Here is a 113672-nt window from a genome sequence, read left to right as displayed (position 1 = left end):
GAAGCCGCTGACCCGGACTGCGCCTGCCATCGAGATGGCGCTCACCTCGGGCCGGACCCTGAGTCCGATGCGGTTGTTCTGCAGCAGGGTCGGCGTGAACGACAGCGAGACGCCGAAAGGTTTATAGTCGGCAGTGATGCGGTCGCGATCCTGCGGCACCGGCACCGGGACTTCGCCACCGGCGAGGAAACTTGCGGTCTGTCCGGTGGTGGCGGTCAGATTCGGCTCGGCGAGGATCGTCAACAGCCCATTCTGCTGCATCGCCTCGACCAGAGCGTCGACATTAACCCGGTTGTTGCTGAAATTCAGGCCGAGACCCCGCCCGCCGCTGGCGAGGTTGCCACCCGAGCTGCCGACCCCGAAGGAGAAATTGCCGGTGTCGACCATCACCTTCCAATTGATGCCGAAGGCGGTCAGGTCCTTGCGTGACATTTCGGCGAACCGCACGCGGATATTGATCTGATGCGAGGATGGGATCGTCGCATTGTTGAGCGGCGGCTGGTCCGGCGGCGAATAGGTCCGCGCGACATTGGCGACGTCGATCGCCTCGTCGACCGAGCGGGTTGCTCCCCTGACGACGAGGCGCTCGCCGAAGAACTGCAGATCGACCGTCGAAGTCGGCTGCAGGGTGCGCTTCGCCTGATTGGCGGAACGGGACGGCGTGAGAACCTCGAGCCTGATCGCGCCCTTCATCCGCTTTTGCTCGTCGAGCGCCAGCAGATTGGTCGAGCCGCTCTTCAACCCGTAGACATAGACGACGTCCGGCGCGACCACCTGAATATTGGCGACGGTCGGGTCGGCGAGCATGACGGATTCGACCGGCTGGTCGAATCGGATGATGCGCCCCTGACCCGTCGGCAGTTCGATCGGGCGCGCATTCGATAGCGGCGAGACTTCGTTCGCCGCCGCCAGGTTCGACGAGAGCGCTCCCGGCCAGAGCGCGCTCGCAAGTGCTGCCAAGCCGAAGAACCTGCGTAATCGCTTTGCAAGGTCGCCGTTGCGGATCATGCGTGATGGCACTCTACCTGTCCTCGTCTGCGGTCTGTGCGTCAGGAAAGTGGATCGGCGACCGGCCCGGCCAGGCGTGTTGCCTCCGGCGCTTGCGGAGCTGCGGACTGCCCCGCACCCAGCGTGAGCGAAGCCAGCGGCTGGATGAAGAATTCGGGCGCCAGCTCCGGGAAGGCCATCACCGGCAGATCGAGATCGTGACGGATCAAAAGCTCGCGCAGATGGCGGCGCAGCTCGATCGTCGTGAAGATCACGGGATGAACGTCCTCTAGCCCGGCCATGGCTTGGTGCAGCTGACCGACCAGAGCTGTCGCGGTCTCCTCCGAGAGGTGGAGGATGCGATTGCCGCCGATATCGCGTAGGCCCGCGCGCAGCACCGCTTCCGCCTCGGGATCGAGCATATACCCCGGAATGACGCGGTTGGCGTCGGCATGACGGTGACAGAGCTGGCGACGCAGTGCGATGCGGGCATAGTCGGCGAGCCGGGCCGGATCGGATTCACGCCCACCCCACTCGACCAGCGCCTCCAGGATCAGCCGCAGATTAGCGATAACCACGCCCTCCTCGACCAGGCGACGCAGAATATCCGCCGTCCGCTGCAGGCTGACGCCGGCCCCCGCCTCGGCGACGAGATCGGGATAGTCGGCCTCGACCTGCTGGAGCAGATCGCGCGTCTCCTGGATACCGACGAAATAGTGCGCATGCCTGCGCAGCGCCGCGGCGATGCGAGCAGATAGCGCTCCGGCCGGCTCGAGGAAGCCAATGCCGGCTTGGGTAAGCGCCCTGGCATGACTGGCCTCAATCCAGGACGAGGGACCACGGCCGAGCAATGGCGGTCCCTCACGGAACGGGATGGCGAGCATGGAAAGATGGGTCCGCTCGTCCTGCAGTAGCAGGCTATTCGCCGGAATCTCGCCCTGGGCGATCGGAACTCCCTCGAAATCCAGGCGAAACTGGCTGTCGGCGAGCTTCTTATCGCTGCGGCGCTCCAGCACAGGTGCAACAACGCCGAGTTCGGCCTGCATCTCGCCACGAATGCGCTCGGCCTGCTCGCGAAACAGGTCGGTAGGGATCGCCCGTTCCAGCTCGGGGCCCAGCAAGACTGTGACCCGGTAACGCGCACGTGCCGGTGCCGCAGCCATTGCCGGCTCCGCGGGCCCGGCCGGGTCGATATGCTGCCTCTCCTCGAAGCCTGTGACCTGGCTCCCGGCAGAGGGCCGACCCGATCGCAGCACGGCGCCGCCGGCTAGGCCCAGCGCTAGGACGAGGAAGACCAATGTCGGGAAGCCCGGCACGAAGCCGAGGCTGGCGACGACCAGCGCACCAAGTGCGAGCGCGCGCGGCTCGCGCATCAACTGAAGACCGATCTCGGAGCCGATGTCGCGCTGCGTCTCGGACGCGACGCGCGTTACCACCATGCCGGCCGCGACCGAAATCAGCAGCGCCGGGATCTGGGCGACGAGGCCGTCGCCGACTGTGAGCACGGAATAGTGCGAGGCGGCGTCGCCGAACGACATGCCGCGCTGGAACGTGCCGATGGTGAGACCACCAATGAGGGCGACGAGCACGATGACGAGCCCGGCGATCGCATCGCCCTTCACAAACTTCATGGCGCCGTCCATCGCGCCGTAGAGCTGGCTCTCCCGCTCCAGGTCCCGCCGCCGCCGTCGGGCCTCGTCCTGCTCGATGTCGCCGTTGCGCAGGTCGTTGTCGATCGCCATCTGCTTGCCGGGCAGCGCATCGAGGCTGAAGCGCGCCGCGACCTCGGCAACGCGTTCGGCGCCTTTGGTGATGACCACGAACTGAGAGATCGTGATCACCAGGAAAATCACCAGGCCGACCGCGACATTGCCGCCGATCACGAAGCTGCCGAAGGTTGCGACCACTTCGCCGGCGTCGCCGTCGAGCAGGATCAGCCTCGTTGTGCTGATCGTCAGCGTCAGGCGGAACAGGGTCGCGAGCAGGATGATCGCCGGCAAGGCAGAGAGCTCGACCGGCCGCGTCACGTAGAAAGCGACGAGCGTGATCAGAACGCTGGCAGCGATGTTCATCGCGATCAGCATGTCGATCGCCAGCGGCGGCAGCGGGATGATCATCATCAGCACCGCCACGATGACGATCAGCGCCAGGACGAGATCGCTCCGGCGCGACAGCGCCAGCAGCACCCGCAGCAGCTCAGCCCGCATCGACATGGGCCGCCCGATCCGTCGTGAAGGCGCGTAACGATTCGCGCGCCTCCGCCTCCTTGCCGGCGAGCCAGAGGGCCCGGCTACGCAGCAACTCGATCCTCCGATCGCCGCCGCTCAAGGTGCTAAGATGATCGAGCACGCGCAGCGCGCTCAGCCCGGCCCCATCGCAGATGAAGGCGTAAGCCAGCGTCCGGAGCAGGCCTGCGTCGCGCGGGGCGAGACGGCCGGCGAGCAGCAGCAGCACCAGAGCTCTTTTCACCTGGCCATGCCGGCAATAGAGATAGCCGAGCGCATGCAGAAGCTGGACCTTGGCCTCGATCTTGGTTGTCAAAGGTCGCGCTCCCGCAAGCGTCGCTGCAGGGACCGATGCCGGTCGAGCTCTTCCGTCAGCAGGACGGCGACGAGTCCGCGAACTTCGACGTCCTCCTCGATCTCGGGCAGGACATCGCTGACGAGCTCATCGAGGATCGCAGTGTATTGCGCGCTCTGGAAGATCGCCGGATCAGCGATCTGCGGCATAACCAGCTCGGCGAGATCCTCGGTCAGCGTCGGACCACTGGCGCGTTGCTGGCGCCGCTGGCGAGCCCTCAGCAGCGCCTCGAACTCCTTGAGCTGGGCGCGGGTCGCTGCCTCCGGGCTTGCGCCACGCAGGCTCGCTAACACGTCGTCGAGCCGCTGCCATCCTGCCTTCTTGACATCCATGGTCGTCTCTCGCCGTTCCTAGAAGGTCAGCGTGAAATTGCGCTCGCCGCGGGCGAAAGTGACACCGTCCTTGCTGATCGAACGGATCGTCCAGCCATTATCGAGGAAGGCGCCCTGATGATGCCTGCTACCGTCGGCGGTTAGCACATAAGGATTCTCGCCGAGCCAGACCGCCTGCAAAGCGACCTTTGGTCCATCCTCCCGCTGCGTCACCCTGACCTCTGACCCCAGCTGGATCCTGCCGCCATGGGCAGCGTCGAACGCCTGCTGCGCGGCGGCCCAACCTTGTGCCTGCGCCGCCTCGACCGCACCGCTCGCCAGCACGCGCTCGCCCGACGCGGTGACGACGATGCCGGACAGGCCAGAGGCGGCAAGCATGCGGCGCAGTCCCTCGGCAGCCATCGGCGCCTGATCCACGGCGATCCGGGCAGCCGTGGTCGACGTGGCGCCGCGATCCTCGGCTACAAGCGCAGCTGGAGACTGGCGCGACGCCATCGCGTAGGCGGCCATGAGACCGGTCGCGGCGACGACGCCCGCAATGGCGAGGGCCATCATCGGGCCGCCCTGGCCCTTCGTCTTGGCGCCAGAGGTCAGTTTCAACCGTGCCTGGCCGATCCAGATCGTCGCCGGCAAGATCGGCTTGACGCCGCTGCCGGCGGGCAGGATGCGCCGACGTTGGAGATCGAGCGCAATCGCAGCTCCGACCGCCTCCAGCCGCATCTCGCCATCGACGATGCGCAGGGTCGCATGCTGGGGGGCGACGCCGTCATCATGGAGGATGATGTCGCAGTCCGCAGCCGACCCGACCCGATAGCTGCCGGAATCGAGCGTGAGGCGCGCGCCTTGGTGAAGCCCTCCTTCGATGAACAGCCCCATCTCCCGGGCCGGTATCGACGCCAGCTCTCGTCCCGGCTGCGACGCCAATGATGCCGTAGTCATGATTTGCTCCCGAAGCCGCTGCGCGGCAGGCCACGCAGCGGCTCGATTTCGAGTCAGCAGATTCGAGACAATACAAGGCCAATATGCGCTTTCATGCAAGGCTTGTTGGCAATTCGAGGCTTAGAAACAGCGGCATACCTATTTAGTTAGACATTAATATGCATTTCAAACATTATGAATTCATAATACATTATTACCGATTGATTTTATACTGGTGCGGATAGCCGGTAATGCTTTGACACCGATGCTGTCAGGCCAATAATTATCATCATCCGACAACAAGATCAGGAGCCCCTCAGGTGGCCGCGCGATCGTCTATCGTCCATCGAAGAAGCGCCCCGTGGATCGTGCGGCTGATCAGCTCGGGGCTAGCGTGCCTCGCGCTGAGCGACATGCCGTTGCAGGCAGCGGACGGCGACTGGCAGCAGAAGCCCTACCACTATGTCGCGATCGATCAGGATGTACGGAACGCCCTGCTTGAGTTCGGGCGGAATCTGCGCATCCCGGTCAAGCTAGGCGAGGAGGTGAAGGGACGGCTGCGCGCCATGCCGGCCAACGGTGACGCCAAGGCGTTCCTTGAGCGCATGGCCCAGGCGCATGGCCTGATTTGGTATTTCGACGGCACGACCCTGCATGTCGATGGGCAGTCGGCAATCCAAACCGAACTTGTGGCCCTCGACGGCACCAGCCCCGCGCAGCTCGACCAGATGCTGCGGCGCCTCGGTGTCGCCGATTCCCGCTTTCCGCTGCGCTCCGGCGGTGCACGCGGCATCATCTCGGTGTCCGGGCCCCCGGCTTACCGCAACTTGGTGCGGGAGGCGTTGAACAAGCTTAAAGGTGGGTCCGACATGGCCGCCGCCAGTCGCCCGGCGGCCACGCCTGCCGAAGCGGCGGCAAAGGTGCGCGTCTTTCGCGGCGGTCCGCAGGACGGTTCCTGAAAGCGCGATCCCGGCTAGGCGGCGCGACTGCGCGATTGCAAGGCATCGATCGTCTGCAGGACCACGTCAGCCTTGTGACGCATATGGTCGCGCGCGATCCGGGCGAAGCGCTGCCCGTCGCGTCGATGCAGGGCCGACATCATCTGCGCGTGCTCCTCCACCGCCTCGTCCCATTGGCTCGGCGATTTCGGGGCGAAATAGCGCAGAGTCGAAAGCCGGCCATGTTCGCGCCGATAGACATCGGCGAGCCGCGGATTGCGGGCGCCGTCGATAAAGTATTCATGGATCGTGCGGTTGAGGGTGATGTACGCCTCGTCCTCCTGGCGACGGTAGTGGCCGACCATCACGTCGTGGAGTTCCTGGATTCGTGCGATCTCCCGATCTTCCAATTCCTGGCAGGCCAGTTCGCCCGCGAGAGCCTCCAGCCCCCCGATGATCGGGAAGATCTGCATCGCCTCTTCGCGCGTAATCAGAGCTATACGCGCGCCACGGTTTGGTAACAGCTGGACAAGCCCTTCCGCCGCAAGGACCTTGAGTGCCTCGCGCAAGGGCGTGCGGGACACCTGGAAGCGTTCGCACAACTCGGGTTCGAAAACCTTGTCACCGGGGATAAGTTCGGACGACAAAATCATCTGGCGTATTTCGGCGGACAATTCTTCGTGCAAAGTCTGGCGACGAACAAGGCTATTCACCATAACCTCCCAAAAACTGTCAAACCTAGTTTATCGAAACAAATCGAGGAAAATCGACGCAAATTCCTGCTCATCCTCCAAGACGATAACACTCCTTGGTAGAAACCCTGACTACCCATGAGGTAGTTTATAATAGCCAGCGATCCATCGTCAGCCCCGGCCCGATGTACGGGATTCCAGCCGAGTATCATTCATCGCTGGCCCTGTCAGATTGCGTCAGGACAGGTGCGGGAACAGGCTGTCGCAATGCCTTGGAACCCCGCAATCGGCTCACCTCCGCGGGCATGCGGCTCGGTATGGGCGCTTTCTTGCTAGAGCACTCTAACTGAGTCACGATGGTTTGCAGGCCGCTTTTTGACAAGGTACATCGCCCACTTCGCCAGATGTTTGGAGCACAACGCCCCTCGCTAGCGCAAAAGACTGGCCTGCTTCCGGTTTCGTGAACACTGGGATCAGAGCGTTTCCGCTGATGGTTGAATCGATTGTGATGCGACGAGCCCGTGCTGTGCGCGGACTCGAACCCTCGTGCCCGACGGCAAGGCAGGACCGGGCATGACCGACTTCGACGTGCTCGTCGCCGCCGCCTCTGATGCTTCGCCCATTGATCGCGGCATCGTCCCGGATGACCTGATGAACATCCAGTACACCTCCGGCACCACGGGTTTGCCCTAAGGCTGCATGCTCAGCCATGACTACTGGATGGTGCTGGCCCAGAGCGCTGCGGGGTTGGACGCCGAGCCGGTCTCGCGGCTGATGACGGCCCAACCGTTCTTCTACATGGATCCGCAATGGCACTTGCTGAAGACGATGATGCTCGGCGGCACACTGTTCATCGCCCCGCAGCTTTCCTCCTCGCGGTTCATCAGCTGGGTGAAGCAATACGGCATCGAGTGGTGCCAGACATCAAGCGAGGTGAGGAGGTGAAAATCTACGTACAGCTCAAGCCCGGCCTTTCGCAGGTCGACCTGCCGCCGGAGGCGATCTTGGCGCATGCCCGTAGAGGCCTGGCCGCCTTCAAGGTCCCGCGCTTCTACGCTTATGTCGACAGCTTCCCGCGAACCGTCTCCAGCAAGATCGAAAAACGCAATCTTCTGGCCGTTGTCGACGATCTGCGTGCGGATGCCTGGGACGCTATCCATACGGTCTAGGCAGTCCGGCCAACAGAACTCTCGGCGGCTTGCTCTGGCTAGCTTACTGGACTGACGCCATGAACCCTGGACCTATGGACATGTGCGAGAGCACGGCAGCCGCGAGCGGCCAACGTTGACCCGGTGCTGCCCTTGGGCGCGGGTCCACTCCATCGATTCCAGAGATCCTTGAGTGCAACCGGCTCATGTGCGCCCTGTATCTATCGTTCCGTCTTTGCTGAGCTGGGCGGCAGCGGATCCGTGATGTCTTTCAGGTTGGTTGCGAGCTCTGACAGGGTATCGATCGCCGGAGCTGGCCAGAAGCTGCGGATCGCCTGCAGGACCACGCGCGAAGCCCGGCTCAATGGCCGTTGCTGCGTCACCATAGCGGCGGCGTAGCGGATGAGTTCCGGTTCGCCGATCTCGCTGCCGATCACGCTGCTGGAGTGACCGCCGCCGTGCAGCGCCTGGGCCGCGACCACGCTGTAGCAGCCGCAGGAGCGCACCACCTCGCGCTGGGCCTCGAGCGAATCCGCCTCCAGCACGATGTCGAGTGCGATGCGCTGCTTGCGCGCCGTCTCCTCGAGCAGCACGCGCAGCGCGTTGGGACGTGAGGGCAATACGAGCGGTAGCCCGGCCAGCGCCGCGAAGGGCAGCGTTGCCGGCAAGGCCGGCGCGGATTGTGCTCGCAGCAACACGAGCTTTGCCCGGAACAGTGCCTCGTCTTGCCCGGGTCGCGGCGGGCGGTAACGTGCGAGCAGGCCGATATCGACAGCCCCTTCCGAGAGCCAGCGCTCGACTTGGTCGCTAAAGCCCTCCAGGATCCTCAGCCGGATGCCCGGCGCGTGGCTGCGCATATGCCGGAAGAGCTGCGGCGCCAGCACCGACATCATCGAAGGCAAGGCCGCGATCGTCACCTGGCCGGTCGGCGCCCGGCCGAACGCCTGCGCGTCCTCGACGAGCTGGCCGGCATTGTCGAGCAGGGCCCGGGCGCGGGGCAGCAGCGCTTCGCCCATCTCGGTCAGCGCGATGCCGCGGCCGGTCCGGTAGAACAGCGCCCCGCCCAGCGACCTCTCCAGATCGGCAAGCGGGCGGCTGACGGAAGGCTGCGTAGTGCCCAGCGTGACCGCCGCCTTGCTGAAGCTGCCGAGCTCCGCCGTCCGGACGAACAGAGCGAGCACATCGAGATCGATACGACTCATACGTAAACTGTATAGCTGTTGTTCGCGCCCAAAGGCTAGCGTATGCCTCTCGTGGCACGTCATCCTGTCTTCAAGGTCCCGCGGCGGACCATGGCGAGATGCGGCGCAGCGCTCCCCGGGAGTGTTTGCAAGCCGCGGGATCAGGGAGGATGGCCATGCGGCTGACCGTCGGTCAGATCATCGGGCGAGCGCTCAAAGCTTACGGCGTGCCCTACATCACCGGCCTGCCCGGTCACGGCAACTGGAACCTGCTCGACGCCTTCAACGACGCAGGGTCCGACGTCCCGATCATCCAGACGATGCACGAGCAGGCGGCCGTCCACATCGCCGACGCGCATTACCGCGTCACGGGCGAGCCGATCGCCTGCTGCACGTCGATCGGCCCCGGCGCCGCCAACACCGTGATGGGGCTGGCGAACGCGCATTGCGACTCGACCGCGCTCCTGCTGATCACCGGTTCGGCCTCGACCCATATGCGCGGCCACGGCGTGATGCAGGAGATGGACCGCGAGAACACGCCCGATTTCGTCAACGTCACCAGGCCGGTGACGAAACGCAACTTCGACGTGATCCGCGCCGACCACATGCCCTTCGTCATGCACCGCGCATGGAACGCGATGACGACAGGCCGGCCGGGGCCCGTCCATGTCGAGATCCCGCTCGACGTTCAGGTCGAGACTACCGAGATCGAGGTCGCGGAGCTCGCAAAGCGCCTGCCGGTCGGCAAGCCGCGCGCCGACGCGCTGGCGATCGAGGCTGCGGCCAGGCTGCTGCTCTCGGCCGAGCGGCCCTGCATCGTGGTCGGCGGCGGGGCGATCACCAGCAACGCTTCCGCCGAGCTGAAACGCCTGGTCGAGCGTCTTGGCATCCCCGTAGTCTTCACCTGGAACGGCAAGGGCGCGCTGCCCGAAGACCACGCGATGAACGCCGGAACGGTCGGCTGGCCGGGTTCGCTCACCGGCAACACATTGGCCGCCCAGGCCGACGTCGTGATATCGCTCGGCTGCCGCTTCACCGACTGGTCGGCCTCGTCCTGGCGCAAGGGCGTTTCGTTCTCAATTCCCGAATCCAAGCTGATCCAGGTCGACATTGACGCTCGCGAGATCGGCAAGAACTATCCCGCCGAAGTCGGTGTCGTCGGCGATGTCCGCCTCGTGCTCGCCGATATCAACGCCGAGATTTCCGACATTCAGGCGCAGAAGGCGCTCGGACGGCGCGCCCAATATCATGACAGGCTGCGGCGGCTCTGGGCCGAATGGGACCTGATGCAGGAGCCGCGGCGCTCGCACGACAAGATTCCGACGACGATGCTGCGCACGCTGCGCGAACTCCGCAAGGTGTTGCCGCGCCACGGCATCGTCACCGTCGGCTCGGGCCATCCGCAGAGCTCGACCAAGCAGGATTTCCCGGTCTACGAGCCGCGCACGCACATCACGCCGGGCTCCTACTCGCCGATGGGCTTCGCCCTGCCGGCCGCGATCGGAGCAAAGCTCGCCAAGCCCGATGCCCCGGTGGTCTGTATCATCGGCGACGGCGACTTCATGATGTGCGTACAGGAACTCGCCACCTGCGTTGCCTACAACATCCCCGTCGTCTTCCTGGTCCTGAACAACTCCGGCTACATCTCGATCCGCGATGGCCAGGACGCGCTGATGGGCCGCAACATCATCTCCGAGTTCTCGAACCGGCGGACAGGAGAGCCCTACAGCGTCGATTTCGTGGCGCTGGCGAAATCCTTCGGCTTCGAGATGGCGGCGAAGATCGGGCGCGTTGACGAGATCGGCTCGACGATCAAGCGCGCGCTCGACTCGAACCAGCCGGCGCTGATCGAGGTGCCGATCACCCGCGACGTCTCGATCGCAGCCTCGAATGTCGTCGGCTGGTGGGACTTTCCGCCGGTGCCGACGGCGCCCGAAGGCGTCAAGCGCGACTACGCCGCCGGCCTCGCAGCCGAGCAGCATGAAGGCCGCGACACCTCGCGCGTCGCGATCATCAAGGCCGAGGGCGCTGTCGGCTGAGCACCGGCAGCCCGCGGGCTGTCCCCGACTTTACTCCAACCGTCGGCTTCACCGGCGGAGTTTGCCCGCTCGGGCCGGCAGCGATGCCGCACGCGCCGCTGACCACAAAAATCAACCGGGAGGATATCATGACGACCGACTTGTCCCGCCGCCGCTTCGCCGCGCTCGCCGGCGCCGCCTCGGCCAGCCTTCTGCCGGGGATTGCGCGGGCCGACTACACCGGCCTGCCGCGCACCTTCCTGTGGAACCCAGGGTTCAATGATCTTGCCGACGCCTCGAAATACAAAAAGCCCGGGCCATATACGATCGGCTTCGCCAACGCCTCGCAGGCCGATCTCTGGCTGGTGACTTTCACCCACGGCGTGCAGTTCGCCGCGGCCAAACACAAAGACAAAATCAAGAAGCTCATCGTCACCGACGCGAACGGCGACGCGGCCAAGCAGGTCTCCGACATCCAAGACCTGATGAACCAGAACATCGACCTGTTGCTGGTCAATCCGGCAGCGGCCGATCCGCTCGATCCCGTGCTGGCGCGGGCCATGCGCCAAGGCATCCCGGTCGTTTCCGTGGCACGCCGGCCCAAGAGCGACGGCTCCTTCGTCTCCTTCGTCACCGCGTCCGACCAGGCGCTCGCTCGCATCTCCGCGACCTGGCTTGCCGAGAAGCTCGGCGGCAAGGGCAATCTCGTCCTGCTGCCCGGCCTCGCCGGCGCGAGCCCGGCGGAGATGCGCCTGCAGGCGGCCAAGGAGGTCTTCGGCCAGCATCCGGACCTCAAGATCCTCGACACGCAATATACCGGCTGGAGTCCGGCCAACGGCAAGCGCCTGATGGCGGCTGCGGCGCAGCGCTTCGGCAAGACGATCAACGGCGTCTGGGCCGATTCGGGTCTGCAAGGGTCCGGGGCGGTCGAGGCGCTGCTCGGCGCTGGCTATGCGCCGAGCGAGTTGCCGCCGATCACGGGCGGCGACCTCAACCGCATGTACAAGCTGGCGGTCGAGCACAAATTCCCGTTCTGCGGCATCGACTACACACCATCGATCGGCATCGCGGCGATGGAAGTCGTGCTCGATGTGCTGTCCGGCAAAAGTGTGCCCAAGCGCCTCGACGTCAATTTTCAGGTCGTGTTGTCGGAAGGAGCCGAGACCAGGTCCGTCAAGGCCGACATCGCACTCAAGGACTATGCCCGGATGGATGCGGCTGACGATTTGATCATGGGCCACGGCATGGGCCCGACCTACGATCCCAAGACCTTCAAGGCCGACTATCCCCGCGGCTGAGACCGTGGTCGGGGGGGGGGCGCCCCCCCCGCGCCCCCCCCCCCCACCACGGTCTGCGAGAGCGCCATGATCGAGCTCACCGGCATCACCAAAAGCTTCCCCGGCGTGAAATCGCTCGACGACGTCGACTTCTCGGCGCGCGCCGGTGAGGTCCATGCGCTGCTCGGCGAGAACGGCGCCGGCAAGTCGACGCTGATCAAGACGATCGCCGGCGCCTACATGCCCGATACCGGCACGATCCGCTTCGACGGCGCCGAGCGGCGCTGGGCCTCGCCGCGCGAGGCGAAGAAGGCCGGCATCCATGTGATCTACCAGGAACTCGTGCTCTTCCCGGAACTCTCGGTCGCGGAGAACATCTTCATCGGCGAGGAGCCGCGCAACCGCTTCGGCCTGATTGATCGCAAGGCTCTGCGCGCTGGGACGCGCGACATCCTGGCGCGGCTCGGCCAAGCGCTCGATCCCGACACCGCCGTGAAGACCCTTACCGTCGCCGACCAGCAGATGGTCGAAATCGCCAAGGCGCTGGTCGGCGAAGTCAAGCTCCTCGTTCTCGACGAGCCGACCGCCGTGATCTCGGGGCGTGAAGCCGAGCTGCTATTCGAGCGCGTGCGCGGCTTACGCGACGCGGGCGTCTGCGTCATCTACATCTCGCACCGGCTCGAGGAGATCTTCGCGCTCGCCGACCGCGTCACGGTGCTCAAGGACGGCAAGCTCGTCGGTACGCGCGCCGTACCCGACATCGATCGCGACGGGCTCGTGGCGCTGATGGTAGGCCGGGCGCTCGAAGACATCTATCCGCCGAAGCGGCCGACGCCGGTTAAGGCGAATCCCATACTTTCGGTGCGACGCCTGGCATCGGCACCGCGTGTCAAGGATGTCAGCTTCGATCTCCATCCTGGCGAAATCCTTGGCCTTGCCGGGCTCGTCGGTTCGGGCCGCTCGGAGACTGCACACACAATCTTTGGCAGCCGGACGTGCGATGCCGGAGAGGTGGCGCTCGCCGGCGAGCCACTGCCGGCCGGCAGCCCGTCAACCGCGATTGCGCGCGGGCTGGGCCTCCTGACCGAGGACCGCAAGGGCGAGGGGCTGATGATGCGGCTCGACGCCGCGGCGAACCTCTCGGCGCCGACGCTGGAACGTTTCACCTCCGGCCCGTTCCTCGATCGGGACAAGGAGGTCGCGGCGATGCGCGAGGAGATCGCGCGTTTCCGGATCGCGGTGCCCGGGCCACGCGCCGGGGTCAACCACCTCTCCGGCGGCAACCAACAGAAGATCCTGATCGGCCGCTGGGCAAGGGCCTGCCGCAAGGTGCTGATCCTCGACGAGCCGACGCGCGGCGTCGATGTCGGCGCCAAGGTCGAGATCTATCGCATCGTTCACGAACTCGCCGCCACCGGGGTCGGCATCCTGGTGATCTCCTCAGAACTGCCCGAGGTCATCGGGTTGTGCTCCCGCATCCTCGTGATGAAGGAAGGGGCGATAGCCGGCGAACTCGCGGGCGAGGCGATTTCGGAGCAAGCGATCATGCGGCTCGCCGCGCTCGGCGCCGAAGCGCCCGTGGTGGCGGGATGAGAGGAGGGCAAGCTCGATGACCGTCTCAGCTCAGGCCGCGCCGCGCCGCCTCGATCCTGCTTTGGTAGCCGTGGTCGGGCTGCTCGCCTTCGTCGTGGCGACCGGTTTCCTAGTCAGCGAGCGTTTCGGCACTCTGCGCAACTTCACCAATGCACTGGAGCAAGCGGCAGCACTTGGCTTCGTCAGCCTCGGCCAGACGCTGGTCGTGCTCGCCGGTGGCATCGATCTGTCGATTGGCGCGCTCGTTTCGGCGCTTACGGTTATGATCTCGACGCTTTGCCATGCCTACCCCGATCTCGCGCCCCTGATCATTCTGTTGGCGCTGCTGGTCGGCGCCGCGGTCGGCGCCTTCAACGCCGGCGTCACGCTGGCGCTCAGGGTCCATCCGCTGATCGTCACGATCGGTACCGCGGTCATTCTCAATGGCTTGACCCTGATGGTGACGCGCCAGCCGACGGGCTCGGCGCCGATCTGGCTTGAGGAGTTCGCCTTCGGCCGCGTCCTCGGCCTTCCGGTCGCAGGCGTCGCGATGCTCGTGGCCTTCACGGTCGTGGGGCTTTGGCTCGCGCGCCACCCCCATGGCCGGCGGATCTATGCGGTCGGCGGCAGCCTTGACGCGGCACGCCTGACAGGCATCCCCGTCCGGCGGACGACGGTGCTGGTCTACGCGGCATCGGGCATGCTCGCGGCGCTGGCTGCGATCTATTACGTTGCACGCACCGGCACCGGCGACCCGCTCGTCGGCGAACCGCTGACGCTCGCCTCCATCACCCCGGTCGTGGTGGGTGGCACGCTGCTGGGCGGCGGTAAGGGTGGCGTAGTGGGGACGCTGCTTGGCGTCTTCCTGATCTCCTTCCTCAACAATCTTTTGAACTACATGAACGTCTCGACCTTTCTGCAATGGGTGGTCCAGGGGTTGATCATCATCGCCGCGGTCTCGTTCCAGGCCCGCAGTAGAGGTCGGCCATGAGCGCGCCCGCCGATGGCCTGACACCGGTTTCCGCGGTGCCGGCGCGAGAAGTCGTCGCCAACCGCCCCGTCGAAGTCTACGCGCTGCTAGGTCTGCTCGGCGCGCTCGTACTCGTCGCGAGCTTGCTTTCACCGGCCTTCCTCAGTCCCGCCAACATTCGCGACGTGCTGATCCAGGCTGCGCCGCTCGGCTTCGCCGTGCTCGGCCAGGCCGTCGTCATCATGGTCCGCGGGCTCGATCTCTCGGTCGCTTCGGTGATGGCCACTGTCGCGGTGATGGCGACGGCCTTCAATGCCACCACGGATGCCATGATCCCTGTCATCTTCGCCGCCGCGATCCTGCTCTCGGGCGCGGTGGGGCTGGTCAACGGGCTGCTCGTGACCAAGCGCGGCGTCTCGCCCTTCCTCGCCACGCTCGCCATGATGATCGTGCTGCAGGGCCTGCGCTTCGCCTACACGCAGGGCGCCCCCGCCGGCACCTTGCCGCCCGGCTTCCGCTGGCTCGGTAACGGGTCCGTGCTCGGGGTGCCGGTCAATGTCGCGGCGCTGCTGACCGTGGCGACGCTGCTCGGCTTTGCCCTGCACCGTATGCCTTTTGGCCGGCGGCTTTTCATCGTGGGCGGCAATCCGCGCGCAGCCGATCTTGTCGGCATCCGATCCGACCGGATCACGACCGCGGCCTATGTCATCGGATCGGTGATGGCCGGTCTCGCCGGCCTCTTCCTCGTCGGTTATGTCGGTACGGTCGACAACTGGGTCGGCCGTGGCTACGAGCTCGACTCGATCGTCGCGGCCATCATCGGCGGCGTGGCGCTGACGGGCGGCGCCGGCACTGTCGCGGGCGCGCTGTTGGGCACCCTCGTCCTGGTCGTCATCTTCAACATCGTCGTCATCCTCGGTCTGCCGATCGAGGTCCAGCTCATCATCAAGGGCATCGTCATCGTGCTTGCCGCCGCCGTCCACGTGCGACGCGCCGGCAAGGCATGAACACATCCAAGGAGATCGTCATGGCACGACACCTCAAGAACGGCCGTACGGTAGAGCAGAGCGCCGCCGACGCCCGTAAGGTCCGCGACATCGTCACCGGCATTCTCGAAGCGGTCGAGGCGGACGGCGACGCGGCCCTGCGGGAGTACTCGGGCCGCTTCGATAAATGGGCGCCGGATTCGTTCCGGCTGAGCGCCAGGGAGATCGAGGCATGCTTGTCGCAGGTCTCGAAGCGTGATCTCGACGACATCCGCTTTGCCCAGGCGCAAGTGCGAAACTTCGCCCAGGTCCAGCGCGATTCGATGAAGGACGTCGAGGTCGAGACGCTGCCAGGCGTCATCCTCGGTCATAAGAACATGCCGGTGGAAAGCGTCGGCTGCTATGTACCCGGCGGCAAATATCCACTCGTCGCTTCGGCACATATGGGCGTCGTCACCGCCAAAGTCGCGGGCGTACCGCGCGTCATAGCCGCCTCGCCGCCCTTCCGGGGCAAGCCCTCGCCGGCCGTGGTCGCGGCGATGCATCTCGGCGGCGCCGACGAGATTTACACCCTCGGCGGCGTCCAAGCGATCGCTGCCATGGGAATCGGGACGGCGAGCATCGCTCCAGTCTCTGTCATCGTCGGGCCGGGCAACGCCTATGTCGCCGAGGCCAAGCGCCAGCTCTTCGGCCGCGTCGGCATCGACCTAATCGCTGGACCGACCGAGACGCTCGTCATCGCAGACGACAGCGTCGACGCCGAGATCTGCGCAACCGACCTGCTCGGCCAAGCCGAGCACGGCTTCAACACCCCAGCGGTTCTGCTCACCACTTCGGACAAGCTTGCGCGCGAAACCATGTCCGAGGTCGAGCGCCTGCTCTCGATCCTGCCGACGGCGGAATTCGCCGCCGTATCCTGGCGAGACTACGGCGAGGTGATCGTCTGCGAGGACGATGCCGAGATGGTCCGAGAGGCCGACCGGATCGCCTCCGAGCACGTCCAGGTCATGACGCGCGATCCGGACTACTTCCTGGCCAACATGCGCAATTACGGCGCGCTCTTCCTCGGGCCCCGCACCAACGTCGCTTATGGCGACAAAGTCATCGGCACCAACCACACGCTGCCGACCGGCAAGGCGGCCCGCTACACGGGCGGGCTCTGGGTCGGCAAATTCATCAAGACGTGCACTTATCAGAAGGTCCTGACCGACCAAGCGTCTGCACTGATCGGCGCCTATTGCTCTAGGCTGTGCGTGCTTGAGGGCTTCTACGGCCATGCCGAACAGGCAAATGTGCGCGTCCGCCGCTATGGAGGGCGAAATGTCCCCTATGCACACCCAGCAGTGTGACCGCGTCGCCTTTCGAGCAGAGTGGCAAAGTCTGCTTCTTTATTCGGAATGTTGGGTCAAGCTCGGTTGTAGCTCTCTGCCAGGGTCTCGTTCACGCGGGTCACGCCTCTCTTCGCAGTCTAGTTGTTGCTGTCGAGCGAAGCAGCTGCACGCATTGGAGCGGGTCTGGAGAGCATCGCTTTTGGACGCGCTTTGAAGCGCAGCAGACATCTTCGGCTCCATCCATCCCGTCGTCCACGTGGGGCGATTCCGGCCAGGATCGCTGAGATCTGTTGTCAGGTCATGCCGCAGCCTCCGATCCCAGGCGGAAGTAGGTACCATCGGCCCCTATACGATGGAGCACGACGGCAATCTCGCGTACCAGCGCAACAATGGCGCGCCGACGGCCCTTAGTCTTCATCTGCCGCACGTCACAGGCCTTGAGGCTCGCAGGTGATCGAGCACATCAGCAAGGCGCTTGCGGCCGCGTAGAGCGCAGCGCGAACGTCGACGTCACCGGCATGGGGGATCTGACCTGGGTTGTCCGTCTCGCCGGACCGGAAGCGCCTGAGCGTCAGTCCGAGGTGGGCTCCGACAGTTCGAGAGCTCTTGAAGTGGGCAGAATCGTCCACAGTAGCCTTGAAGCTGAGGGCGGCGATCTCGCCAACGCCTGGCACGATCCTGAAGCGCCGACAGATCGTATCTTCGCGGGCGGCCTGCTTCACCCGCTGATAAAGCTCACCCACAAGTGCAAGGCATTACAGGCCTGAAGCCGATGGGCCCTACTGATGGCCGCGAGGAATACAAGTCCATCGTCACGGCGTTCGTCTCAGCCTTCCCGGCCGAAAGCCCAGTTGAGATCATCGACCAGTTCGTCTCGCAGGACGGTACGCGCGTCGTGACGCGCCTTCATTCGCGGCCACGGCATGCAGGCGAGTTTTCGGCGTCGCCGCCACGAACCGTGTCATCCTGTTTGATGAGACGCACGTTGCCCGGGTCACCGACGGAATGATCGTCGAAAACATCGTCAGCGCGACTAATCTCGAATTCGAAATGCTGATGGCACCGGTCCTGACGCCCCTGATCTTGACGTTAGGTCCAGTCGGCGAGCCGCTGCGGCTTCCTGATAAGGCCGCCGCATTGTCGCTTCCGCTTTCCGTGCGTGCGCAGGCCTATCGGCCCGGCGGGCCCCTCAGAATCGTGAAGTTCGATCGACCGGCGACGCTTCCGTCAATTTGTACCTCCTCGTCGGCCCGCGAACGCTGGTGATCCTGGATTGCGAGCGGACGGCCTTGGAACTCCAGCAACTGGTAGCAAGGGCACGCGGCTTGGCCGTGGTGCTGTGCCTGACGGCCGCCGCAGGATGGTTGGCGATTACCTTCGTTTTCATGGAGTACTGGGAGCCGAAGCTCAACGCCGCGGTCTTCGCGGCGCTCCTGGTCGCGTCGGTGCTGATGTCCTGAGGCTCAGGCGGAGGCTCGGCGCATTGATTGCGAAGCGTGCGCCTACTCTCTAAGCCGCTCGCGCGCCCGTGTCTGGGCGGTGCGGATCAGGCCTTGATACTGTCTCTCCTTGCCCGGGTACCAAGGCATGTTGGCGATCGTCCCGAAGCCGGGAATCGTCTCCATATGCGCGACCATGCGGCGGCGCATCGTGGCGTCCGGCAGGGGGCCGCGCATCGCCATGAGATTGTCGATGATGTGGTCGGGGTTCGAGGTTCCGCAGAGCACGCTGGTCACGGCCGGATGGGCCATCGCCCATTTGAGGAAGAATTGAGCCCAGCTCGTTGCGCCGAACTCGCTCGCGAAACCGGGCAGACGATGGCCTTCCACCACCTTCAGCAGTCGTGCCTTTTCGAGCGGAAGGTTCACCAGCACGCCGACCCCGCGGTCGGCCGCTGACGGAAGCAGGCGCTTGTCGGCATTGCGGTCGAAGATCGAATAATTCGTCTGGACAAAGTCCACATCGCCCTTCTCGACGATCTGGATCAATTGCTCATGGGCGGCGGTCTCATGGTGTGTGACCCCCACATGCCGGATCTGGCCCTCCTTCTTCCACGCCTGCATCAGCGGGACGATCACCGGCGCGTTGACGATGCTGTGGCATTGCATGAGGTCGATCGGCGAGCGCCACGTGCGCAGCTTGGACTGCTCGAGGCTGGCGGTGGCTGCACCGACATCGCCGAGATATTCGCCGGTCGCCCAGATCTTGTTCGCGAGGAAAACCTCCGTTTCAGCCGGCGTTTCCGCGAGGAAGGCGCCGACGCTGGCCTCGGCCGAACCGTAGAGGGGCGAGGTATCGACCACCCGACCGCCACCGGCGACATAGAGCCGGAACACCTCCCGGATGCGCTCGCGCGGCGCGCCCGGCATGAGATCGAAGGTCAGGAATGTACCGAGCCCGAGCGCGGTCAGGTTCTGTCCTGTCCGCGCAATCCGACGCGTGATGGCTTGTCCGCTCATCGCTCCGGTCATGGCGCCGGAAAGCGGCGGACTGTTCGTCTGGGCTTGTGCGAGGCGCGGGCCCCCCAGCGCGGCGGTCGCGCCGCTGACGGCCCCGAGAAAGCTGCGGCGGTCGAGATCTGTCGGCCTGCGGGTCATCGTCTCGTCTCCCTTCTGTTCAGAATTGCCAGCCTGCGGGCACCCAGGCGTAGCCGCTGTCCGTCCGCAGCAGATGGCCGAGGCCCGGGAACGGATAGTGGAAGCCGAGAACCGGTATTCGGTCGGCCGCAGCGCGGTCGAAGATGCGCCGGCGCGCGCCGAGCGCGGCGTCCTTGTCGCGGTCGGGGCCCGGCCGCCACGGCCTGTCGATGTTGACGATGGGGTGGTAGGCGAGATCGGCCGTCAGCAGCAGCTGGTCACGTCCCGAGTGGACGAGGAACGAGACCATGCCAGGGGTGTGTCCCGCAGCCGCGATCGTTGTCAGGCCGGGCACGATCTCAGCCCCCGGCTGGTAGAGTTCGACCCCGTTGGCGATCGGCTCGACACTACGCTTGATCGCCGCGGCGAAGCGCCGGCGGAAATCCTCCGGGACCGGCATGTAGGACAAGTCGGGCTCCCCGCGGACAAAGAAGTCCCAATCCGGCTTCGGCGCGAAGATCGTGGCGCGCGGGAATGCCGGCAGCCCATCGGCGGCCCTGAGATTGCCGACATGGTCGGGATGCGTGTGCGAGACGATGACGACATCGATATCGCGCGCGCTGAGGCCGATCTCCGCCAGGCGGGCGAAGATGCGTCCGCCGTTCGGCCCCATCGTCTGGCCAGCGCCTGCCTCCACCAGGATGCGCTGGCCGCCGACTTCGAGCAGCAGGGTGTTGAGATTCAGCATCAAATGGTCTGTCGGCAGGAAGGCGCGCTTCAGCATCTCCTGCAGCTCCTGCTCGGGCGCGTCGCTGGCATAGATGCGCGGTGGACCCCCGATCAGGCCGTCGCTAAGCACTGTCGCGCCGATCTCGCCGATCCGGAAGCGATAGTGTCCGGCGTTGCCGCTCGGTGGTTGCGGCGCCTGAGCACGCGCCTCTCCGGCACCTCCTCCGGGAACCAGCCCGGTCGCGCCGAGGACTGCGGACAAGACGATCTTGCGGCGGTTCAAGGTGATGCTCGTCATGGTTCCCTCGCGGTCGGATCGGTCGATCCGGCTCAAGATGACGATGCATGATTGATCAGATAAGACGTCTTCTCCCGATCAGCTTGATAAGTAGAATGTCGCAATGAGACCACTCCGCCTCGACAGTCTCGACGCCTTCGCATCGATCGTCAGATGCGGGGGCTTTCGCGCGGCGGCGGCGGAGCGAGGCGTCTCGTCGGCGGCGCTGAGCCAGAGCATCGGCGCACTGGAGGGGACGCTGGGCCTGCGCCTGCTGAATCGAACCACGCGCAGCGTCGCGCCCACGGAAGCCGGAGCGCGGCTTTACGAGCGGCTCGTTCCGACCTTGCGCGACATCAGGCTGGCGATCGAGGATCTCGACCGACTGCGGGAGACCCCGACGGGCACGCTGCGGATCAATGCACCCGGCCCGGCAGTCGACCACGTGCTGTGTCCGCTGGTCTTTGACTTCATGCGACGCTTTCCGGAGGTGAAGGTCGAGCTGATCAGCGACGCGGCGATCATCGATATCGTCCAGCAGGGCTTCGATGCCGGAGTGCGGTTCGGCAGGCAGCTGGAGCAGGACATGATCGCGGTGCCGCTCGGGCCTGCCTTGCGCTACACGATCGTCGCCTCGCCGAACTATCTTCGGGGTCGCGCCGCGCCGGCGACACCGCCTGATCTGATGGGATTCGACTGCATCCGTCGTCGCTTTCCCGGAGGAGCGATCGTCAGTTGGCAATTCGAGAAGAATGGCGAGCGCTTGGAGATCGCCCCCGAGGGCCGTCTGACGCTGAGCTCGGCGCATCAGGAGCTGCAGGCGGCGCTGACGGGACAAGGCATCGCGCATGTCTTCGAGGACTACGCGAAGCGGCATCTCGATGAGGGCCGCCTGGTCGAACTGTTACCCGACTGGTCGCCCGAGCTGCCGAGCTGGTTTCTCTACTATCCAAACCGGCGCCACCAGAGCGCGGCTATGTCTGTGTTCCTGCAGCATATCCGCGACTTCAAGTGGAACGCCGAGCCGTAGTCGCGTTTGCAGAACGTCCGCTTGCGCGCGAACAGTCCATGGCGGCTGCTGGCGCGATCCACCAAGTCATTTGCATCGTTAAATACCGCTGACACCGCCGTCGACGAGGAGCTCGGTGCCGACAACGAAGGCGGATTCATCCGAGGCCAGGAACACGGCGGCCTTGGCAAGTTCGAGCGGCGTGCCCATGCGGCCGATCGGGACCAGCCGCCGGATATCGTCTCGCAGTGCGGCCTCGGCCTGCGCCTCCAGGCCCAGCTTGCCGAGCGCGGGTGTCTCGGTCGGACCCGGGCTCAGCCCGTTCACGCGGATGCCGCGATCCTTGAGCTCCCCAGACAGCGTGCGCGCGAGAGATAGAAGCCCGGCTTTGCTCGCGGCATAGGCGCTCGACTGCGGCAGGCCGATATGCGCGGACACCGAACCGCACAGGATGATCGATGCAGGATTGGCGAACAGCGGCAGCAGCGCGCGGATCAGGAAGAACGGACCTTTGAGATTCGTTGCCATCAGCGCATCGAACGTCGCCTCGTCCCATTCGACCAACGGACGATGGGTGACATCACCGGCGTTGACGTAGAGGATGTCGAGCTTAGGCCATGCCCCCGCCAGTTCGGCGGCCACGCTCGCCTGCCCGGCGCTGTCGCCGGCGTCGCTGCGGATCGCCAGCACCGTCCCGCCGAGCTCGCGTCGGGCTTTCTCCAGCCCAGCCGCCGAACGGCCGGTGATCGCCACCGTCGCGCCCTCGGCGAGGAACTGCCGGGCCGTCTCCAGGCCGATGCCGCTCGTTCCCCCGGTGATGAGCGCGTATTTGCCTGCCAACCTCGTCATGCCGCTCTCCATTCAAACGAAGCGCCCCCGGCGTCGCGTTCAATGATTGCCGCGTGGAACGCCGTGGATCGCCGCGATGCGCCGGTGGCGGAGCGCCTCTTCCAGAACCATGCCGCCATCGAGTTGGCCGACATGCCGGCGGAACAGGGTTTGCCAGGGTGTCTGGTCGATCAGGCCCGGCAGCACCAGGTCCTTCCGCCGCCGCGCCAGTTCGTCGTTGCCTACGAGCATATCGGCGCTGCGCTTGTTCAGGTCGATCCGAATGCGGTCGCCGGTCCGCAGCAGCGCCAGGCCGCCGCCCGCTGCCGCTTCCGGTGAAGCGTTCAAGATCGAGGGGCTGCCGGAGGTTCCGCTCTGGCGCCCGTCGCCGATGCAAGGCAGTTCTTCGATACCGCGACGGACTAGGGCGTCGGGCGGCAGCATGTTCACCACCTCCGCTCCGCCGGGATAGCCGAGCGGACCGACATGGCGGATGACGAGTATCGAGTCCTCGTCGATGCCGAGCGCCGGATCGTTGATCCGGGCGTGGTAATCCTCCGGACCTTCGAATACGACGGCCCGTCCTTCAAAAGCGTCCTCGTCTCCTGGACGGCGGAGATAGCGACGCCGGAACTCCTCCGAGATCACCGAGGTCTTCATGATCGCGCTGTCGAAGAGATTGCCGGACAGGACGGCGAAGCCAGCGGCGTCGCGCAGCGGGCGGGCGATCGGCCGGATGACCTCCTCGTCGAGAATGCGCGCTCCGGCGTTGTCCTCGCCCAGCGTGCGCCCCGTCACGGTCAGGGTGCCTTCGTGCATCCGCCCGGCCTTGCGCAACTCGGCGATGACTGCCGGCAGACCACCGGCACGGTAATAGGCTTCGCCGAGATGCCGCCCGGCCGGCATCATGTCGACGAGCAGCGGCACGTCGTAGCCGATCCTGTCCCAGTCGGCGTTGTCGAGCGGAACGCCCATATGCCGCGCGATGGCGTTGAGATGGGGCGGACAATTCGTCGATGCGCCGATGGCGGATGCGCAGACGATCGCGTTCTCGAAGGCCGCGCGGGTCATGATGCGGGACGGCTTCAGATCCTCCCATACCATCCCGACGATCCGGGCGCCGGTCGCGTGAGCGACCTGCGCGCGTTCGCGATATGGCGCCGGTATTGCGGCCGAGCCGGGCAGGCTCATGCCGAGCGCTTCGGCCAGCGCGTTCATCGAGCTCGCCGTGCCCATCGTGTTGCAATGGCCGATGCTCGGCGCCGAGGTCGAAACGATGTCCATGAAGGCGTCGGTGTCGATCTCGCCAGCAGCGAGGCGCCTGCGCGCGTCCCAGATTACCGTGCCGGAGCCGACGAGCCTGCCGTCTGCGTGCCCGTCCAGCATCGGTCCGCCGGAGAGCACGATCGCGGGTATATCGACGGTCGCCGCCGCCATCAGGCAGGCCGGCGTGGTCTTGTCGCAGCCAGTGGTCAGCACGACGCCGTCGAGCGGATAGCCGAACAGGATCTCGACAAGGCCGAGATAGGCGAGATTGCGGTCGAGCGCCGCCGTCGGGCGCTTGCCGGTTTCCTGGATCGGATGAACGGGAAACTCGAAGGGAATGCCGCCAGCCTGCAGGATGCCCTCGCGCACGCGCTGCGCAAGTGCCAGGTGGTGGCGATTGCAGGGCGCGAGGTCGCTGCCGGTCTGGGCGATGCCGATGATCGGCTTGCCCGATTGCAGCTCCGCCCGCGTCAGGCCGTAATTGAGATAGCGCTCCATATAGAGCGCGGTCATGCCGGGATCGTCCGGGTTGCTCCACCAGAGCTGGCTGCGCAGGCGGGGCTTGGTTTGCTCGCTCATCGCTCGTGTCTTCCATCAGCGCGCCAGGAAGCCGCCGTCGACAGGCAGCGTGTGGCCGGTGACCATTCCGGAGGCCCGGCTGGCGAGATAGAGGAAGGCGCCGGCAATCTCTTCGGGCTCGGCGAGGCGCCCCATGGGGGTCGCAGCCTCGATTTCGGCCTGCATGCCCGGCCGGTCGAGCAGGCCCGCAGTGAGAGCCGTGTGCACGAACCAGGGAGCGACGGCGTTCACACGAATGCCGGTACGCGCCCATTCGATCGCCAAGGCCCGGGTCATGTTGACGATCGCGCCCTTGGTCGTCTGGTACGATACGTTGGGGTAGAGCCCACCGGACAGCCCCATCACCGAAGCGGTATTGACGATCCTGCCTTCGCCCGCCGGCAGCATGTGGCGAGCGGCGGCGCGGGCACAGAGGAACATGCCGGTCATGTTCACCGCGACGACGCTGTTCCAGTCGGCGCTCGACAGTTCGAGCGTGGGATGGCGGATCGCGATGCCGGCATTGTTGACCAGCACGTCGAGGCGCCCGTGCCGCCGCACGACATCGGCGAAGAAGGCATCGACCGCCCGTTCGTCGGCGACGTCGAGCGACGGTTCGCCATTGCGGTCGGCGACGATCACGCTGGCGCCGGCCTCGCGCAGGGCCTCGACTACCGCCGCGCCGATGCCGCTGGCCCCGCCGGTGACGATGGCGACTTCGCCGTCCATGCGGAAACGATCGAGGATGCTCATGCTGCTTGCTCCGCGCGTGCTTGCGCATTTGACGGCACCAGGCCGAGGATTTCGCGGGCCTCGCCGGGCGTCGCCGGCTCCATGCCGAGTTCGCGGATGATGCGCACCATCCGCTCGACCAGGCGCGGGTTGGTCGTCGGCTCGCCGGGCAGATAGTCCAGGTTGTCCTCGAGCCCAACGCGGACATGGCCGCCGAGCAGCAGCGCGTGGGTGGTTGCGGGAAGCTGCGCCGCGCCGGCCGCCGCCACGGAGAACACCGAGCCTGCTGGCAGCAATTCCACCATCATCTGGAGAATCTTGGGTGAATAGGGCATGGCGCCCTGGAAGACATGATCGAAGCCGAGGCAGAGATTGACGATGTGCGGGGCCGGATCGAGCCCCTCTGCAGCGAGCGTGCGCATGTCCTGCATCAGATGGGCCGGGCTGAACGCCTCCCATTCCGGCTTGATGCCCCTGTCGCGCAGGCGCTGCGCGAAAATGCGGGCGCGTCGCGGCGAGGCCGTCAGCAGAGTCTCGCGGCCGGCGAGCGTGGCGAGAACCGTCATGGCGTTCAGCGTGACGATCTCCGCGCCGGCATCGGCCGCCTTCATGCGCTCGTCGAGATCGACCTCCCAGAGATCGTTGCTGAGTCTGCGGCCCATCGCGCCGGTGACGCCACCGCCGCCGGAATTGTTGATGACGATGTCGCAGCGCTCGCGGATCAAAGTGTTGATCCGGCCATAGATCGCCGCGTCGCAGGTCGGTTCGTCATTGGGAAGGCGGGCATGCAGCGCCGCGACGGAGGCGCCCGCCGCATGACAGCGCGCGACGTCTTCTGCGATCTCGTCCGGCTGCGTCGGCAGATGCGGGTTCTGGGCCCGGGTCGCGAATCCGCCCGTCGGTGCCACGGTGACGATGACCTTCCGGCTCATGGCTTCGCCTCCGCTCCGGCTTCGGAGAATTCGTGGGCGAGCGCGGCCAGCCAGATCGCGACCGCCTCCGCGCCGGGGTCGGGATGGCCCGCGACCCGGTCGCCGAGATAGCTCGACCGGCCCTTGCGCGGCGTCATGCCGGCCGTGGCGGCTGCGCCTTCCCGTGCTGCGCTAACAGCCTGCGCCAGAGCGGTGGATACAGGCGCTCCGCTCCTCACAGCTTCGGAAAACGCCTCGGCCGCTGGGATCAGCGCGTCGAGCATGGTGCGATCGCCGCGGGCGGCGCCTCCCAGTTCGGAGATACCGGCGCAGGAAGCCGTGAGCGCTTCGGCCCAGGCGTGCGCGGACGGATCATTCGTCTTGCGCAGGACTTCCGACGCCCGCAACGCGGCGATGGCATAGAGCGGGCCCGAGGTGCCCCCGATGCTGCGCCGGAGCGTCTGCGATACGAGCCTGAGCAGGCTCGCCTCGTCAGCAGGCAGATTGCCAGCGAAGGCCTTGTCCAGTGCGTCGGCACCACGGCGGAGGCTGAAGCCGAGATCGCCGTCTCCCACGGCCTGGTCGAGCGTTGTGAGGCGGGCCTCCTGCACCCGGATGGCATGCGAAATCGCGCTCAGGACATGGCGGAAGCGCCGCGCCTTCGGCCCGAGCTCTGCCGCGGTCGCCTCGACGGACTCTGCGCCGGCAGCCATCTGCACTCGATTGGGGTCCACCGGCGGCGTCGCTCCCGCCTGCCAGCTCGCCGAGAATGCCGGAGCATCGAGACGCGCCAAGCGGCCTGCATCGAGCCTCATCAGCGAGAGCGAGCAGCCCTGCATGTCGAGCGCGGTCAGATTGCTGCCGCACCAGCTACGACGCACGGTGATGCCGCGTTTGCGCAACGCGGCGAGGGCGGCCCGGGCGACGATGGCCAGTTCCATCGGCGGCGTGCCGCCGAGCCCGTTGACGAGGAGCGCCGTCTGATCGTTCGCGCCGAAGCCCCGGTCGGCGACGATCCGATCGATAAGGGTCTCGACGAGCGCATCGGCGCCATCGAGATGGGCTCGTTCGATCCCGGCCTCGCCATGGATGCCGAGCCCGAGCTCGATCTCGTTGGCGGCGAGATCGAAGCCCGCTGAATCGGCGCCGGGGACAGTGCAGCCCGACAGGGCGACGCCCATGGTGCCGGTCGCGCCGATGGCGGCCTCGACCTCGGCTTTGATCTCGGCAAGCGGGAGGCCTGCAGCAGCGCAGGCTCCTGCCACCTTATGGACCAGAACCGTGCCGGCGATGCCGCGCCGGCCCGCACCGCCGCCCGCGCCGAGTGCGACGTCGTCATCGACGATCACCATCTCGACGGGGATGCCTTCCGTGCGGGCGATATCGGCGGCGAGGCCGAAATTGAGCCGGTCTCCGGTGTAGTTCTTGACGATCAGCAGCACGCCGGCTTGGCCGCAGACTGCGCGGATCGCGGCAAGGACCGCATCCGTGCTCGGCGAGGTGAAGACGTCGCCGGAGACCGCGGCCGTCAGCAGGCCCTCGCCGACATAGCCGGCATGGGCTGGCTCGTGGCCGGCGCCGCCGCCGGAGATCAGCGCGACCCCGCCCCTCGCCGCGAGCTCGGCGGCGTCGCGCCGCAGCACGACGTTCTCGCCCGCGAGCAGCGCCAGTCGCCCGTCGAGGCCGATGAGCCCCTCCAGCATCTGCCCGACCACATCGCGCGGATCGTTGATCAGCTTTTTCATTCCCGCTCCTCCGACTATCGCGCTCAGGCGGCCGCGCGCCGGGGCTCGGCGATGCCGAGAATTTCCCTGGCCTCCTGCGGTGTCGCGATGTCGCGCCCCATGCTGCGAGCCAGGGCCGCGATATGGCGGACGATATCGGCATTGCGCGGCTTGCCGCCGAGTTCGAGATAGGGATGGTCGCCGAGCCCGAAGGAGAGATGTCCGCCCTCGGCGATGGCGATGCTGGCGATCGGCTGCACGCTGCCGGGATAGACCAGTGCCAGCCACTCGCTCGGCCCGTTGCGCGGCAGGAAGTCGAGATGGGCCGAGAGGCCGCGATAAGTACCGGGGTGGCCCGCGAAAAGCCCGCTCTCCGACATCAGCAAGCCGATATAGGCAGGTCCCCGGATCAGCCCCATCTCAATGAAGGCGTCGACGGTGCGCGTACAGCCGATGTTCCAGCAGGTGTGGACCGTCTTGACGCCAGCCGCCTGAATCTCGCGAGTGAAGTATTTCAGCAGCTTGGTCGGGTTGTGGAAGACGAGGTCGTCGGTGACGAACTCCTTCTTGTCCTTGGCGTAGACGTCGACGTTCATCGAGGCCATGTCAACGGGCGCGATGTCGGGCCTTGTCTTCGGGTTGCGCGCGAGCTTGAGGATGTGCTCGACGCGTCGTTCCGACGGGGTGAGCGTGACGTAGCCGAGCGTCGAATGCACAAGCACGTCGGGCGCCTTCTCGCGGATGCGCTCGATCGTCTCGGCATAGGTCTCGAAGCTGTTCTCCGGCTCGCCTGTCACACCGTTGCGGCCGTGGAAATGCACACAGGTTGCACCGGCCTCGTAGCATTCGGCGGCGTCCTCGGCGATCTCGGCCGGCGACCACGGGACATTCGGGTTCTCGTCGCGCATGGCGTACTCGTTCATGCGCACGTCGATGATCATCTTCTTCATGGAGCGTTCTCCGGCATGCGGGGCGCCGCGATGGCAAGCCCGTCAGTTGTCGTTGGAATCGAGCCAGGTCTGGGAGGTCACGCCGCCGTCGACGACGAGCGATTGCCCGGTGATGAAGTCGGCCTCGTCCGAGGCGAGGAAGAGGGCTGCATGGGCGACGTCCCAGCCCGTGCCCATCTTGCCGCGGGGGATCTGGCGGTCGCGCTTGCGCATCATCTCGTCGAAATCCGCAGCGCCATAGGCGTCACGCAGCACGGTAATCATCGGCGTTTCGAGGAAACCGGCGGTGACCGCGTTGCAGCGAATTCGCTGCCGCGCATATTGCAGCGCGATCTGCTTGGAAAACGGCACGATCGCGCCCTTCGAGGCGGCGTAGGCGAGGAGCGGCACGCCGGTCCAGCGGATGCCGGCGATCGCGCCCATATTCACGATCGCGCCGCCGCGCCCCTCGCGCTCGAACTGCGCCAGCATGATCGGGATGACCGCCTTGCAGGTCAGGAACATGCTCTTGATGTTGGCGGCCATCAGCCGGTCCCAGTCGGCCTCGGCCGTGTCCAGCGGGCCGCCGACATGGGCAATGCCGACATTGTTGTGCAGCACGTCGATGCGGCCGTATCGTTCGAGGCAGGCATCAGCCAACCGGCCGACCGCTTCGGCGTCCGTCACGTCGGCGACGTGGGTTTCGCATATACCGCCACGCTCCAGGATCGCGGCGCGCGTGGCCTCGACCGCTTCGACATTGCGGTCCACCGCGAAGATCTCGGCGCCTTCGCGGGCGAAGACGGCGGCGGTCGCGCGGCCATTGCCCCAGCCGTCGCCGACCGAGCCGGCTCCGGTGACGATGGCGACCTTTCCGGCCAACCGCGGCGGCCTGCCTGCGAGCTCCGGCGGAATTCCGACGCCCATAGCGTCTTGTTGTGGCGTGGCCATCACGCGGTTCTCCCGGCGATCGAGGTCCGCTGAAGGGGCCCTTCGCCGACCAGGCTCAGTCGCGCCGGCGCCGCTCCGCGTTCGCCACGGATTTCGTGCAGCACGCGCGCCCTGAGCTCGGCGAAATGCGGCTCCGATTTGGTGGCGATCTGGTCGCGTGGCGTCGGCAACGGCACGGCGAGCGTGTCGACCACCTCGGCCGGCGAGCCGCGCAGCACCACGACCCGATCCGAGAGGTAGATCGACTCGTCGATGTCGTGTGTCACGACGACGACCGACATGCCGAGCCGTTCGCGCAGGCCCAGCGTCAGGTCCTCCAGCTCAGCGCGTGTCTGGGCATCGACGGAGGCGAAGGGCTCGTCCATCAGCAGCAGTCGCGGCTCGCAGGCGATCGCCCGGGCGATCGCGACGCGCTGCTGCATGCCGCCGGACAGTTGCCAGGGGTATTTCCGCTCGTGTCCCTTGAGGCCGACGGCCTCGATGGCAGCTTCCGCAGCGCTGTCGCGCCTGCCGGCATCGGCGATCCGATGGCGCAGGGGCAGCGTGACATTCCCCAGCACGCTGAGCCAGGGCATCAGCGAGCGGCCGTAGTCCTGGAAGACCACCGCGATGTCCTTGTGCGGCCGGTCGATCACTGCGCCGTCGAGGGTCACGGTGCCGGCGACGGGCCGCGACAGCCCGGCGATGCAGCGCATCAGCGTCGACTTGCCGACACCTGAGGGCCCGACGAGGCAGGCGATTTCGCCCCGCTCGACGGTGCAATTCAGGTTCCGGAAGATGACTTTCGCCTGCGTGTCGGAGCCGTAGCTCATCGACAGATCATTGATCTCTAGCATGTCAGCGTTCCCTGCGATGAGAGCTGTCGAAGCCGGAGGCGGCGTGGCTGTGATGCCAGCCGAGCGCACGCCTCTCGGCCAGGCTCATCAGGCCGTTGAGGGCGTAGCCGATGATGCCGAGCATGATCAGCGCGGCCCACATCTGCGGCATGTCCCAGCCTTGCGTCGCCGACAGGATGACGTAGCCGATGCCACGGGTGGAGGCGAAGAGCTCGCTGCCCACGGTCGCCACCAGTGCGATCGACACGGCCAGCCGCAGGCCCGCGAAGATTTGCGGGCTCGCCGCCGGCAGGACGACGCGCATGAGGGTGTCGCGCTTGCGAAGCCCCATCGTCGCGGTCGCGTCCCGCAGCGTCGGGTCGATCGTCCTGACGCCCTCTGTGGTGTTGAGCAGGACGGGCCACAGCGTACCGAAGGCGATGATCGCGATCTTCTCTCCGTCCCCCGTACCCATCAGCATGATCACCAGCGGGATCAGCGCGATCACCGGCACGGCGCGCATCACTTCCAGCAGCGGCAGGGCGAGCCGCGCCAGCGGGGACAGACCGAGAGCGACGCCGAGGGCCACACCCAGGCCGGCTCCGATCGCAAAGCCGGCGGCGAGATTGCGCAGGCTCGGCAAAAGGTCGCTGCCGACCCTGGCAAAGAGCCAGTCCGAGGCGAACCGATCGAGAATTTGCGCCAATGGCGGGAAATAGAGCGACGTGCTTCCGCGCGAACTCAGCCACCAGAGCAGCACCAGCAGGGCCGGTAGCCAAAGTTCGAGCGCGAGGCGGCGCCAACGCAGGGCGCTCACGGCCGCGTCCTGCGCGCTGGGCTCCAGGGCACGAGCAACCCCTCGGCGAGATAGGTCGCGAGCGTCATCGCGACGCCCAGCCCGATCGCGACCAGCGTATAGGCATAGACGTCGAGGACCGCGCCGACGCTCTGGGCGACCGCAATCGCCGCGCCGACGCCTGGCACATAAGTGAGTACCTCGATGCCGATGCAGAGCAGAAGACCCATGACGGCGGCAAGCCGCAGTCCGGTGATGAGATAGGGCGTCACAGCCGGCATCAGCACATGCCGGAGCAGCGTGGCCTTCGGCAGGCGAAAGGCTCGGCCGGTCTCGACCAACATCGGGTCGATGTCGCGCACGCCATGGCTGACCTGCAGCATGATCGGCCACAACATGGTCGGTACGGTCACCATAAGCTCGGTCTGCCGGCGCGCGCCGAACAGCAGCAGCGCCAGCGGGATTAGCCCGAGCGGCGGGACGCTCCGCAGCGCATCGACCAGCAGCCGGCTGCTCTGCCGCGCGAAGGCGCTCGATCCGAGAAGGATGCCGAGCGGAACGGCGGTCGCCGTCGCGATGACCAAGGAGATCGCCCAGCCGGTAAGGGTCTCGCCGATGCGGGCCGGAACGTCGCCGGCGGCGATCAGTGCGGCCAGGCGCAGCAGCGTCGCGTCGAGCCGGGGCAACACCTCGGGCCCGACCTTGCCGCTGAGCACGAGGAGATGCCACGCCGCCAGCGGGAGCAGCAGGAAGGCTGCCTTGCCGAGCCAGGGGCCGATCGGCCGCGGCGGCGATCGGCGCGCCGGCGTACCGGCCGAGGGAAGGGAGACGAGACCGCTCACGGCGCCAGCACCAGAGCGGACGGATCGACCGTGCCCTTCGCGAAGCTGTAATCCTCGAACAGCTTCTTCACCTGCGCCACCTGGGGGACCGTGACTTCGGCCGAGAGCTTCGGCAGTGCCGAGGCCTTGGCGTCGGCTTCAGGCGTGTTGAAACCTTTCATCAGGGCCTCCGGCACATCCTGCGGGTGGCTCTCGGCATACGCGATCGCCTCTGCCACTGCCGCGCGCAGCGCTCGCATCGTATCCGCATTGGCCTTGGCGTAGTCGCGCGAGGCGATCAGGACGAGGCGCGGCAGATCGGCGAAGGCGAGGAAGTTCGGATTGCCGAAGGGAGCCGCGAACGCTCCGCTCGCCATGAAGGAGGAGTAGAAGGGGTCGTGGACCACGGCCGCCTGTACGTCGCCGTTCTGAACGGCACCCTTCATCGCGGGCGGCGGCAGCACGGTAAATTTCAGGCTGCGCGCATCGCCGCCGAAGCGGTCGACCGTCACGCGGGCGGCGAGTTCGTCGGCGCTGTTCAGCGCCACGACCGCAATCGTCTTGCCGTTGAGGTCGGCGCCCGAGCGGACATCCCCCTTGCGGACGATCAGGCCATCGGGGTCGGCTCCGGAGCTTCCCTTCGCCCAGCGGCTGAGGCCGCTCACGACCCCGATCGGCAATCCGGCCGCGCTGGCGGAGGCGGTATGTTGCAAGGAGTTGAGCGCGACATCGACCTGTCCGCTCATCGTCGATTGCACGATCGAGGCTGTCGACAACGTGCTGATTGTGACCTTGAGCCCATGCTTCTCGAAGATGCCCCGGTCGCGCGCCAGCAAAAGGACTGCGGCATCGACGATCGGGAAGACGCCGAGCTTCAATTCGCGCAGCTTGCCAGCGGCGGTCTGCGCGACCGCCAGTGGGGACGCGGCGGCGGTGGACAGGGCAGCGATGCCGGCCAGAACGTGACGTCGCGACAGATAGGACAAGCGCTTCATGGTTCCCTCCCCGGGGAAAATCGTGTAAACGACCTTGAGGTCTTATATTTACGATACGACCTGTATATGAATTAGTTCGAATGGCCCTGTCAAGAGATGTAGCGATGCCCAGGACAAACTCGGCCAAGCCGACGCCCGAGCCTTCCGGGGTCTTTGCCGGCAAGCCTCGTACGCGAGGGCGGCCCCGGCGGAGTGCAACCGATGCTGCCATCACCCGCGCCGTGCTCGATCTGCTGGCGGAGGTCGGCTACCAGCGCTTGTCCTATGACATGGTTGCGCAACGGACCGGCGCCACGCGGCCGACCATCTACCTTCGGGGCGCCAACAAGGTGCTCCTCGTTCTCGGTGCCCTGATCGAGGGCTATGGTATCGACCCAACGCCTGACACCGGATCCCTTGCAGGCGACCTGTTGGAATTGCAGCGCTCTCAGATCCGGTTCTGGAACGACCCCGTCATCGCCGGGCTGTTCCCCGGCCTGCTCGCCGATATCAGTGCCGAACCGGAGCTCGCCAGCAGTTGGTGGCACGGATTCGTGGCACCGCGCAGGGCATCCACATCGCGAGCTCTCGGGCGCGCACGGGCGCGCGGCGAACTAACGGGAGAGATCGATGCCGAATGGATTTGCGATCTCCTGACAGGCCCGCTGATCTGCCGCGCCTTTCTCGGCGGTTATCGACGACTGCCCGAGGAACTCGCGGAAGAAACGACGCGCTTCGTCATGAGCCGGCTTGCTGCAGACTAAGTCGACGATCCCGCTCGGAAAGTCGCCGCATTGCGCGTGTTGAAGCTCACGTGCTCATAGTTCGGCGGCTCGACGACCAGCCATCGTCGTAACCTCCGATCTTAGGGTATTGCGACGATCGATTGAATTCTCTCACTGCCAAAAAACCGCTGCTCTGCGTCATCGACCGTCAGCGGGCACCGTCCAGGCAGAAGGCATCTATGGGCAGTTCATCCACATCAATCCGCGCAAGCGCCTGGTGGTCGTGGTGCTGAGCGCCCGCGCGAAACCGGGCTATCGTCGCCACCTCGAAATCAACGACGACGCCTTTTTCGCGGCCCTGGCGAGCTGTCTGTAGGTCGCGTGGCGCAGCTGACCCTGACTTGGCGAGGCGACGAGGCCGGCTCTGCTCCAGACTCAAACCCGCTGGAGAGTTCCCTTCAGTGCCCGCGCCGGGCGCGCAGCTCACTCGCCGGCGAGTTTTTCCGTTCGGCTGGATGCTCGTATCGAGGCGATGATCGTCCAGCCGATGATCCCGATCGTGATCGCGGCGAGGACGGCGGCGATCGGCCGGTCGACCAGGCCGATCAGCCGGCCGTCGGACTTGATCATCGAGTTGATGAAGTACTCCTCCAGCAATGGCCCGAGCACGACGCCGAGGATCACCGGCGCCACCGGAAAATCGTTCTCCTCGAGCACGAAGGCCAACACGCCGAAGGCGAGCATGACGCCGACATCGAACAGCGAATTGTTGATCGCGTAGGAGCCGACGATGGCGAAGAGCAGGATGATCGGCATCAGCACGCGCCGCGGCACGGAGAGCACGCGCGTCGCGACCTTGATGATCGCCCAGCCGAGCGGCAGCATCAGAAGGTTGGCGATGACGAAGACCAGGAAAAGCGCATACACGTTCTCGGGATTGTTGACGAAGATCGTCGGCCCCGGCGCCATGTTCTTCATCATCAGCACGCCGATGGCGATCGCGGTGATCGAGTCGCCGGGGATGCCGAAGACCAGGGCCGGGATCCAGGCGCCCGCCAGCGAGGAGTTGTTGGAGGCGCCGGCCTCGATCAGCCCTTCCGGATGGCCGGTGCCGAACTTCTCCGGCTCCTTCGAGAAGCGCTTGCTCATCGCATAGGACATCCAGGCCGCCATGTCGGCGCCGCTGCCGGGCTGGATGCCGATGATCGTGCCGAGCGCGCTGCCGCGGATGAGCTGCCAGGGATACTGCTTGGTCAGTCGCCACATATTGGCGAAGATCGGCCCGATCTTCTGGACCACGGCGTGCGGGGCGCTGCCGTCGGAGACCATGTGCCGCATCACCTCCGAGCAGGCGAACATGCCGACCATCATCGGGATCAGCGAGACGCCGCCGAGCATCTCGGTCGACTCGAAGGTGAAGCGCGGCTGGCCGGCCGGGTTGTTCATGCCGACCATCGCGATCAACAGGCCGATCAGCAGCGAGATGCAGGCTTTCAGCGGCGTCGAGGAGCCGATGAAGACCGCGCCGCCCAGGCCGAGCATGACGATCCAGAAGAACTCGACCGAGCCGAAACCGAGCGCGAAATCGGCTATGGCCGGGGAGGCCACCATCATCACCGCCGTGCCGAACAGGCCGCCGAGCACCGAGAACCACAGGCCGATGCCGAGCGCGAGCTCCGGCTTGCCCTTCAGCGTCATCTGGTAGGAATCGTCGACATAGGCCGCCGAGGCCGGCGTGCCCGGGATGCGCAGGAGGCAGCCGGGAATGTCGCCGGAGAAGATCGCCATGGTCGAGGTCGTCACGATGGCGGCGATCGCCGGCACCGGCGGCATGAAGAAGGTCAGCGGCACCAGCAGCGCCGTCGCCATCGTCGCGGACAGGCCGGGGATGCAGCCGACGACGAGGCCGTAGATCGCCGAGGCGGTGATGACGAAGAGCACATAGGGATCGAGCACCATCCCAAGCGCGGTGACATAGGCGTCGAGCATGATGGCTACCAGCGGAACGGTTCGAGCGGTCCCCAGGGCAATTGCACGCCGAGGCCGAGATAGAAGATCGAGTGGATGACGAGCGCGGCCGCGAGCGAGAGCCCGACCGCGTGCAGCGGCTTCGTGTGGCCGGCGAGGAACAGGACGACGAGGATCGCCGTCGCGCAGATCAGGAAGCCGAGGGTCTCGGCGAAGAGCATGTAGAAGATCACCGCTGCCGGGACGAGCAACAGGCGCAGCAGCGCGCCGCCGCTGCGGGCCCAGTCCGAGAGGCCGATCAATGGGCCGGCCTGCGTCGCCCGGGCACCGTTGACGGCAAGGATCGCGGCACAGAGCGCCAGCAGTCCCGACAGGATCAGCGGGAACGCCGAGGGTCCCAGTGGTTGCTCTGACGGGTTCGGCAGGTTCCAGGACGCGGCCGCCATCAGGCCCGACAGGGCAAGGAAGACGAGGCCTCCGAACAGATCGTTGAACTTCATGGCGTACTCGGTGTGCGTGTTGGAAACGGGACGCGGCGAAGCCGCCGCGCCCTGAAACCTCCCAAGACGATCGACTACTGGCGCAGGCGCAGGCCGAGCGCGCCCATGATCTCGCCGTTGTTCTTGTGCTGGGTGGCGAGGAAGCTGCCGAAGGCCGGCCCCTTGGCGAAGGCGTAGCCGAAGCCCCGCTCGGCGAGGAACGATTTGTAGGCCTCGGAATTCGCGACTTTCTCGGTGGCTTCGACGAGGCGGGCCGTCACATCCGCCGGCAGGCCGGCCGGGGCGGCAAGGCCGCGCCAGGTGCCGCCCTCATACTCCTTGCCGATCGCGTCCTTGACGGTCGGCACGCTCGGGAAGGCGCCGATCTTCTCCTTCGACATCACCGCCAGAGACTTGACGCGGCCGGCATCGAACATCGCCTTGCCTTCCGGCAGGGAGGACGGGACGATCTGGACGCCGCCGGACGCCAATTCCTGGAAGCCGGGGGCCGCGCCTTGGCTCGGCACCACCGTGACGCTCTTGGGATTGATGCCCTCGAGCTGAAGCAGGCCGGCGAAGGCGAGATGATAGGCGGCGCCGGCCGCCATGCCGGAGAGCTTGTAGTGGCCGACGGGCTGCTTCTTGATGTCGTCGAGCGCGGCGCGCAGGTCCGCCCAGGGCGAGTTCGTGGCGACGTTGAAGGCGGCCGAGTCGAAGTTCACCAGCGCGATCGGCGTGAGCTTCTCATAGGTGAAGGGAGCGGTGTTCGACCAGTAATAGGTCGTAACCTCCGCCGTCGCGAGGCCGATCGTGTAGCCGTCGGGCTTGGCGTTGACCATCTCGGTATGGCCGACCACGCCGCCGCCGCCGGTGCGGTTGACGACGTTGACCGGCTTGCCGAGTTCCTTCTCCAGCCCGGCCGCGAGGATGCGGGCGACCGCATCGGTGCCGCCGCCGGCGGCCCAGGGCACGACCAGCGTGATCGGGCGCTCGGGCCAGGCGGCGAAGGCGGGCAGCGACACAGCCGCCACGGCGGCAGCGAGCAGCAATTTTGTGAGTTTCATGGCGTTTCTCCCGAGACGGTTTTCTTGTTTGGGCTGGCTCCGTCCGCCAGCACGGAACTGGAGAGCATGTGGCCGCGCGTGTAGCCGAGCACCTGTCGCATCGCCTGGCGGGCCTGTTCGGGCTCGCCGGCGGCGATTGCGTCGACGACGGCGGCGTGGTTGGCGAGGTTGCCGGCGAAGACATCGACGGTGAAGTCGAACATCGCGCTGAGGATCGTATCGATCGCGCCGCGGAAGCTGCGCAGGATCGGGTTGTTGGTGGCGTCGAGGATCGCAAGATGGAAACGCTTGTCGGCGGCGATGGCGGCCTGCGGATCATCCTGACCGGTTTCCATTTCGGACAGTGCCGCGCGGATGCGCGCGAGATCCTCCGGGGTGGCGCGGGTCGCGGCCAATGCCGCTGCCTCCGGCTCGATGATCTCGCGCGTCTCTTCAAGAGCGAGCAGCAGGCCGCGGTCGAGCCCATCCTCGCTGCGCATCCAGCCGAGCACTTCGCGGTCGAGCAGCGTCCAGTCGTGCTGCGGGCGGACCTGCGTGCCGTGCCGAGGCCGCACCGTGAGCAGGCCCTTGGCGACGAGGGTCTTCACGGCTTCGCGGACGACACTGCGGCCGACGCCATAGCGTTCGGCGAGATCAGGCTCGGCCGGCAGGACGGTACCCGAAGCGATCTCGCCGCGCACGATCGCGGCGCCGAGCGCTGCGACCATCATGCCGATCTTTCCTGGCTTGCTGCCTCGCGCCATGGCCCGTTTTCTCTCCCGCGGCGGGAAACTGTCACGTCCGGGGCTTGCGCGCAAGCATTCATCTGATGTTTAACATCTGATCATTGAAGCGAGGCACGCCATGACCACTGAGACCGCGTTCACCGGCATCCATGCGATCCTCTACGCGCTGTTCGACGCGCAGGAGCGGCTCGATCGGCAGGCGATGCGACGGCAGGTCGAGATCTGCCTGGAGCACGGCGCCCATGGCATCGCGGCGCTCGGTCTTGCGACGGAAGTCTCCAAACTGACCGTGCCGGAGCGGCGCACGGTGATGGAGTGGACCTCGGAGGATGTCGGGGGCGTTAAGCCGCTCGGCTTCACCATCTACGGCACCTCGGTGGCCGAGCAGGTCGAGCTGGTTCGAGCGGCGGAGGGAGCCAAGGCCGATTGGGTGATCCTGCAGCCGCCCATGGTCGGCAGTTTCGCTGCAACCGAATACATCCGCTTCTTCGGCCGGATCGCGGATGCCACACACCTGCCGGTCGCGATCCAGAACGCCCCCGCCTATATGGGCCGCGGCCTGTCGGCGGAGGACATCCGCAGCCTCGTCGCGCAGCATCCGAACATCAAGCTGGTCAAGGGCGAGGGGCCGGCGACGGAGATTCGGCAGCTGATCGAAACGACCGAGGGCCGCCTGCCTGTGATGAACGGCCGCGGCGGGCTCGAGCTGATCGAGAACCTGCGCGCCGGCTGCGTCGGCATGATCCTCGCGCCCGAACTGATCGACCTCACGGTGGCGATCTATGAGAGCTTCGTCTCGGGCGACGAGGTCACGGCCGAGGCCAGCTATCGCGAGGTACTGCCGACGATCGTCTTCATCATGCAGTCATTGGAAAGCCTGATCTGCTACGGCAAGCGCCTCTTCGGCGTACGTGCAGGCATCGAGATCCATGATCGCGCACCGGCCATGCGGCCGACGGCCTTCGGACTGGAGCTCGTTCGCGGCCATGCCCGGCGGGCTGGATTGTTCGAAGCCAGCAGTCGCTAGGAGAGGCCCTCGTCGACCATGCGAGCGGCAACGAGGAGACGAGCCCCCGCAGTGGCTGGAGCCTCAACGCCAGCTGCGGCGCCAGAGCACGAAGATGCCGCAGGCGGCCAATTGCGCGGCGACCAGCAGATAAGGCCAGTCGAAGCTCGCCGTCCGGCTGGCGATGAAGGCGAAGATCAGGGGCCCGCAGAACGAGCCGGTGAAGCCGAAAAGATTTGCGGCGGAGGTGACGTCGCCGATCTGCGTCGGCGGCGCCAACCGCGCCAGCTCGGCCATGTAGACCCCGTTCCAGCCCAGCGACGTCGCACCGATAAATGCGACCGAGCAGTACAGGGCCCATGACGGACCCGCTGCCGACCAGACGAGCAGGACGACCGCAGCGCTCGCGGCGAGCAGAAGCAGGCCGAGCAGGAGCAGGCCCCGGCGCCAGCGATCCGCCAGCCAGCCCAGCGCAATCCGCGAGACCGTGCTGGCGGCGAGCAGGACGGCCATGAAGTAGCCGGCCTCCGCCAGGCTCTTGCCGTGCTGCGTCACCAGATAGGTCGCCGTGAAGGCCTGGACGCTGGTCTGGGCGACCGAAAACGAGATGCCCATGCCGGTGAGCAGCGGCAATGTCGGGTGCGAGCGGATGACTTCGGCCGCGCGGCGCAGGGCTGAGGGCGACAGGAACGTCCGGGCCCATTGCCGATTGGCAGGCCCCCTCTCCACATCGAGCCGCTTCTGGAACGGCTGCACCGCCAGCAGGCTGAGCAGGACGATGGCCGCGATCAGCCAGATCGTATGGGTAAAGCCCAGCCCGATGACGGCCGGAGCCACCGAAAGACCGGCGATCGTTCCGCCAAGCGGGACGCCGGCCTGTCGGATCGAGAAGATCAGGTTGCGATGCGTGGGCGGCGCCGTGCGCATCAGCATCGTGCTGCCCGCCGGATTGTTGGGCGCGGTGCCGAGACCGAGCACGAGCGCGCCGGCGAAGCCGAGGATGGCGATCGGTTGCGACAGCAGGATCAGGCCGAGGCACATTGCTGCGAGGCCGATCTGCAAGGTCCGGATCGGGCCGTGATGGTCGAGCATCGGGCCGCCGCAGGCCAGGCACCAGCAGATGCCGATCGAGACGGCGGAGGACACATAGCCAATGCTCTCCGGCGGCAGGTTCCAGCGCTGTGTCAGGATCGGACCGAGAAGGGGAACTGCTGCGGCAGCGAAGGAGCTTACGATCTGCACGAGGAGCGTGGCGCTCAAGGCGCTCCCCCACAAAGGCAGCTTCAACGCGATCTCCTCCCGACGCCGTCACCACATCTCCCGGCCAGCAAACCGTCTTTCGGCGGCGCTGTGCACGATGTCGGCTTGCGTTGGTCTTCCGCGAATCCGCCGTTGCGGTCGAGGGCCAGGCACGCCTTGCCTGACCTGCAGGATTTGCATGCAACCGCCTCACCACGCCCGAGATGGCTAGCGCCAGGCGTCAGACCGCCAGAGCCGTCAGCAGGCGCGCGCAGTCCGTTTCGTCCTCGGCGTCGCCGCTGAGGACGATCCGTCCGCGCTCGATGACGACGAAGCGATCCGTCACCGACAGCGCCTCGTGCACGTTCTGCTCGACCAGAAGCACGATGCAGCCGCGCTCGCGCAGTTCGCGCACGATGGCGAAAACCTCGGCGACGATCATCGGCGCCAGCCCTTCGCTGGGTTCGTCGACCAGCACCAGCCTGGGCTCACCGACCAGCACGCGCGCCATGGCGAGCATCTGCTGCTCGCCGCCCGACAGCGTCGTGCCGAGCTGGCGACGGCGCTCGCCGAGGCGGGGAAAGCGGTCGTAGATCTGCTCGATGGCGGCGCGCTCGGCTTTGGCTGCCCGGCCCCGTACCTGCAGCAGGCCGAGCTGCAGGTTCTCCTCGACGGTCAGGCCGGGGAAGATGCGCCTGTCTTCCGGCACCAGCCCGACGCCGGAAAGGCAGATCCGGTCGGGCGCGAGCCCGTTCAGGGATTGCCCACCGAGCGTGATCGCACCCTCGCTCGGTTTCACCCAGCCGGCGATCGTCTTGAGCAGCGTCGTCTTGCCGACGCCGTTGCGGCCGAAGATGCCGATCACCTCTCCGGGCGCCGCCGAGAGGTCGATGCCCTGGATGACGTGGCTCAGGCCGTAATGGCTGTGCAGTCCGTTGATCGCGAGCATGTCAGTGATGTCCGAAATAGGCAGCCTGCACCGCCGGATCAGCCCGCACCATGGCGGGCGGTCCCTCGGCGAGCTTGCGGCCCTGATGCATGACGACGACATGGTCCGAGAGGTCCATGACAAGCCCGATATCGTGCTCGATCAGCAGCACGCTGACATCGCGGCTGAGCTCGCGCACCAGCTTGGCGGTGTCGGCCGTGTCGGCATGGCTCATGCCCTGCGTCGGCTCGTCGAGCAGCAGGATCTTCGGCTCCGACGCCAGGCAGACCGCGATCTCGAGCCGGCGCTGGTCACCGTGCGAGAGATTGCCGGCGAGCTCATCGCGCTTGTGGCCGAGCTGGAAGCGCTCGAGCATCTCGTCGGTCTTGGCGAGCGCCCGGGTCGAGCGGGCGAGCGGCAGGAAGGCGCGCGTCGTCGGCTCCAGAACCTGCGCCGCCATGCGCAGATTCTCCGCCACTGTCAGCTCGAAAAACAGGTTGGTGATCTGGAACGAGCGCGACAGCCCGGCCGCCTTGGTGCGCGCCGGCGAGGCGCCGGTCATGTCGACGCCGTCGATCAGGAGCTGGCCGGATTTCGGCTTGAGCGCGCCGCTGATCAGGTTGAACAGCGTCGACTTGCCGGCGCCGTTCGGCCCGATCACCGTGGTGATCCGGTTGCGCTCTGCGCTGAAGCTGACCTTGTCGACCGCCTTCAGGCCGCCGAAGGCGATGCCGAGCTCGCGGGTTTGGAGGACGGGACCGGTCATGGCTTGGCACTCCCTGCTTCGAGCCGGGCCGGGGCAAAGGACGGCGCGACAGGCTTTCGCGCACCGGCGAGCAGGCGCGCCTCGATGCGCGGCCGGATGAAGCCGACCAGCCCCTTGGGCAGGAACATCACGCAGACCATGAAGATCAGGCCGATCACGATGAGATGGTGCTCGGTCCAGCTGCCGATGATCGACTTCAGCAGGACGAGCAGGACCGAACCGTAGATCGCGCCGATCAGCGTGCCGACGCCGCCGAGGATGACCGAGATCACCGCATTGCCGGAGGTCGCGAAGAACATCAGCTCCGGCGAGACGAAGCCGCGCAGCATCGGATAGAGCGCGCCCGAGAGCCCGGCGATCAGCCCGGCCAGCACATAGGAGAACATCCGCGCCCGCCAGACCGAATAGCCGAGGAAGGGCACGCGCTTCTCATTGGCCTTGAGCGCGGTCAGCACCCGGCCGAACGGCGTGTCGAGCAGATAGGCGGTGAGCCCGTACAGCCCCATGATGATCGCGAGCACGATCAGGAAGAAGCCGACCGGGTTGCCGGCAGAGACCGAAACCGGGCCGAAGCCGATCTCGATGACGGGAATGCCGATCATGCCGTCGGAAGCGCCGAGCTCGCGGGTGTTGTAGACGACCTTGGCGACGACCTGCGCGAGGCCGAAGGTGATCAGCGCGAAATAGACGCCGCGCACCCGGTTGGCGATCAGGCCGCCGATGATCGAGGCGACGAGCGTCGCCCCACCTGCCGCCGCCATGGCGAGCCAGAAGGACGGCACCTTCAGCAGGGTCAGCGCCGAGACATAGGCGCCGATGCCGAAATAGAGCGCCTGCCCCAGCGAGAGCGCGCCGGAATAGCCGAGCAGCAGGTCGACCGAGAGGGCGAGCCCCGCAAAGATCAGCGCCTCCGTGCCGAGGCGAAGATAGAAGGTGTCGCCGCTGGCGGCGCCGATCGCGGCGAGCGCAAGCGCGGCAGCGACGAAGACCAGGGCGAGCAGATGGCTCGCGCGCATCGACAAAGTCAGCCGGTCACGCATGGCCGAGCCTCCCGAACAGGCCCTGCGGGCGGAAAACGAGGAAGGCGACCATGGTCCCGAACACGATCGGATCGGTCCAGACCGGCGAGATCACCAGGCTGGCCAGCGCCTGCACCTGCGTCAGCAGCAGGCCGGCGACGACGGCGCCCCAGATCGAGCCCATGCCGCCGACGATGACGACGGTGAAGGCGAGCAGGATGAAGTCGCGCCCCATGGTCGGGAACACCGAGTAGACCGGCGCGAGCAGGACGCCGGCGAGGCCGGCGAGCGCGACGCCGAAGGCAAAGGTGCCGGCATAGACCAGCGCCACCGGCACGCCGAGCGAAGCCGCCATGTTGCGGTCGAAGGCGGCTGCCCGGACCATCGCGCCAAGACGGGTGCGATAGACGACATAGGCGACTCCGCTGACGATCGCCGCGCCGACCACGATCAGGAAGAGCCGGTAGTTCGGCACGATGATGCCGGCGAGCTCGGTCGCGCCGGGGATCGGCGTCGGCGGCCGCTGGGTGTTGGGCCCGAAGGCGACCTTGAGCAGATCCTCGACCACGAGCGCGAGGCCGAAGGTGACGAGCAGCGTGGTGACGTGCCGATCCCGGCTGTCGAAGACCGGCCGGATCAGCAGGCGCTCGGCCGCCATGCCGAGCGGCACCATCAGGACCGGCACCAGCACGAGCAGGAACCAGAAACTGATCCCGGCTGCGCCCAGAGCGAGAGCGGCATAGGCGCCGATGGCGTAGAACTCGCCATGGCTCATGTTGATGACGTCGAGCATGCCGAAGATGATCGTCAGCCCGAGGGCGACCAGCACCACGGCGACCCCGAGCGCGAGCCCGTTGACGACCTGCGGCGCCAGCACGAATTGGAGGTAGTCGAGGGCATTCATGTCATGTGCTTTCGCGAGGGCGGTGTGACCCCTCCCCTGTGAAGGGAGGGGTCGGCGCCTGTCCTCAGAACCTTGTGCAGGCGTCGGGGCCGATCGCCTTGTCGGCGTCGACCTTGTCGATGATGTCGAACTTGCCCTTGGCGACGCGCACCACATACATCGGCTGCATTGCCTGGTGATCGCCGGCGCGGATGGTCTTGGCGCCCTGCGGCGTCTGCCAGCTCAGCCCGCGCAGCGCCTCGCGCACCTTGTCGGTCTCGGTCGAGCCCGCCTTCTCGACAGCGGCCTTATAGGCGAAGAGCAGGCCGTAGCTGTCGGCGCCGTAGAGATCGGGATCGGCCTTGTTGGCCGCGCGGAAGGCTGCGACGAACGCCTTGTTCTCCGGTGTGTCGATCTGCGGGGAATAGCCGACGCCGGTGGCGAAGCCCTCGGCCGCCTGGCCGATCGCGCCGATGTTCTGCGAGGTCACGGTGCCGGAGGCGCCGACGACCTGCAGATTGGTGAGCAGGCCGAAATCCTGCAGCTGGGTCAGCAGCCTGACGGTGTCGTTGCCGGCGACGGAGGTGTAGAGCACCTGCGGCCTCGAAGCGCGAATCTGGCCGAAATACTGGGTGTAGTCCTTGGAATCGAGCGGCGCGAACACCTCGCCGCCGGTCGGCGCACCGGATTTCTCGGCGCTGCTCTTGAAAGCGGCGACGGTCGAGCGGCCCATCTCATAGTCGGGGCCGAGATAATAGACCTTGGCCTTCGGCTTCTCCTTGGCGAGCCAGGCGGCGAGCGCGACCGATTGCTGCTCGGCGCGCGCGTTCACGCGGAACATGTTCGGCGAGCATTTGTCGGTGGTGATCGAGTCTGCGAAGGAGACCGTCGTCGCCGCGAGCTTGGCGTTGCGCTCGGCCAGCTGGGCGACAGCGAGCGTCGAACCGGAATTGACCGTGCCGGTGAGGAAGTCGACCTTCTCGACCTGGAACAGCTTCTCGGCCTTCTGTACGGCGACGGCCGGGTTGGCCTCCTCGTCCTCGAAGACTAGGCTGACCTGCCTGCCGGCGATGCCGCCCCCTGCGTTGATATCCTTGGCGGCGAGCTCCAGGCCCCAGCGCACCTGCTGGCCGATCGGGGTATAGGTGCCCGAGAGCGGCGTGACGACGCCGATCTTGATCGGGCCGCTCTGGGCGAGCGCGCCGCCGGTGAGCGCCGTCGCGGCGAGCAGCCCGGCGACGGCTGCGAGATATCCGGTCGTCTTCATGGTCGTTCCCTCGGTTCTGGTTGTTGTTCTGCGGTGTCGGTCGGGCGAACCCGCGCGGGCATGCCCGTGCAGGTCATTTGCCGGCTCAGCGGCCGGTGAACTGCGGCGCGCGCTTGGCGTGGAAGGCCTCGACGCCCTCGCGGAAATCGTCGGACTGGCGCAGGCGGCTATAGCAGTGCCCTTCCAGTTCGATCGCGATCGCCAGCGTCGAATCCTCGGTGTCGTTGAGCAGCTTCTTGGCGGTGCGCTGGGCGATGGGCGAGAAGGAACGCAGCTCGTCGACCAGGCGGTCGGTCGCGGCCTCGAGCTCCCCGTCCGGCACGCATTCGGTGGCGATGCCCCAGTCGAGCGCCTGCTGGCCCGAGATGCGCTTGGAGCGCATCACGATGTCCTTGGTCCGGGTGATGCCGACGATCTTCTGCAGGCGGGCCGAGCCGCCCGAGCCGGGAATCTGTCCGAGCTTCTGCTCCGGTAGCGCGTATTGGCAGGTTTCCGAGACGATGCGGAAGTCGCAGGCGAGCGAGATCTCGAAGCCGACGCCGAAGGTGTAGCCGCGGTTGGCCACGATCACCGGCTTGGCGCAGCGCGCCGGGGCGGCGATGTTCCAGGCGAGCTTGGAGACGTGCTCGGGCGAAGCCTCCAGGAAGCCCTTGATATAGCCGCCCGAGGAGAAGTGCTCGCCGACGGCGCGCAGCACGATGATGCGCACGCGATCGTCCTCGTCGAGCGCCTCGAACACCTTGCGCAGCTGGTCGCGCTGGGCCATCGCCACCGTGTTCATCGGCGGCCGGTCGAGGATGATGTCAGCGCGTTCGCGGGCGGGATCGATCTCGACGCGGAAACCGTCGAGACCGGTGAGGCTGGCGTGGATCGGGGTGACTGCGTTCATGGCTTTAGCTCTCGGTTTCAGAGTTGGGATCATTCGGCGGCGAGATCGGGTCGCTCGGGCTCGTACTCGCCGGCGACGAGCTGGCGGCGCAGCAGCTTGCCGACCGGCGATTTCGGGATCGCCTTGACGAACTCGTAGCGGCGCGGACGCTTGAAATTGGCGAGGCCGGAGACCTTGCAGTGCCGGTCGAGCTCCTCGGCTGATACGGCCGAGGCGCGCTGCACGAAGGCGACGACGATCTTGCCCCAGCGCTCGTCGGGCAGGCCGACCACGGCCACCTCCGACACGGCCGGATGCAGCGACAGGCAGCTCTCGATGTCCACCGGCGAGACGTTCTCGCCGCCGGTGATGATCATGTCGTCGACGCGGCCGGTGACGAAGAGGTCGCCGTCCTCGTCGAAATAGCCGGTGTCGCCGGTGAAGTACCAACCGTCGCGCAGCGACTTGGCGTCGGCCTCGGGCCGGCGCCAGTAGCCTTCGAAGGCCTCGTCGCTGGCGGCAAGCGCGATGATCTCGCCTTCCTCGCCGGGCCGGGCCAGCTCCGCGGCCGAGGCCGCTCCGAGACGGACCACGCGGATGAGCTGGTTGAGCCCCGCCTTGCCGGCGCAGCCCGGCTTCGCCGCGGCATTCTGGTCGATGGTGAAGGTGTAGATTTCCGACGAGCCGTAGTGGTTGACGAAGAGCTCGGGCCTGAACGCCTCGGTCAGCTTGCCGAGCAGACCGTCGGTCATCGGCGCGCCGGCGAAGCCAAGCTTGCGGACCGAGGAGACGTCGCTCACGGCAAAGCGCGGGTGATGGACGACGTCGTGATAGAGCGTCGGCACGAGATAGAGATTGCTGACGCGCTCGGCCTCGATCAGCTCCAGCGCCCGCGCCGCATCGAAGCGCGGCAGGCAGACGAAGCTGCCGCCGATCAGCGACATCGCCAGCAGCGAGCGCACCCCCATCGTGTGATAGAGCGGCATGACGCCGAGCGTGCATTCGCCGCTGCCGTAGAGGTTCTGCGCGACATGGGCGAGCGCGGCCATGCGCTCGGCGCGGTGCCGCCGCGGCACGCCCTTGGGCTTGGCCGTGGTGCCGGAGGTGTAGAGCATCAGCGACCAGTCTTCGGCGCCGGCGCGGGGCGTCGCGGTCGGCGCCTCCACGGCGATCATCTCACCGAAGCTGAAGTCTGCAGGCCCGGCATCGCTGCCGACCGCGATCCGCGGCAGGCCGGCGGCAAGCGCGCTCTCGGCCATGGCGTCGGCGGAGACGGCTTCGAAGGCGATCGCTTTGGCGCCGGCATTCTCCAGCACGAAGTCGATCTCGTCCGGCTTCGCCCGCCAGTTGATCGGCGTCATGATCAGACCGGCGAACTGGCAGGCCCAATGCAGGCTAGCCGCCTCCCAGCGGTTCTGCATGATGGTGACGAAATGGTCGCCGGGCTTGAGCCCGATGCCGTCGAAGGCGGCGACGAGCGAGGAGATCCGCGCCAGCCATTGCGCATAGCTCAGGCGGACCTCGCCATCGACGATGGCGAGTGCGTCGGGAGTGCGGGCCACGCTGGCGGTGAAGCTGGTCCCGAGGTCAAACATCGAGGGGCTCCGCGGCAGTGGACTGAGATGCCTGGCGCAGCAGGTCAGCGGCCTCGCGCGCGGCGGCTATGATCGGGGTGTAGCCGGTGCAGCGGCAGAGATGCCCGCCGACGACCTCGCGCAGCGCCTGCTCGCTCGGCTCCGGCTGCTCGCGCAGGAAGGCCTCGAGCGAGATCAGGATGCCGGCGGTGCAGAAGCCGCACTGCAATGCGTGGTGGCGCCGAAAGGCGGCCTGCAGCACCGAGAGGCGGTCCTGTGCCGGCGCCAGCCCCTCGACCGTGGTGACCTCCCGGCCTTCGAGCTGGACGGCGAGCGTCAGGCAGGCGCGCGCCGGCGCCCCGTCGATCAGGATGGTGCAGGCGCCGCAGACGCCGTGCTCGCAGCCGACATGGGTGCCGGTCGCGCCAAGGCCGTGACGCAGCGCGTCGGTCGCGAGCAGGCGTGGCTCGGCCTCGACCGCGACGGGCTTGCCGTTCAGCGTGAAGCCGACGCGGTGGCGGTGGGCGGCGCTCAGGCGAGGCATCGGCCGGCCTCCTCGATCGTGCGGCGGCCGAGCGTGCGGACGAGGTCGCGGCGCAGCCTGGCGCTGGCGTGCAGGTCCTCGCGGGCGTCGAGCTCCCACGCGAAGGCGTTGAGCGCGTCGTCCAGCGCCGAACCGTCCAGGCGCGGCCAGCTCCGGCGCTCAGGCTTGTCGGCGACACCGGCGACCGCGAGATGAATCTGCCCGGCCTCGACCATCGCCGCACAGCCGACGATGGCGAAGTCGCCATGCCGGCGCGCCACCTCCTCGAAGGCATAGCCGGTGCCGGGCCGGGCAGCCGGAAAGGCCACGGCCTCGATCAGCTCGTCATCGGCCTTCTGCGTCACCATCATGCCGGAGAAGAAGTCGGCCGCCTTGAGCACCCGGCGCTTGCAGCGCGAGCGCAGGCGGATCTCACCATCGAGCGCGACCAAGCAGAGCGGGATTTCGGCGCTGGGATCGGCATGGGCGGCCGAGCCGCAGACTGTTCCGCGCGCCCGGGTCTGGTAGTGACCGAGCCAGGGCAAGGCGGCAGCCAGCAGCGGCTGCTCGCTCGCCAAGCCGGGCCGCTGCAACAGCGCCGCCTGCCGAACGCCGCCCGGCACCACGATCATCCCGCCCTCGCGCCGGACCTCACCGAGCCCGGCGACGCCCATGATGTCGACGAGCAGAGCGGGCTTGGCGAGGCGCATGTTCAGCATCGGCAATAGCGACTGGCCGCCGGCGATGATGCGCGCCTCGGAGCCATGCTCGGCGAGCGCCGCCAGCGCCTCGTCGAGGCTGCCGGCGCGCAGATAGTCGAAGGGCGCGGGCTTCATGCGCGCCTCCCGAACAGGCGGGCGAGCAGGCCGGGTCTGCCCGGCGACGCCTTGCGCGCCAGCGCCGCGAAGAACTGGCCGATGATCGCCTTCGCCGCGCCGTCGAGCAGGCGCCCGCCGATCGCCGCGACCTTGCCGCCGACCGCTGCCTCATAGGCATAGCCGATCACGGTGCCACCTCTGCCGTCCGGCGTCAGCGTCACGCGGCCGGAGCCGGAACCGGTGCCGAGCGCTCCCGAGATCGAGCCGGTCAATGTCGCGGCCTGGGGCTCATCGAGATCTTCGAGCCTGATCTCGGCCTTGTAGCGTCCCTTCACCGGGCCGACACCGAGCGTGACGTCGGCCTTGAAACGCGTCTCGGAGAGCTTCTGCACGCCATGGCAGCCGGGAATGATCGAGGCCAGCGTGTCTACGTCGAGCAGCATCGCCCAGATCGCCTCGGGCGCGGCGCCAACCCTGGCCTCGCCTTCGCCGCGCAGGCTGCGGTCGCCCGGCCTGGCGGCAGGCGCTGCGGCGCGGCTCGTCGCCGGCCGGGTCGGTTCGGGTTCGGCGGCGAGTGCCGCAAGCCTGGCGGGTGTCAGCGGCAGGGCGATGTCGGAGACCCCGAGCGCATCGGCGACCGCATTTGCCAGGCAGACCGGCGTCGACATGCAATTGCCCTCGCCGGCACCCTTGGTGCCGAGCGGCGTGAAGGGCGAGGGCGTCTCGATGTGCAGGATTTCGATATCCGGCGTCTCGGTCGCGGTCGGCAGCAGGTAGTCGGCGAAGGTGCCGGTCAGGAAGGCGCCGTCCTCGGCATAGGCGAGCTCCTCATAGAAGGTCGCACCGAGAGCCTGGGCGAAGCCGCCGCGGATCTGGCCCTCGACCATGCCGGGATGCAGCACCCGCCCGCAGTCATGCATGGTGACGTAGCGGTCGATCCGGACCTTGCCGCTGCTCGGATCGACCTCGACGCCGGCCATGTCGAAGATGAAGCCATGGCAGAGCGAGGAATTGATCTCGTCGCCCTCGCTCGGCGCAGTGAGCTGCGGCGGCGTCCAGAAGGCGGTCTCGCGGATCGTCTGGTCGACGCCATCGGGCAACAGCGCCGGCGACCAGTGGCAGAGCGCCGCGATCCGTCCGAACGGGATGGTCTTGTCCGGATTTCCCTTGGCGAAGACCGCACCGCCGGCAAAGCCGATCTGCCCGGGCTCGGCCTTGAGCTGGTCCGCAGCGATCAAGGCGAGCTTGTCGCGCAGGCGGGTCGCGGCGAGGTGGGCGGCGCCGGCCACCGCCGCGGCAAAGCGGCTGGAATAGTTGCCGGAGGCGATCGACCAGGCGTCCTTGCCGGTGTCGAGATCGGCGACGACCCTGATGTCGCGATGCGGCAGGCCGAAGATGTCGGCGACGACCTGCGCCAGCACTGTGCGATGGCCCTGGCCCTGCGGCGTCGAGGCGACATGGACGCTGACCGAACCGACCGGATCGATCGAGACCGTCGCCGTCGCCTGCGCGCCGTTCTTCGGGCCGGCCTTGCGCCGCTCCTCGGCGGTCAGCACGGTGGTGATGTAGCCCATGTTCGAGACGCTGGGCTCGACAACAGCGGCTAAGCCGATGCCGTAGCGCCTGCCGGCGGCCCGCGCTGCGTCCCGGCGCTGTTCGAGCTCGGCGAGGCGGCCGGCGACCGCCTGCTCGATAGCCGCCTGGTAGTCGCCGGAATCATAGAGCGCGCCGGTCGCGGTGCGATAGGGAAAGGCGCCGGCCGGGATCAGGTTCCGGCGGATGACGTCGAGCGGATCGAGCCGCAACTCGACGGCGATGCGCTGCATCAGCCGCTCCAGCGCGAAATAGACCTGCGGGCCGCCGAAGCCGCGCACCAGCCCGGTCGGCGCCTTGTTGGTCAGCACCACGCGGTTGCGCATCGCGACATGCCGGATGTCGTAGGCGCCGGTCATGTTGCCGTGCATCCGGTAGAGCGTGGCCGGCTCCGGCGCACGAGGATAGGCGCCGCAATCCTCGATCTGGTCCCAGTCGAGCGCGCTGATCCGCCCCTGCGCCGACACGGCCGCCTTGAGCGTGGTGACACGGTTTGTCGCCGCCACCGCCGCGCCGAGATGCTCGAGCCGGTCCTCGATCCATTTCACCGGTCGCCCGGCGATCCGCGCGGCGACGCCGATCAGGACCGCATAGGGCGCGACGCCCTGCTTGACGCCGAAGCTGCCGCCGGAGTCCGGCGGCATGCGCAAACGCAGGCGGTTGCCGGGAACCTTTAGCGCCCGCGCCAGCACGGTATGGATGCTGAACGGGCCCTGGAAATTGGCGAGGATGTCGTAGATGCCCTCATGCGGATCGTACTCGGCGACGACGCCGAAGGTCTCCATCGGCGCGCCGGTATTGCGCGGATAGGCGATGCTGACCGAGATCGTGTGCGCGGCTGCGGCGAAGGCCGCCTCGGGCTCGCCATAGCGGAAGCGGCGATCGCTGACGAGGTTGGCGCCGGCCTTCTCGTGGAGGACGGGCGCCTCCTCCGCCATGCTGGCGACGGAATCGACGATCGCCGGCAGCGGCTTGTACGCGATCTCGATCGCATCCAGCGCATCCTCGGCGAGATAGCGGTTCTCGGCGACCGCGATCGCGACGGGCTCGCCGACATAGCGCACGCGCTCGACCGCCATCGGCCAGTTCTCCGCGGCGATCTTCAGTCCGGCGACCATCGGCGTGGTCAGCCTGGCAAGATCACGTCCCGTGACGATCGCCACCACGCCCGGCAGCGCGGCGGCGGCCCCGGTCCCGATCGAGAGGATGTCCGCATGGGCGTGCGGCGAGCGCAGGATCGCGGCGTGCAGCGTGCCCGGCCTGATGCCGAGGTCATCGATGAAACGTCCGCGACCGGTCAGCAGGGCGGCGTCCTCGACGCGCTCCACGGACTGGCCCGTCCAGGAAATGGTTTCAGCCTTCACCGGCGTTCGGCTCCCGTGAGGCGCTCTTACGGAGGCGCCTCACGGGAAGGTTCGGTCATCGGCCGGCCAGATGCGATCCCGCTCAGTCTCGGGACTTACCGAATAGTCTCAAATTCGAAGAAAATGCCTCAGCGACCGAGGCGCGCCACGCTGCGGAACTCGCTCGGCGCCACCGAGCAATGGTCGCGGAAGAAGCGCGTGAAGTGCGCCGGCGCGCTGAAGCCGAGCCGGTCGCCGATCGCGCTGAAGCTCTCCTCGCCGTCGACGACGGCGCCGACCGCGAGCTCGACCTTCAGTACGTTGAGGAAGACATGCGGCGTCACGCCGGTCGAGGTCTCGAACATCCGGAAGAAATGCGCCCGCGACAGGCCGGCCTCGCTCGCCAGCCGCTCGATCGAGAGCGGCGCGGCCGGGTTGGAGCGCATCAGCAGAATCGCCCGGCGCACCCGGAAATCGACCGCACTGGAACGCGCGATCTCGCGCAGCGAGGCGCCGATCGAGCGCCAGGGCGTGAAGCGCTCGATCACGGCGATCATCAGTTCCGACAGCAGCTCCTCCTGGCGGCGGCTGGCGCCGGGCTCGTGCACCATCTCGGCGGCAAGATCGAGCGCGGTCTGGCGGATATGGGCGCTGACTTCGCCCGCCGAGTGCTCGAAGAAGCCGGGCGAGCCACTCGCCGCCCAGTTCGGCCGAAAGCTGCGCAGCCACTCCGGCTCGATATAGAGCGCCAGGATCAGGGCGTTCCTGCGCGAGGGGTCATGGACATAGGCATGCGTCTCCCAGGCATTGACCAGCACGGCGAGATCGTCGGTCAGCGGGGCGACATGATCCCCGACCAGGAACTGCGTATCGTCGCCGTCGACCTTGAGCAGCACATGGCAATGCGGATGCGCGTGCCGGACGAGGCTGCGATCCATGTCGAGCAGCGCCACCCGGCCGAAAGCTCCGTGCGCGATGCGCAGGGCATCCGACATGCCGTTTCCTCACCCGGTATCGTGTCGTAGGGCGGCCAGCCGCCAGAGGCCGGGATATTGGACGGCCGGCAACCGTCTTTCAAGGAGCCCCGGGCGGCTGCTTTGTCGCGGGTGGCGTAGCCTTCACACCCAGCCGCCGTCGACGACATAATGCTGGTTGGTGCAGGCGCCCGCTTCTTCCGAAGCGAAGAACAGCGTCGCGCGCGCAATGTCCTCCGGCACCAGCCGGCGCTTCAGGCACTGGCGCCGCATCAGCTCGGCCTCGCTCTCCGGCGTCAGCCACAGGTCGATCTGGCGCTGCGTCATGATCCAGCCCGGCGCGATCGCGTTGACGCGGATATTGTGCTCGCCGAAATCGCGCGCCAGTGAGCGCGTCAGCCCAAGCACGGCCGATTTCGCTGCCGTATAGGCCGGCATGCCGCCCTGGCCTATCATCCAGGAGGTCGAGCCGAAATTGACGATCGCGCCGCCCTTCTTCGCGATCATGTCGGGCAGGACCGCCTGCGCCGCGAAGAACTGGTGCTTCAGGTTCACCGCCATGCGCTCGTCCCAGTATTCGGGCGTCACGTCCAGCGCATCATGGCGCTCGTCATGGGCGGCATTGTTGATGAGGATGTCGACCGGACCGAGCGTCTCCCGGATCGCGCCGATCGCCTGACGCAGCGCGGCGATATCGGTCAGGTCCGCACGCTCGAAACGGACGCTCACACCAGCGGCAGCGAGTTCCGCCGCAATGGCGCGGGACTCAGCCTCCTTCAGGTCGATGAAGCCGACCTTCGCGCCCTGCCGGACGAAGGCACGAACGATTGCCTCGCCGATGCCGGAGCCACCGCCCGTGACCAGCACCACCTTGCCCTCGAGATCGGGATAAATCGCACCCGCCAAGACCGCCTCCCTCGTCATCGCCGCATCAAGGTCGCAGCGTCCGGCTCCGAATAACATCAAAATTTGAGTTGCGCACCTCAAATCCTGAGCTTACGGTTCGAACCATCAACGGCCCGCCAGCGGCCGACACAAGGGAGGACCCTCATGGCTCGTTTCAAAGCCCTGCTCGTCGGCGCCGTCGCCCTCGCCTTCAGCGCAGGCTCCGCCTTCGCCCAGACCACGGTCAAATGGCTGCACATCGAGGCCAATCCCGTCGTAGTGAAGCTCTGGGAAGAGGTGGCGCGCGATTTCGAGGCGAAGAACCCCGGCGTGAAGGTCGAGATGCAGTATCTCGAAAACGAGGCCTACAAGGCCAAAGCGCCGACGCTGCTGCAGTCGAGGGACAGGCCACACGTCATCTACAGCTGGGCCGGCGGCGTGCTGAAGTCGCAGGTCGAGGCCGGCGTGCTCGAGGATATCACCCCGGCGATGCAGGGCTACAAGGACAATCTCTCGGCGAGTGCGGTCGACGCCTTCACGGTCGACGGCAAGATCTACGGCGTCCCCTACGGCGTCTCGCAGGTCGGCTTCATGGCCAACAAGGACCTGCTGGCCAAGGCCGGCGTCGATGCCGGCAAGATCGTGACCTATGACGACCTCCTCGACGCGGTGAAGAAGCTCAAGGCCGCCGGCATCACGCCGCTCGCGGTCGGCGGCGCCGACAAATGGCCGGTGCATTTCTACTGGACCAACCTGGCCATGCGCCTCGGCGGCAAGGCTGCGATCCAGGCGGCGCTGAAGGGGCAGGACGGCGGCTTCGAGGGCGAAACCTTCCAGAAGTCGGGCGAACTCTTCAAGCAGCTCGTCGATCTCCAGCCTTTCCAGAACGGTTTCCTCGGCTTCAAGAGCCAGCAGGCGATCGGCCATTTCGGCGATGGCAAGGCGGCGATGCTGCTCGCCATCTCGAGCTTCTACCATACTCAGAAGGTCTTCGCGGTCGACAAGGCCGGCATCCCCGACGACAAGCTCGCCTGGATCAACTTCCCCACCGTCCCGGGCGGCAAAGGACAGCCGAGCGACACGCTGGGCGGCATCAATGGCTGGCTCGTCACCAAGGGCGCCCCGAAGGAGGCCGTCGCCTTCCTGAAGCACTTCGTCAGCGCCGAGCCGCAGAAGCGCCTCGCCGCCGGCAACTTCATCGTGCCTGTCTACAAGGGCGCCGAAGCGGGGCTCGGCAGCGCCTTCATGCGCAACATCGCCCAGAACATCGCCAGTTCGAGCTATCACCAGAACTTCTACGACCAGGATCTCGGCCCCTCCGTCGGCCGCGTCGTCAACGACGCGACCACCGAGATCGCCGCCGGCACGATGACGCCGAAGCAGGCGGCCAAGGCGATCCAGGACGCCTTCCGCCAGGGCAACTGACGACCAGCCAGTCGGGGGACATCGCTCGTCCCCCACCGATCGAAGTGCGAGACGGCGGGTCCATCCCGCCGGCCGACCTCTCCTGCCCGTTCACATCGCGAGGTGATCATGGCTGCGCTCGCCGGACGCAGAGTCGCCGATGTCGGCAAGCTCTCGACGATCCTGCTGTTCCTGCCGCCGGCGCTCCTGCTGTTCACGCTGTTCGTGGTGCTGCCGGTCGGCGAGGCCGCCTGGTATTCGGGCTTCAACTGGAACGGCTTCGGCAAGCCGACCAACTGGATCGGCCTCGACAATTACCGCTTCGTCTTCGACAACCGCGCTTTCGGCACCGCCTTCAAGAACAACCTGCTGATCATTGTCGTCTCGCTGGTGATCCAGCTGCCGCTGGCGCTCTCGCTCGCGATCATCCTGGCCGACCGCTTCCGCGGCTCGGTGGCGCTCAGGATGGTGTTCTTCCTGCCCTATATCCTGGCGGAGATCGCCACCGGCCTGATCTTCAGCTTCGTCTATGACGGCGATTACGGCCTGCTGGCGGCGATCTACAAGAGCTTCGGGGCAGAAGCGCCGCATCTGCTGGCGAGCCCGCAGACGGCCTTCGCCGCCATCCTCGTCGTCGTCGTGTGGAAATATTTCGGCTTCCACATGATGCTGTTCATCGCGGCATTGCAGACCATCGACCGCTCCATGCTGGAGGCGGCGCGGATCGACGGCGCCAGCCGCTGGCAGAGCCTGCGCTATGTCGTCATACCCGCCCTGGCGCCGACCATCCGCCTCTCGGTCTTCTTCGCCATCGTCGGCTCGCTGCAGCTCTTCGACCTGGTGATGCCGCTGACGCGCGGCGGCCCCTCCGACTCCTCTCACACCATGGTGAGCTTCCTCTACACCTTCGGCATCACGCGCATGCGCGTCGGCTTCGGCAGCGCCGTCGGCGTGATCCTGTTCCTGATCTGCGTGGTGTTCGCCTTCACCTACAAGCGCTGGATCATGCGCGATGAGTGAGCCCGCCGCTTCCGCGCCCTTCAGCGACGACGGTTTCAGCCCGGCGGCGGTCGGCAAGGCGCTCTATCTGGCGGCCATCGTCCTGTTCGTGATGACGCCGCTCATCGCCACGGTCCTCGGCGGCTTCAAGTCGCTCGGCGAATTGCGCACCAACCCGTTCGGCCTGCCGAGCGTCTGGGAATGGAGCAACTACGCCGACATCCTGCTCTCGAAGCGCTATTGGCAGCTCCTCGGCAACTCCTTCGTCATCGCCACGCTGACAGTGGTGCTGACGCTGATCTGCGCGTCGATGGCCGCCTTCGTCTTCGCCCATCTGCACTTCTTCGGCCGCGACATGCTGCTGAACTACCTGACGATGGGCCTGCTCTTCCCGGCCGCCACCGCGATCCTGCCGATGTTCATCAAGGTGCGCGATCTCGGCCTGCTCGACAGCCATATGGGCGTCGTCCTGCCCCAGGTCGCCTTCGCGCTGGCGATGAGCATCCTGCTGCTGCGGCGCTTCTTCAAGGACCTGCCGACCGAGCTGCTGGAGGCCGCGCTGGTCGACGGCTGCTCCTATCCAAAATTCTTCCGCTACGTGACGCTGCCGCTGTCGCGCCCGATCCTGGCGACGGTCGGCACCATCACCTTCGTGCACAGCTGGAACGCCTATCTGATCCCGCTGGTCATGCTGAACAGCGACCGCCTCTACCCATGGCCGCTCGGCATCATGGTCTACCAGGGCGAATACTCGACCGAGTGGCACCTGATCCTCGCCTTCATCACCCTCACCATCCTGCCCACCATCATCCTTTTCCTCTTCGCCCAGAAGCACATCGTCGCCGGCCTGACCGCCGGCGCGGTGAAGGGCTGAGCATCCGGCTATCAAGGAGCGTCACATGCGAAAGATCGGCGTCGGCATCATCGGATGCGGCAACATCTCGACGAAATACATGACGGCGATGCAGCAGTTCTCGACCATCGAATTGCGCGCCGTCGCCGACATGCGCACCGCCCCGGCCGAAGCGCGCGGCGCCGAATTCGGCGTGCCGGCGATGCGGGTCGACCAGCTCCTGAAGCGCGACGACGTCGAGATCGTCGTCAACCTGACCGTGCCGCTGGCGCATACCGATGTCAGCCTCGCGGCCCTGCGGGCCGGCAAGCACGTCCACTCCGAGAAGCCGCTCGGCGTCAACGTGGCCGAGGCCCGCAAGGTGATGGATCTTGCGGAGGAGAAGGGCCTGCGCGTCGGCTCGGCCCCCGACACCTTTCTCGGCGGTGGCCACCAGACCGCCCGCAAGCTGATCGACGACGGCGCCATCGGCAAGGCCGTCGCCGGCAACGCCTTCTTCGGCTGCCCCGGCCATGAGCGCTGGCACCCGGCGCCCGGCTTCTACTATCTGCGCGGCGGCGGCCCGATGCTCGACATGGGCCCTTATTACATCACCGACCTCGTCAACCTGCTCGGGCCGATCGCCTCCGTCGTCGGCTTCGCGACGCGGCCCAAGGTCGAGCGCCTCGTCACCAGCCAGCCGATGAACGGCACGCTGATCCCGGTCGAGGTCGCGACCCATGTCACCGGCGTGCTCGAATTCGTCTCGGGCGCGGTGGTCTCGATCACCATGAGCTTCGACGTGCCCAAGCACCGCCACAGCCCGATCGAAATCTACGGCTCGGAGGGCAGCCTGTCCGTGCCCGACCCCAACCGCTTCGGCGGCGAAGTCCTGGTCGCCAAGGCCGGCGGCGACTGGCAGGCGCAGGCCCTCAGCCACGGCAACAGCGACGGCGAATTCCGCTCGATCGGTGTCGCCGACATGGCGGCAGGGCTGATCTCGGGTCGGCCGCACCGCGCCAGCGGCGCGCTGGCACTGCATGTGCTCGAAGCCATGGAAGCCTTCCAGATCGCCTCCGACGAAGGGCGGCGCGTCACGCTTGCAACCACGGTCGAGCGGCCGGCGATGCTGCCGCCCGGCCTGCCCACCGGCACTTTGGATTGAACGGGGATCGACATGACAAGGACTGCGCTCATCGTCTGGGGCGGCTGGAGCGGCCATGACCCCGACCTCTGCAGCTCAATGATCCGGGGCTGGCTGAAGGCGGAAGGCTTCGACGTGCGGGTCGAGACCGCGACCTCCGTCTTCCTCGATCCCGCGATCCGCGACTATTCGCTGATCGTGCCGATCTACACCATGTCGAAGATCGAGAAGCCGGAGGCGGCCGCCCTGTGCGAGGCGGTCGCCGGCGGCGTCGGGCTCGCCGGCCATCATGGCGGCATGGGCGACGCCTTCCGCGACGCGGTCGACTACCAGTTCATGTGCGGCGGCCAATGGGTCGCCCATCCCGGCGGCATCATCGACTACACCGTCGACATCACCCGGCCCGACGATCCGCTGATGCAGGGCATCGCCAGCTTCGAGCACCGCTCGGAGCAGTATTACATGCATGTCGACCCCGCCAACGAGGTGCTGGCGACCACGACCTTCACCGGCGAGCACGCGCCCTGGATCGACGGGGTGGTGATGCCGGTGGTCTGGCGCAAGCGCTATGGCAAGGGGCGAGTGTTCTACTCCTCGCTCGGCCACCGCGCCTATGAGCTCGACGTGCCGGAGATCCGCACGATCATGACGCGCGGGCTGCTTTGGGCGGCGCGCTGATAGCGGGGGTGCCGGGCTAGCCGAACGGCTGGACTTGAGGCCCCCGCCAATGCCAAAGGCCTGCGCTGCTGGTGAGGATGGAAACCAATCCCGCGGCGCGGGCGCGAGGAGAGGTCGTGGAGGACGAAGTGGATCGAAGCCGGATCCCGGTCAGGCGAGCGACGCTGGAGGATGTGGCGCGCGAGGCCGGGGTCTCGCTCGCCACGGCCGACCGGGTCGTGAACCAGCGCGACGGGGTCCGCGCCAAGACCGTCGAAAGCGTCAGGCGCGCGATCGCCAAGCTCGACTACCGGGCCAACCCGGCGGCGGCGCGGCTGGCGCGCGGCCAGTCCTTCCGCTTCGCCTTCATCCTCCCGTCCAGCACCAACGCGTTCATGGCCGGGCTGATGCAGCAGGTGCGCCGGATCAGCGACTGGCTGGAGCCGCAGAACGCCTTCGTCGACATCCTGCAGCTCGACGTCTTCGATCCCGAGGCACTGGCGAGCGGGCTTGCCGGCCTCGCCGACCATTTCCACGGCGTCGCCACGGTGGCACTCGACCATCCCAAGGTCCGCGCCGCCATCGACGATCTCGTCGCGCGCGGCGTTGCCGTGGTCACCTTGGTCTCGGACGCCCCGACCTCCCGCCGCGCCCATTATGTCGGCATCGACAATCCGGCGGCGGGGCGCACCAGCGCCTCGCTGATGGGCCGCTTCCTCGGCGGCCGCAGCGGCAAGGTCGGCGTCATCCTCGGCTCGATGTCGCTGCGCGACCATGTCGAGCGGCTCTACGGCTTCCAGCAGGTTCTCTCCGGCGACTATCCCGGGCTGACTCTCCTGCCGGTGCTGGAGGGACGCGACGAGAGCGAGCGCAACGAGGCGGCGGTCGCCGGGCTCCTCGCGGATCATCCCGAGCTGATCGGGCTCTACAATATCGGCGCCGGCAACGAGGGTATCGTCACCGCCCTGGAAACCGCCGGCCGGCCGCTCGTCTTCATCGCGCATGAGCTGACCGAGGCGACACGGCGCGGGCTGCTGTCGGGCACCGTCGCGGCCGTGATCAACCAGGATCCCGGCCACGAGGCGCGCTCGGCGGCGCGCCTGCTGATGGCGGAGGTCACCGGCGAGCCGATCCTGCTCGACCAGGAACGCATCCGCATCGAGATCTTCCTGCGCGACAACATGAGCTAAGGCGACGCAGCCTCAGTCGCGGGCGTGGATGCTCTTCCAGATCGCCAGCGGCGTCGCCGGCATGTCGAGATGGCGCACGCCATGCGGCGCGAGCGCATCGACCACCGCATTCATCACCGAAGGCAGCGAGCCCGCGCAACCGGCCTCGCCGCAGCCCTTGGCGCCGACGCGGTTGGTCGCGGTCGGGACGCCCCGGCTGGCGAAGGAGAAGAACGGCACGTCCGCCGCGCGCGGCAATGCATAGTCCATGAACGAACCGGTCATCAGCTGGCCGGCCTCGTCATAGACGGTCATCTCGTAGAGCGCCTGGCCGATCCCCTGGACGACGCCGCCATGCAGCTGGCCCTCGACGATCAGCGGGTTCACCACCACCCCGAAATCGTTGACCATGACATAGCTGGCGATCTCGACCTGGCCGGTCTCAGGGTCGATCTCGACCTCGGCGATGTGGCAGCCATTGGGATAGGCCGAACGCGCTGCCTTGAAGACATGGTCGACATCGAGGCTCTGCGGCAGGTCGGCAGGGAAGGGCGTGCCCGTCCGCAGCCGCTCCGCGAGCGTCATGATGCCGATGCTGCGGTCGGTGCCTGCGATCCTGAACTCGCCGCCGGCGAACTCGATGTCGACCGGGGCGGCCTCGAGGACATGGGCGGCGAGCAGCTTGCCCTTCTCGATGACGAGTTCGCTCGCCTCGATGATCGCCGAGCCGCTCGCCATCACCGATTTCGAGCCGCCGGTGCCGCCGCCGGCGATCAGGCGGTCGCTGTCGCCCTGGACCAGGCGGATCTTGTCGAAGGGTACGCCGAGCTGGCTCGACAGGATCTGGGCGAAGGGCGTCCAGTGGCCCTGGCCGTAGTCGAGCGTCCCGGTGACGATGGTGACGCTGCCATCGGCCTCGAAATGCAGGCCGCCCATCTCGTTGGTCGGCGGCGCCGTCACCTCGAGATAGCAGCCGATGCCGCGGCCGCGCAGCTTGCCGGCCTTGCGGCTCTGGCGCTGCCGCGCCGCATAGCCCTTCCAGTCGGCGGCTTCGAGCGCCTGCGCGAAGAGGGCCGGGAAATCGCCGCTGTCATAGACGGTGCCGATCGGCGTCGTCCAAGGCAGCTGCGCCGGCTTGACCAGATTGCGGCGCCGAAGCTCGGCGCTGTCGATCCCCATCTCCCGGGCGGCGGTATCGATCAGCCGCTCCATGAAATAATTGCCTTCGGGCCGCCCGGCACCGCGATAGGCGCCGATCGGCGGGGTATTGGTCACGGCGCATTTGGCGAGAACCTCGACCAGCGGCGTGCGGTACATCCCGACGCTGTTCTTGCCGATGTTCAGGCTCGCCATCATCGGCCCGACCGGCGAGAGATAGCCGCCCATATTGCCGATGCCGGTGAAGCGCGTCGCCAGGAAGCGCCCGCGCGCATCGAGCGCGAGCTCGGCCTCGAACACCATGTCGCGGCCGTGATGGTCGGCGACGAAGCTCTCCGAACGATGGTCGGTCCATTTCACCGGCTTCTTCAGCAGGCGGGCCGCGTGCAGCAGTGCGACATGCTCGGGGAAGACCGAGGCCTTCATGCCGAAGGAGCCGCCGACATGGCCGGTGACCAGCCGCATCTTCGCCGCCGGCACGCCCATCGCCGCGGCGAGATTGTTGCGCAGACCGAAGACGCCCTGGCTCGGCGCATGCAGCGTGTAGCGGCCGGCCTTGCGGTCATAGCTCGCGATCGCCGAGCGCGGCTCGATCGGATTGACCACGACGCGGTTGTTGACGATCCGCAGCCGGGCGACATGGGCCGCCCCGGCGAAGGCGGCGGCGACCTTCCCGGCATCGCCGGACTGGTAGTCGAGGACGAGATTGCCCGGCACCTCGTCATAGAGAAGCGGCGCGCCGGGGGCGAGCGCCTCCTCCCCGGAGGTGACGGCCGGCAGGACCTCGATGTCGAGCAGGACGGCCTCGGCGGCATCGCGCGCCTGCACCGCGGTGCGGGCGACGACGACGGCCACGGGGTCGCCGGCGAAGCGGACCTTGCCGGTCGCAAGCGCCATGCGGACCGGCTTGCGCATCGGCGAGCCGTCGCGGTTGGGCAGGTCGATCTGGCAGCGCAGCGGGCCATAGCCCTGCCCTTCAAGGTCGGCGCCCGTATAGATCGCGACCACGCCCTTCATCGCCGTCGCCGCCGACGTATCGATGCCGTTGAGCAGGCCATGCGCATGCGGGCTGCGCACGAAGGCGGCGTAGAGCTGCCCGTCCAGCGACAGATCGTCGGTGTAGCGCCCCTCGCCGCGCACCAGGACAGGGTCCTCCTTGCGCGGCACCGGCTGGCCGATTCCGAACGGCGTCGAGGAAAGCTCGGCGGGAGCTGCGCGCATGTTCATGACGAGGCACCACGATGGGAGGTTGGGCCGATCGACGAGCGATCCCCGCTGCAGAGCGCAGACCGGTTTGCCTGCCTGATTGTCACATGGAAGGCGGCGTGTTTGTCAAATGCGCCCGCGTAGGGGCCGACCCGCGCCATCGGCGCGCCGTTCCCTGGCGAAGGCGAGACGCAGCGCCGCTGCGCTGTGCGGGCAACACGTCTCTCTCGAATTATTGTCGCCGAGGTGGCAGGGGCAGCGAACTGTTCAGTAATGGAAGGTCCACAGCAGGCTCTCGCTCAGGCCCTTCAGCGCCTCGACCGCATCTGGGCGCTCGCGCGCCAGCGTGGTGATCAGCGCATCGGCGACGGCGAAGGCGGCAGTCGGCGAGTTCGGCAGGAAGCTGTTGCGGGCGGGGGCGAAGAAGGTCATGTCCGCCAGCGGCACCAGCGGCGATGACGGGCTGTCGGTCAGGGCGACCAGGACGGCGCCGCGTTTCTTGGCGAATTTGGCGAGCTCCAGCGTGGCGCGCGAATAGCGCGGCAGCGAGATCGCGATGACGACGTCCTGGGGCCCGGCCGACAGCATGTGGCGGACGGCGCGCTCTGGCCCGCCACGCGAGGACGCAAAGACGACCTCGGCGTCGAGATAAAGCGCCAGCCCATCCTCGAGGAAGGCTCCGACATAGTGACTCGCGCCGGAGCCGGCGATGAAGATGCGGCGTGCCTTCAGCATCAGGCCGATGGCTCGGTTGACCGTCGCCTCATCTAGCGTCGCGATCGCCTCGTCGAGATTGGCGGCCTCGCCTTTCAGCGTCGTCGCCATGGTGGCGAAGACCGATCCGGCCGTGGCACGTGCGTCGGCGAGCCCCTCGACCGGACCGAGCGCAACCTTGAGCGCCGTCGACAGCGCCGTGCGGAAGTCGCCGTAGTTGCGGTAGCCGAGCGCCCGGACGAAGCGGGTCACGGTCGCGGTCGAGGTGCCGCTCTTCTCGGCCAGGCCCTCGATCGTCACCGTCGCCGAGTCGAGCGGGCTCTGCAGCACGAAGTCGGCCGCCTTGCGATGGCCCTCGCTCAAAGAGGGATAGATCCGGGCGATGCGGTTGGCGAGATCCGTCGTCGGCTTCAGGGCGCGTGACATGGCTCTTCCGGTGATTGACGTCGGATCATTTTCATGTTTGCTACCGCGTGAAAATAAAGCTGTCAAAACCATCAGCTACGGGAACGGAGACCGACCGATGCGTCAGCGCGCATTCATCACCCTTCTGCTCGGCGCCAGCATGCTAAGCGCCAGTCTGCTAAGCACTTCCGCCACGGCGCAGACGCTGCGCATCGCGCTCGCCTCCGAGCCGACCGCTGTCGATCCGCATTATCACGAGCTGACGCCCAACAATGCGCTCGCGGCCCACATCTTCGACAATCTCGTCTTGCAGGACGAAAACCAGGCGCTGAAGCCGGGCCTCGCCACCTCCTGGGAGAACGACGGCAAGAACCGCTGGACCTTCAAGCTGCGCCAGGGCGTCAAGTTCACCAACGGCCAGCCCTTCGGCGCGCAGGACGTGGTTTTCACCTTCTGCCGCACGCTGAAGAACGAGACCAAGGTCTCCGACTCCTTCGCCGACGTCACCAGCAATTTCGCCAAGGTCGAGACACCCGACGCCAGCACGCTGGTGATCGAGACCAAGGTGCCGGAACCGCTGCTGCCCAATCTGCTCTCCAGCCTGCCGATCCTCTCCGCTTCGATCGTCCAGCACGGCGAGATCAGCTACGATGTCGCCAAGAACTGCGGCGTCACCGGTCCCTGGCCGGCAGTCAGCAATTTCAACGACGGCACGATGGCGATCGGCACCGGGCCGTACAAGCTGAAATCCTATGTCCGGGGCTCGGCTATCGAGCTCGAGCGCAACCCCGACTACTGGGGCGGCGCCCAGCCCTGGGCCACCGTGCGCTTCCTGCCGGTGACCAATGCCGGCCCGCGCCTCGCCGGCCTGCTCGCAGGCGACTATGACGTGATCGAGAACCCGGCGGCGCGCGACCTTGCCCGGATCAAGAGCGACAAGCGCTTCGGCTCGGTCATCACGCCCTCGACCCGCATCGTCTATTTCCAGCTCGACGTCGCCCGCGACGAGAGCCCCTTCGTCAAGGCCCCGGACGGCAAGAACCCGCTGAAGGATGCGCGCGTGCGCAAGGCGATGTCGCTCGCCATCGACCGCGAGGCGATCGTCAAGCGCATCATGGACGGCGCGGCCGAGCCGGCCTACCAGTACCTGCCGACCGGCATGTTCGGCACGCTGCCGAACCCGCCCAAGCTCGCCTATGACCCGGCCGCCGCCAAGAAGCTGCTGGCCGAGGCCGGCTATCCCAACGGCTTCCAGCTGACGCTGTCCTCGACCAATGACCGCTACATCAACGACAGCCAGATCACCCAGGCGGTCGCGCAATACCTGACCCAGATCGGCATCAAGGCCGAGGTCGACGCGATGACCCGCGCGATCTACTTCCCGCGCCGCGCCAAGAAGGAATTCAGCGTCGCGATCGGCGGCTGGGGCTCGGCGACCGGCGAGGCCGCCTCCTTCCTGCGCCAGTGGCCGCCGACCCCGAACGAGGCCAAGACCCTCGGCGGCTCGAACTATGGCGGCTACAAGAACGACGAGTTCGACAAGGTGATCCGCGCCGCGGTCTCGGAGCTCGACGACAAGAAGCGCGCGGAACTGCTGCAGCAGGCGATGAAGCTGGTCCTCGACGACGGCGCCTTCATCCCGCTCCATTTCGAAAGCGGCATCTGGGCCTTCAAGTCGGAGCTTTCGGTCGCGGGCCGCGCCGACCAGTACATGCTCGCCATGTCGGTGAAGCCGGCGAAGTAAGCCGGCAAGCGCTCGTCCGAGGCTCGGTGCCATGACCGCCTATGTCCTGCAGCGGCTGATCCAGAGCGTGCTCGTGCTGCTCGCGGTCTCGGTCGTGGTCTTCTTCGCCGTCTACGGCATCGGCGATCCCGTCGAGCTCCTGGTCTCGCCCTCGGCCAGCGCGGCCGAGCGCGAGGCGCTGATCCGCCGGCTCGGGCTCGACCTGCCGGTCTGGCAGCAATACCTGACCTTCATGGCCAATGCGCTGAAGGGCGATCTCGGCCGCTCCTTCGTGCACGGCGTGCCGGCGCTGCAGCTGATCCTGCAGCGGCTGCCGGCGACCTTCGAGCTCGTGCTGCTCTCGATGATCCTGGCGCTCGCCGCCGGCATCCCGCTGGGGCTGATGGCGGGCCTGAACCCCGACAGCCGGCGCGCCCGCATCGTCATGGCCGGCACCGTGCTCGGCTTCTCGCTGCCGAGCTTCTGGAAGGGCATGATGCTGATCCTGCTCTTCGCCGTCTGGCTCGGCTGGCTGCCGACCGCCGGGCGCGGCGAGACGGTCTCGCTCCTTGGCGTCCAGACCAGTCTGTTGACACTGGACGGGCTGCAGCACATCGCCCTGCCCGCGCTCAACCTCGCCATCCCGAACCTTGCGCTGATCATCCGGCTCGTCGCTGCCGGCACCACCGAGACGATGACGCAGGACTACGTCAAATACGCCCGTGCCAAGGGGGTGCGCCCGAGGCGCATCGTCAACCGGCACATCCTGCGCAACATCCTGATCCCGGTCGTGACCGTGGTCGGCGTCGAGTTCGGCAGCCTCGTCGCGTTCTCGACCATCACCGAGACGGTCTTTGCCTGGCCGGGCATGGGCAAGCTCCTGATCGACTCGGTCTACCAGCTCGATCGCCCGGTGGTGGTCGCCTATGTCCTCTTGGCGACGCTGCTCTTCGTCACCGTCAACTTCCTGGTCGACGTGCTCTATGCCGCGCTCGACCCTCGGGTGAAGCTCGCCGGAGAGCAGGCATGAGCCCAGGCGCCTCCCGCCTCGCCGGCCCCATCCAGGCCGACACGCCCCTGCGCGAAAAAGTGCTGCGCCATCTGCGCAACCGCCCGACCACGCGCGGCGCCGCGATCCTGCTGGGGATCATGGTAGCGCTCGCTCTGCTGGCTCCGTTCATCACGCCGCAGAACCCGCATGATCTCGGCTCGCTCAGCGTGATGGACAACCGGCTGGCTCCGGGCGAGCGCGGCATGGGCGGCTTCACCTACTGGCTCGGCAGCGACGCGCAAGGCCGCGACATGCTGAGCGCCATCCTCTACGGACTGCGCACCAGCCTGCTGGTCGGCCTCGCCTCGACCGTCGGGGCGCTTTCGATCGGCATCCTCGCCGGCCTCGCCGCGGCGCAATTCGGCGGCGTGGTCGACGCCATCATCATGCGCATCGTCGACTTCATGCTCGGCTTCCCCTCGATCCTGGTCGCGCTCGTGCTGCTCGCCTCGATCGGGCGCGGCGTCGACAAGGTCATCCTTGCCATCGTGCTGGTGCAATGGGCGCAGTATGCAAGGCTGATGCGGGCGGCGGCGCTGGTCGAGCGGCGCAAGGAATACATCGAGGCGGCCGTGAATTTCGGCCTGCCGACCCGCCACATCATGCTGGCGCATCTCCTGCCGAACTCGGTCGGCGCGGTGCTCGTCGTCGCATCGATCAGCATCGCCTCGGCGATCACGCTGGAGGCGACGCTGTCCTTCCTCGGCGTCGGCGTGCCTGTGACGCAGCCATCGCTCGGCCTGCTGATCGCCAACGGCTTCGAGTTCCTGCTCTCCGGCGAATACTGGATCGCCGTCTTCCCGGGTATCGCGCTCGTGCTCCTGATCATGTCGCTCAATCTCGTCGGCGATCGCCTGCGCCGCAGCTTCAACGTGCGCGCATGAGCGAGACTCCTCTCCTCTCCGTGCGCGGCCTCAAGACCGTGTTTCATGCGCAGGACGGCGCCTGGCCGGCCGTCGACGGCGTCGATTTCAGTGTCGCCAAGGGCGAGGTCCTCGGCCTGGTCGGCGAATCCGGCTCGGGCAAGTCGGTGACCGGCTTCTCGCTGGTGCAGCTGATCGACCCGCCGGGCGAGGTCGTCGCCGGCGAGGTGCTGTTCGACGGCGATGATCTGCGCGCCGCCTCGCCGGAGCGCCTGCGCCAGCTGCGCGGCGACCGGATCGCGATGATCTTCCAGGATCCGCTGATGACGCTGAACCCGGTGCTCAGCATCGGCGAGCAGATGAGCGAGGCGATCCTCGAGCATCGCGATTGCAGCCGGCAGGAGGCGTTGGACAAGGCGGCGAAGGCGCTGGCGCGGGTCGGCATCTCCTCGCCGGAGACCCGGCTGAAGCAGTACCCGCACGAATTCTCCGGCGGTATGCGCCAGCGCGTCGCGATCGCGACCGCCCTCCTGAACGATCCCGACCTGATCATCGCCGACGAGCCGACCACCGCGCTCGATGTCACCATCCAGGCGCAGATCCTCTACGAGGTGCAGAAGCTTTCGCGCGAGACCGGCGCAGCGGTCATCTGGATCACCCACGACCTCGCCGTGGTCGCCGAGCTCGCCGACCGGGTGGCGGTGATGTATGCCGGCCGCATCGTCGAGATCGGCGACGTGATGACCGTGCTCGACCGGCCGCGCCATCCCTATACGCTCGGCCTGCTCAATTCCTCGGCGACCATGGTCGAGCCGGGCCAGCGCCTGCACCAGATCGACGGCATGGCGCCGCGCATCGACTCGCGCCCCTCCGGCTGCCCGTTCCGGCCGCGCTGCGAGCGGGCGCTGCCCGTCTGCGCCGACGCCGATCCGCAGCCGCAGGCCCATGACGGGCGCACCCTGCGTTGCCACAACCCCGTGCCCGACCAGGTGGCGGCATGAGCGAGACCCTGTTCGAGCTGCGCGGCGTCCGCAAATATTTCCGCGGCAAGGCCAATATCGCCGAGCGCATCCTGACCGCAATCGGCCGGCATGCGCCGCCTGCGACACTGAAGGCGGTCGACGGCGTCGATCTCAGCGTCCGGAAGGGCGAGGTGCTCGGCCTCGTCGGCGAATCCGGCTGCGGCAAGTCGACCCTGGCGCGCATCGCGACCGGCATCCTGCCGCCGACCGAGGGCGAGGTCCTGTACAAGGGGCGATCGGCCGCGGCGCTGAAGGGCAAGGACCGGCTGGATTATCTGCTCAAGGTGCAGATGATCTTCCAGGACCCTTACGCCTCGCTCGATCCGCGCATGCGAGTGAGCCGCATCGTCGGCGAGGCGCTTTCGGTCCACAAGCTCGTGCCGAAGGCCGAGCTCGACGGCGCAGTCGACCGGGCGCTCAGCGAGGTCGGGCTCGATCTCGCCTATCGCGAGCGCTACCCGCACCAGTTCTCCGGCGGCCAGCGCCAGCGCATCGGCATCGCGCGGGCGCTGGCGGTGAAGCCCGATTTCCTGGTCTGCGACGAGCCGGTCTCGGCCCTCGACGTCTCGATCCAGGCGCAGGTGATCAACCTGTTCATGGATGTGCGCGAGCGGCACGGGCTGACCTATCTCTTCGTCAGCCACGATCTCGGCCTCGTCCGCCATATCAGCGACCGCGTCGCGATCATGTATCTCGGCCGCATCGTCGAGATCGGCAGCGCCACCGCGATCTTCGCCGAGCCGGCGCACCCCTACAGCGCCGCCCTGATCAAGGCGATCCCGTCTGCGGCGCGGCGCAAGAGCAGCTTCCAGCCGCTCAAGGGCGAACTGCCCTCGCCATTGGCGCCGCCGCCTGGCTGCCCCTTCCACCCGCGCTGCGAGCACGCCATGGCGGTTTGCCGCGAGGTCCGCCCGGACCTCGCGGAGATCGCGCCCGGCCGCAGCGCCGCCTGCCACCTGCATACGACTGCGAAGGCCGCATGAGCACGACGCTTACTCTCGATCCGCCTCAGGGCCGCAGCACCCTGCCCTTCATCGATGCGCGCCATCCGCAACGGCCGCTGGAGGTCAATTTCTACCGGCCGGCGCGTCATCGCCCGGACGACGAGGTCGTCTTCGTCCAGCACGGCATGCTGCGCAATGGCGACGACTATCGCGATTTCTGGATCGAGGCGGCCGAGACGCACAACCTGCTGATCGTCGCGCCGACCTTCGGCAACGCGCAATTCCCCAAGGCCGAGGGCTACAATAACGGCCTCGTTGTCGGCGAGGACGGCACGCTCGCCGCGCAGGACGATTGGCTCTACGCCGTGCCGGCCCGCGTGCTGGCGGCTTTGCGCCAGGCCGGCGTTACCACGCGCGACAAGGTCAGGCTGTTCGGCCATTCCGCTGGCGGCCAGTTCGTCCACCGCCTGCTAGCGACGCAAAGCGAGACACCCTTCGAGACCGCTTTCGCCGCCAATTCCGGCTGGTACACGCTGCCGACGCTGGAGCGGCGCTTCCCGGAAGGGCTCGGCGGGCTCGGCCTCGGCGAGGCGGACCTCGCGCGCTGGCTCGCCTGGCCGATGGTGATCTTCGCCGGCGACCGGGACATCGTCACGGATGATCCCAACCTGCCGGCTCAGGCGGAGGCGCTCGCGCAGGGGCCGATGCGCTATGCCCGCGCCCATTTCATGCTCGATTTCGCGAAGGCGGAAGCGGCCAGGCGCGGCCTGCCCTGCAACTGGTCGCTGATCACCGTGCCCGGCATCGGCCATGACGGAGCGGCGATGTCGCGCGCTGCGGCGGCGTACTGGTTCGAGGGCCGTATCCCCTCGATCGAGGAGTTGAAGCCGGAGGCGACCGCAGTCGCCTGAGGCTCGACCGGGCGAGCCCGATCTGCGACATCTGGCGTCGGGTTCTGATTGGAGGCCGATCGCGATGAAGCTGCTGCTGGCGGGTGCGACGGGGCTGGTCGGGGGCCATGTGCTGGCGCAGGCGCTCGCCGACCCGCGCATCGATGCGGTGATCGCCCCGACGCGCCGCGCCTTGGCGGCCCATCCGAAGCTGCTCGCACCGGCCGTCGATTTCGAGGCTCTGCCTGACGATGCGCCTTGGTGGGCGGCGGATGCGGCGATCTCGGCGCTCGGCACGACCATCGGCAAGGCAGGCTCGCAGGACGCCTTCCGGCGGGTCGATCACGGTTACCAGCTCGCTGTCGCTCAGCTCGCTCACCAGCACGGCACCCCGGCCTTCGTCCTGAACTCGGCGCTCGGTGCCGATCCAGCCTCGCGCATCTTCTACAACCGGGTGAAGGGCGAGCTGGAGCGTGACCTCGCCGGCCTCGACTTCGCCTCGCTCACTTTTGTCAGGCCGGGCCTGATTGGCGGGGAGCGGGGCGAAGTCCGAACCGCCGAACGCGCGGCCCTCATCCTGCTCGGCATTCTCGGTCCGGTGCTGCCGCGCGCCTGGCGCATCAATCCGGCTGGGCGCATCGCCGCCGCGATGATCGAGGCCGCCATAGCGGCGAAACCCGGCAGGCATGTCGTCAGCTCCGCGGCGCTCGTCTGAGTTAACGCGAGCGATGACGACGACGGCGCGACAGACCGATGCGATCGTGCTCGGGGCCGGCATCGTCGGCGTCAGCATCGCCCTGCATCTGCAGGAGCGTGGCCGCACCGTCCTGCTGGTCGACCGCCGCGAGCCCGGCGCCGAGACCAGCCATGGCAATGCCGGGCTGATCGAGCGCGCCTCGGTCGTCCCCTACGCCTTCCCGCGCAGCCTCGCGACGCTTCTCGCCTTCGCCTCGAACCGCTCGATCGCGGTGCGCTATCGGCCCGCGACGCTGCTGCGGATGGCGCCCTGGCTGGCGCGCTATTGGTGGAACTCGGCGCCCGGCCGGCTCGATCGGCTGGGGCAGGCCATCCTGCCGCTGATCGAGCGCTGCCTCGACGAGCACCGGCACTGGACCAAGGCCGCCGGGACCGAGGCGCTGATGCGCGACGAGGGCTGGATCGAGCTCTATCGCAGCCGGCACGGGTTGCAGCAGGCCGTCAAGGCGGCAGAGGACCTCGCAGCCTACCGTCTCGCCTACGATGTCCTCGACGAGGCGGCGCTGCAGGCGCGTGAGCCCGGCTTGCTGCCGGGTATCGTCGCCGGCGCCCTGCACTGGCGCGATCCGGCGACCGTCAGCGATCCCGGCGCGGTGACGCGCGCCTATGCCGCCCTCTTCGCTGCGCGCGGCGGCGAGTTGCGACGCGCCGACGCGGCCGGCCTGCACCAGAACGGCACGGGCTGGCGCCTATCGGCCGGCGCCGAGGATTGGCGTGCGCCCGAAGCCGTCGTCGCTCTGGGCCCCTGGTCGAACGACCTCTGCAAACGGCTCGGCTATCGCTTTCCGCTCGGCTTCAAGCGCGGCTACCACATGCATTACGCAGCCGCGGACGATACCGCCCCGCGACATCCGCTCTGCGATGTCGAGGCCGGCTTCGTAATCACTCCGATGGCGCGCGGCATCCGCCTGACCACCGGCATCGAACTCGCCGCCCGCGACGCACCCTCCGATCCCTGGCAGCTCGACCGGGCCGAGGCCATCGCCCGCCGGATCATGCCACTGGGCCAGCGCCTCGAGGCAGAGCCCTGGCGCGGTGCCCGCCCCTGCCTGCCCGACATGCTGCCGATCATCGGCCCGGCGCCGCGGCATAACGGCCTCTGGCTCGCCTTCGGCCATGCCCATCACGGCTTCACGCTCGGCCCCGCGACCGGGCGGCTCCTGGCCGAGATGATGACCGGGCAGGCGCCGTTCTGCGATCCCGCGCCCTTCGCGGCCGCCCGCTTCGCTTAGGCCGCCTTGCGCTTCTCCGCCGCATGCTGCTCCTCCGAGACGCCGGCGCGCCAATAACTGACGACGAGGTGCGTGCCAGCGACAGGCGAGGATGACAAGATCGGGCGCCAGCGCCCCCCAAATGAGCGCGATAGCCGTAAAAGCTGGCCGGCTTTCCCCGTCGCGTCACACCACGGTCATCGAAGCGCGTCTATCCCGCTGCGATGACGCTCCCGACCACAGGCGACCGCCCCGGCATGGCCGCACTGCTGCCCGGCATGCAGGCGCTCACACCGCTGCTGGCGCTGGATCGCTTTTCCGTCGCTTTCCCAGGCGCCAACGGGCCGGTCCCGGTCGTATGCGGCATCGAGCTCTCGCTCGCGCCCGGCGAGGCGCTCGGCATCGTCGGGGAATCCGGCTGCGGCAAGAGCGTGACCTGGCTCGCGGCGCTGCGCCTGCTCGGCCGCGGGGTCGTGACCTCCGGCGAGGTCCGGCTTCGCGGCGAGGACATCACTCGCCTGCCGGAACGCACGCTCGCAAGGGTTCGCGGCGGGCGGATCGGACTGATCTTCCAGGATCCGACCAGCTCGCTCAATCCGGTCCAGCGCATCGGCACCCAGCTCATGGAAGTGCTGCGCTTGCATCGCGGCCTGCGCGGCGATGCTGCCCAGCGCGAGGCCCTGCGCCTGCTCGACCGCGTCGGCATCGCCGATGCGCCGCGGCGGCTGCGGCAATATCCGCATGAATTCTCCGGCGGCATGAACCAGCGCGTGATGATTGCGCTGGCGCTGGCCGGGGAGCCCGAGGTCCTGATCGCCGACGAGCCGACCACGGCGCTCGACGCGACGATTCAGGCGCAGATCCTCGACTTGATCCGCGACATCCGTCGCGAGAGCGGCATGGGGCTGGTGCTGATCTCGCATGATATCGGCGTCGTCGCGGATCTCTGCGACCGCGTTGCGGTGATGTATGCCGGCCGCGTCGTCGAGACCGCCGCGACGCAGGATCTGCTCGGCCGCCCGCGCCATCCCTATACGCGCGGCCTGCTCGCCGCCCTGCCGACGCTCGGCGGCCCTCGTCAACGGCTGACGCCGATCACGGGCACCGTTCCCGCGCCTGACAGGATGCCGCCGGGATGCGCTTTCGCGCCACGCTGTTCGCTGGCGATCGACGCATGCCGGACACAGACGCCCGCGCTGGTACTGGCGGCACAGGACCAGCGCGCCGCCTGCCTGCGCCTCTCGGAAACGGCGATAGCCCCGGCTGCCGCTGCCCCGGCGCCGGTCGGAGCCTTCGCATGACCCCGCTGCTTCGCGTCGACGATCTCGCCCGCCACTATCCGGTCGCCACGGCGAGTGGGCAGAAGCGACTGCTCCATGCCGTCGACGGCGTCAGCTTTTCCCTCGCCGCCGGCAAGACCCTCGGCCTGGTCGGCGAATCCGGCTGCGGCAAGTCGACCACCGCGCGCCTTGCGCTCGGCCTGCTGCCGGCGACGTGCGGGCGGATCACGTTCGCGGGCGAAGCCGTCAGCGCGACGCGCGATCGTCATTGGCGAGCCCTGCGCCGGCGGATGCAGCTGGTGCATCAGGACCCGCTCGCGGCGCTCGACCGGCGCCTGCCCGTCGGCGAGCAGATCGTCGAGCCGCTCGTCATCCACGAGCTCGAAGCCGGCGCCGAGGCTCGCCGGCAGAAGGCGCTCCAGCTGTTCGAGGCGGTCGGCCTGCGGCCGGACCTGTTCGAGCGCTATCCTCACGAGCTCTCCGGCGGGCAGCGCCAGCGCGTCGTGCTTGCCCGGGCGCTGATCCTCGGCCCTGAGTTGCTGGTCTGCGACGAGCCGATCTCGGCGCTGGACGTCTCGGTCGCGGCCCAGGTCATCAACCTGCTGCAGGACCTGCAGGGGCGCCTCGGCATGGCCTATCTCTTCATCAGCCACGATCTGAAGGTCGTCCGGCAGATCGCCGACGAGGTCGCGGTGATGTATCTCGGCAGGATCGTCGAGCAGGGCCCGCCGGAGGCGTTGTTCCATGCGCCGGCCCATCCCTACACCGAGGCGCTGGTCTCGGCCGTGCCGACGCTCCAGCGCGGCACGCGCGAACGCATCATCCTGCGCGGCGACCCGCCCAATCCGGTCGACCGGCCGGCGGGTTGCGCCTTCCATCCGCGCTGCCCGCGCGCCGTCGCCCGCTGCGGCGAGGAGGCGCCTGTTCTGCGTCCCGCCAGCGACGGGCGACTCGCCGCCTGCCATCTGGTACCGCTGGCGACCGATGCCCAGGCGGCAGCCGCCTGACCCTATCGACCGACCGGATACCGACATGGCCCAAAACTTGGCTGACCACGATCGCTCCCCAGCCACGCGCGTCATCGTCGCGGTCTTCGACGGGCTGCGGCCCGACTTCGTCACGCCCGAGCTGACCCCCAACATCCTGCGCCTCGCGGCGCGCGGCACATGGTTCCGCCGGGCGCGCAGCGTCTTCCCCTCGGTGACCCGCGTCGCGACCAGCGCCATTGCCACCGGCGCGCCGCCCGCCGTACACGGCATCGTCGGCAACGCCTTCTACCTCGAAGGCGCCATTCCCGAGCGCATCTTCGACACCGGCGACATCGGCATGCTGCGCCGGGCGGAAGCCCATCATGGCGGCCGGCTGATCGCGGTCGATACCTTTGGCGACGTGCTGGCGCGGGCGGGCAAGCGACTCGCCGTGGTCCATACCGGCTCGGCCGGCTCGGCGCATTTCATCAATCCGCGCGCCCGCGCCAACGGGCATTGGACCTTCACGATGCTCGGGACCGAGGCGACGCAGACGCCGGAGGCGGTCGAGGACGCCATCGCCAGGCTCGGCCCGCTGCCGGAGCGCCAGCTGCCGCGCCTCGACGAGCTCGCCTATGGCGGCCGGGTGATGGTCGAGCACGTCCTGCCGGTGTTGAAGCCCGATGTCGCGCTGATCTGGTTCAACGAGCCCGACACCACCTTCCATTATCGCGGTCTCGGCTCGCAGGAGGCCAAGGCCGGCCTGCAGCAGGCCGACCGCGCCTTCGGCGCCATCCTCGACTGGGTCGAGGCCCAGCCCGACGGCGAGCGCATCGCGGTGATCGTCGCCTCCGACCATGGCCAGATCTCGACCGGCTCGGTCGAGCCGCTGTTCGACGCGGCCCGTCAGGCCGGCTTCGACCTCAGCAACGCCAAGGCCGTCGACGGCGCCGCCTTCCTGGCCACCGGCGGCATCAGCGGCGAGATCCGGCTGCGCGGTGGCGACCGCAGGCAGATCGAGCGCATCGCCGCCTGGCTGATGGAGCAGCCGACGATCGGTCATCTCTTCGCGCGCGGCAGCGGCGAAGAAGGCGACATCGCCGGCACCCTGTCGCTCGACCTGATCGGCGCCGGCCATGCCGGTCGCCAGCCCGACCTGATGTTCATCCTGAAATCGTCGCTGCAGGCCGATCAGTACGGCCTGCCCGGCCTCGGCGCGATGACGCCCGGCGATGTCCCGCTCGGTGGCGGCATGCATGGGGGCATCAACCCGCATGAGCTCAACACCGTGCTGATCGTCGGTACGGGCACCGGCGAAGTCGGCAGCGTCTCGCAGGAGCCGGCCGGGATCATCGACATCGGCCCGACCGTGCTCGGCCTCTCCGGCCTGGCCAAGGCGCCGAGTATGGCCGGCCGCGACCTCTCCCGCCCGGCGAGGGAGGAAGCGCGCATCCGGCGCGTCGCGACCGGGCGCGGCGCCTTCACGCAGCAGGTCGAGTTCGCCGAGCAGGACGGCCGCCGCTTCATTCTCGGCGGGCACTGATCCGAGGGAACGAATGCAGAAAGGGGTGGCCGAGCCGCCCCTTTTTCACTCCGACTTCTGCTCTTTCAGCTGCGGCCGAAGGACAGGTTGTCCGGCCGCAGGTCCATGAAATAGAAGGTCGTCGGCCGCCAGGCGATCGCCTTCTTGATCGCGTAGGCCTCGCTCGGCTGGTAGAGGATCGTCGCCGGCGCCTCGTCCTCCCAGATGTCGAGCATCTCGGTGAACAGCGCCTTGCGCTTCACCGGATCGACCTCCGCCTCCAGCGCCGTGCCGGCCTTGTTGAAGCCGTCGGCCGAGGTCCAGAACTTCGAGACCTGATGCTCGCCGGCCGGCCCCCAGGCGACCCAGATCGCGCCGAGCGGATCGGGCAGGCGCGTCGAGTTCGACCAGTTGAAGATCTGCGCACCGGCACCGCGCATCTGGGTCGAATTCTCGACCACCTGCAGCGAGGCGTTGATGCCGACGGCCTTCCACTGCTCGACCAGGATCTGCGCGGCTTCGAGCGCATTGGTGTAGTAGTTCGCCATGGTCCGGTAGACGATCGGCTCGCCCTTGTAGCCGGCCTGCTGCAGCAACGACTTGGCCTTGGCGGGGTCGTAAGGCAGCTTGCGGCCCGCGACGAACATCTGGCCGTATTCGGGGAAGTTGTGGCTCGCCGGCACCTGCGCCGTGCCCTGCCAGAGCGCATCGACCAGCTTCTGCCGGTCGATCGCAAGGTTCAGCGCCTGCCGCACCCGCTTGTCGGCCAAGACTTTGTCCTGCTCGTTATAGGCGAGGACATGGACGTTCGCGAGCACGACCGAGCGGACGTCGATGTCCTTGTAGGCGCCGACCACGCTCATCTGGTCCGGCGGGATATTGGTGATCAGGTCATAGTCGCCAGCGACGAGCCCGGCGACGCGGGCCGCCAGTTCCGGCACGCGCCGGAAGGTGACGCGCCTCGCGGTCGGCTTGCCCATGAAATAATCGTCGAAGGCTTCCAGCACGGTGGCTTCGGCCGCCGAATGCGAGACGACGCGATAGGGACCGGTCGCCACGGGCTTGCGCGAATAGGCCTCGAAGCCCATCGCCTCATAGGCGCGCTTGTTGACGATCCAGGCGCACCAGGAGGCGAGCCGCTGCTCGAGCAGCACGTCGGCGACCTTGGTGCGAAACCGCACGCTGTAGCGGTCGATCGGCTCGACGCTGGCGAGGATGCCGAAATAGGGCTTGCCGCCGGGGATCTGGGCCTTGTCGCCCCAGAGGCGGCCGTCGCGGAAGGTGTAGGCGACGTCCTCCGAGGTCAGCTCGTCACCATTGTGGAACTTGACGCCCTGGCGCAGCGTGACGACGAGCTCCTGCGGCGAGACGCGCTCCCACTTTGTCGCCAGATGCGGCTTCAGCTCGGAGCCGCCGCCATCGGCCGCGCCGAGGAAATCGCGGCGGATCAGCGTGTCGAAGATCGAATAGGTGACGCGCGTGCCGACATTGGAGAGCTCGCGCGCCGGCTCCAGCGTCGCCGGCAGGTCGGCGACCGCGACGGTGAAGTTCGGGCGCGTCTCGCCGGCGGCGAAGGCTTGCGGGGTGGCGAGCAGCGCGGAGGCGGCGGTGGCACCTTCGAGAAAGCGCCGGCGGGAAAGGGTGATCATGGCATGTCTCGCATCTGTCGGCGGCGAGGCCGATCCGGCCCGCCGCGCAATCGCGCTGCCATGCCTCAGCTTGACGACAGGGCCGTGACGGACCGCGCGGACAGCAGCTGGCGGGGGTCGTCGAGCATCACCGCATCGGGCCCGAGGGAAAGGACGCGGTCGATCCCCTGCGCATCGATCCGCCCGACCGGGAAAGGCGGATAGCCGGGCTCGGCAACCGAGCGCGGCTGGCCGACCATGATCACCGTCCGCAGGCCAAGGCTGCGTGCGGCGGCGATGCGCTCCATCGTCGCCTCGCTTTGCCAGAAGCGGAACCAGTCTGCACCAAGGGCCTTCGCCTGCCGGAAGGAGTCGGGATCGGGAACCAAAGCGAGGATGGCGATCGCCTCGGACACAGCCGGAGCGGCGGCGATGAGGTCGAGCGACCGCACACCGAGCAGCACGCGCTCGGTGGCCCCGGCCACCGCAACGGCGTCGAGAATGCGTGGCAGCACCAGGGGGTCGCTGAGCTTGACGTCGAGCAGCAGGCCGAGCGGCGCGGAGGCGGCGATCGCTTCGTCCAGCGTCAGCAGGCCGGGCAGGATCGCCCGCAGTTCGGAGAGCCCGATCTCCGCGACGAGGCGCGGATCACCGGCGATGCGCTGGAGATCGGCATCGTGCAGGCAGACAAGCGCATCGTCAGCGCTCAAGCGCACGTCGGTTTCGACCATCTCGGCGCCGACAGCCTTCGCCTGCTCGAAGGCCTCGGCGGTGTTTTCCGGCGCGAGCAGGGCCCCGCCACGATGGGCAATGGCGAGCGGGAAGGGGCCTGCGATGCTGCGGATGGCGAAGCCCATCGTTTCAATGCCGCTCGCTGGTGGGGTCGAAGCGATCACGCAGCCAGTCGCCGAACAGGCTCATCGACAGCGTCGTCAGGAAGATGACGAGCCCGGGAAAGACCGCAATCCACCAGGCATTGAGGAGATAGCGCCGGCCCTCGCCGAGCATCAGGCCGAGCGAGGTGCCGGGCGGCTGCACGCCGAGGCCGAGGAAGGACAGCGAGGTCTCGAGCAGGATCGTGCCCGGGAAGTTGAGCGTCGCCTGCACCACCAGCGCCGCGACGATGTTGGGCAGGAGATGGCGCAGGATCACGCGTGGCGTGCTGGCGCCGAGCGCCTCGACCGCGTTGATATAGTCGCTCTCCTGCTCGGAGGCGACGAGGCCGCGGGCGAGGCGGGTATAGCGGTCCCAGCCGTCGATGCTGACCAGTATGACGAACAGCACGATGGTGTTGCCGAAGAAGGCGAGCATGGTCAGCGCCAGGAACAGCGCCGGGATCGCCGCCTGTGCGTCGACCAGCATCATGATCGCCTGGTCGACGACGCCGCGCATCCTTGCCGCGATGAAGCCGAGCAGCGTGCCGAACACCGCCCCGATCAGCGTGCCCATCACCGCGATCAGGATCGAGGTGCGGACCGCGTAGATCATGCGGCTGAGGATATCGCGGCCAAGCTGGTCGGTGCCGAGCCAATAGGTCATGCCGCCGCTCTGCGTCAGTGGTGGCTTCAGCCGGGCGAGCAGGTTCTGGGTGGTGTAGTGAATCGGCGCCAGCCAGTCGGCGAGGATCGCGACGAGGACGACGAGGACCAGGAAGCCGGCCGAGAGTTTTACGACTGGCGACATGGACCGGCGACGCGACCGAGCGACCGGAACCGCGCCGATTTCGAGGCTCGCGCTCATGCCGGTTTGCCCAGGCTGCGCGAGAAGCCGCCGAGGCGCGGATCGAGCAGGATGTGCAGGATGTCGACCAGCAGATTGGCGGCGACCATGACCACGGTGACCGTCAGGATCACCGCCTGAACCACGGCAAGATCGCGCGTCGAGACGGAATCGACCAATAGGCGGCCGATGCCGGGCCAGGCGAAGATCGTCTCGACCACGGCGCTGCCGGCGAGGATATGGCCGATCTCGATGCCGATGAACATCAGCAATGGCACGGCGGCATTGGGCAGCGCGTGGCGCAGGATGACGGAAAGCGGCATCACCCCGCGGGCGCGGGCGGCGCGGATGAACGGCTTGCCGAGCACTTCCAGCGTCGCGGTGCGCGCGAAGCGCGCGAGGCGCCCGGCGAGCGGCAGCGCCAGCGTCACCACCGGCAGGATCAAATGCCAGGGCGTCTCGGATCCCGCCGATGGCAGGACGCGCAATTTGAGCGCGAAGAGCAGGATCAGCAGGATGCCGAGGAAGAAGATCGGGATGGCATAGCCGAGCACCGCGACCGCCATCGCGAAGCGGTCGACCGCGCTGTTGTGGCGCAGCGCCGCCAGGACGCCGAGCGGCATGCCGATCAGCAGCGCCAGCATGAGCGCGCAGGCGCCGAGCAGGACGGTCTTCGGCAGGGCGTCGACCACCGCGGCGAAGGCGGGCCGGTCATCGGCGAAGGAGAGGCCGAAATCGCCCCGGACGACGCTGGCGAGATAGCGCAGATACTGCTCGGCCAGCGGCCGATCGAGCCCCCAGAGCTCGCGGTAATGCGCGCGCACATCCGGTGGGGTCTCGATCGAGAGCATGATGTCGGCGGGGTCGCCGGCCAGCCGCAGCGCCAGGAACACCGCCGAGACGCAGATCGCGACCGTCAGCAGCGCACGCAGGATGCGGAAGGCCAGGAAACGCAGCATCGCCAAGGGCTCGTGAATCGAAGGCCGTGCTTGTGCCGATGCTTACGCGACAAAGGAATGACAGTTCGCCATCAGCCCGCGCGACGGGAACTGGCTGGCGCGGCAAGGTTGATCTTCCTCTCCCGGGGTGGTTATGTCCGGCCATGCGATTTCGGTCCGCCATCCGGGGCCTGACCCTGCGACTTAGCCGCCCGGCGCTGTGAGCGCGCCGGGGTTCGAAGGCCTGTCCATCGCATGACGGCGTAGCAGAGCCCCGAGCAGGGCTGACGCCGCATCCTTCGCAAGGGTTGTCCCATGACCACGATGCCGATTTCCAAATACCGCGCCTATGCGCCGGTCAACCTGCCGGACCGCAAATGGCCGTCGCAGGTCCTGACCAAGGCGCCGATCTGGTGCTCCGTCGACTTGCGCGACGGCAACCAGGCGCTGATCGAGCCGATGGGCGTCGATCGCAAGAACCGCATGTTCAACCTTCTGGTGAAGCTGGGGTTTAAAGAGATCGAGGTCGCCTTCCCTGCGGCGTCGCAGACCGATTTCGATTTCGTTCGTTCGATCATCGAGAGCGGCGCGATCCCGGATGACGTCGCGATCCAGGTGCTGACCCAGTGCCGCTCCGAACTGATCGAGCGCACCTTCGAGGCGGTGAAGGGCGCCAAGAACGTCATCCTGCACTTCTACAACTCGACCTCGACGCTGCAGCGCGAGGTGGTCTTCCGCTCCGACAAGGCCGGAATCATCAAGATCGCGACCGATGCGGCCGCCCAGATCAAGGCCCTGGCCGCCAAGGCGCCCGACACCAATTTCACCTTCGAATACTCGCCGGAGAGCTTCACCGGCACCGAGCTCGACTACGCCCTGGAGATCTGCGAGGCGGTCAAAGCGGTGATCCAGCCGACGCCGCAGAAGAAGCTGATCCTCAACCTGCCGGCGACCGTCGAGATGGCGACGCCGAACGTCCATGCCGACCAGTTCGAATGGTTCGGCCGCAACATCTCCGACCGCGACAGCGTGCTGCTCTCGATCCACCCGCACAATGACCGCGGCACCGCGGTCGCCGCCGCCGAGCTGGCACTGATGGCCGGTGCCGACCGCGTCGAGGGTACTCTGTTCGGCAATGGCGAGCGCACCGGCAATGTCGACATCGTCACCATGGCGCTGAACCTGTTCACGCAAGGGGTCGATCCCGAGCTCGACCTGCGCGATGTCAACGAAATCCGCAGCGTCGCCGAATACTGCACGCAGCTGCCGGTGCACGAACGCCACCCTTATGTCGGCGAGCTCGTCTACACCGCCTTCTCCGGCTCGCATCAGGACGCGATCAAGAAGGGCTTCGACGCGCAGGAGAAGCGCAATGACCCGCTCTTCCAGGTGCCCTACCTCCCGATCGATCCCAAGGATGTCGGCCGCGACTACGAGGCGGTGATCCGGATCAACTCGCAGTCGGGCAAGGGCGGCATCGCCTATATCCTGCAGGCCGATCACGGCCTCGACCTGCCGCGCCCGCTGCAGATCGCCTTCTCCAAGATCGCCCAGGAGCAGATGGATGAGGAAGGCAAGGAGCTGACCAGCGCGGTGCTCTGGTCCCTGTTCAGCAGGACTTACCTCCTGAGCGACGCCCCGCTGGAACTGCTGTCCCACAAGACCTTCCCCGGCGCGGAGGGCTCGCGCACGCTGACGGCGGAGCTGAAGCAGGACGGTAGGGTCCGCACCATCGAGGGCGTCGGCAATGGCCCGATCGACGCCTTCGTCGATGCGCTGAAGACGACCTATGGCGTCGAGTTCTCCTTCCTCGACTATCACGAGCACGCGGTCGGACGCGGCGCCAACGCGACCGCCGCCTGTTATGTTCAGCTCCAGGACGAGAAGGGCCGCATCGTGCACGGCGTCGGCATCGACCCGAACATCGTCATGGCCTCGCTGAAAGCCGTGCTCAGCGGCATGCAGCGGGTCATGGCCGACCAGCAGGGCTGAGCCATTGCAGAAAGCGGCGGGCTTGCCCGCCGCTTTCGTGCTTACTCCCCGACGGCCCTGCGGCGCTGAACTGGCTTCGCTTCCAGCCAGCCGAGCGCTGGCGCGATCAGCGCGGCGAAGTCGGCGATGATCTGGCGGTAGTCCGCGATCGAGAAGTTGTAGGGCAACTCCAGCCGCAGCGTATCGACCAGCGGCAGGACCGGGTCGGCCGCCAGCAGCTCGACGATCTCGTTCGCCGTGCCGACGAGATCGCGCGCGAACAGCGTCCGGCGCTCGCCTTGCGGCGCGAGCGTGCGGGCATGCCGGGTTTGCGCATAGTCGCGATAGCGCTGGCGCGTCGCGGCGTCGGCGCTGTCGAGCGGCACGATCACGCGACCGACCGCGACCTTCGACTCGTCCTCGCCACGCCAGTGAGCACGGAAGGTCTCGATATGGCGGCTTTGCGCGACGAAGAAATCGTCGGTCTCCTCGCCGGTATTGAGATTGCCGACGAGCAGATGGAAGCCGTTCTCGGCCGCCCAGCGGGCCGAGCGCAACGAGCCACCGCCATACCAGAGCCGTTGCCGCAAGCCCGGCGCATGCGGGCGCAGGCGCGGACGATGCTCGCCGGCGGCGGAGCTGATGCGCCCGTCGGCGGCGCCGAGCCAGTCGCCGGCGAGGTTGCTGGCGAGCCGGGCGACGCGGGCATGCGAGAAATCGTATGTTGCCGGGTCGGCGTCGAAGAAGCGCTCGCCCAGGAGCTTGCCGAAGGGCGGCGGGCCGGCGCTCAGCCCGACATTGAGCCGCCCGCCGGAGAGCACGTCGACCAGCGAGAGGTCCTCGGCGAGCCGGAACGGGTTCTCGTAGCCGATCTGGATCACCGCGGTGCCGAGCCCGATCCGGCTGGTGCGCTGGGATGCCGCGGCGAGGAAGGTCGCGGCTGAGGAGACACCGGGCTCGAGATGCCGCTGACGCACCCACGCGCTGTCGAAGCCGAGCGCCTCGCCATGCTCGAAGAGCGCCAGCGTCTCCTCCAGCCCGGCGCGCGGATCGGCATCGTCGTAATTGCCTGGCGTCAGGAAGGCGATGTGCCGGACGGCGAGCTTGGACATGGCGCGTCTTCAGTATTTCGGCAGGCCGGGCGGGTTGGTCTCGGAGCGGTCGAGCGCTTCCTCCTCCAGGTTCCAGCGCGCCAGCGAGGCCCGGAACTTGCCGTTGGTGATCAGGCCGTTGGTGGCGATTGTCAGCGCATCGACCAGGCCGCTGCCTTTGCGCGTGGTGATCGCGACATCGGATCTCAGCGGCCAGCCGGCGCTGAGCGTGCCGACGCGCCTGATGTCCTTGTCGCGCGCCGCGATGAAGACGAGCTGCGCATGCGGCTGGACGATGACGTCGACCCGGCCCGAGCGCAGGGCGACGAGCCGCCCGGCCTCGTCGTCGAAGAGCTGCAGCTCGATCGGCTTCAGGCCGGCGGCGACGTTCTGCTTGCTCCACTCGACCAGGATGCGCTCCTGGTTGGTGCCTCCGCCGACGCTGATCTTGAGCCCGGCGGCGTCCTTAGGCTCGCTGATCGCGGTGACCTCGCTGTCGGCCCTGACGAAGAAGCCGTGCAGGCCCTTGCGATAGGTCGAGAAGTCGAACTTCTCCTTGCGCTGCTCGGTGACGCCGACATTGGAGATGACCGCGTCATACTTCCCCGAAGCGAGCCCGAGCGGCCAGTCGGCCCAGGCGATCGGCTGCAGGTCGAGCCTGAGGCCGAGGCTGTCGGCGATCAGCTGGGCGAAATCGGCATCGGCGCCGACCACGGTCTTGGCGTCGGTGGCGTAGGTGGCGAGCGGCGGCCCGCCCGGGCTGACCGCCACGGTGAACACGCCGGGCTCGACGAACTTGAAGCCCTTCGGCAGGGCGGCGATGGCCTCCGGCTGCTTCTCCGCCCTCACGCGCCCGGGCTGCTCCGGGCCGAGATCGAAGGGTGCCTGCGCCACGGCTGGGCCCTGAGTTGGGCCGAAGATGGCCCAGCTGCCTAGGAGAAGCGCCAACATACGCGCTCGCAACATCATCGTCTTCCGTCTTTGCTGATGGATCAGGTCGCAGCGACGCCCGCTACGCTCACTTCACCGGCAGGCCGGGCGGGTTGGTGCGCGACTGCTCGATCGCCTCGGCGGCGAGGTTCCAGCGCCCGAGTGCCTTCGCGTAGTTGCCGTTGCCGATCTGGGTGTTGATGGCGTGGGTGATCGCCTCGGCGAGACCCGCGCCCTTGCGGGTCGTCACGGCGATCTCGGCCAGCACCGGCCAGCCGCCGGAGAAATTACCGGCGAGGCGGGTCTTGTTCTCCTGTGCCGCCTTGAAGCTGAGGAGTGCGTTCGGGCCGAGATAGGCGTCGGCGCGCCCGGTCTCCAGCGCGAGATAGAGCACGACGTCGTCGTCATAATACTGGACCTCGGCCGGCTTCAGCCCGTCCTTCACGTTTTGCTCGTTCCAGCGCAGCAGGATCTGCTCCTGATTGGTGCCGGACCCGACGATGACCTTGAGCCCGGCGATGTCGCGCGGCTCGCGGATCTGGACCTCGTTGTCCTTCTTCACATAGAAGCCGAGCAGGTCCTTGCGATAGGTCGAGAAGTCGAACTTCTGCTTGCGCTGCTCGGTGACGGTGATGTTCGAAATCGCCGCATCGTATTTGCCGGAGGCGATGCCGAGCGGCCAGTCGGCCCAAGAGACCGGGACGATCTCGAGCTTGCGGCCGAGCGCATCCGCCACGAGCTGGGCGATGTCAGGCTCGGAACCGACAATGGTCTTGGCATCGGCGGTGTAGCCGGCAAAGGGCAGGCGGCCAGTGGCGTTGGCGACGGTGAAGACACCCTCCTTCACGAACTTCGTGTCCTTGCCGATCAACTTGACCGCAGCTTCGTCGCGCTGCGCCCGCGGCCGGCCCGGCTGCTCGGGCGAGAGGTCGATCGCCTGCTGGGCGAGGCCGAGGGAAGGCAGCAGCGCGCCGGCCGAGGCGGCGCCGAGCAGAGCGAGCGTGTTGCGTCTGGTGATCATGACTTAGCTCCTTGAGAAATGGCGGTCAGAGGACCTTGGCTAGGAATTCGCGGGTGCGGGGATGGTCGGGCTCGGCGAAGACGCGGGCCGGCGGGCCGACTTCGAGGATACGGCCGGCTTCCATGAAGACGACCTCGTCGGCGACCTCGCGGGCAAAGCCGATCTCATGGGTGACGATGACCAGCGTCGTGCCGGAGCGGGCGAGCTCCTTGATGACGTCGAGCACCTCGTTGACGAGCTCGGGGTCGAGCGCCGAGGTCGGCTCGTCGAAGAGCAGGACCTTGGGCTTCAGCGCCAGAGCCCGGGCGATGGCGACGCGCTGCTGCTGGCCGCCGGAGAGCTGGCGCGGATAGGCATCGACCTTGTCGGCGAGGCCGACGCGGGCGAGCAGCTCGCGCGCCTCGGCCAAAGCCTGCTCGCGGGAGACCCCGCGCACCGACAGCGGCGCCTCGATCACGTTCTCGATCGCGGTCAGGTGCGGGAACAGGTTAAAGCTCTGGAAGACCATGCCGACATCGACGCGGCGCTTCAGGATCTCGCGCTCCTTGAGCTCGTAGAGCGTGTCGCCGTCCTGGCGGTAGCCGATCAGCTCGCCGTCGATGGCGATGAAGCCTTCGTCGACGCGCTCGAGATGATTGATCGAGCGCAGCAGCGTCGACTTGCCGGATCCGGACTGGCCGATGATCGCGGTGACGCTGCCGGGCCGCAGCGCCAGGCTGACATCGTCGAGCACCTTGAGCGGGCCGAAGCTCTTCGAGACGTTGCTGATCCGGATCTCGCCACCGCTGCGCTGCAGGCTCGCCAGCGACGGAGCCGCCACGGCGGACGAACCGACCTGGGATGAACTGGCCTGGACGAGTGCGGCCTCGGTCCGACGCGCCGCGGCGGCATCGCGCGAGCGGCCTAAGCGCGCCAGTGCCAGGCCGATCAGCGAGGGCGGCGGATTGCGCAGCGCCCCGCGCGAGTAATAGCGCTCGATATGGTGCTGGACGAAGGACAGCACGCTGAGGATGACGAGGTACCAGACCGTCGCCACCATGAGCAGCGGGATCACCTCGAGATTGCGCCGGTAGATGATCTGGATGGTATAGAACAGCTCAGGCAGCGCCAGGATGTAGACCTGGCTCGTGCCCTTCGCCAGCAGGATGATCTCGTTGAAGCCGTTGGGCAGGATCGTGCGCATCGCCTGCGGCAGCACGATCCGCGAGAACTGGCGGTGGCGCGGCAGGCCGAGCGCTGCGGCCGCTTCGTGCTGGCCCTGGTCGACCGAGAGGATGCCGCCGCGCACGATCTCCGAGGAGAAGGCGCCGGCATGGAGCGTCAGGCCGAGCACCGCCGCGAAGAACGGCGTGATCACTTGCGTCGTCGACCAGGAGGCGAAGGTGATCTCGGTGAAGGGGATGCCGAGCCATACGGTCGAATAGAGATAGCCGAGATTGTTGAGGATCAGCAGCAGCACGATCAGGGGAATCGATCGGAACAGCCAGACATAGGCCCAGGACAGCGAGGCCAGCAGCGGCGAGCCCGAGACGCGCGCCAAGGCGAGGCCAGTGCCGAGCAGGAAGCCGAGAACGGTGCCGAACAAGGTCAGCAGCAAGGTTCGGCCGAGCCCTGCCAGCACCGGCTCGGAGAAGAACCATTCGGCGAAGACGTCCCAGCCCCAGCGCGGGTTGGAGAGGACCGAGTTTGCGATCGCGAAGATCACGACGACCGCGAACACGGTGCCGATGGTGCGGGCCGGATAGCGCGCCGGCACGATGCGGTAGCGGCTGAAATCGCGGGTCGGCGGAGTGCTATGGGCGCGCGTCGGCAGGCCCGCGAAATCGCTGGCGAGACTCATGGCTGGAATTCGTCCCCTTGAAACTCAGGAAGCGGCGCGCTCAGGCCGCGCTGGCAGGCAATTGCTCGGCCGGTGGCCGCAGCTTGTAGGCCGCGACGGCGAGGTCCTTTTCGAAGGCGAGCTTCTTGTAGACCTCGGGATCGACGGCGGGATCGAACAGTGGCGTGTAGCCGGTGCTGAGGTAGAGGTCCCGCGCCTCGGGCTGCCGAAAGCCGGTGGTCAGAAAGATCTTGCCATAGCCCTGGCGCACGGCCTGCGCCTCCAGCTCCTCGACGACGCGGCGGGCCAGGCCCTGGCGGCGAAAGGCGCTGTCCGTCCACATCCGCTTCAGCTCCGCCGTCTGTCCGTCATAGCGCTTGAAGGCACCGCCGGCGATGGCGCGGCCGTCGCGCAAGAGCAGGACGAAATTGCCCTCGGGCGGCGCGAACAGCGATGCCGGATAGCGGCTCATCTCGGCGCCCGGCGGCTCGCCAAAATAGCTCCCATAGCGGGTGGCGTATTCCCAGGTGAGCTGCTCGACCAGGGGCTGGGCGAGCGGATCGAGCGGGGTGGTGTAGACGAATTCGTCGGCCATGGGACAGCCTCTCGGAGCGTGAGGTTCTGGAAACGGGTTCTGTGGAGCGCTCAACCGGCCTTGCGTGGCACGGAGGCCGAAGCGAGGCGGGCATAGCGGCTCTCGCGGCGCGGCAGGCCGAGATGATCGCGCAGCGTTTCGCCCGGCAGGGTGCGGTCGTAGACACCGCGCGCCTCGAGCTCCGGGATGACCAGCTCGACGAAATCATCGAGCCCCTCGCCGATCACCGGGAAGCCGAGGATGAAGCCATCGGCCGCCTGCTTCTCGACACGTTCGATCAGGATGTCGGCGATCTCCTGCACCGAGCCGATCAGGTCGGCGCGCGGGGTCGCAGCTTCCAGCGCCGCCTCGCGCAAGGTCTGGCGCTTCAGGGCGGCAGTGCGCTTGATCCGGTCGGTGGTCGAGCGGAAGCTGTTCTTGCCGATCTCGCCGAGCTCCGGGAACGGGGCGTCAAGCGGATAGGCGCTGAAATCGTGATGGTCGAAGAAGCGGCCGAGATAGGCAAGCGCGTCATCGATCGAGACGAGATCGCGGATCGCCTGGTACTTGTCCTCGGCCTCCTGCCGGGTGCGCCCGACGATCGGCCCGGCGCTCGGGAAGATCTTGACGTCGTCCGCCAGCCGCCCCTGCGCGATCGCGCTGGTCTTGATGCTGCGATAGAAGGCCTGGCCCTCTTCCAGCGAGACATGGTTGGCGAAGACCGCATCGGCATGGCGGCCGGCGAGGCCGATGCCGGCATCCGAGGCGCCGGCCTGGAACAGCACCGGCTGGCCCTGCGGCGAGCGCTGGATGTTGAGCGGCCCCTCGACCTGGAAGAAGCGGCCCTTGTAGCCGAGCGTGTGCAGCTTCTCGCGGTCGAAGAAGCGGCCGCTCTCACGGTCGCGGACGAAGGCGTCGTCGTCCCAGGAATCCCAGAGGCCCTTGGCTATGTCGAGGTATTCATGCGCGATCTCGTAGCGCAGGGAATGCTCGGGATGCGGGCGGCCATAATTGCGGCCGGAACCCTCCAGCGGCGAGGTCACCGCATTCCAGCCGGCGCGCCCGCCGGAGATCAGGTCGAGCGAGGCGAATTGCCGGGCGATGGTGAAGGGGTCGCTATAGGAGGTCGAGACCGTGCCGACGAGGCCGAGCTTCTTCGTCACGGTCGCCAGCGCCGAGAGGATGGTCAGCGGCTCGAACCGGTTGAGGAAATGCGGGATCGACTTTTCGTTGATGTAGAGCCCGTCGGCGACGAAGGCGAAGGCGATGCCGTTCTCTTCGGCCTTGCGGGCGTTGCGGATGAAGAAATCGAGATTGACGCTGGCATCGGGCGGATTGCTCGGATGGCGCCAGGCATTCATGTGGCTGCCGGGGCCCTGCAGCATCAGGCCGAAGGTGAGACGGGTCTTGCTCATCGGTGTCTCCTGTCGGCTCAAGCCGCAAGCGCCGGCGCGTCGCCGGCCAGCAGCGTGACCGAGGCGAGGCGCTGGGCGGTCGCGGCAGCCGGTGTGTCGATGACGAATTCGGTGATGCCGAAGCGGGCCGAGAGCGCATCAAGCTCGCGCCGGACGTCCTCGGCGGTGCCGGAGAGAATGCTCGGGCGTCGGATCTCGGTCGTGTACGAGGAGGCTCCGGCCTGGCGGGCGAACTCGGCCGCCTGCTCCTCGCTGCCGAGATTGACGCTCTGGCCATTGTCGAGCGTCAACCGGACCACGCGCAAAGGCTCGGTCAGCGCGCGCGCCTCCTCCGCCGTCGCGGCGGCGAGGGCAGCGAGGCCGAACAGCGGCGGCTGCTTCGCGCCGGCCTTGGCATATGCGTTGAGGCTGGCCTCGATCGCCTTCGGGTCGCCATTGAGCTGGCCGGCGAAAACGAAGCGCCAGCCGCGCTCCGCCGCGAGCCTTGCGCTATCCGGGCTGGCACCGAGCAGGAAGCGCTCAGCTGGCGCAGGCGGCTTCGGTAGGGCCTGCGCGCCGGCGAGCGGATCATCCACATCGAGCGAACCCGAAAGGAAACCATCGAGTTCCGCCAGCAGCGCTTCGAAGGAGCGGGCGTCCTTGGAAGCATGCTGGACGCGCAGCGCCTTGGTCGAGAGCGGCAGGCCGCCCGGCGCCTTGCCGATGCCGAGATCGATGCGATCGGGCGCCAGCGCGGCGAGCAGGTTGAAGGTCTCGGCGACCTTGTAGGGGCTGTAGTGCTGCAGCAGCACCCCGCCGGAACCGATCCGGATCCGGCGCGTGCGCGCGATCAGATGCGCCACCAGGATTTCCGGTGCCGAGCTGGCGAGTCCGGCAAAGCCATGATGCTCGGCAAGCCAGAAGCGGCGATAGCCCAGCCGCTCGGCAGCCTGCGCCAGAGCGATCGTGCGCTGCAGGGCATCGACCGCGCTCTCGCCGTCGAGGATCGGGCTCTTGTCGAGCAGGCTGAGGGAATAGGCCATGGGATGTCTCGCCTGGATCAGATGCCGCGCAGGCCGAGCGCCGTACGGGCTTCCTCGGCCATCCAGCCGAGGCGCTCGTAATCGCCGCGCCAGTAGAGCAGCGCCGCATCGTCGCCACCGAGCCGGACCTCACGGACGCGGCCGATGACGATGGCGTGCGAATGCCGCTCGATCAGCTCCTCGACCTCGCAGTCGAGCGCAGCCAGCGCGCCTTCGAGCAGCGGGGCGCCGGTGACACCTTGCGTCCAGCTCGCGCCGGCATAGCGCGCCTCGCCTTTCTCGCCATTGCGGCCGGAGAAGCGGTCGGCGATCTGCTTTTGCGTGGCGTTGAGGAAATTGACGCCGAAGCTGCCATGGCGGGCGAGCACCGGAAAGCTCGACGAGCCCAGGTTGAGCCCGAACATCACCGTCGGCGGCTCGGCCGAGAGCGACGCGAGCGAGGTCACGGTCAACCCGGTACGATCCTCGCCCTGCCCGGTCGTGATCACGCTGACACCGCCGGCGAGATGGCGCAGCGCCGCACGGAAGTTGGGCGCCTCGGCTGGTGCCGGCGCAGCCCGACCGACGTGGCGGGGTGCCGCTGATGTTGAAGTGACGAGCGAGACGACAGTCATGAAGGCCTCGGCTGGCGGGAGGACGCAGCGAGGCTAAGCGTCGCCAGGGAACGACGCTCCGGCCGGGCAAGCCGGCACGCGGACGCTGCTAGGGAATGGTGAGCCCGGCGATCAGGCCGCAGGGCGAGGGATCAGGAACATCGCGGCTGGCCGTCCGATCGCTCAGGATCCAAAGTATTACGCGGTTTCATCGACGTGTCTCCGGACTCGGAGCCCACGATTTCATCGTGGTGCTTTTAGCATTGTTGACGCGGTGCAAGCTGCTCCAGCAAATCCCGCGATCTAGCGCAGTTATCGGCGCTCGATACTGACATTCTTCATGCGAACACAGGCACGGTCAATGGAATGTCTTTTCAAAGATGTCCCGGGCAGGAGGCGGAAGCGCCTGCGGCCGGCACCTGCCATGGGAGAATTCCGTTCCGCCAGCGAGCCTGTCACAGGCAGGTGCCATCGACCGGCTATCAATAGGGGCTCCGCGACGGCAACCACCTGGGCCGGTGGTTCATACCCACCCGTATCGCCGCAACCGCGTAGTCCGCTGACGAAGCAGCGCGCCCCGGTCGGATCGCCGCCTTCGATGTGACGGAGCGCCGCAAAGGAGCCGGTTGACAGTTTTGCAATCGATTACATAATCCAATCCGAAGCGGTTCCGCAGAATGAACCGCCCCAGGGAGGAATGCCGGTCATGCATGCCAGCATCGTCGTTTCATCGGCTTTCTGCAGCCGCGCGACCGCATTGCGGCTGCGCTGAGCGCGGCACGAAAGCCAAGGCAATGATCCAGATCGGCTTCAACCTGCTGACGGTCGGCGGCTTCATCGACGAAGCGCACCTGCCCTTGTGCGAGCGCATCCGCGAGATCGGCTATGACGGCGTCGAGATCCCGGTCTTCGAGGGCGATGTCGGCCATTACGAGCGGCTTGGCCGCCGGCTCGATGCGATCGGCCTGAAGCGCACCATCGTCACCATCGTCGCCGAGGACAGCAACCCGCTCTCGCCCGATCCTGCCATCCGCCGGAAGGCGCGCGAGCGCCATCGCTGGGCGGTCGACTGCGCCGCGGCGCTCGGTGCCTCCGTCATCGCCGGCCCCTATCACTCGCCGGTCGGCGTCTTCACCGGCGAAGGCCCGCGTGAGGACGAGCTGGCCCATTTGGCCGAGGCCCTGCACGTCATGGCTGACGATGCCAGCAAGGCCGGAATCGCGCTCTCGCTCGAGGCGATCAACCGCTTCGAATGCTACGCGCTGAACACGATGGAGGCGGCGAGCGCGCTGAAGGCCGAGGTCGCGCATCCGAACTTTGGCTACATGTACGACACCTTCCACGCCAATATCGAGGAGCGCGATCCCGTAGGCGCCTACAGCCGCTACGCTCCCGAGATCAATCATATCCATCTCTCAGAGAACGATCGCGGCATCGTCGGACGCGGCCATGTGCCGTGGGCGCAGACGTTCCGCGCCATCCGCGCTACCGGCTACGACGGCTGGCTGACGGTCGAGGCTTTCGGCCGGGCGCTGCCCTCGCTCGCGGCGGCGACACGGGTCTGGCGCGACCTCTTTCCTGATCTCGACACGCTCCTCGTCGAGAGCCACGACTTCATCCGGCGCGGCTGGGCCGAAGCCGCTGAACCCAACAAGACAGGTGCGGCATGAGCGCCGATACGCCGGTCCTTTCGATGCGCGGCATCGGCAAGAGCTTCACCGGCGTGCGGGCGCTCGACGATGTCAGCCTCGATTGCCATTCCGGCGAGGTCCACGCCATCTGCGGCGAGAACGGCGCCGGCAAGTCGACGCTGATGAAGGTACTGGGCGGCGTTTATCGGCCCGACGAAGGCGAAATCCTCCTGAACGGGGAGCCGATCGCCTTCCGGCATCCGGTCCAGGCGCGCCGGGCCGGGATCAGCATCATCCACCAGGAGCTGAGCCTGCTGCCCGAGCGCAGCGTCGCCGACAACATCTTCCTTGGCCTTGAGCCGACCCGTGGCGGGCTGCTCGACCGCGCCGCGATGCAGGAGGGCGCGCGCAAGCTGCTGGAGCGTGTCGGCGCCAGGGTCCAGCCCGATGCGCTGGTGAAATCGCTGTCGATCGCCGAGCAGCAACTGGTCGAGATCGCCAAGGCGCTGGCGCTCGATGCCCAGATCATCGTCATGGACGAGCCGACCGCAGCGCTCGATGAGCGCGATGCCGGCCGACTTCTGGGACTGGTCGGGACGCTCCGGCGCGAGGGCGCGGCGATCCTCTACATCTCCCACCGCATGGCCGAATTGAAGGCGATCGCCGACCGCATCACCGTGCTGAAGGACGGCAAGTTGGTCGCGACACACCCGGCCGCCGCGCTGACGCCGGCGACGATCGTCAGGCTGATGGTCGGGCGCGACCTCGCCGATTTCTTCCCGCCGCCGGGTGACCCGGCCAGGCTCGGCCCGGTCGTGTTGTCGGTGCAGGGTGCCGGCAACGCCATCCTCTCCGATATCGCGCTCGACCTGCGCGCCGGCGAGATCGTCGGCGTCGCCGGGCTCGAAGGCTCCGGCAAGGGCGCGCTGGGGCGAGCTCTCTTCGGCGACGAGCCGTTCACCCGCGGCCGGATGACCGTCGATGGGCTGGACGGCCTGATCCAATCGCCGCGAGCGGCCATCGCCGCCGGCATCGGCTTCCTCTCCGACGATCGCAAGAAGGAGGGCATCGCCCCGCAGCAATCGCTGCGCGACAATGTCCTGATGACGCTGCGCGCCTTTGCGCGGCGCTTGCGTCCACCGGCTTCTGGCGCGATGGCGCGCGCCGCCGCCGACCGGCAACTCGCCGAGGTCGATGTCCGCGCCGCCGGCTTCACCCAGGAGATCCGCGAGCTCTCCGGCGGCAACCAGCAGAAGGTCGTGATCGGCCGCTGGCTGGCGCGCGATCCCAAGGTGCTGATCTTTCTCGAGCCGACCCGCGGCATCGACGTCGCTGCCAAGGCGGCGATCTACCAGCTGATGCGAGGTCTCGCCGATCGCGGCCGCGCCATTCTGATGATCTCCTCCGACCTGCCGGAGATCATCGGCGTCAGCGACCGCATCCTGGTCATGCATGAAGGCCGCATCGCCGGAGAACTCAAGCGCGGCGCCAGCGAGGAAGACGTGATGCACCTTGCCCTCGGCACCAGGACGGCGGAGGTCGCGGCATGAGCGTCGCTGATATCGCCGCCCCTCGCCCGGCGCGCGACGTGCCGGTGGCGCCGCTGCTCTTCGCCGGCTCGCTCGTGCTCTATGTCGCGACCGCGCTCGCGACCGGCCAGCACGCCTATCTCAGCGGCGAGGGGCTCATTGGCCTGACCCAGCGCATGGTCGGCCTCGGCATCGTCGCGCTCGGGCAGACGCTGACCATCCTGGTCGGTTCGATCGACCTGTCCGTCGCCAATCTGATCAGCGTCTCGGCCGTGCTCGCCTCCTTCATCATGAAAGGCGAGCCGGCAATGATCGCGCCGGCCGTACTGGCGGTGCTGGCGCTCTCGGCAGCGGTCGGCCTCGTCAACGGGCTGATCATCGCGCGGCTCGACGTCAACCCGCTGATCGCGACGCTCGGCGTCGGTTTGATCCTGCAGGGGCTGCTCTCGGCCAGCTTTTCCAATTTCGCCGGCTCGGTTCCGGCAGCCTTCCAGGCCTTCGCCTATGGCCGGATCGGGCCGCTGCCCTGGTCGGTGCTGCTGCTGCTCGTGCTCGCGCTCGCGATCTGGCTGCTGCTGAGCCGCACGCGCTTTGGCGCCCATCTCTACGCCACCGGCGGCAATCGCGACGGCGCCCGCCTCGCCGGCATCCGCACTGAGCGCGTGATGATCGGCGCGCATGTTTTGTGCTCGCTGATGGCCGGCCTCACCGGGCTCTATCTCGCCAGCCGCCTGCGCGCCGGGGCGCCCTGGGTCGGCCGCGACGGCGTCTACGATCTTGAATCGATCGCGGTCGTGGTGATCGGCGGCACCTTGCTCGCCGGCGGGCGCGGCGGCGTCTGGGGCACGCTCGCGGGCGTCTTCCTCTTCGCCACGCTCGACGCCGTCTTCAACATGACAGGCATCGACGCCTTCCCGAAGCAGGTGCTGCGCGGCGCCATCGTCATCCTCGCCGTCGCCGTCTACGCCGTGCGCAGCAAGGGGCATGTCGCATGAGCGCCGTGGCCAGCCATACCGCCCCCTCGGCGGCGCTGCGCTTCGCCCGCGGCACCAATGTCGGCCTCGCCGTCTTCCTCGTGCTCTACGGCACGATCGCCGTGATGCAGCCGAGCTATTTCGAGGTCGAGGGCTTCCTCAACTTCCTGCGCCGGGCCGCGCCGCTGATCATCCTCGCCTGCGGACAGCTCTTCGTCATCGCGGGCGGCGGCTTCGACCTGTCGATGGGCTCGCTGGTGACGCTGACCGTGCTCGGCGGCTCGATGCTCGCCGGCGGCAATCCCGACAACACCTGGTGGACGATCGGCGTGCTCTACCTGATCGGGCTCGGCGTCGGACTGGTGAACGGGCTTGTCGTCACCCTGCTCAAGGTGCCCTCGATCATCGCGACGCTCGGCATGCTGCTCTCGCTCAACGGCGCGGCGCTGATGTGGTCGGGCGGAGCGCCGCGCGGCTATCTGCCGGAGAATTTCCGGGCGCTCGGCCGCCTCGTCTATCGCGACGTACCCGTGACCGGGATCATGCCGCTCTCGGTGCTCATCCTGATCGGCTTCGTCGCCCTCGCTGCCTGGCTGCTGCACGCGACAGTCTTCGGCCGGCAGGTGCTCGCGGTCGGCGACAATCCGCGCGCGGCGGAGCTTTCCGGCGTGCCGGTCGGCGCGACGCGGGTTCTGGTCTTCGTGATCTCGGCGCTGTCGGCGGTGACCGCGGGCATCCTGCTCGGCGGCTTCGCCGGCGTCTCGACCGCGGTCGGCCAAGGGCTCGAGCTGCAGGCGATCGCCGCCTGCGTCATCGGCGGAGCACAACTGCTCGGCGGACGCGCCAGCGTGACCGGCGCTGTCGCCGGGGCGCTCAGCCTGTTCGCCCTGTTCACTGTTCTCAACCTGATGGGCCTGCCGCAGCCGCTGCGCGAGACCGTGCAGGGCGTGATCCTGATCGCCGCGGTGGCATCGAGCGCCTGGCGCATGCGGCGCGCCTGAAAACGAGTTTTCGGAAGCGCGTGATCCCACGCGCTCCGCCAGAGGCCGCCGGCAAGGCGGCGTGACAGAGGGAGGTGAACATGAAGACGCAGATCGGTTTGACGGCGCTGCTGGCAGCGCTGTCGACGGGCGCCATCGCCCAGAACTTCAACGATCCCGCCGAATTCGAGCGGCAGAAGGCGCTACTCACGGTCGCCCCGCAAGGCCCCGAGGGCAAGCCCTGGGAGCAGAACCTTGGCGGCGAGAAGGTCGACACCGCCAAGTACAAGAAGCCCGGCCCCTACAAGCTCTGCTTCTCGAACGCGGGCGTGAACAATCCCTGGCGCGTCGTCGGCTTCACCAACATGCAGGCCGAGGTCGACGCCAACAAGGCCGACATCGCCTCGTTCACCCATGCCGATGCCGAGGGCAAGGACGACAAGCAGATCTCGGACATCAACGCCTTCGTCAACAGCGGCCAGTGCGATGCGCTGATCGTCTCGCCGAACACCACCGCGGCGCTGACGCCGGCGGTCGAGGCGGCCGCGAAGAAGCTGCCCGTCGTGGTCTTCGACCGCGGCGTCGACAGCAAGGCGCCGGTGACCTTCATCAATCCGATCGGCGGCTACGGCTTCGGCATCCAGGGCGCGAGCTTCATCGCCGAGAAGATTCCCGCTGGCGGCTCGGTGCTGGCGCTGCGCATCCTGCCTGGTGTCGACGTGCTGGAGAACCGCTGGGCCGCGGCCGAGCGCATCTTCAAGGAGAAGGGCATCAAGGTCGTCGGCGCCGAGTTCACCAATGGCGACAACGCCAAGACCAAGGCGATCGTCGAGGACTACCTCAACCGCTTCGGCAAGATCGACGGCGTCTGGATGGATGCCGGTGCGACTGCGGTCGCGGCGCTCGAAGCCTTCGAGGATGCCGGCAAGCCCTATCCGGTGATCAATGGCGAGGATCAGCAGGACTTCCTGCAGAAGTGGAAGAAGAACAAGCTCACCGCGATCGCACCGACCTACCCGACCTATCAGTGGCGCACCCCGGTGATCGCGGCGATCCGCATCCTCAAGGGCGAGCCGGTGGTGGGGCCGACCTGGAAGCTGCCTCAGCCGGCGATCACGGCCGAGAACCTCGACAAGTTCGTCAACGACAAGATGCCGCCGCTGCATTACGCGCTCTGTGGCTGCGAGCAGATGGCGAACTACCCGGCCCGCTGGGGCGGCAAGTAAGCGAGGACGATGGGCGCCCGCGCGACGCGGGCGCCCTGACTTTTGCCCTGCCGACAGCGATTGCGGCATGATGGGGCTCCTGCCGCCGTCGCGCCGATTCGCCGCCGCCGTTCCAGATCATCGACCTTGCAAGACGCCCCCATAGCCGCCCCGACCATCGCCGAAGTCGCGCGCCTCGCCGGCGTCTCGACGGCGACGGTGTCGCGCGCTTTGGCTCAGCCGGAGAGGGTCAAGGCGCGGACCCGCGAGCGCGTCATCGCGGCGGTCGCGGCGACCGGCTTCATTCCCAACGCCCAGGCGCGCAATCTCCGCCTCCAGGCGACGCGCACCGTGATCCTGCTGGTGCGCGACATCAGCAACCCGTTCTATCTCGAGATCTACAAGGGGGTCGAAGAAGCCGCGGTCGACGCCGGCTACAAGGTGCTGATGGGCGATGCCCGCGACGATGACGAGCGCATCCTGCGCTATGTCGACATGGTCAGGGAGCGCCATGCCGACGGGCTGATCCTGATGGTCGGCCGCTTCCCCGAGGCCCTCGCCAAACGCAGCCGCCTGCCGCCCATTGTCGTTGCGCTCGAGATGCTGCCTGGGCTCAATCTGCCGACAGTCAAGGTCGACAACCATGCTGCGGCACGCGCAGCGGTTGCCCACCTCGCCAGGCTCGGCCATCGCCGGATCGCCCATATCGCCGGCCCGATGCCGGATCCGATGAGCCTCGACCGTCGCGACGGCTATCTCGCCGGCCTCGCCGATGCCGGCATTCCGGCCGACCCGGACCTCGTCGTCGAGGGCGATTTCGGCCTCGCCGCCGGGCGCGCCGCGATCCGCACGCTCGCTGCGAGAGGCGTCGATTACAGCGCCATATTCGCCGCCAGCGACCAGATGGCGGTCGGCGCCATGGGCGAGCTGCGCGCCCGCGGCCGCAACGTCCCTGACGATGTCTCGGTGGTCGGCTTCGACGACATCGTGCTGGCGGAGGCCGTCGAGCCGCAGCTCACCACCATCCACCAGCCACGCCGCGAGATCGGCCAGGCGGCGATGAAACTGCTGATCGAACAGCTCTCGGGAGGCGGTGCCCCTCCCGATCTCGTGCTGCCGACCCGACTGGTCGAACGCGGCTCGGCGGCCGCGCCGACCCGGCGAACCGATCAAGGCCGGTGACAGCCCTCAGGCCGCGGCTGCAGCCGTCGTGCGCCGCGCCATCGCCGCATTGACCGCCTTTTCCAGATCGGCCTGCCAGAACGGCTTGTTCAGCCGCAACACGCCCGCTCCGGCGCCCGCCGGCAGATCGGCATAGCCTGTAGCGAGGATGACCGGCACATTGGGCCAGCGCTGTCCGACTTCCGTGATCAATTGCGCACCGGTCATCTGCGGCATGGCATGATCGGTGATCAGCAGATCGATCTCGTTGTTCTCCAGCACCGACAGCGCTTCCCGCCCCGAGCTCGCCTCGATGACCTTGTGGCCGAGGTCCTCCAGCAGTGCGGTTGTGTTCATCAGCACGAGCGCATCGTCATCGACCGCGAGCACAGTCAGCGGGCGCGGCTCCATGGCGGTCTCCATTTTCGTCTCGACAGGCAACTGGACAGGCTCGGCCGTTATGGTTGCGGAAGCCACGGGCAGCCAGATTTCCACGGTCGTGCCTCGTCCCACCTGGCTGGTCAGCTGCAGACGGCCACCGAGCTGCTCGGCCATGCCGTGCACCATCGAGAGGCCGAGCCCGGTGCCCTTGCCGACACCCTTGGTGGTGAAGAAGGGCTCGGTCGCCTGGGCCAGTGTCTTTGCATCCATTCCGCTACCGGTATCGGCCACCGAGAGACGGATATAGTCGCCGTCGGGCAGGCCACTGCGATGGCCTCGGCCGACGGATTCGTTCTTGGCCCCGACGCGCAATACGCCGCCTTCCGGCATCGCGTCCCGCGCATTGACGGCAAGGTTGAGGACCGCGGCTTCGAGCTGGTTCGAATCGGCCACTGCGGTCGCGAGATCGGCGGGGAAATCCGTCTCGATCCGGATCAGCGGCCCCAGCGAGCGCTGCAGCAGGTCGCCCATCTCGGCGACGAGCACGTCAACCGCCACCGGCTGCAGCGCCAGTTCCTGCTTGCGGGCGAAGGAGAGCATGCGCTGGGTCAGGGAGATGCCCCGGCTCGCCCCCTTGATCGCATTGTCGATCAGGTTGAGCTGGCGCTCATCGCCGATCTGGCGACGCACGAGCTCGAGGCTGCCCAGCACGGCGGTCAGCAGATTGTTGAAATCATGCGCAACGCCGCCGGTGAGTTGGCCGAGGGCCTCGATCTTCTGCGCCTGGAACAAGGCCTCGCGCGCCGCATCGAGCTCGGCTTGGACCTTACGCTGCTCGGTCAGGTCTCGCGTGACCTTGGCAAAGCCGATGACCTCGCCAGCATCGTCGCGGATCGGGTCGATGACGACACTCGCCCAGAAGGTCTCGCCGTTCTTGCGGATGCGCCAGCCTTCCTTTTCGGCGCTGCCATTGTCGATCGCAGCCTGGAGCGTCCTTTGCGGCTCGCCCTTCTCGCGATCCTCCGGCGTGTAGAACAGCGAGAAATGCCGGCCGATGATCTCGTCCGGCGCATAGCCTTTGATCCGCTGCGCACCGGCGTTCCAGTTGGTCACGATGCCGTCGGCATCGAGCATGTAGATCGCGTAGTCGGTGACGCCCTGCACCAGCAGGCGGAACTTCTCCTCCGACCGCCGCAGCGCCTCATCCGCCTGGCGCCGCTCGGTCAGGTCGCGCGTGACCTTGGCATAGCCGAGCACCCGGCCGGTCGCCGGGTTTATGATCGCATCGATGACAGCATTGGCCCAGAAGCGGGTGCCGTCCTTGCGGACGCGCCAACCCTCGCTCTCGAAGCGCCCTGTTTCGGCGGCCTGGCCCAGAGCTCGCTCCGGCAAGCCGGCAGCGCGATCTTCCTCGGTGTAGAAGCGCGAGAACGGCTGGCCGATGATCTCGTGGTCCTCATAGCCCTTGAAACGCCGGGCGCCGGGGTTCCAGCTGATCACCGTCCCCTGCGGATCGAGCATGTAGATCGCGTAGTCCGTGACGGACTCCACCAGCAAGCGGTAGCGCTCGGCGGTCACCGGACCTTCCGCGATCTGAAGCACGTTTGGAACCTTGATATTTGACATGTCCAACGCGCTGAACGCGGCATTGCGCAAAAGGTTCCGGACGGGACGAAGAAAAAATGACCTAGGGTCAAGGACCCGGTTTTGGCGAGACAAGGATCGCACCCGAAGCGGCAACCACGAGGACGAGGCCGAGCCAGTCGCTCGCCGCCGGCCGCTCGCCAAGCAGGAGGACCGAGCCGAGCGCCCCGACCGCCGGAACCATCAAGGTGCCGAGGCTGGCGATCCCCGCAGGAAGCCGGGCGATCACGGTGAACCAGAGGAAGTAGGCGAGCGCCTGCGCGCCAAGGATATGGAAGGTCAGTGCCGCGGCAACCGGCGGCGACAGGGTCTTCGGGACCGGAATGCCCTCGAAAATCAGCATGCCGATGCCGGCCGCCGCGCCGCCGATCAGCAGTTGCCAGGCGGCGATCGACAGCGTCGGCGCCGCGACCGGCCAGCGCTTGGTGACGATGGTGCCGAGCGCCCAGCTGATGCTCGCAAGCAAAGCGAGAGCAAGCCCCGGCGAGAGCTGGCCCGCGCGGATCAGCGGCAGGCCGAGACAGAGCAATCCGGCGATGCCGAGCCCCAGGCCGATCAGCCGCAGGCGGTCGACGTGCTCGGCCAATACCGGCCAGGCCATCAGCGTTGCCCAGACCGGCATGGTGAAGGTCAGGATCGCGGCCCGAGAGGTCGGCGCCATCAACTGCGCGAAGGCGAGCAGGATATTGAAGGCGGCGATCGACAGGATGCCGGCGACGATCAGCCTGGGCCAATGCGCGGCCGGCACCTTGAGACTGATGTCCCGCGCCAGCGCGACCGCGACGAGAGCAAGCCCGGCGAAGGTCATGCCGCCGGCTCGCAAGGTCCATGGCGCGATCTCGGTCAGTGAGATCCGGACCGCCGGCCAGTTGAAGCCCCAGAGCAGCCCGAGCAGCGGGACGAGCAGGAGCGAGCGGGCGGACACGGTCGGCATGATCGGACTATGCGTGAGGAGGAGCCTGCATTGTCATGTCATTTCGATGCAGGCTCGATGCACGGCAGGCGCGCATCATCACTTCTCGATCGCCTCCACCCCGCACCATTCGGCGACGAAGAGGGCCATGGTGCCGGTGATCCGCTTCAGGGAGGCCAGGCTGACGCGCTCGTCGAAGGCATGGATGTTCTCCGAGATCGGGCCGTAGCAAAGCGCGGGCACCTTGTCGTAGAGGGCGTAGACCCGGGTATCGAGATAGCCGGGGGTCATGAAGCTCTTCAGCGCCTTGCCGGTCGAGCCCTGATGGGCGCGGCCGAGCACGGCCTCGGCCTCGCTGCCGGGCTCGAGCACATACCCTTCCGACCAGAAGCCGTTGAAGACGACCTTGGGCGGGTTGTTCGAGAGGAACGCATCGGCGCGCGCGAAGGCGAGCACCGTCGCCTCGATCCGCTTGCCGAGCTCTTCGGCCGACATGCTGGGATAGAGGCCGATACGACAGTCGACCTTGCACCAGCACGGCACCGACGAAGCCCAGTCGCCGCCCTCGATCTTGCCGATGTTGAGGTTGATCGGATGGGCGACATCCTCGAAATGCGGCCGGCCGATCTTCTCGCGGTTGAGCGCCGCCTCGAGTTCGCGCAGCGCGCCGATGACGCGATAGGCCGCGTCGATCGCATTCGCCCCGGCCGCCATCTCGCGCACATGCATCGGCACGCCGCGGACCTCGAACTGGAACCAGAGCACGCCGGTATTGGCGCGCACCAACATCTCTTCCTCGGGCTCGGGGATCAGCACCGCATCGGCCGCGTAGCCGCGCAAATGGGTCATCAACGCGCCGTTGCCGGTCGATTCCTCCTCGACCACCGATTGGACATAGACGGTTCCCGCCGGCTGCAGGCCGATGCGCCGGAGCGCATCGAGGCAATAGAGATTTGCAGCGCCGCCCGCCTTCATGTCGGCACCGCCACGGCCATAGAGCCAGTCGCCCTCGATCACGGGATCGAAGGGCGGATGCGTCCAGAGCTCGGCCGGGCCGGTCGGCACCACGTCGACATGGGACTGCAGGATCAGCGAGCGACCCGTCTCCTCGCGCGGGTGGTGGATGCCGACCACAATCGGCGCGTCCGAATGCGTGTCAGAGAACGGCGCTCCGCCGGGATGGCGACCGATCGCCTCGCGATCCATGGCAAAGCGGTCCATGGTGAAGCCGCGCTGCTTCAAGGCGCGGAAGATGAAGTCCTGGACGGTGTGCTCGTCGCCGCGTGTCGACGGAAAGCGGATCATCTCCTGGGTGAAGGCGATCTGCTCCGCGAAGCCTTCTTCGACAGATGCGAGGATGCGGTCGCGCAGGGCGGGGTCGAGCGGCATGGCTGGGGTCTCCGGTAGATAGGCAGGCATTCGGCCGGCTCGTCATGGTCGGGCTTGACCCGACCATCTCGGAAACCAGCCATCTGGTCCTGAGATTCTCGGGTCTGTGCTTCGCTACGCCCGAGAATGACGCATGGAACTCACCGCCCGAACCGCTCGCCGCCGGGCACGGCGGCGAGCAGCTGGCGGGTGTAGGCGTGCTGGGGGGCGGAAAAGAGCGCGGCGGTCGGGCCGGCCTCGACGATCCTGCCGCGCTGCATCACCGCGATCTTGTCGCAGATCTGCGCGGCGACGCGCAGATCGTGGGTGACGAACAGGATGGCGAGGCCGAGGCGCTGCTGGATGTCCTTGATCAGCTTGAGGATCTGCGCCTGCACGGAGACGTCGAGCGCCGAAACCGCCTCGTCCGCGACGAGGACGTCCGGCTCGAGCGCGAGGGCCCGGGCGATGCCGATGCGCTGGCGCTGGCCGCCGGAGAATTCATGCGGGTAGCGGTCGATCGCATTGGCGGAGAGCCCGACCAGTTCGAGCAGCTCCTTCGCCCGCGCCAGCGCGTCCTTGCGTGACGTGCCGTGCGCGACCGGCCCGTCCGAGATGATCCGGCCGACCGTCTGGCGCGGGTTGAGCGAGGCGAACGGGTCCTGGAACACCATCTGGATCCGCTTGCGATGCGGGCGGAGCGCCGCGACGCTGAGGTCGGTGATGGTGAGGTCGCCGAGGGTGATGCGCCCTGAATCCGGCTCGATCAGGCGCAGGCAGCAGCGCCCGACCGTCGACTTGCCCGAGCCGGACTCGCCGACGAGCCCGAGCGTCTCGCCGCGCGCCAGCGTGAAGCTGACATCGTCGGCTGCCCTGACTTCGCGGCCCGGGCGGAAGAAGGCGCGCTTGCGATAGACCTTGCCGAGCTTCTCGACGGTGAGCACCGGCTTGCTTTCCGGCAGCGCCGGCCGCTCCGGCGGCGTCAGCGAGGGCACGGCGGCGAGCAGCTTCTGGGTATAGGGGTGGCGGGGAGAGCCGAGCACCTGGTCGACCGTACCTTCCTCGACCAGTACGCCCTTCTCCAGCACGGCGATGCGGTCGGCGATCTCGGCGACGACGCCCATGTCGTGGGTGATGAACAAGACCGCGGTGCCGTGCTTGTGGCGGAGATTGTCGATCAGCTTGAGGATTTGCGCCTGCGTGGTCACGTCGAGCGCGGTGGTCGGCTCGTCGGCGATCAGCAGCTTCGGTTCGAGCGCCAGCGCCATCGCGATCATCACGCGCTGGCGCTGGCCGCCCGAGAGCTCATGGGGATAGGCCCGCGCCAACCGCTCCGGCTCGGGTAGGCCGACCTCTGTCAGAAGCGCGACGGCACGGGCGTAGCGCTCCGGCTTGGTCAGCAGCTTATGCGCCTCGAAGGTCTCGACGATCTGGTCGGCGACGCGCATGACCGGGTTGAGCGAGGTCATCGGCTCCTGGAAGATCATGCCGACCTCGCGGCCGCGCACGTCCTGCATCGCGTCGTCCGACAGCGCCAGGAGGTCGCGGCCGGCGAGCCTGATCGCGCCGGCGACCGGCTTCACCGCCTTGGGCAGGAGCCCCATCACCGCATGGGCGATCATCGACTTGCCGGAGCCGGATTCGCCGACGACGCAGAGCGTCTCGCCCGCGGCGATTCGCAGCGTCGCATCCTCGACCGCATAGGGGCGGTCGGCCATCACGGGCAGTGCGAGCTTCAGGCCTTCGATCGAGAGGACGGGCTCGGCCATCATTCTCTCTCCCGGGCGAGGCGCGGGTTCATCGCATCGTTCAGCCCTTCGCCGGCAAGGTTGAGCGCCAGCACGGTCAGGAAGATCGCAACGCCCGGGAAGAAGCTGATCCACCAGGCGTCGAGCAGGCGCGTGCGCCCGGCGCCGACCATGTAGCCCCAGCTCATCAGGTTGGGATCGCCGAGGCCGAGGAAGGAGAGCGAGGATTCCAGCAGGATCGCCGAGCCGATCATCAGCGAGCCCATCACGATGATCGGCGCGATGGTGTTGGGCAGGACCTGGCTCCAGATGATCCGCGCGGTCGGCTGGCCGATGGTGATCGCCGCCTGGACATATTCGCGGGTCTTTAGCGAGAGCACCTCGCCGCGCACCAGCCGCGCCACCGGCGGCCAGCTGACCACGCCGATGGCGAGCACGATCGAGCCGAGCTTGGGCTGCAGGATCGCGACCAGGACGATTGCGAGCGCGAAGGAGGGGATGGTCTGGAAGAACTCGGTGAAGCGCATCAGCGCATCATCGATGAGGCCGCCGGCATAGCCGGCGATCGCGCCGAGCGGCACGCCGATCAGCAGCGCGACAATCGTCGAGACCAGCCCGATCGTCAGCGAGACACGGGCGCCGTGCGCCAGGCCCGACGCGATGTCGCGCCCGAGCGTATCGGTGCCGAGCGGGAAGCGCTCCATCACGAAGGGCGCAAGGAAGGGCCGCGCCACCGTCCGCCAAGGCGATTGCGGATAAAGCGAGGGCGCGAGGATGGCAAAGAGCACCACCGCGATCAGGATAGCAAGGCCGATCAGGGCGCCGCGATTGCGGGAAAAACGCTTGAGGAAGCTCATGACACCGCCTCGATGCGCGGATCGGCGAGCCGGTAGACGATATCGGTCAGGATGTTGAAGCCGACGACCATGGCCGAGGAGATGAAGAAGACGCCGAGCAGCACCGAATAGTCGCGCTGCACCAGGGCATCGAACATCAGGCGGCCAATGCCCGGCCAGGCGAAGACGGTCTCGGTGAGCACCGCACCGCCGACGAGCTGGCCAGCCTGAAGGCCCGCCAGCGTCACCACCGGCAGGATGGCGTTGCGGGCGACATGCCGACGCGAGATCACGCCGGGGCTGAGCCCCTTGGCGCGGGCTGTCTTGACGAAATCGGCGCCGGCGACCTCAAGCATCGAGGCTCGCATCATCCGGGCATAGAGGGCGGTGAAGAACAGGCCGAGCGTCAGGGCCGGCAGGACGAGGTGGCTGGCGATGTCGAGCGCGCGGGCGAGCCCGGTATAGTTCGCGCCGATGCTTTCGTAGCCGACATTGGGGACGAGGCCGAGTTTCAGCGCGAAGACGATCTGGCTCATCAGCGCGACCCAGAACAGCGGCGTCGCATAGAAGACCAGCGCCAGCGTTGTGATGACGCTGTCCTGCCAGCGGCCGGCGCGGCGGGCGGCGAGCGCGCCCATCAGCGTGCCCAGCCCGAGCGAGACGATAAAGGCGGCGCCGGTCAGCAGCAGCGTCGCAGGCAGGCGGTCGAGGATCAGGCTGAGCACGCTCTGCTGCTGGCGGTAGCTGAAGCCGAGATCGAAGGTCAGATAGCCCTTGAGATAGACCCAGAGCTGGGTCAGCAGCGGCTGGTCGAGGCCGAAGCGCTCGCGTAACTGGATCAGCAATTGCTCGTCGGCAGCGCCGGCTTCGCCAGCCAGCACCTGCGCCGGATCGCCCGGCGCGGCCCGGATCAGGAAGAAGTTCAGCACCGCGATGGCGAAGAGGACGACGATCCCCTTCGCGAGACGGCCGGCGAGGAATTGCGCGAGGTTCATTCAGGTTCCGCTGGCGTCATTCTCGGGCAAGCGCAGCGCAGACCCGAGAATCTCTTGCAGGAGATGCTCGGGTCAGGCCCGAGCATGACGTGATCCTGTCGGATCACGTCACTCCTTCCAGGCGTCGCGGAAGCCGTCGTTCACGCCAACGCCGGTGGTGACGAGGTTCTTGACGTTGCAGCGATAGATCGTCGGGAAATCCATCTCGAGCAGCCACAGCACCGGCAGTTCGTCGGCCAGGAGCTTCTGCACCTTGGTGTAGAGCTCCTGCCGCGCGCTGTCCGTCGGCGCGATCGCCGCCTCGGCGAAGAGCTTGTCGACCTCTGGATTGGAGTAGCCGCCGACATTGGCGAAGGGATTGCCCTTGGCGATGTTGGAGGTGATGTAGCTGCGCGCAACGCCCATGGCGGGGTCGCCGAGCTGGTAGAGGAAGTTGAAGTTGAGGTCGAAATCCCAGTTGCTGGCCTTCTGGGTCCAGCCGGGCACGTCGGTGTTTTCGACCTGCACCTTGACGCCGACATCCTCGAGGTTCTGCTTGATCGCCTCGGTCCAGCGCGTCCAGGTCTCGCCATAGGGCAGGTTGAGCAGGCGGATCGTCTCGCCCTTGTAGCCGGAGGCCTTGATCAGCTCCTTCGCCTTGGCGGGATCGAAGGCGTATTTCGGCACGTCGGCCGAATAGAACTTGGTCTTCGACGAGATCGGGCCGGTCGGCAGCTTGCCGAGCCCGCCCCAGACCACCTCGCGGCCGAACTCGCGGTCGATCGCGTACATCAGCCCCTGGCGGAACTGCTTGTTGCCCAAAATGCCGTTGCGGACGTTCGGCGTCAGCCAGGCATGGGGGGCGAACATCTCCCAGCCCTTGGTGGTGACGCAGGTGTTGGGCAGCTTGGAGAGCCGCGCCACGTCGTAGACGTCGACCGAGCCGCCGGTCAGTACGTCGACCTTGCCGGTTTCGTAGGCGACGGCGCGCGCCGCTGCGTCCGGGATGATCTGCCAGTAGATCTCGTCGAGGTTCGGCTTGCCCTTCAGCCAGTAGTTCTCGTTCTTCACGAGGTGGATGTAGGAGCCCTTCTTCCACTCCTTCAGCTTGAACGGGCCGGTGCCGATCGGCGTGTTGTTGGCCGGGTTGGCGCGGTAGTCGGTGCCGTCATAGATGTGCTTGGGGATCATCGGCGCGGAGGCGACTTCCTGCGTCATGATCAGCGGGCCGAAGGGCTGCTTCAGCGTGATCTTGACGGTGAGGTCGTCGACCTTCTCGATCTTGTCGACCTGGGCGTTGACGATCGGGCGCCAGCGCGGATGGACCTCGCGCAGGAACTTGTCGAGGGTGAAGACGACGTCATCGGCCGTGAAAGGCTTGCCGTCATGCCAGGTCACGCCCTCCTGCAGCTTGAAGGTGTAGACCTTGGCATCCGGCGAGATCTCCCAGCTCTTGGCCAGCGAGGGCTGTGGCTCGAGCTTCTCGTTATAGCGCAGCAGCGACTCGTAGATGTTGCCGGCGACCATGTTGGTCGGGCCGTTCTGGTTGAGCCCCTGCATCAGCATCGGCGGCTCGGGCTGGACGACGACGTGGACCGTGCCGCCCTTCTTCGGTTCCTGCGCCTGCGCCACGCCGAGCGCCAGGACGGAGGCGGCGAGCGCCAGGCCAAATCTCAATCCGGTCATCGTCGTTCTCCCCCGTTCTTTCATTGGCAGCCAGTTCAGGCCGATCGCACCCGATCAGGCGCCTGTTGGCAAGCTCGGCAGCCATGAAAGCGAGAGACAAATTCCGTGTCAATGGTTGACATGGCGTGTTATTAGGCGACACGCTCAGCAAACGAACATGGCGTATCCACATTTGCGATGAACGACAAAGACGAGGACAGGGCCGCGCAACTGCCGCCGGGCGTGCCGATCGTCCGAGCCGTCGACCGCGCGATTGCGCTGCTGAGGGCCTTCCGGCCGGAGCAGCCGCGGCTCGGCCTGAGCGAGCTCGCCCGGCAGGTCGGCCTCGACAAGGGCACGACGCGGCGTCTGCTGCTGACGTTGCAGCTCAATGAGCTCGTCGAATATGACGAGCATTCCCAGAGCTATGCGCTGGCCGTGGGGCTGATCGAGCTCGGCAGCGCGGTGACGACCGGCCGCGAATTGCGCGACATCGCCGGCCCCTATCTGACCGAGATCGCAGAGAAAACCGGCGCGACCGCCTTCCTCTGGGTCCATATCGCCGGGCGCGGGCTCTGCGTCGATCGCGTGCGCGCTTCGCTGCCGCATGTCGAGGCGACCTGGTTCGCGGTCGGCGCACAGGCACCGTTGAACTGCGGCGGCGGCCCGCGCGTGCTGCTGGCCTATCTCGACGACGAGCAGCGCCGGCTGGCTCTTTCGCTCGATCTGCCCAAACGCGCCCCTGCGAGCCAGACCGATCCAGACCTGCTCTGGCGCGAGGCCGACCGCATCCGGGCGCAGGGCTGGGAGCTGGCCGCCGATGATTTCTTCATCGGCCTGACCGGCGTCGGCGTACCGATCTTCGACCGCTCCGGCGCGCTCGCCGGCGCGCTCAGCATCTCCTCGCTGACCTCGATCGTCGCGCCACAGGGGCGCCCGGTGCATCTCGACGCGCTGCGCGACGCTGCGGCGCGGATCGGAGGACGCGTCCTGCCGGATTGAGGCTAACGCTCGATCCTTGTCGAGAGGATGATCGAGGACATCGTGCGCTCGACGCCTTCGAGCGCGCCGATCCGATCGATCAAACCGTCGAGCTCGCCGATCGAAGGCGCGACCACCACGGCGATCATGTCGAACTGGCCGCTGATCGAATGCAGCGTCCTGATCTCGGGGATGCGCCGCAGCTCCGTCTCGACGCGCACCGCAAGCTTCGGCAACGCCGTGATCAGCACATGCGCCTTGACCTGGCCCTTCTCGTAATCCTCCGAAAGCCGTGCCGTGTAACCGGCGATGACGCCACGGCGCTCCAGCCGCTCGATCCGGCTCTGCACCGTCGTGCGTGACAGGCCGAGCTTGCGGCCGAGCTCGGCCACCGGAGCGCGGGCGTTCTCGGTGAGCAGGGTCAGGAGATGGCGATCGGTCGGGTCTATCGGCATAGCGCCGAAAGCTTACGGCGTTTCGCTGAAAAATCCCATATGAATCGTCGCGTCGCCGGCTTCTATCCGACGAAGCCAAGAGCGAATCTCTCTGACAGAAACAGATTCATCGGGGGAACCATGAAAAACGTGGTCGTCATCGGCGCCGGCAAGATCGGCGCGACCATCGCCGACCTGCTCGGCGCCACCGGGGATTACCGCGTGGTGATCGCCGATCGCTCCAACGAACAGCTCGCCGCGATCAGGACCAGCCCGACGATCTCCACCCGCCGGGTCGACATCACCGACGCCGACGAGCTCGCCCAGGTGCTGAACGGCGCTTTCGCCGTGCTCTCGGCCGCGCCCTACGATCTGACGACACGCATCGCCGAGGCCGCCGCCACCCAGGGCGTGCACTATCTCGACCTGACCGAGGACGTCGCCTCGACCCGGCGGGTCAAGGAGCTGGCGCTGACCGCCAAGGCGGCGCTGATCCCGCAATGCGGGCTGGCGCCGGGCTTCATCTCGATCGTCGCCGCCGACCTCGCCCGCGATTTCGACCAGCTGGACAGCCTCAAGCTCCGCGTGGGCGCGCTGCCGCAATATCCGTCGAACGCGCTGAACTACAACCTGACCTGGAGCACGGACGGCGTCATCAACGAGTATTGCGAGCCCTGCGAGGCCGTCGTCAACGGCGAACGGACTCTGGTCCCGGCCATGGAAGAGCGCGAGGAGTTCTCGCTCGACGGCATCACTTACGAGGCCTTCAACACCTCGGGCGGGCTCGGCACGCTCTGCGACACGCTCGCCGGCAAGGTGCGCACGCTGAACTACCGCACCATCCGCTATCCCGGCCATTGCGCGATCATGAAGGCGCTGCTGCAGGACCTGCGCCTGTCCGAGCGTCGCGATGTTCTGAAGGACATCTTCGAGAACGCCCTGCCGAGCACGCTGCAGGACGTAGTCGTGATCTTCGTCACCGCCAGCGGCCGGCTGAACGGCCGGCTGACCCAGCAGACCTATGCCAACAAGGTCTACAGCGCCGTGGTCGGCGGCGTGATGCGCAGCGCCATCCAGATCACCACGGCGTCGGGCATCTGCGCGGTGCTCGACCTGCTGGCAGAGGGCAAGCTGCCGCAGAAGGGCTTCGTCAAGCAGGAGGAGATCGGCTTCGACGCCTTCCTCGCCAACCGCTTCGGCCGCGCCTATGCCCGGCCCGAGGATCTCAGCCACGCCCCCGGCGAGACCCACGCGGCCCGCGCCGCCTGAGCATTCGGCGGCGCCAAGCATATTCGCCCCTGTCCCGCAAGCGGGCCGATGTCAGGGGACGCATGACCGGGTCCGGGCTGGCAAACGCCCGCACCCACGCTACAAAACAAAAAATAGTTCCATAGGGAACGTTTTCGGGGAAACGACCGCACGATGGCCAGACGCGTCCTGATCGCGGAATTCATGCACGAGACGAACACGTTCAGTGTTCAGCTCACCGATGAGGCGGTGTTCCGCCATCACGGCGTCTTCCGCGACAATGAGGTGCCCGCCGCCTTCCAGGGCACGCGGACCTCGATGGGCGCCGCCTTCGAAGCCGCCGAGAAGTTCGGCTGGAGCCTCGTCCACCCGCTCGTCACCGGAGCCAACCCCTCGGGCCGCGTCACCGACGCGGCCTTCGATGTCTTCGCCGGCATGATCCTTTCCGCCTGCGAGCGGCTCGACGGCGTACTGCTGCATCTGCACGGCGCGATGGCGACGGAAAGCTCGGATGACGGCGAAGGCGAATTGCTGCAGCGCATCCGCGCCAAGATCGGGCCGGATGTTCCGGTCGTCGCGATCCTCGATTTGCACGCGACGCTGACGCAAGCCATGGCCGACAACGCCAATGCGCTGATCTCGTATCGGACCTATCCGCATATCGACCAGTATGAGCGGACCTGGCAGGGCGCCGAACTGCTGGAGCGGGCGATGAAGGGCGAGATCAGGCCGCGCGTCGCGGTCGCCCGCCGGCCGATCCTCTACGCGCTCGATGGCGGCCGCACGACTTCGCCGCCCTTCATGGAGCTGCTGCGCCGCGGCGATGCGCTGGAAGCGTCGGGCGATGCGCTCGTGGTCAGCGTCCAGGCCGGCTTCTCCTCGGCCGATGTCCACGATATCGGCCCCTCGATCGCCGTCACCCATGACGATCGCGGCAAGGCACAGGCCATCGCCGAGGAGCTGATGGACTATGCCTGGGAGCAGCGGCACTACTCCTCGATCCACTTCACCCCGCTGAAGGAGGCGATGGCCAGGGCCAAGGCGGGCGAAGGCACGCTCGGGCCGGAGGCCGGCGGAAAGCCGCTGATGATCTCCGACTATTCCGACAATCCGGGCTCCGGCGCCTATGGCGATGCGACCAACCTGCTGCGCGCCGTGCTCGATGCAGGCCTGAGGAATGTCGGCTTCCATGCGATCCGCGATCCCGAGGCTGCGCTCGCGGCGCAGGCGGCCGGCGTCGGCAACCGCGTCAGGCTCAAGCTCGGCGGCAAGGTGGATCCCAACACCGGCGGCGGCCCGCTCGAGCTCGACGCCCATGTCGTGGCACTCACCGACGGGCATTTCATCTGCTACGGGCCGATGGGCGGCGGCGTCTGGCGCAATTACGGCCTCTCGGCCCTGCTGCGGGTCGCCGATGTCGAGATCATCGTCATCACCCATAACGGCCAGGCGACCGACCTTGCCCAGTTCACCTCGCTCGGCGTCGACCCGACGCGGAAATCGACCGTGATCGTCAAGTCGATGCAGCATTTCCGCGCCGCATTCGAGCCGATCGCCCGCGAAGTGATCGAGGTCGACACCGGCGCGCTCTCGACCAAGAACTTCAAGGAGCGGCCTTACCAGAAGGTACGCCGCCCGATCTTCCCGCTCGACGATATCTGAGCGGGGATTCGAGTTTGACCACCACATACGAGGTCATCCCGGAGGGAGCGCAGCGGAGATCCGGGACGACACGCGCTTGCGATGGAAGACGACGATGACGATGGAGACAAGAGCATGAGCGTCAAGGCCGATATCGTGCTGCGCGGCGGGCCGATCTGGTGCGGCCGGCAGGAGGGCGTGGTCGAGGCGCTGGCGCTCTGGGGCGACAAGGTGCTCGCCGCCGGCAAGGACGCCGAGATCGCCAGCCTGATCGGGCCCTCGACCAGGGTCATCGACCTCGCCGGCCGGCTGGCGACGCCGGGCTTGAACGATTCCCATCTCCATCTGATCTCGGTCGGCCTGACCATGGACTGGGTCGATGCCCGTCCTGCCGCGGCGCCGACGCTGAACGCGCTGCTCGGCCAGATCGCCGCGCGCGCTGCGAAGTCGAAGCCCGGCGAGTGGGTGCTGGCGCGCGGCTACGACCAGACCAAGCTCGACACCGGCCGCCACCCGTTCCGCGAGGAGCTCGACCGCGCCGCGCCGAACAACCCGGTGATGCTGGTCAGGACCTGTGGTCACATCTCGATCGTCAATTCCCTGGCGCTCGAGCTCGGGGGCATCGACGAGACCTCGCCGACCCCGCCGGGTGGATTGATCGAGCAGCAGAACGGCCGGCTCACCGGCCTGCTCGCGGAGAACGCCCGCGCCCCGGTCAAGGCCGCGATCCCGGCACCGAACGAAGAGCAGCTCATCGCCGCGATCGAGCGCGGCGGCCAGTACCTGCTCTCGCTCGGGATCACCAGCTGCATGGATGCGGCGGTCGGCATGGTCACCGGCTTCAACGAGATCGCGGCCTATCACAAGGCCAAGCGCGATGGCCGCCTGCCGGTGCGGACCTGGCTCGCTCTGCTCGGCGACGAGGGCCGCTCGATCGTGCCGCAATGCCATGACGCCGGGCTGCTCTCCGGCACCGGCGACGAGATGCTGATGATCGGCGCGGTCAAGATCTTCCTCGACGGCTCGGCCGGCGGCCGCACTGCCTGGATGAGCGAGCCCTATCTCGGCGAGGACAAGACCACCGGCGTGCAGATGCTCTCGGACGAGGATCTGGAGCGGCAGGTGCTGGACGCTCATGCCAAGGGCTACCAGCTCGCCTGCCACGCCATCGGCGATGCCGCGATCGAGCAGTTGATCACCGCCTATGAGAAGGCGCTGGCTGCCTATCCCGATCCCGACCGGCGCCACCGCATCGAGCATTGTGGCTTCTCGACGCCGCAGCAGCATGAGCGGATGGTCAAGGCCGGGATCTATCCCTGCCCGCAGCAGGTCTTCATCCATGATTTCGGCGACGCCTATATCAAGGTGCTCGGCGAGGAGCGGGCGCTGCCGAGCTATCCATTCCGGACCTGGTTCGATCTTGGCCTGAAGCCGGCGACCGGCAGCGACGCGCCGGTCTGCGATCCCGATCCGTTCCCGAACTTCCACACCATGCTGACGCGCCAGACCTGGCGCGGCACGGTGATGGATGAACGCCAGCGCGTCTCGATCGAGGAGGCGCTGCAGGCCTATACCGAATACGGCGCCTTCTCGCAGAAGCAGGAAGCGGTGAAGGGCAAGCTTGTGCCTGGCTTCCTCGCCGATGTCGCCGTGTTCTCGCGCGACCTGCTTTCGGCCTCGCCGGAGGAGATCCTCAGGGATACCCGCTGCGACATCACCATTCGCGGCGGCCAGGTCGTCTACGAGCGTTCAGGGACGGCCTGAACGCGCTGCACAATGGAAACAAGAAGACAGGGCGTGAAAGCCCGCTATGGTTTCAAATGGAACGAATATCGGCACCGGCCAACGGCGCCGACCTGGAGCCGGATCCGATCAGGCCGAAAGCCTGATCGGTGAATCCGTCTCCAAACATGAGAACAGAGGCCGTTTTCCCGGTCGGCTTGCTGCGCAAGCTGACCGGAACGGGCTCTGGGAGTTCACCGGCATAATGGGAGGTTTCGACGTGTTGAAAAAGCTTGCCTTCACGACCGCGCTGACAGTCGCGGCCGCCTTTACCCTGCAGGCGCAGGCCCAGGAGCCGCGCCGCGGCGGCACGATCCGCTTCACCGCGCCGTATGGCGCCTCCTTCGTCAGCAATGACAGCCATGTCTCGAACCAGATCCAGGACGAGATCTACGGCTACGCGCTGCACGGCATGCTCTACAAATGGGACGCCAAGAACGGCAAGCCGGTGCTCGACATCGCCGA

105 protein-coding genes (2 of these 105 running past the window's edge) are annotated in these 113672 nt (G+C 67.3%); 45 read left to right on the top strand and 60 right to left on the bottom strand.

Annotation, left to right across the window (positions count from 1 at the left end):
* The 5 genes from V7S63_RS23015 to V7S63_RS22995 form a co-directional block, all read right to left on the bottom strand.
* Window positions 1-960, bottom strand: partial view of a type II and III secretion system protein family protein gene (locus V7S63_RS23015; RefSeq protein WP_336531933.1) — the 5' portion only. The gene continues 357 nt to the left of window position 1, outside the view; 960 of the gene's 1317 nt are visible here — the first part of the coding sequence; its start codon is at window positions 958-960; its stop codon lies beyond the left edge, outside the window.
* Between the two features lie 89 nt (window positions 961-1049).
* The gene (gene sctV, locus V7S63_RS23010) at window positions 1050-3200 is read right to left on the bottom strand and encodes a type III secretion system export apparatus subunit SctV (RefSeq protein ID WP_336531932.1); all 2151 of its coding nucleotides are present in this window, start codon (window positions 3198-3200) and stop codon (window positions 1050-1052) included.
* The gene (sctY, locus tag V7S63_RS23005; protein ID WP_244544057.1) at window positions 3184-3528 is read right to left on the bottom strand and encodes a type III secretion apparatus assembly chaperone SctY; all 345 of its coding nucleotides are present in this window, start codon (window positions 3526-3528) and stop codon (window positions 3184-3186) included. The genes sctV and sctY overlap by 17 nt, the downstream gene beginning before the upstream one ends.
* Window positions 3525-3899: a CRISPR-associated endonuclease Cas1 gene (locus tag V7S63_RS23000; protein WP_336531931.1), complete on the bottom strand. Its 375-nt coding sequence runs from the start codon at window positions 3897-3899 to the stop codon at window positions 3525-3527. Before V7S63_RS23000 ends, sctY begins: the two co-directional genes overlap by 4 nt.
* Before the next feature lie 18 nt (window positions 3900-3917).
* Window positions 3918-4838, bottom strand: a complete 921-nt coding sequence (locus V7S63_RS22995) for a SctD/MshK family protein (RefSeq protein WP_336531930.1) — start codon at window positions 4836-4838, stop codon at window positions 3918-3920.
* 347 nt (window positions 4839-5185) lie between these two features.
* Between V7S63_RS22995 and V7S63_RS22990 the strand changes: the two genes are divergently transcribed.
* The gene (locus tag V7S63_RS22990) at window positions 5186-5776 is read left to right on the top strand and encodes a type III secretion protein (protein ID WP_336531929.1); all 591 of its coding nucleotides are present in this window, start codon (window positions 5186-5188) and stop codon (window positions 5774-5776) included.
* A 14-nt stretch (window positions 5777-5790) separates the two neighbouring features.
* On the opposite strand, the gene V7S63_RS22985 is transcribed toward V7S63_RS22990, so the two are convergent.
* Window positions 5791-6468 carry a GntR family transcriptional regulator gene (locus V7S63_RS22985; protein WP_336531928.1) on the bottom strand — a complete coding sequence of 226 codons (678 nt, stop codon included), beginning with the start codon at window positions 6466-6468 and terminating at the stop codon, window positions 5791-5793.
* Between the two features lie 678 nt (window positions 6469-7146).
* Between V7S63_RS22985 and V7S63_RS22980 the strand changes: the two genes are divergently transcribed.
* On the top strand, window positions 7147-7392 hold the full coding sequence (locus V7S63_RS22980) for a hypothetical protein (RefSeq protein WP_336531927.1): 246 nt from the start codon (window positions 7147-7149) through the stop codon (window positions 7390-7392).
* The gene (locus V7S63_RS22975) at window positions 7389-7616 is read left to right on the top strand and encodes a hypothetical protein (protein WP_336531926.1); all 228 of its coding nucleotides are present in this window, start codon (window positions 7389-7391) and stop codon (window positions 7614-7616) included. The genes V7S63_RS22980 and V7S63_RS22975 overlap by 4 nt, the downstream gene beginning before the upstream one ends.
* Before the next feature lie 200 nt (window positions 7617-7816).
* Here the strand turns inward: V7S63_RS22975 and V7S63_RS22970 are convergent, their stop codons facing one another.
* Window positions 7817-8860 (bottom strand): LysR family transcriptional regulator, encoded by a 1044-nt coding sequence (locus V7S63_RS22970; RefSeq protein ID WP_336531925.1) that lies wholly within the window; start codon window positions 8858-8860, stop codon window positions 7817-7819.
* A gap of 92 nt (window positions 8861-8952) precedes the next feature.
* Here V7S63_RS22970 and V7S63_RS22965 point away from each other — a divergent pair, with 92 nt between their 5' ends.
* From V7S63_RS22965 to hisD, 6 genes are all read left to right on the top strand, one after another.
* Window positions 8953-10815, top strand: a complete 1863-nt coding sequence (locus V7S63_RS22965) for a thiamine pyrophosphate-binding protein (RefSeq protein WP_336531924.1) — start codon at window positions 8953-8955, stop codon at window positions 10813-10815.
* A 128-nt stretch (window positions 10816-10943) separates the two neighbouring features.
* Window positions 10944-12092 (top strand): substrate-binding domain-containing protein, encoded by a 1149-nt coding sequence (locus V7S63_RS22960; RefSeq protein WP_336531923.1) that lies wholly within the window; start codon window positions 10944-10946, stop codon window positions 12090-12092.
* A 66-nt stretch (window positions 12093-12158) separates the two neighbouring features.
* Entirely contained in the window at window positions 12159-13664 is a 1506-nt protein-coding gene (locus V7S63_RS22955) for a sugar ABC transporter ATP-binding protein (RefSeq protein ID WP_336531922.1), read from the top strand.
* 16 nt (window positions 13665-13680) lie between these two features.
* A complete protein-coding gene (locus V7S63_RS22950; RefSeq protein WP_336531921.1) occupies window positions 13681-14634 on the top strand; it encodes an ABC transporter permease in 954 nt (317 codons plus the stop codon).
* A complete protein-coding gene (locus V7S63_RS22945; RefSeq protein WP_336531920.1) occupies window positions 14631-15620 on the top strand; it encodes an ABC transporter permease in 990 nt (329 codons plus the stop codon). Before V7S63_RS22950 ends, V7S63_RS22945 begins: the two co-directional genes overlap by 4 nt.
* 20 nt (window positions 15621-15640) lie before the next feature.
* Window positions 15641-16948 carry a histidinol dehydrogenase gene (gene hisD / locus V7S63_RS22940; protein WP_336531919.1) on the top strand — a complete coding sequence of 436 codons (1308 nt, stop codon included), beginning with the start codon at window positions 15641-15643 and terminating at the stop codon, window positions 16946-16948.
* 410 nt (window positions 16949-17358) lie between these two features.
* Here the strand turns inward: hisD and V7S63_RS28755 are convergent, their stop codons facing one another.
* Window positions 17359-17559: a transposase gene (locus V7S63_RS28755; RefSeq protein WP_442896508.1), complete on the bottom strand. Its 201-nt coding sequence runs from the start codon at window positions 17557-17559 to the stop codon at window positions 17359-17361.
* A gap of 143 nt (window positions 17560-17702) precedes the next feature.
* Here V7S63_RS28755 and V7S63_RS28750 point away from each other — a divergent pair, with 143 nt between their 5' ends.
* Genes V7S63_RS28750 through V7S63_RS22925 form a run of 3 tightly spaced genes read left to right on the top strand, consistent with a single transcriptional unit; the run spans window position 17703 to window position 18390 of the window.
* The gene (locus V7S63_RS28750) at window positions 17703-17939 is read left to right on the top strand and encodes an ester cyclase (RefSeq protein WP_442896504.1); all 237 of its coding nucleotides are present in this window, start codon (window positions 17703-17705) and stop codon (window positions 17937-17939) included.
* Complete coding sequence (locus V7S63_RS22930) at window positions 17936-18196, top strand: hypothetical protein (protein WP_336531917.1); 261 nt, start codon at window positions 17936-17938, stop codon at window positions 18194-18196. The genes V7S63_RS28750 and V7S63_RS22930 overlap by 4 nt, the downstream gene beginning before the upstream one ends.
* A 59-nt stretch (window positions 18197-18255) precedes the next feature.
* A complete protein-coding gene (locus V7S63_RS22925) occupies window positions 18256-18390 on the top strand; it encodes a hypothetical protein (RefSeq protein ID WP_336531916.1) in 135 nt (44 codons plus the stop codon).
* Between the two features lie 42 nt (window positions 18391-18432).
* Here V7S63_RS22925 and V7S63_RS22920 read toward each other — a convergent pair whose 3' ends face one another.
* Both V7S63_RS22920 and V7S63_RS22915 read right to left on the bottom strand, forming a co-directional pair.
* Window positions 18433-19527 (bottom strand): aldo/keto reductase, encoded by a 1095-nt coding sequence (locus V7S63_RS22920; RefSeq protein WP_336531915.1) that lies wholly within the window; start codon window positions 19525-19527, stop codon window positions 18433-18435.
* Window positions 19528-19546: 19 nt separating this feature from the next.
* Window positions 19547-20533, bottom strand: coding sequence for an MBL fold metallo-hydrolase (locus V7S63_RS22915; protein WP_336531914.1), 987 nt, complete (start codon window positions 20531-20533; stop codon window positions 19547-19549).
* A gap of 103 nt (window positions 20534-20636) precedes the next feature.
* Here V7S63_RS22915 and V7S63_RS22910 point away from each other — a divergent pair, with 103 nt between their 5' ends.
* The gene (locus tag V7S63_RS22910; RefSeq protein WP_336531913.1) at window positions 20637-21542 is read left to right on the top strand and encodes a LysR family transcriptional regulator; all 906 of its coding nucleotides are present in this window, start codon (window positions 20637-20639) and stop codon (window positions 21540-21542) included.
* Between the two features lie 78 nt (window positions 21543-21620).
* On the opposite strand, the gene V7S63_RS22905 is transcribed toward V7S63_RS22910, so the two are convergent.
* Genes V7S63_RS22905 through V7S63_RS22855 form a run of 11 tightly spaced genes read right to left on the bottom strand, consistent with a single transcriptional unit; the run spans window position 21621 to window position 32847 of the window.
* Window positions 21621-22370, bottom strand: coding sequence for an SDR family oxidoreductase (locus tag V7S63_RS22905; RefSeq protein ID WP_336531986.1), 750 nt, complete (start codon window positions 22368-22370; stop codon window positions 21621-21623).
* Window positions 22371-22409: 39 nt separating this feature from the next.
* Window positions 22410-24194, bottom strand: a complete 1785-nt coding sequence (locus V7S63_RS22900) for an IlvD/Edd family dehydratase (RefSeq protein WP_336531912.1) — start codon at window positions 24192-24194, stop codon at window positions 22410-22412.
* Window positions 24195-24209: 15 nt separating this feature from the next.
* Window positions 24210-24926 carry an SDR family NAD(P)-dependent oxidoreductase gene (locus V7S63_RS22895; RefSeq protein WP_336531911.1) on the bottom strand — a complete coding sequence of 239 codons (717 nt, stop codon included), beginning with the start codon at window positions 24924-24926 and terminating at the stop codon, window positions 24210-24212.
* The gene (locus V7S63_RS22890) at window positions 24923-25837 is read right to left on the bottom strand and encodes a beta-keto acid cleavage family enzyme (RefSeq protein WP_336531910.1); all 915 of its coding nucleotides are present in this window, start codon (window positions 25835-25837) and stop codon (window positions 24923-24925) included. Before V7S63_RS22890 ends, V7S63_RS22895 begins: the two co-directional genes overlap by 4 nt.
* Complete coding sequence (gene dhaL / locus V7S63_RS22885; protein WP_336531909.1) at window positions 25834-27561, bottom strand: dihydroxyacetone kinase subunit DhaL; 1728 nt, start codon at window positions 27559-27561, stop codon at window positions 25834-25836. Before dhaL ends, V7S63_RS22890 begins: the two co-directional genes overlap by 4 nt.
* Before the next feature lie 23 nt (window positions 27562-27584).
* Window positions 27585-28490 (bottom strand): beta-keto acid cleavage family enzyme, encoded by a 906-nt coding sequence (locus tag V7S63_RS22880; RefSeq protein WP_336531908.1) that lies wholly within the window; start codon window positions 28488-28490, stop codon window positions 27585-27587.
* A 42-nt stretch (window positions 28491-28532) separates the two neighbouring features.
* Window positions 28533-29420: an SDR family NAD(P)-dependent oxidoreductase gene (locus V7S63_RS22875; protein WP_336531907.1), complete on the bottom strand. Its 888-nt coding sequence runs from the start codon at window positions 29418-29420 to the stop codon at window positions 28533-28535.
* Window positions 29420-30256, bottom strand: coding sequence for an ABC transporter ATP-binding protein (locus tag V7S63_RS22870; RefSeq protein ID WP_336531906.1), 837 nt, complete (start codon window positions 30254-30256; stop codon window positions 29420-29422). Before V7S63_RS22870 ends, V7S63_RS22875 begins: the two co-directional genes overlap by 1 nt.
* 1 nt (window position 30257) lies before the next feature.
* On the bottom strand, window positions 30258-31052 hold the full coding sequence (locus V7S63_RS22865) for an ABC transporter permease (protein ID WP_336531905.1): 795 nt from the start codon (window positions 31050-31052) through the stop codon (window positions 30258-30260).
* Complete coding sequence (locus V7S63_RS22860) at window positions 31049-31873, bottom strand: ABC transporter permease (RefSeq protein WP_336531904.1); 825 nt, start codon at window positions 31871-31873, stop codon at window positions 31049-31051. The genes V7S63_RS22865 and V7S63_RS22860 overlap by 4 nt, the downstream gene beginning before the upstream one ends.
* A complete protein-coding gene (locus tag V7S63_RS22855; RefSeq protein ID WP_336531903.1) occupies window positions 31870-32847 on the bottom strand; it encodes an ABC transporter substrate-binding protein in 978 nt (325 codons plus the stop codon). The genes V7S63_RS22860 and V7S63_RS22855 overlap by 4 nt, the downstream gene beginning before the upstream one ends.
* A 104-nt stretch (window positions 32848-32951) precedes the next feature.
* On the opposite strand from V7S63_RS22855, the gene V7S63_RS22850 reads away from it, so the two are divergent.
* The gene (locus V7S63_RS22850; protein WP_336531902.1) at window positions 32952-33590 is read left to right on the top strand and encodes a TetR/AcrR family transcriptional regulator; all 639 of its coding nucleotides are present in this window, start codon (window positions 32952-32954) and stop codon (window positions 33588-33590) included.
* Between the two features lie 109 nt (window positions 33591-33699).
* Window positions 33700-33927, top strand: a complete 228-nt coding sequence (locus V7S63_RS22845; RefSeq protein WP_336531901.1) for a hypothetical protein — start codon at window positions 33700-33702, stop codon at window positions 33925-33927.
* Window positions 33928-34034: 107 nt separating this feature from the next.
* Here the strand turns inward: V7S63_RS22845 and V7S63_RS22840 are convergent, their stop codons facing one another.
* The 4 genes from V7S63_RS22840 to V7S63_RS22825 form a co-directional block, all read right to left on the bottom strand.
* The gene (locus V7S63_RS22840) at window positions 34035-35540 is read right to left on the bottom strand and encodes a tripartite tricarboxylate transporter permease (protein WP_336531900.1); all 1506 of its coding nucleotides are present in this window, start codon (window positions 35538-35540) and stop codon (window positions 34035-34037) included.
* Window positions 35541-35545: 5 nt separating this feature from the next.
* Window positions 35546-36019, bottom strand: a complete 474-nt coding sequence (locus V7S63_RS22835) for a tripartite tricarboxylate transporter TctB family protein (protein ID WP_336531899.1) — start codon at window positions 36017-36019, stop codon at window positions 35546-35548.
* A 74-nt stretch (window positions 36020-36093) separates the two neighbouring features.
* Complete coding sequence (locus V7S63_RS22830) at window positions 36094-37062, bottom strand: tripartite tricarboxylate transporter substrate binding protein (protein WP_336531898.1); 969 nt, start codon at window positions 37060-37062, stop codon at window positions 36094-36096.
* Window positions 37059-37772, bottom strand: a complete 714-nt coding sequence (locus tag V7S63_RS22825; protein ID WP_336531897.1) for a FadR/GntR family transcriptional regulator — start codon at window positions 37770-37772, stop codon at window positions 37059-37061. Before V7S63_RS22825 ends, V7S63_RS22830 begins: the two co-directional genes overlap by 4 nt.
* 133 nt (window positions 37773-37905) lie before the next feature.
* Here V7S63_RS22825 and V7S63_RS22820 point away from each other — a divergent pair, with 133 nt between their 5' ends.
* Window positions 37906-38814: a dihydrodipicolinate synthase family protein gene (locus tag V7S63_RS22820; protein ID WP_336531896.1), complete on the top strand. Its 909-nt coding sequence runs from the start codon at window positions 37906-37908 to the stop codon at window positions 38812-38814.
* A gap of 63 nt (window positions 38815-38877) precedes the next feature.
* Here the strand turns inward: V7S63_RS22820 and V7S63_RS22815 are convergent, their stop codons facing one another.
* The 13 genes from V7S63_RS22815 to V7S63_RS22755 all read right to left on the bottom strand — a co-directional run bounded on the left by V7S63_RS22815 (window position 38878) and on the right by V7S63_RS22755 (window position 53512).
* Window positions 38878-40053: an MFS transporter gene (locus V7S63_RS22815; RefSeq protein WP_336531895.1), complete on the bottom strand. Its 1176-nt coding sequence runs from the start codon at window positions 40051-40053 to the stop codon at window positions 38878-38880.
* A 220-nt stretch (window positions 40054-40273) separates the two neighbouring features.
* On the bottom strand, window positions 40274-40981 hold the full coding sequence (locus V7S63_RS22810) for an ABC transporter ATP-binding protein (RefSeq protein WP_336531894.1): 708 nt from the start codon (window positions 40979-40981) through the stop codon (window positions 40274-40276).
* A 1-nt stretch (window position 40982) separates the two neighbouring features.
* Window positions 40983-41726, bottom strand: coding sequence for an ABC transporter ATP-binding protein (locus tag V7S63_RS22805; protein ID WP_336531893.1), 744 nt, complete (start codon window positions 41724-41726; stop codon window positions 40983-40985).
* Window positions 41723-42766, bottom strand: coding sequence for a branched-chain amino acid ABC transporter permease (locus tag V7S63_RS22800; RefSeq protein ID WP_091841641.1), 1044 nt, complete (start codon window positions 42764-42766; stop codon window positions 41723-41725). The genes V7S63_RS22805 and V7S63_RS22800 overlap by 4 nt, the downstream gene beginning before the upstream one ends.
* Entirely contained in the window at window positions 42759-43649 is an 891-nt protein-coding gene (locus V7S63_RS22795; protein ID WP_152015178.1) for a branched-chain amino acid ABC transporter permease, read from the bottom strand. The genes V7S63_RS22800 and V7S63_RS22795 overlap by 8 nt, the downstream gene beginning before the upstream one ends.
* A gap of 64 nt (window positions 43650-43713) precedes the next feature.
* A complete protein-coding gene (locus tag V7S63_RS22790) occupies window positions 43714-44895 on the bottom strand; it encodes an ABC transporter substrate-binding protein (RefSeq protein ID WP_336531892.1) in 1182 nt (393 codons plus the stop codon).
* An 85-nt stretch (window positions 44896-44980) separates the two neighbouring features.
* Window positions 44981-45784 carry an enoyl-CoA hydratase/isomerase family protein gene (locus V7S63_RS22785; RefSeq protein WP_336531891.1) on the bottom strand — a complete coding sequence of 268 codons (804 nt, stop codon included), beginning with the start codon at window positions 45782-45784 and terminating at the stop codon, window positions 44981-44983.
* Between the two features lie 29 nt (window positions 45785-45813).
* The gene (locus V7S63_RS22780; protein ID WP_100962470.1) at window positions 45814-47358 is read right to left on the bottom strand and encodes an AMP-binding protein; all 1545 of its coding nucleotides are present in this window, start codon (window positions 47356-47358) and stop codon (window positions 45814-45816) included.
* Window positions 47351-47881, bottom strand: a complete 531-nt coding sequence (locus V7S63_RS22775; RefSeq protein WP_336531890.1) for a (2Fe-2S)-binding protein — start codon at window positions 47879-47881, stop codon at window positions 47351-47353. Before V7S63_RS22775 ends, V7S63_RS22780 begins: the two co-directional genes overlap by 8 nt.
* Window positions 47869-48696, bottom strand: coding sequence for an FAD binding domain-containing protein (locus V7S63_RS22770; RefSeq protein ID WP_336531889.1), 828 nt, complete (start codon window positions 48694-48696; stop codon window positions 47869-47871). Before V7S63_RS22770 ends, V7S63_RS22775 begins: the two co-directional genes overlap by 13 nt.
* Window positions 48693-51635: a xanthine dehydrogenase family protein molybdopterin-binding subunit gene (locus V7S63_RS22765; protein WP_336531888.1), complete on the bottom strand. Its 2943-nt coding sequence runs from the start codon at window positions 51633-51635 to the stop codon at window positions 48693-48695. The genes V7S63_RS22770 and V7S63_RS22765 overlap by 4 nt, the downstream gene beginning before the upstream one ends.
* A gap of 128 nt (window positions 51636-51763) precedes the next feature.
* Window positions 51764-52609: a helix-turn-helix domain-containing protein gene (locus V7S63_RS22760; RefSeq protein WP_091841621.1), complete on the bottom strand. Its 846-nt coding sequence runs from the start codon at window positions 52607-52609 to the stop codon at window positions 51764-51766.
* A 123-nt stretch (window positions 52610-52732) separates the two neighbouring features.
* Window positions 52733-53512, bottom strand: a complete 780-nt coding sequence (locus tag V7S63_RS22755) for an SDR family NAD(P)-dependent oxidoreductase (RefSeq protein ID WP_336531887.1) — start codon at window positions 53510-53512, stop codon at window positions 52733-52735.
* A gap of 126 nt (window positions 53513-53638) precedes the next feature.
* Between V7S63_RS22755 and V7S63_RS22750 the strand changes: the two genes are divergently transcribed.
* The 6 genes from V7S63_RS22750 (at window position 53639) to V7S63_RS22725 (ending at window position 59699) form a co-directional block, all read left to right on the top strand.
* Window positions 53639-54898, top strand: a complete 1260-nt coding sequence (locus V7S63_RS22750) for an ABC transporter substrate-binding protein (protein ID WP_336531886.1) — start codon at window positions 53639-53641, stop codon at window positions 54896-54898.
* Between the two features lie 108 nt (window positions 54899-55006).
* On the top strand, window positions 55007-55897 hold the full coding sequence (locus V7S63_RS22745; protein WP_336531885.1) for a carbohydrate ABC transporter permease: 891 nt from the start codon (window positions 55007-55009) through the stop codon (window positions 55895-55897).
* The gene (locus V7S63_RS22740; protein ID WP_336531884.1) at window positions 55890-56750 is read left to right on the top strand and encodes a carbohydrate ABC transporter permease; all 861 of its coding nucleotides are present in this window, start codon (window positions 55890-55892) and stop codon (window positions 56748-56750) included. Before V7S63_RS22745 ends, V7S63_RS22740 begins: the two co-directional genes overlap by 8 nt.
* Before the next feature lie 25 nt (window positions 56751-56775).
* A complete protein-coding gene (locus V7S63_RS22735; protein WP_336531883.1) occupies window positions 56776-57873 on the top strand; it encodes a Gfo/Idh/MocA family protein in 1098 nt (365 codons plus the stop codon).
* A gap of 12 nt (window positions 57874-57885) precedes the next feature.
* Window positions 57886-58530 carry a ThuA domain-containing protein gene (locus tag V7S63_RS22730; RefSeq protein WP_091841604.1) on the top strand — a complete coding sequence of 215 codons (645 nt, stop codon included), beginning with the start codon at window positions 57886-57888 and terminating at the stop codon, window positions 58528-58530.
* Window positions 58531-58658: 128 nt separating this feature from the next.
* Entirely contained in the window at window positions 58659-59699 is a 1041-nt protein-coding gene (locus tag V7S63_RS22725) for a LacI family DNA-binding transcriptional regulator (protein WP_336531882.1), read from the top strand.
* A gap of 12 nt (window positions 59700-59711) precedes the next feature.
* Here V7S63_RS22725 and V7S63_RS22720 read toward each other — a convergent pair whose 3' ends face one another.
* Window positions 59712-62063: a xanthine dehydrogenase family protein molybdopterin-binding subunit gene (locus V7S63_RS22720; protein ID WP_336531881.1), complete on the bottom strand. Its 2352-nt coding sequence runs from the start codon at window positions 62061-62063 to the stop codon at window positions 59712-59714.
* 246 nt (window positions 62064-62309) lie between these two features.
* A complete protein-coding gene (locus V7S63_RS22715; protein WP_336531880.1) occupies window positions 62310-63182 on the bottom strand; it encodes a MurR/RpiR family transcriptional regulator in 873 nt (290 codons plus the stop codon).
* 97 nt (window positions 63183-63279) lie between these two features.
* Here V7S63_RS22715 and V7S63_RS22710 point away from each other — a divergent pair, with 97 nt between their 5' ends.
* From V7S63_RS22710 to V7S63_RS22660, 11 genes are all read left to right on the top strand, one after another.
* Window positions 63280-64905: an ABC transporter substrate-binding protein gene (locus tag V7S63_RS22710; protein WP_336531879.1), complete on the top strand. Its 1626-nt coding sequence runs from the start codon at window positions 63280-63282 to the stop codon at window positions 64903-64905.
* Between the two features lie 31 nt (window positions 64906-64936).
* Window positions 64937-65914, top strand: coding sequence for an ABC transporter permease (locus tag V7S63_RS22705; protein ID WP_091841596.1), 978 nt, complete (start codon window positions 64937-64939; stop codon window positions 65912-65914).
* Window positions 65911-66819, top strand: a complete 909-nt coding sequence (locus tag V7S63_RS22700) for an ABC transporter permease (protein WP_091841594.1) — start codon at window positions 65911-65913, stop codon at window positions 66817-66819. The genes V7S63_RS22705 and V7S63_RS22700 overlap by 4 nt, the downstream gene beginning before the upstream one ends.
* Entirely contained in the window at window positions 66816-67799 is a 984-nt protein-coding gene (locus tag V7S63_RS22695; RefSeq protein WP_336531878.1) for an ABC transporter ATP-binding protein, read from the top strand. Before V7S63_RS22700 ends, V7S63_RS22695 begins: the two co-directional genes overlap by 4 nt.
* Window positions 67796-68803, top strand: coding sequence for an ABC transporter ATP-binding protein (locus V7S63_RS22690; RefSeq protein WP_336531877.1), 1008 nt, complete (start codon window positions 67796-67798; stop codon window positions 68801-68803). The genes V7S63_RS22695 and V7S63_RS22690 overlap by 4 nt, the downstream gene beginning before the upstream one ends.
* A complete protein-coding gene (locus tag V7S63_RS22685) occupies window positions 68800-69675 on the top strand; it encodes an alpha/beta hydrolase family protein (protein ID WP_336531876.1) in 876 nt (291 codons plus the stop codon). The genes V7S63_RS22690 and V7S63_RS22685 overlap by 4 nt, the downstream gene beginning before the upstream one ends.
* 64 nt (window positions 69676-69739) lie before the next feature.
* Entirely contained in the window at window positions 69740-70369 is a 630-nt protein-coding gene (locus V7S63_RS22680) for a Rossmann-fold NAD(P)-binding domain-containing protein (protein ID WP_336531875.1), read from the top strand.
* A 13-nt stretch (window positions 70370-70382) separates the two neighbouring features.
* Entirely contained in the window at window positions 70383-71642 is a 1260-nt protein-coding gene (locus V7S63_RS22675; protein ID WP_336531874.1) for an NAD(P)/FAD-dependent oxidoreductase, read from the top strand.
* Window positions 71643-71878: 236 nt separating this feature from the next.
* A complete protein-coding gene (locus tag V7S63_RS22670; protein ID WP_442896503.1) occupies window positions 71879-72922 on the top strand; it encodes an ABC transporter ATP-binding protein in 1044 nt (347 codons plus the stop codon).
* Window positions 72919-73908 (top strand): ABC transporter ATP-binding protein, encoded by a 990-nt coding sequence (locus V7S63_RS22665; RefSeq protein ID WP_336531873.1) that lies wholly within the window; start codon window positions 72919-72921, stop codon window positions 73906-73908. The genes V7S63_RS22670 and V7S63_RS22665 overlap by 4 nt, the downstream gene beginning before the upstream one ends.
* A 25-nt stretch (window positions 73909-73933) precedes the next feature.
* The gene (locus V7S63_RS22660; RefSeq protein WP_336531872.1) at window positions 73934-75412 is read left to right on the top strand and encodes an alkaline phosphatase family protein; all 1479 of its coding nucleotides are present in this window, start codon (window positions 73934-73936) and stop codon (window positions 75410-75412) included.
* A gap of 65 nt (window positions 75413-75477) precedes the next feature.
* On the opposite strand, the gene V7S63_RS22655 is transcribed toward V7S63_RS22660, so the two are convergent.
* From V7S63_RS22655 to V7S63_RS22640, 4 genes are all read right to left on the bottom strand, one after another.
* On the bottom strand, window positions 75478-77040 hold the full coding sequence (locus tag V7S63_RS22655; RefSeq protein ID WP_336531871.1) for an ABC transporter substrate-binding protein: 1563 nt from the start codon (window positions 77038-77040) through the stop codon (window positions 75478-75480).
* A gap of 65 nt (window positions 77041-77105) precedes the next feature.
* A complete protein-coding gene (locus V7S63_RS22650) occupies window positions 77106-77915 on the bottom strand; it encodes a glycerophosphodiester phosphodiesterase (RefSeq protein ID WP_336531870.1) in 810 nt (269 codons plus the stop codon).
* Window positions 77881-78702 carry an ABC transporter permease gene (locus V7S63_RS22645; RefSeq protein WP_336531869.1) on the bottom strand — a complete coding sequence of 274 codons (822 nt, stop codon included), beginning with the start codon at window positions 78700-78702 and terminating at the stop codon, window positions 77881-77883. The genes V7S63_RS22650 and V7S63_RS22645 overlap by 35 nt, the downstream gene beginning before the upstream one ends.
* 53 nt (window positions 78703-78755) lie before the next feature.
* Window positions 78756-79697 carry an ABC transporter permease gene (locus V7S63_RS22640; protein ID WP_336531868.1) on the bottom strand — a complete coding sequence of 314 codons (942 nt, stop codon included), beginning with the start codon at window positions 79695-79697 and terminating at the stop codon, window positions 78756-78758.
* Between the two features lie 303 nt (window positions 79698-80000).
* Here V7S63_RS22640 and leuA point away from each other — a divergent pair, with 303 nt between their 5' ends.
* Entirely contained in the window at window positions 80001-81668 is a 1668-nt protein-coding gene (gene leuA, locus V7S63_RS22635) for a 2-isopropylmalate synthase (protein ID WP_336531984.1), read from the top strand.
* Window positions 81669-81709: 41 nt separating this feature from the next.
* Here leuA and V7S63_RS22630 read toward each other — a convergent pair whose 3' ends face one another.
* From V7S63_RS22630 to V7S63_RS22595, 8 genes are all read right to left on the bottom strand, one after another.
* Window positions 81710-82759 carry an LLM class flavin-dependent oxidoreductase gene (locus V7S63_RS22630; protein WP_336531867.1) on the bottom strand — a complete coding sequence of 350 codons (1050 nt, stop codon included), beginning with the start codon at window positions 82757-82759 and terminating at the stop codon, window positions 81710-81712.
* Between the two features lie 9 nt (window positions 82760-82768).
* Window positions 82769-83689 carry an ABC transporter substrate-binding protein gene (locus V7S63_RS22625; RefSeq protein ID WP_336531866.1) on the bottom strand — a complete coding sequence of 307 codons (921 nt, stop codon included), beginning with the start codon at window positions 83687-83689 and terminating at the stop codon, window positions 82769-82771.
* Between the two features lie 67 nt (window positions 83690-83756).
* Complete coding sequence (locus V7S63_RS22620) at window positions 83757-84689, bottom strand: ABC transporter substrate-binding protein (RefSeq protein ID WP_336531865.1); 933 nt, start codon at window positions 84687-84689, stop codon at window positions 83757-83759.
* A 25-nt stretch (window positions 84690-84714) separates the two neighbouring features.
* Window positions 84715-86529 (bottom strand): amino acid ABC transporter permease/ATP-binding protein, encoded by a 1815-nt coding sequence (locus V7S63_RS22615; RefSeq protein ID WP_336531864.1) that lies wholly within the window; start codon window positions 86527-86529, stop codon window positions 84715-84717.
* Window positions 86530-86569: 40 nt separating this feature from the next.
* On the bottom strand, window positions 86570-87103 hold the full coding sequence (locus tag V7S63_RS22610) for a GNAT family N-acetyltransferase (RefSeq protein ID WP_100962442.1): 534 nt from the start codon (window positions 87101-87103) through the stop codon (window positions 86570-86572).
* 50 nt (window positions 87104-87153) lie between these two features.
* Window positions 87154-88497 (bottom strand): LLM class flavin-dependent oxidoreductase, encoded by a 1344-nt coding sequence (locus V7S63_RS22605; protein WP_336531863.1) that lies wholly within the window; start codon window positions 88495-88497, stop codon window positions 87154-87156.
* A 17-nt stretch (window positions 88498-88514) separates the two neighbouring features.
* Window positions 88515-89519, bottom strand: coding sequence for an MsnO8 family LLM class oxidoreductase (locus V7S63_RS22600; protein WP_336531862.1), 1005 nt, complete (start codon window positions 89517-89519; stop codon window positions 88515-88517).
* A 17-nt stretch (window positions 89520-89536) separates the two neighbouring features.
* Complete coding sequence (locus V7S63_RS22595; RefSeq protein ID WP_336531861.1) at window positions 89537-90133, bottom strand: flavin reductase family protein; 597 nt, start codon at window positions 90131-90133, stop codon at window positions 89537-89539.
* 773 nt (window positions 90134-90906) lie between these two features.
* On the opposite strand from V7S63_RS22595, the gene V7S63_RS22590 reads away from it, so the two are divergent.
* The 6 genes from V7S63_RS22590 (at window position 90907) to V7S63_RS22565 (ending at window position 97613) form a co-directional block, all read left to right on the top strand.
* The gene (locus V7S63_RS22590) at window positions 90907-91782 is read left to right on the top strand and encodes a sugar phosphate isomerase/epimerase family protein (RefSeq protein ID WP_336531860.1); all 876 of its coding nucleotides are present in this window, start codon (window positions 90907-90909) and stop codon (window positions 91780-91782) included.
* On the top strand, window positions 91779-93293 hold the full coding sequence (locus V7S63_RS22585) for a sugar ABC transporter ATP-binding protein (protein ID WP_336531859.1): 1515 nt from the start codon (window positions 91779-91781) through the stop codon (window positions 93291-93293). The genes V7S63_RS22590 and V7S63_RS22585 overlap by 4 nt, the downstream gene beginning before the upstream one ends.
* Complete coding sequence (locus V7S63_RS22580) at window positions 93290-94267, top strand: ABC transporter permease (protein WP_336531858.1); 978 nt, start codon at window positions 93290-93292, stop codon at window positions 94265-94267. The genes V7S63_RS22585 and V7S63_RS22580 overlap by 4 nt, the downstream gene beginning before the upstream one ends.
* Complete coding sequence (locus V7S63_RS22575; RefSeq protein WP_336531857.1) at window positions 94264-95247, top strand: ABC transporter permease; 984 nt, start codon at window positions 94264-94266, stop codon at window positions 95245-95247. The genes V7S63_RS22580 and V7S63_RS22575 overlap by 4 nt, the downstream gene beginning before the upstream one ends.
* Before the next feature lie 80 nt (window positions 95248-95327).
* Window positions 95328-96452: a substrate-binding domain-containing protein gene (locus V7S63_RS22570; RefSeq protein WP_336531856.1), complete on the top strand. Its 1125-nt coding sequence runs from the start codon at window positions 95328-95330 to the stop codon at window positions 96450-96452.
* Between the two features lie 126 nt (window positions 96453-96578).
* Window positions 96579-97613 carry a LacI family DNA-binding transcriptional regulator gene (locus tag V7S63_RS22565; protein ID WP_336531855.1) on the top strand — a complete coding sequence of 345 codons (1035 nt, stop codon included), beginning with the start codon at window positions 96579-96581 and terminating at the stop codon, window positions 97611-97613.
* A 6-nt stretch (window positions 97614-97619) separates the two neighbouring features.
* Here V7S63_RS22565 and V7S63_RS22560 read toward each other — a convergent pair whose 3' ends face one another.
* From V7S63_RS22560 to V7S63_RS22530, 7 genes are all read right to left on the bottom strand, one after another.
* Window positions 97620-99575 carry a hybrid sensor histidine kinase/response regulator gene (locus V7S63_RS22560; protein WP_336531854.1) on the bottom strand — a complete coding sequence of 652 codons (1956 nt, stop codon included), beginning with the start codon at window positions 99573-99575 and terminating at the stop codon, window positions 97620-97622.
* Window positions 99576-99666: 91 nt separating this feature from the next.
* Entirely contained in the window at window positions 99667-100551 is an 885-nt protein-coding gene (locus tag V7S63_RS22555; RefSeq protein ID WP_336531853.1) for a DMT family transporter, read from the bottom strand.
* A 78-nt stretch (window positions 100552-100629) separates the two neighbouring features.
* On the bottom strand, window positions 100630-101919 hold the full coding sequence (locus V7S63_RS22550; RefSeq protein WP_336531852.1) for an ArgE/DapE family deacylase: 1290 nt from the start codon (window positions 101917-101919) through the stop codon (window positions 100630-100632).
* Window positions 101920-102059: 140 nt separating this feature from the next.
* Window positions 102060-103667: an ABC transporter ATP-binding protein gene (locus tag V7S63_RS22545; protein ID WP_100962432.1), complete on the bottom strand. Its 1608-nt coding sequence runs from the start codon at window positions 103665-103667 to the stop codon at window positions 102060-102062.
* Entirely contained in the window at window positions 103667-104503 is an 837-nt protein-coding gene (locus V7S63_RS22540; protein ID WP_336531851.1) for an ABC transporter permease, read from the bottom strand. Before V7S63_RS22540 ends, V7S63_RS22545 begins: the two co-directional genes overlap by 1 nt.
* Window positions 104500-105477 carry an ABC transporter permease gene (locus tag V7S63_RS22535; RefSeq protein WP_100962431.1) on the bottom strand — a complete coding sequence of 326 codons (978 nt, stop codon included), beginning with the start codon at window positions 105475-105477 and terminating at the stop codon, window positions 104500-104502. Before V7S63_RS22535 ends, V7S63_RS22540 begins: the two co-directional genes overlap by 4 nt.
* 108 nt (window positions 105478-105585) lie before the next feature.
* Window positions 105586-107142: an ABC transporter substrate-binding protein gene (locus V7S63_RS22530; protein ID WP_336531850.1), complete on the bottom strand. Its 1557-nt coding sequence runs from the start codon at window positions 107140-107142 to the stop codon at window positions 105586-105588.
* A 177-nt stretch (window positions 107143-107319) separates the two neighbouring features.
* Between V7S63_RS22530 and V7S63_RS22525 the strand changes: the two genes are divergently transcribed.
* Window positions 107320-108123, top strand: coding sequence for an IclR family transcriptional regulator (locus tag V7S63_RS22525; RefSeq protein ID WP_336531849.1), 804 nt, complete (start codon window positions 107320-107322; stop codon window positions 108121-108123).
* Window positions 108124-108125: 2 nt separating this feature from the next.
* Here V7S63_RS22525 and V7S63_RS22520 read toward each other — a convergent pair whose 3' ends face one another.
* Complete coding sequence (locus tag V7S63_RS22520) at window positions 108126-108557, bottom strand: Lrp/AsnC family transcriptional regulator (RefSeq protein WP_091841517.1); 432 nt, start codon at window positions 108555-108557, stop codon at window positions 108126-108128.
* Between the two features lie 120 nt (window positions 108558-108677).
* Between V7S63_RS22520 and V7S63_RS22515 the strand changes: the two genes are divergently transcribed.
* From V7S63_RS22515 to V7S63_RS22500, 4 genes are all read left to right on the top strand, one after another.
* Entirely contained in the window at window positions 108678-109805 is a 1128-nt protein-coding gene (locus V7S63_RS22515) for a saccharopine dehydrogenase family protein (RefSeq protein WP_336531848.1), read from the top strand.
* Between the two features lie 153 nt (window positions 109806-109958).
* Entirely contained in the window at window positions 109959-111446 is a 1488-nt protein-coding gene (locus tag V7S63_RS22510) for a M81 family metallopeptidase (RefSeq protein WP_336531847.1), read from the top strand.
* Window positions 111447-111560: 114 nt separating this feature from the next.
* Complete coding sequence (locus V7S63_RS22505) at window positions 111561-113189, top strand: amidohydrolase (RefSeq protein ID WP_336531846.1); 1629 nt, start codon at window positions 111561-111563, stop codon at window positions 113187-113189.
* 241 nt (window positions 113190-113430) lie between these two features.
* On the top strand, window positions 113431-113672 hold the start of the coding sequence (locus V7S63_RS22500) for an ABC transporter substrate-binding protein (RefSeq protein ID WP_442896507.1). It continues 1351 nt past the right edge of the window; 242 of the gene's 1593 nt are visible here — the first part of the coding sequence; it begins with the start codon at window positions 113431-113433; its stop codon lies off the right edge, out of view.

Origin of the sequence: Allobosea sp. CCNWLY174, assembly GCF_037120455.1 — a bacterium.
GTDB classification, from domain to species: Bacteria; Pseudomonadota; Alphaproteobacteria; order Rhizobiales; family Beijerinckiaceae; genus Allobosea; species Allobosea lupini.
Note: the sequence above shows the minus strand (reverse complement) of the source record. Positions and strands in the feature narration are given on the sequence as shown.

Coding starts and splice junctions, on each gene's coding strand:
- sctV (WP_336531932.1), bottom strand. CDS start 3,200: ATGTCGATGCGGGCTGAGCTGCTGCGGGTGCTGCTGGCGCTGTCGCGC.
- V7S63_RS23000 (WP_336531931.1), bottom strand. CDS start 3,899: ATGGATGTCAAGAAGGCAGGATGGCAGCGGCTCGACGACGTGTTAGCG.
- V7S63_RS22995 (WP_336531930.1), bottom strand. CDS start 4,838: ATGACTACGGCATCATTGGCGTCGCAGCCGGGACGAGAGCTGGCGTCG.
- V7S63_RS22980 (WP_336531927.1), top strand. CDS start 7,147: ATGCTCAGCCATGACTACTGGATGGTGCTGGCCCAGAGCGCTGCGGGG.
- V7S63_RS22970 (WP_336531925.1), bottom strand. CDS start 8,860: ATGACGTGCCACGAGAGGCATACGCTAGCCTTTGGGCGCGAACAACAG.
- V7S63_RS22965 (WP_336531924.1), top strand. CDS start 8,953: ATGCGGCTGACCGTCGGTCAGATCATCGGGCGAGCGCTCAAAGCTTAC.
- V7S63_RS22960 (WP_336531923.1), top strand. CDS start 10,944: ATGACGACCGACTTGTCCCGCCGCCGCTTCGCCGCGCTCGCCGGCGCC.
- V7S63_RS22955 (WP_336531922.1), top strand. CDS start 12,159: ATGATCGAGCTCACCGGCATCACCAAAAGCTTCCCCGGCGTGAAATCG.
- V7S63_RS22950 (WP_336531921.1), top strand. CDS start 13,681: ATGACCGTCTCAGCTCAGGCCGCGCCGCGCCGCCTCGATCCTGCTTTG.
- V7S63_RS22945 (WP_336531920.1), top strand. CDS start 14,631: ATGAGCGCGCCCGCCGATGGCCTGACACCGGTTTCCGCGGTGCCGGCG.
- hisD (WP_336531919.1), top strand. CDS start 15,641: ATGGCACGACACCTCAAGAACGGCCGTACGGTAGAGCAGAGCGCCGCC.
- V7S63_RS28750 (WP_442896504.1), top strand. CDS start 17,703: ATGGGCCCTACTGATGGCCGCGAGGAATACAAGTCCATCGTCACGGCG.
- V7S63_RS22930 (WP_336531917.1), top strand. CDS start 17,936: ATGATCGTCGAAAACATCGTCAGCGCGACTAATCTCGAATTCGAAATG.
- V7S63_RS22920 (WP_336531915.1), bottom strand. CDS start 19,527: ATGACCCGCAGGCCGACAGATCTCGACCGCCGCAGCTTTCTCGGGGCC.
- V7S63_RS22915 (WP_336531914.1), bottom strand. CDS start 20,533: ATGACGAGCATCACCTTGAACCGCCGCAAGATCGTCTTGTCCGCAGTC.
- V7S63_RS22910 (WP_336531913.1), top strand. CDS start 20,637: ATGAGACCACTCCGCCTCGACAGTCTCGACGCCTTCGCATCGATCGTC.
- V7S63_RS22905 (WP_336531986.1), bottom strand. CDS start 22,370: ATGACGAGGTTGGCAGGCAAATACGCGCTCATCACCGGGGGAACGAGC.
- V7S63_RS22900 (WP_336531912.1), bottom strand. CDS start 24,194: ATGAGCGAGCAAACCAAGCCCCGCCTGCGCAGCCAGCTCTGGTGGAGC.
- V7S63_RS22895 (WP_336531911.1), bottom strand. CDS start 24,926: ATGAGCATCCTCGATCGTTTCCGCATGGACGGCGAAGTCGCCATCGTC.
- V7S63_RS22890 (WP_336531910.1), bottom strand. CDS start 25,837: ATGAGCCGGAAGGTCATCGTCACCGTGGCACCGACGGGCGGATTCGCG.
- dhaL (WP_336531909.1), bottom strand. CDS start 27,561: ATGAAAAAGCTGATCAACGATCCGCGCGATGTGGTCGGGCAGATGCTG.
- V7S63_RS22880 (WP_336531908.1), bottom strand. CDS start 28,490: ATGAAGAAGATGATCATCGACGTGCGCATGAACGAGTACGCCATGCGC.
- V7S63_RS22875 (WP_336531907.1), bottom strand. CDS start 29,420: ATGGCCACGCCACAACAAGACGCTATGGGCGTCGGAATTCCGCCGGAG.
- V7S63_RS22870 (WP_336531906.1), bottom strand. CDS start 30,256: ATGCTAGAGATCAATGATCTGTCGATGAGCTACGGCTCCGACACGCAG.
- V7S63_RS22855 (WP_336531903.1), bottom strand. CDS start 32,847: ATGAAGCGCTTGTCCTATCTGTCGCGACGTCACGTTCTGGCCGGCATC.
- V7S63_RS22850 (WP_336531902.1), top strand. CDS start 32,952: ATGCCCAGGACAAACTCGGCCAAGCCGACGCCCGAGCCTTCCGGGGTC.
- V7S63_RS22840 (WP_336531900.1), bottom strand. CDS start 35,540: ATGCTCGACGCCTATGTCACCGCGCTTGGGATGGTGCTCGATCCCTAT.
- V7S63_RS22835 (WP_336531899.1), bottom strand. CDS start 36,019: ATGAAGTTCAACGATCTGTTCGGAGGCCTCGTCTTCCTTGCCCTGTCG.
- V7S63_RS22830 (WP_336531898.1), bottom strand. CDS start 37,062: ATGAAACTCACAAAATTGCTGCTCGCTGCCGCCGTGGCGGCTGTGTCG.
- V7S63_RS22825 (WP_336531897.1), bottom strand. CDS start 37,772: ATGATGGTCGCAGCGCTCGGCGCCGCGATCGTGCGCGGCGAGATCGCT.
- V7S63_RS22820 (WP_336531896.1), top strand. CDS start 37,906: ATGACCACTGAGACCGCGTTCACCGGCATCCATGCGATCCTCTACGCG.
- V7S63_RS22810 (WP_336531894.1), bottom strand. CDS start 40,981: ATGCTCGCGATCAACGGACTGCACAGCCATTACGGCCTGAGCCACGTC.
- V7S63_RS22805 (WP_336531893.1), bottom strand. CDS start 41,726: ATGACCGGTCCCGTCCTCCAAACCCGCGAGCTCGGCATCGCCTTCGGC.
- V7S63_RS22800 (WP_091841641.1), bottom strand. CDS start 42,766: ATGCGTGACCGGCTGACTTTGTCGATGCGCGCGAGCCATCTGCTCGCC.
- V7S63_RS22795 (WP_152015178.1), bottom strand. CDS start 43,649: ATGAATGCCCTCGACTACCTCCAATTCGTGCTGGCGCCGCAGGTCGTC.
- V7S63_RS22790 (WP_336531892.1), bottom strand. CDS start 44,895: ATGAAGACGACCGGATATCTCGCAGCCGTCGCCGGGCTGCTCGCCGCG.
- V7S63_RS22785 (WP_336531891.1), bottom strand. CDS start 45,784: ATGAACGCAGTCACCCCGATCCACGCCAGCCTCACCGGTCTCGACGGT.
- V7S63_RS22780 (WP_100962470.1), bottom strand. CDS start 47,358: ATGTTTGACCTCGGGACCAGCTTCACCGCCAGCGTGGCCCGCACTCCC.
- V7S63_RS22775 (WP_336531890.1), bottom strand. CDS start 47,881: ATGCCTCGCCTGAGCGCCGCCCACCGCCACCGCGTCGGCTTCACGCTG.
- V7S63_RS22770 (WP_336531889.1), bottom strand. CDS start 48,696: ATGAAGCCCGCGCCCTTCGACTATCTGCGCGCCGGCAGCCTCGACGAG.
- V7S63_RS22760 (WP_091841621.1), bottom strand. CDS start 52,609: ATGTCGGATGCCCTGCGCATCGCGCACGGAGCTTTCGGCCGGGTGGCG.
- V7S63_RS22755 (WP_336531887.1), bottom strand. CDS start 53,512: ATGACGAGGGAGGCGGTCTTGGCGGGTGCGATTTATCCCGATCTCGAG.
- V7S63_RS22750 (WP_336531886.1), top strand. CDS start 53,639: ATGGCTCGTTTCAAAGCCCTGCTCGTCGGCGCCGTCGCCCTCGCCTTC.
- V7S63_RS22745 (WP_336531885.1), top strand. CDS start 55,007: ATGGCTGCGCTCGCCGGACGCAGAGTCGCCGATGTCGGCAAGCTCTCG.
- V7S63_RS22740 (WP_336531884.1), top strand. CDS start 55,890: ATGAGTGAGCCCGCCGCTTCCGCGCCCTTCAGCGACGACGGTTTCAGC.
- V7S63_RS22735 (WP_336531883.1), top strand. CDS start 56,776: ATGCGAAAGATCGGCGTCGGCATCATCGGATGCGGCAACATCTCGACG.
- V7S63_RS22730 (WP_091841604.1), top strand. CDS start 57,886: ATGACAAGGACTGCGCTCATCGTCTGGGGCGGCTGGAGCGGCCATGAC.
- V7S63_RS22720 (WP_336531881.1), bottom strand. CDS start 62,063: ATGAACATGCGCGCAGCTCCCGCCGAGCTTTCCTCGACGCCGTTCGGA.
- V7S63_RS22715 (WP_336531880.1), bottom strand. CDS start 63,182: ATGTCACGCGCCCTGAAGCCGACGACGGATCTCGCCAACCGCATCGCC.
- V7S63_RS22710 (WP_336531879.1), top strand. CDS start 63,280: ATGCGTCAGCGCGCATTCATCACCCTTCTGCTCGGCGCCAGCATGCTA.
- V7S63_RS22705 (WP_091841596.1), top strand. CDS start 64,937: ATGACCGCCTATGTCCTGCAGCGGCTGATCCAGAGCGTGCTCGTGCTG.
- V7S63_RS22700 (WP_091841594.1), top strand. CDS start 65,911: ATGAGCCCAGGCGCCTCCCGCCTCGCCGGCCCCATCCAGGCCGACACG.
- V7S63_RS22695 (WP_336531878.1), top strand. CDS start 66,816: ATGAGCGAGACTCCTCTCCTCTCCGTGCGCGGCCTCAAGACCGTGTTT.
- V7S63_RS22690 (WP_336531877.1), top strand. CDS start 67,796: ATGAGCGAGACCCTGTTCGAGCTGCGCGGCGTCCGCAAATATTTCCGC.
- V7S63_RS22685 (WP_336531876.1), top strand. CDS start 68,800: ATGAGCACGACGCTTACTCTCGATCCGCCTCAGGGCCGCAGCACCCTG.
- V7S63_RS22680 (WP_336531875.1), top strand. CDS start 69,740: ATGAAGCTGCTGCTGGCGGGTGCGACGGGGCTGGTCGGGGGCCATGTG.
- V7S63_RS22675 (WP_336531874.1), top strand. CDS start 70,383: ATGACGACGACGGCGCGACAGACCGATGCGATCGTGCTCGGGGCCGGC.
- V7S63_RS22670 (WP_442896503.1), top strand. CDS start 71,879: ATGGCCGCACTGCTGCCCGGCATGCAGGCGCTCACACCGCTGCTGGCG.
- V7S63_RS22665 (WP_336531873.1), top strand. CDS start 72,919: ATGACCCCGCTGCTTCGCGTCGACGATCTCGCCCGCCACTATCCGGTC.
- V7S63_RS22660 (WP_336531872.1), top strand. CDS start 73,934: ATGGCCCAAAACTTGGCTGACCACGATCGCTCCCCAGCCACGCGCGTC.
- V7S63_RS22655 (WP_336531871.1), bottom strand. CDS start 77,040: ATGATCACCCTTTCCCGCCGGCGCTTTCTCGAAGGTGCCACCGCCGCC.
- V7S63_RS22645 (WP_336531869.1), bottom strand. CDS start 78,702: ATGTCGCCAGTCGTAAAACTCTCGGCCGGCTTCCTGGTCCTCGTCGTC.
- V7S63_RS22640 (WP_336531868.1), bottom strand. CDS start 79,697: ATGCTGCGTTTCCTGGCCTTCCGCATCCTGCGTGCGCTGCTGACGGTC.
- leuA (WP_336531984.1), top strand. CDS start 80,001: ATGCCGATTTCCAAATACCGCGCCTATGCGCCGGTCAACCTGCCGGAC.
- V7S63_RS22630 (WP_336531867.1), bottom strand. CDS start 82,759: ATGTCCAAGCTCGCCGTCCGGCACATCGCCTTCCTGACGCCAGGCAAT.
- V7S63_RS22625 (WP_336531866.1), bottom strand. CDS start 83,689: ATGTTGGCGCTTCTCCTAGGCAGCTGGGCCATCTTCGGCCCAACTCAG.
- V7S63_RS22620 (WP_336531865.1), bottom strand. CDS start 84,689: ATGATCACCAGACGCAACACGCTCGCTCTGCTCGGCGCCGCCTCGGCC.
- V7S63_RS22615 (WP_336531864.1), bottom strand. CDS start 86,529: ATGAGTCTCGCCAGCGATTTCGCGGGCCTGCCGACGCGCGCCCATAGC.
- V7S63_RS22610 (WP_100962442.1), bottom strand. CDS start 87,103: ATGGCCGACGAATTCGTCTACACCACCCCGCTCGATCCGCTCGCCCAG.
- V7S63_RS22605 (WP_336531863.1), bottom strand. CDS start 88,497: ATGAGCAAGACCCGTCTCACCTTCGGCCTGATGCTGCAGGGCCCCGGC.
- V7S63_RS22600 (WP_336531862.1), bottom strand. CDS start 89,519: ATGGCCTATTCCCTCAGCCTGCTCGACAAGAGCCCGATCCTCGACGGC.
- V7S63_RS22595 (WP_336531861.1), bottom strand. CDS start 90,133: ATGACTGTCGTCTCGCTCGTCACTTCAACATCAGCGGCACCCCGCCAC.
- V7S63_RS22590 (WP_336531860.1), top strand. CDS start 90,907: ATGATCCAGATCGGCTTCAACCTGCTGACGGTCGGCGGCTTCATCGAC.
- V7S63_RS22585 (WP_336531859.1), top strand. CDS start 91,779: ATGAGCGCCGATACGCCGGTCCTTTCGATGCGCGGCATCGGCAAGAGC.
- V7S63_RS22580 (WP_336531858.1), top strand. CDS start 93,290: ATGAGCGTCGCTGATATCGCCGCCCCTCGCCCGGCGCGCGACGTGCCG.
- V7S63_RS22575 (WP_336531857.1), top strand. CDS start 94,264: ATGAGCGCCGTGGCCAGCCATACCGCCCCCTCGGCGGCGCTGCGCTTC.
- V7S63_RS22570 (WP_336531856.1), top strand. CDS start 95,328: ATGAAGACGCAGATCGGTTTGACGGCGCTGCTGGCAGCGCTGTCGACG.
- V7S63_RS22555 (WP_336531853.1), bottom strand. CDS start 100,551: ATGCCGACCGTGTCCGCCCGCTCGCTCCTGCTCGTCCCGCTGCTCGGG.
- V7S63_RS22550 (WP_336531852.1), bottom strand. CDS start 101,919: ATGCCGCTCGACCCCGCCCTGCGCGACCGCATCCTCGCATCTGTCGAA.
- V7S63_RS22545 (WP_100962432.1), bottom strand. CDS start 103,667: ATGGCCGAGCCCGTCCTCTCGATCGAAGGCCTGAAGCTCGCACTGCCC.
- V7S63_RS22540 (WP_336531851.1), bottom strand. CDS start 104,503: ATGAGCTTCCTCAAGCGTTTTTCCCGCAATCGCGGCGCCCTGATCGGC.
- V7S63_RS22535 (WP_100962431.1), bottom strand. CDS start 105,477: ATGAACCTCGCGCAATTCCTCGCCGGCCGTCTCGCGAAGGGGATCGTC.
- V7S63_RS22530 (WP_336531850.1), bottom strand. CDS start 107,142: ATGACCGGATTGAGATTTGGCCTGGCGCTCGCCGCCTCCGTCCTGGCG.
- V7S63_RS22525 (WP_336531849.1), top strand. CDS start 107,320: ATGAACGACAAAGACGAGGACAGGGCCGCGCAACTGCCGCCGGGCGTG.
- V7S63_RS22520 (WP_091841517.1), bottom strand. CDS start 108,557: ATGCCGATAGACCCGACCGATCGCCATCTCCTGACCCTGCTCACCGAG.
- V7S63_RS22515 (WP_336531848.1), top strand. CDS start 108,678: ATGAAAAACGTGGTCGTCATCGGCGCCGGCAAGATCGGCGCGACCATC.
- V7S63_RS22510 (WP_336531847.1), top strand. CDS start 109,959: ATGGCCAGACGCGTCCTGATCGCGGAATTCATGCACGAGACGAACACG.
- V7S63_RS22505 (WP_336531846.1), top strand. CDS start 111,561: ATGAGCGTCAAGGCCGATATCGTGCTGCGCGGCGGGCCGATCTGGTGC.